110 protein-coding genes and 1 tRNA gene (1 of these 111 running past the window's edge) are annotated in these 113,780 nt (G+C 58.0%); 36 read left to right on the forward strand and 75 right to left on the reverse strand.

The genetic code is table 11. The features are described 5' to 3' along the window. Positions 1–348: 348 nt before the first annotated feature. The 4 genes from G5533_RS16695 to G5533_RS16710 all read right to left on the reverse strand — a co-directional run bounded on the left by G5533_RS16695 (position 349) and on the right by G5533_RS16710 (position 4,883). Entirely contained in the window at positions 349–2,280 is a 1,932-nt protein-coding gene (locus tag G5533_RS16695) for a putative bifunctional diguanylate cyclase/phosphodiesterase (RefSeq protein WP_421207312.1), read from the reverse strand. A 23-nt stretch (positions 2,281–2,303) separates the two neighbouring features. Beyond that, entirely contained in the window at positions 2,304–2,804 is a 501-nt protein-coding gene (locus G5533_RS16700; protein ID WP_421207310.1) for a molybdopterin-binding oxidoreductase, read from the reverse strand. Positions 2,805–2,910: 106 nt separating this feature from the next. Then, entirely contained in the window at positions 2,911–4,545 is a 1,635-nt protein-coding gene (gene groL / locus G5533_RS16705) for a chaperonin GroEL (RefSeq protein ID WP_005340575.1), read from the reverse strand. Positions 4,546–4,589: 44 nt separating this feature from the next. Then, positions 4,590–4,883, reverse strand: coding sequence for a co-chaperone GroES (locus G5533_RS16710; RefSeq protein WP_005309514.1), 294 nt, complete (start codon positions 4,881–4,883; stop codon positions 4,590–4,592). Between the two features lie 260 nt (positions 4,884–5,143). Between G5533_RS16710 and G5533_RS16715 the strand changes: the two genes are divergently transcribed. Next, positions 5,144–6,478 carry an MATE family efflux transporter gene (locus tag G5533_RS16715; RefSeq protein WP_421208996.1) on the forward strand — a complete coding sequence of 445 codons (1,335 nt, stop codon included), beginning with the start codon at positions 5,144–5,146 and terminating at the stop codon, positions 6,476–6,478. Positions 6,479–6,525: 47 nt separating this feature from the next. On the opposite strand, the gene G5533_RS16720 is transcribed toward G5533_RS16715, so the two are convergent. Continuing rightward, on the reverse strand, positions 6,526–7,002 hold the full coding sequence (locus G5533_RS16720) for an FxsA family protein (RefSeq protein WP_005340570.1): 477 nt from the start codon (positions 7,000–7,002) through the stop codon (positions 6,526–6,528). 442 nt (positions 7,003–7,444) lie between these two features. Here G5533_RS16720 and aspA point away from each other — a divergent pair, with 442 nt between their 5' ends. Next, positions 7,445–8,887: an aspartate ammonia-lyase gene (gene aspA, locus G5533_RS16725; protein ID WP_005341227.1), complete on the forward strand. Its 1,443-nt coding sequence runs from the start codon at positions 7,445–7,447 to the stop codon at positions 8,885–8,887. A 125-nt stretch (positions 8,888–9,012) separates the two neighbouring features. After that, positions 9,013–10,332: an anaerobic C4-dicarboxylate transporter gene (locus tag G5533_RS16730; RefSeq protein WP_021229055.1), complete on the forward strand. Its 1,320-nt coding sequence runs from the start codon at positions 9,013–9,015 to the stop codon at positions 10,330–10,332. A 243-nt stretch (positions 10,333–10,575) separates the two neighbouring features. On the opposite strand, the gene tsaD is transcribed toward G5533_RS16730, so the two are convergent. After that, complete coding sequence (gene tsaD, locus G5533_RS16735; protein ID WP_042052807.1) at positions 10,576–11,589, reverse strand: tRNA (adenosine(37)-N6)-threonylcarbamoyltransferase complex transferase subunit TsaD; 1,014 nt, start codon at positions 11,587–11,589, stop codon at positions 10,576–10,578. Positions 11,590–11,768: 179 nt separating this feature from the next. Here tsaD and rpsU point away from each other — a divergent pair, with 179 nt between their 5' ends. The 5 genes from rpsU (at position 11,769) to G5533_RS16760 (ending at position 16,662) form a co-directional block, all read left to right on the forward strand. Beyond that, the gene (rpsU, locus tag G5533_RS16740) at positions 11,769–11,984 is read left to right on the forward strand and encodes a 30S ribosomal protein S21 (protein ID WP_005309452.1); all 216 of its coding nucleotides are present in this window, start codon (positions 11,769–11,771) and stop codon (positions 11,982–11,984) included. Positions 11,985–11,999: 15 nt separating this feature from the next. Further along, on the forward strand, positions 12,000–12,443 hold the full coding sequence (locus G5533_RS16745; protein WP_005349081.1) for a GatB/YqeY domain-containing protein: 444 nt from the start codon (positions 12,000–12,002) through the stop codon (positions 12,441–12,443). Positions 12,444–12,531: 88 nt separating this feature from the next. After that, positions 12,532–14,319 carry a DNA primase gene (gene dnaG / locus G5533_RS16750; protein WP_421255622.1) on the forward strand — a complete coding sequence of 596 codons (1,788 nt, stop codon included), beginning with the start codon at positions 12,532–12,534 and terminating at the stop codon, positions 14,317–14,319. Positions 14,320–14,502: 183 nt separating this feature from the next. Next, positions 14,503–16,398 (forward strand): RNA polymerase sigma factor RpoD, encoded by a 1,896-nt coding sequence (gene rpoD / locus G5533_RS16755; protein ID WP_263718854.1) that lies wholly within the window; start codon positions 14,503–14,505, stop codon positions 16,396–16,398. A gap of 187 nt (positions 16,399–16,585) precedes the next feature. Next, positions 16,586–16,662 (forward strand) — tRNA-Ile (locus tag G5533_RS16760). Positions 16,663–16,998: 336 nt separating this feature from the next. Here G5533_RS16760 and G5533_RS16765 read toward each other — a convergent pair. The 4 genes from G5533_RS16765 to purH all read right to left on the reverse strand — a co-directional run bounded on the left by G5533_RS16765 (position 16,999) and on the right by purH (position 21,182). After that, positions 16,999–17,556 carry a cytochrome b/b6 domain-containing protein gene (locus G5533_RS16765; RefSeq protein ID WP_043825875.1) on the reverse strand — a complete coding sequence of 186 codons (558 nt, stop codon included), beginning with the start codon at positions 17,554–17,556 and terminating at the stop codon, positions 16,999–17,001. Continuing rightward, positions 17,537–17,911, reverse strand: a complete 375-nt coding sequence (locus G5533_RS16770) for a cytochrome b562 (protein WP_005349056.1) — start codon at positions 17,909–17,911, stop codon at positions 17,537–17,539. Before G5533_RS16770 ends, G5533_RS16765 begins: the two co-directional genes overlap by 20 nt. Before the next feature lie 277 nt (positions 17,912–18,188). After that, positions 18,189–19,475 (reverse strand): phosphoribosylamine--glycine ligase, encoded by a 1,287-nt coding sequence (gene purD, locus G5533_RS16775; RefSeq protein WP_005341242.1) that lies wholly within the window; start codon positions 19,473–19,475, stop codon positions 18,189–18,191. Positions 19,476–19,589: 114 nt separating this feature from the next. Next, on the reverse strand, positions 19,590–21,182 hold the full coding sequence (gene purH, locus G5533_RS16780; protein WP_040067541.1) for a bifunctional phosphoribosylaminoimidazolecarboxamide formyltransferase/IMP cyclohydrolase: 1,593 nt from the start codon (positions 21,180–21,182) through the stop codon (positions 19,590–19,592). Positions 21,183–21,597: 415 nt separating this feature from the next. Here purH and zntR point away from each other — a divergent pair, with 415 nt between their 5' ends. Further along, positions 21,598–22,053 (forward strand): Zn(2+)-responsive transcriptional regulator, encoded by a 456-nt coding sequence (gene zntR / locus G5533_RS16785; protein WP_005341244.1) that lies wholly within the window; start codon positions 21,598–21,600, stop codon positions 22,051–22,053. 214 nt (positions 22,054–22,267) lie between these two features. Beyond that, positions 22,268–22,507, forward strand: a complete 240-nt coding sequence (locus G5533_RS16790; protein ID WP_042084458.1) for an alternative ribosome-rescue factor A — start codon at positions 22,268–22,270, stop codon at positions 22,505–22,507. A 215-nt stretch (positions 22,508–22,722) separates the two neighbouring features. Here G5533_RS16790 and hemW read toward each other — a convergent pair whose 3' ends face one another. Further along, entirely contained in the window at positions 22,723–23,868 is a 1,146-nt protein-coding gene (hemW, locus tag G5533_RS16795) for a radical SAM family heme chaperone HemW (RefSeq protein WP_441255105.1), read from the reverse strand. 90 nt (positions 23,869–23,958) lie between these two features. Further along, positions 23,959–24,555 carry an RdgB/HAM1 family non-canonical purine NTP pyrophosphatase gene (gene rdgB / locus G5533_RS16800; RefSeq protein WP_076495765.1) on the reverse strand — a complete coding sequence of 199 codons (597 nt, stop codon included), beginning with the start codon at positions 24,553–24,555 and terminating at the stop codon, positions 23,959–23,961. Positions 24,556–24,793: 238 nt separating this feature from the next. Between rdgB and G5533_RS16805 the strand changes: the two genes are divergently transcribed. The 3 genes from G5533_RS16805 to G5533_RS16815 all read left to right on the forward strand — a co-directional run bounded on the left by G5533_RS16805 (position 24,794) and on the right by G5533_RS16815 (position 27,700). Beyond that, complete coding sequence (locus G5533_RS16805; RefSeq protein WP_421310150.1) at positions 24,794–25,957, forward strand: multidrug effflux MFS transporter; 1,164 nt, start codon at positions 24,794–24,796, stop codon at positions 25,955–25,957. Positions 25,958–26,092: 135 nt separating this feature from the next. After that, the gene (locus tag G5533_RS16810) at positions 26,093–27,142 is read left to right on the forward strand and encodes an oxidoreductase (RefSeq protein WP_441255108.1); all 1,050 of its coding nucleotides are present in this window, start codon (positions 26,093–26,095) and stop codon (positions 27,140–27,142) included. A gap of 309 nt (positions 27,143–27,451) precedes the next feature. Continuing rightward, on the forward strand, positions 27,452–27,700 hold the full coding sequence (locus G5533_RS16815; RefSeq protein WP_005340533.1) for a hypothetical protein: 249 nt from the start codon (positions 27,452–27,454) through the stop codon (positions 27,698–27,700). A 62-nt stretch (positions 27,701–27,762) separates the two neighbouring features. Here G5533_RS16815 and rimJ read toward each other — a convergent pair whose 3' ends face one another. Next, a complete protein-coding gene (gene rimJ / locus G5533_RS16820) occupies positions 27,763–28,314 on the reverse strand; it encodes a ribosomal protein S5-alanine N-acetyltransferase (protein WP_139436559.1) in 552 nt (183 codons plus the stop codon). Then, a complete protein-coding gene (locus G5533_RS16825) occupies positions 28,314–28,868 on the reverse strand; it encodes a GNAT family N-acetyltransferase (protein ID WP_421252068.1) in 555 nt (184 codons plus the stop codon). The genes rimJ and G5533_RS16825 overlap by 1 nt, the downstream gene beginning before the upstream one ends. Before the next feature lie 345 nt (positions 28,869–29,213). Here G5533_RS16825 and G5533_RS16830 point away from each other — a divergent pair, with 345 nt between their 5' ends. Beyond that, positions 29,214–30,989: a M4 family metallopeptidase gene (locus G5533_RS16830; protein ID WP_204384234.1), complete on the forward strand. Its 1,776-nt coding sequence runs from the start codon at positions 29,214–29,216 to the stop codon at positions 30,987–30,989. 32 nt (positions 30,990–31,021) lie between these two features. Here G5533_RS16830 and G5533_RS16835 read toward each other — a convergent pair whose 3' ends face one another. Then, positions 31,022–31,915, reverse strand: a complete 894-nt coding sequence (locus G5533_RS16835; protein WP_005340524.1) for a LysR family transcriptional regulator — start codon at positions 31,913–31,915, stop codon at positions 31,022–31,024. A 92-nt stretch (positions 31,916–32,007) separates the two neighbouring features. Between G5533_RS16835 and mdtH the strand changes: the two genes are divergently transcribed. Then, complete coding sequence (gene mdtH, locus G5533_RS16840) at positions 32,008–33,204, forward strand: multidrug efflux MFS transporter MdtH (RefSeq protein ID WP_005340523.1); 1,197 nt, start codon at positions 32,008–32,010, stop codon at positions 33,202–33,204. A gap of 139 nt (positions 33,205–33,343) precedes the next feature. Next, on the forward strand, positions 33,344–34,258 hold the full coding sequence (locus G5533_RS16845; RefSeq protein ID WP_441255109.1) for a bifunctional helix-turn-helix transcriptional regulator/GNAT family N-acetyltransferase: 915 nt from the start codon (positions 33,344–33,346) through the stop codon (positions 34,256–34,258). A gap of 43 nt (positions 34,259–34,301) precedes the next feature. Here G5533_RS16845 and G5533_RS16850 read toward each other — a convergent pair whose 3' ends face one another. From G5533_RS16850 to G5533_RS16870, 5 genes are all read right to left on the reverse strand, one after another. Then, positions 34,302–34,778, reverse strand: a complete 477-nt coding sequence (locus tag G5533_RS16850; protein ID WP_245132011.1) for an ASCH domain-containing protein — start codon at positions 34,776–34,778, stop codon at positions 34,302–34,304. A gap of 57 nt (positions 34,779–34,835) precedes the next feature. Next, positions 34,836–36,425, reverse strand: a complete 1,590-nt coding sequence (prfC, locus tag G5533_RS16855) for a peptide chain release factor 3 (RefSeq protein WP_085942998.1) — start codon at positions 36,423–36,425, stop codon at positions 34,836–34,838. Between the two features lie 216 nt (positions 36,426–36,641). After that, complete coding sequence (locus tag G5533_RS16860; protein WP_441255111.1) at positions 36,642–38,489, reverse strand: diguanylate cyclase; 1,848 nt, start codon at positions 38,487–38,489, stop codon at positions 36,642–36,644. A gap of 195 nt (positions 38,490–38,684) precedes the next feature. Continuing rightward, complete coding sequence (gene viaA, locus G5533_RS16865) at positions 38,685–40,139, reverse strand: ATPase RavA stimulator ViaA (protein WP_216952886.1); 1,455 nt, start codon at positions 40,137–40,139, stop codon at positions 38,685–38,687. Positions 40,140–40,148: 9 nt separating this feature from the next. Continuing rightward, a complete protein-coding gene (locus G5533_RS16870; protein WP_266134770.1) occupies positions 40,149–41,762 on the reverse strand; it encodes an ATPase RavA domain-containing protein in 1,614 nt (537 codons plus the stop codon). 313 nt (positions 41,763–42,075) lie between these two features. On the opposite strand from G5533_RS16870, the gene G5533_RS16875 reads away from it, so the two are divergent. Together G5533_RS16875 and rimI are read left to right on the forward strand one after the other, a co-directional pair. After that, positions 42,076–42,510 (forward strand): DNA polymerase III subunit psi, encoded by a 435-nt coding sequence (locus G5533_RS16875; protein ID WP_227341928.1) that lies wholly within the window; start codon positions 42,076–42,078, stop codon positions 42,508–42,510. A 109-nt stretch (positions 42,511–42,619) separates the two neighbouring features. Continuing rightward, the gene (rimI, locus tag G5533_RS16880) at positions 42,620–43,069 is read left to right on the forward strand and encodes a ribosomal protein S18-alanine N-acetyltransferase (RefSeq protein ID WP_216952883.1); all 450 of its coding nucleotides are present in this window, start codon (positions 42,620–42,622) and stop codon (positions 43,067–43,069) included. A gap of 7 nt (positions 43,070–43,076) precedes the next feature. Here the strand turns inward: rimI and G5533_RS16885 are convergent, their stop codons facing one another. Further along, a complete protein-coding gene (locus G5533_RS16885; protein ID WP_406596058.1) occupies positions 43,077–43,577 on the reverse strand; it encodes a hypothetical protein in 501 nt (166 codons plus the stop codon). A 227-nt stretch (positions 43,578–43,804) separates the two neighbouring features. Between G5533_RS16885 and G5533_RS16890 the strand changes: the two genes are divergently transcribed. Continuing rightward, positions 43,805–45,595 (forward strand): AMP-dependent synthetase/ligase, encoded by a 1,791-nt coding sequence (locus G5533_RS16890; protein WP_441255113.1) that lies wholly within the window; start codon positions 43,805–43,807, stop codon positions 45,593–45,595. An 81-nt stretch (positions 45,596–45,676) separates the two neighbouring features. Here G5533_RS16890 and gshA read toward each other — a convergent pair whose 3' ends face one another. The 4 genes from gshA to G5533_RS16910 form a co-directional block, all read right to left on the reverse strand. Continuing rightward, on the reverse strand, positions 45,677–47,275 hold the full coding sequence (gene gshA / locus G5533_RS16895) for a glutamate--cysteine ligase (RefSeq protein ID WP_204380232.1): 1,599 nt from the start codon (positions 47,273–47,275) through the stop codon (positions 45,677–45,679). Between the two features lie 61 nt (positions 47,276–47,336). Further along, positions 47,337–50,150: a M16 family metallopeptidase gene (locus G5533_RS16900; protein ID WP_441255115.1), complete on the reverse strand. Its 2,814-nt coding sequence runs from the start codon at positions 50,148–50,150 to the stop codon at positions 47,337–47,339. A gap of 27 nt (positions 50,151–50,177) precedes the next feature. Further along, positions 50,178–50,615 carry a YqaA family protein gene (locus tag G5533_RS16905; RefSeq protein WP_042656294.1) on the reverse strand — a complete coding sequence of 146 codons (438 nt, stop codon included), beginning with the start codon at positions 50,613–50,615 and terminating at the stop codon, positions 50,178–50,180. Continuing rightward, positions 50,612–51,589 carry an NADP-dependent oxidoreductase gene (locus G5533_RS16910; protein ID WP_421255636.1) on the reverse strand — a complete coding sequence of 326 codons (978 nt, stop codon included), beginning with the start codon at positions 51,587–51,589 and terminating at the stop codon, positions 50,612–50,614. Before G5533_RS16910 ends, G5533_RS16905 begins: the two co-directional genes overlap by 4 nt. Positions 51,590–51,645: 56 nt before the next feature. On the opposite strand from G5533_RS16910, the gene G5533_RS16915 reads away from it, so the two are divergent. Beyond that, positions 51,646–51,813: a hypothetical protein gene (locus G5533_RS16915; protein WP_005308905.1), complete on the forward strand. Its 168-nt coding sequence runs from the start codon at positions 51,646–51,648 to the stop codon at positions 51,811–51,813. A 54-nt stretch (positions 51,814–51,867) separates the two neighbouring features. Here the strand turns inward: G5533_RS16915 and G5533_RS16920 are convergent, their stop codons facing one another. Then, complete coding sequence (locus G5533_RS16920; protein WP_139494909.1) at positions 51,868–52,878, reverse strand: Preprotein translocase subunit SecY; 1,011 nt, start codon at positions 52,876–52,878, stop codon at positions 51,868–51,870. A 255-nt stretch (positions 52,879–53,133) separates the two neighbouring features. Here G5533_RS16920 and G5533_RS16925 point away from each other — a divergent pair, with 255 nt between their 5' ends. Beyond that, entirely contained in the window at positions 53,134–53,430 is a 297-nt protein-coding gene (locus tag G5533_RS16925; RefSeq protein ID WP_139494910.1) for a hypothetical protein, read from the forward strand. Positions 53,431–53,449: 19 nt separating this feature from the next. Continuing rightward, positions 53,450–53,800, forward strand: a complete 351-nt coding sequence (locus G5533_RS16930) for a hypothetical protein (RefSeq protein WP_441255117.1) — start codon at positions 53,450–53,452, stop codon at positions 53,798–53,800. A gap of 49 nt (positions 53,801–53,849) precedes the next feature. Here the strand turns inward: G5533_RS16930 and G5533_RS16935 are convergent, their stop codons facing one another. From G5533_RS16935 to rpsF, 4 genes are all read right to left on the reverse strand, one after another. Continuing rightward, a complete protein-coding gene (locus tag G5533_RS16935; RefSeq protein WP_042084396.1) occupies positions 53,850–54,590 on the reverse strand; it encodes a ferredoxin--NADP reductase in 741 nt (246 codons plus the stop codon). 101 nt (positions 54,591–54,691) lie between these two features. After that, a complete protein-coding gene (rplI, locus tag G5533_RS16940) occupies positions 54,692–55,138 on the reverse strand; it encodes a 50S ribosomal protein L9 (RefSeq protein ID WP_005340490.1) in 447 nt (148 codons plus the stop codon). Between the two features lie 52 nt (positions 55,139–55,190). Next, positions 55,191–55,421 (reverse strand): 30S ribosomal protein S18, encoded by a 231-nt coding sequence (rpsR, locus tag G5533_RS16945; protein WP_005308890.1) that lies wholly within the window; start codon positions 55,419–55,421, stop codon positions 55,191–55,193. 30 nt (positions 55,422–55,451) lie between these two features. Then, positions 55,452–55,838 carry a 30S ribosomal protein S6 gene (gene rpsF / locus G5533_RS16950; RefSeq protein ID WP_005308887.1) on the reverse strand — a complete coding sequence of 129 codons (387 nt, stop codon included), beginning with the start codon at positions 55,836–55,838 and terminating at the stop codon, positions 55,452–55,454. 237 nt (positions 55,839–56,075) lie between these two features. On the opposite strand from rpsF, the gene G5533_RS16955 reads away from it, so the two are divergent. The 3 genes from G5533_RS16955 to G5533_RS16965 all read left to right on the forward strand — a co-directional run bounded on the left by G5533_RS16955 (position 56,076) and on the right by G5533_RS16965 (position 58,876). Then, positions 56,076–57,299 (forward strand): Nramp family divalent metal transporter, encoded by a 1,224-nt coding sequence (locus G5533_RS16955; protein WP_042053364.1) that lies wholly within the window; start codon positions 56,076–56,078, stop codon positions 57,297–57,299. Between the two features lie 111 nt (positions 57,300–57,410). Further along, positions 57,411–58,268, forward strand: a complete 858-nt coding sequence (locus tag G5533_RS16960) for a hypothetical protein (protein ID WP_266134763.1) — start codon at positions 57,411–57,413, stop codon at positions 58,266–58,268. A gap of 164 nt (positions 58,269–58,432) precedes the next feature. Beyond that, positions 58,433–58,876: a PACE efflux transporter gene (locus G5533_RS16965; RefSeq protein ID WP_005358045.1), complete on the forward strand. Its 444-nt coding sequence runs from the start codon at positions 58,433–58,435 to the stop codon at positions 58,874–58,876. A gap of 127 nt (positions 58,877–59,003) precedes the next feature. Here the strand turns inward: G5533_RS16965 and hupA are convergent, their stop codons facing one another. Continuing rightward, a complete protein-coding gene (gene hupA / locus G5533_RS16970; RefSeq protein ID WP_005340484.1) occupies positions 59,004–59,276 on the reverse strand; it encodes a nucleoid-associated protein HU-alpha in 273 nt (90 codons plus the stop codon). Between the two features lie 337 nt (positions 59,277–59,613). Here hupA and rsd point away from each other — a divergent pair, with 337 nt between their 5' ends. Both rsd and G5533_RS16980 read left to right on the forward strand, forming a co-directional pair. After that, complete coding sequence (gene rsd / locus G5533_RS16975) at positions 59,614–60,096, forward strand: sigma D regulator (protein WP_216952872.1); 483 nt, start codon at positions 59,614–59,616, stop codon at positions 60,094–60,096. A gap of 101 nt (positions 60,097–60,197) precedes the next feature. Continuing rightward, positions 60,198–60,578 (forward strand): PilZ domain-containing protein, encoded by a 381-nt coding sequence (locus G5533_RS16980; protein ID WP_216952871.1) that lies wholly within the window; start codon positions 60,198–60,200, stop codon positions 60,576–60,578. A gap of 56 nt (positions 60,579–60,634) precedes the next feature. Here G5533_RS16980 and radA read toward each other — a convergent pair whose 3' ends face one another. After that, positions 60,635–62,002 carry a DNA repair protein RadA gene (gene radA / locus G5533_RS16985; protein ID WP_005341318.1) on the reverse strand — a complete coding sequence of 456 codons (1,368 nt, stop codon included), beginning with the start codon at positions 62,000–62,002 and terminating at the stop codon, positions 60,635–60,637. A 100-nt stretch (positions 62,003–62,102) separates the two neighbouring features. Here radA and G5533_RS16990 point away from each other — a divergent pair, with 100 nt between their 5' ends. After that, positions 62,103–64,484: a PilZ domain-containing protein gene (locus tag G5533_RS16990; protein ID WP_441255120.1), complete on the forward strand. Its 2,382-nt coding sequence runs from the start codon at positions 62,103–62,105 to the stop codon at positions 64,482–64,484. A gap of 38 nt (positions 64,485–64,522) precedes the next feature. Here the strand turns inward: G5533_RS16990 and G5533_RS16995 are convergent, their stop codons facing one another. Both G5533_RS16995 and serB read right to left on the reverse strand, forming a co-directional pair. Next, complete coding sequence (locus G5533_RS16995; protein WP_216952869.1) at positions 64,523–65,428, reverse strand: alpha/beta hydrolase family protein; 906 nt, start codon at positions 65,426–65,428, stop codon at positions 64,523–64,525. 28 nt (positions 65,429–65,456) lie between these two features. Continuing rightward, the gene (gene serB / locus G5533_RS17000; RefSeq protein WP_216952868.1) at positions 65,457–66,467 is read right to left on the reverse strand and encodes a phosphoserine phosphatase SerB; all 1,011 of its coding nucleotides are present in this window, start codon (positions 66,465–66,467) and stop codon (positions 65,457–65,459) included. Between the two features lie 119 nt (positions 66,468–66,586). Between serB and G5533_RS17005 the strand changes: the two genes are divergently transcribed. Continuing rightward, positions 66,587–67,222 carry an AhpA/YtjB family protein gene (locus G5533_RS17005; protein ID WP_219265291.1) on the forward strand — a complete coding sequence of 212 codons (636 nt, stop codon included), beginning with the start codon at positions 66,587–66,589 and terminating at the stop codon, positions 67,220–67,222. A gap of 60 nt (positions 67,223–67,282) precedes the next feature. Here G5533_RS17005 and deoD read toward each other — a convergent pair whose 3' ends face one another. The 7 genes from deoD to G5533_RS17040 all read right to left on the reverse strand — a co-directional run bounded on the left by deoD (position 67,283) and on the right by G5533_RS17040 (position 74,504). Then, the gene (deoD, locus tag G5533_RS17010; RefSeq protein ID WP_040096807.1) at positions 67,283–67,999 is read right to left on the reverse strand and encodes a purine-nucleoside phosphorylase; all 717 of its coding nucleotides are present in this window, start codon (positions 67,997–67,999) and stop codon (positions 67,283–67,285) included. Positions 68,000–68,075: 76 nt separating this feature from the next. Continuing rightward, a complete protein-coding gene (locus tag G5533_RS17015; protein WP_421206092.1) occupies positions 68,076–69,284 on the reverse strand; it encodes a phosphopentomutase in 1,209 nt (402 codons plus the stop codon). A gap of 14 nt (positions 69,285–69,298) precedes the next feature. Next, positions 69,299–70,630, reverse strand: a complete 1,332-nt coding sequence (deoA, locus tag G5533_RS17020; protein ID WP_441255121.1) for a thymidine phosphorylase — start codon at positions 70,628–70,630, stop codon at positions 69,299–69,301. Positions 70,631–70,739: 109 nt separating this feature from the next. After that, complete coding sequence (gene deoC, locus G5533_RS17025) at positions 70,740–71,513, reverse strand: deoxyribose-phosphate aldolase (RefSeq protein ID WP_005340468.1); 774 nt, start codon at positions 71,511–71,513, stop codon at positions 70,740–70,742. A 424-nt stretch (positions 71,514–71,937) separates the two neighbouring features. Further along, positions 71,938–72,108, reverse strand: a complete 171-nt coding sequence (locus G5533_RS17030) for a XapX domain-containing protein (protein ID WP_005340467.1) — start codon at positions 72,106–72,108, stop codon at positions 71,938–71,940. Positions 72,109–72,233: 125 nt separating this feature from the next. Continuing rightward, positions 72,234–73,508: a NupC/NupG family nucleoside CNT transporter gene (locus tag G5533_RS17035; RefSeq protein ID WP_019445565.1), complete on the reverse strand. Its 1,275-nt coding sequence runs from the start codon at positions 73,506–73,508 to the stop codon at positions 72,234–72,236. A 222-nt stretch (positions 73,509–73,730) separates the two neighbouring features. Next, on the reverse strand, positions 73,731–74,504 hold the full coding sequence (locus G5533_RS17040) for a TatD family hydrolase (protein ID WP_421206090.1): 774 nt from the start codon (positions 74,502–74,504) through the stop codon (positions 73,731–73,733). A gap of 41 nt (positions 74,505–74,545) precedes the next feature. On the opposite strand from G5533_RS17040, the gene tppF reads away from it, so the two are divergent. Further along, the gene (gene tppF, locus G5533_RS17045; protein ID WP_421231207.1) at positions 74,546–75,163 is read left to right on the forward strand and encodes a type IVa pilus pseudopilin TppF; all 618 of its coding nucleotides are present in this window, start codon (positions 74,546–74,548) and stop codon (positions 75,161–75,163) included. A gap of 324 nt (positions 75,164–75,487) precedes the next feature. Here tppF and luxS read toward each other — a convergent pair whose 3' ends face one another. The 8 genes from luxS to G5533_RS17085 form a co-directional block, all read right to left on the reverse strand. Next, positions 75,488–75,997, reverse strand: a complete 510-nt coding sequence (luxS, locus tag G5533_RS17050; protein ID WP_033135492.1) for an S-ribosylhomocysteine lyase — start codon at positions 75,995–75,997, stop codon at positions 75,488–75,490. Positions 75,998–76,015: 18 nt separating this feature from the next. Then, positions 76,016–76,618, reverse strand: coding sequence for a transglycosylase SLT domain-containing protein (locus G5533_RS17055; protein ID WP_041233948.1), 603 nt, complete (start codon positions 76,616–76,618; stop codon positions 76,016–76,018). Positions 76,619–76,668: 50 nt separating this feature from the next. Next, a complete protein-coding gene (glnB, locus tag G5533_RS17060) occupies positions 76,669–77,007 on the reverse strand; it encodes a nitrogen regulatory protein P-II (RefSeq protein ID WP_005308848.1) in 339 nt (112 codons plus the stop codon). A 9-nt stretch (positions 77,008–77,016) separates the two neighbouring features. Then, complete coding sequence (locus tag G5533_RS17065) at positions 77,017–78,639, reverse strand: NAD+ synthase (RefSeq protein WP_421202917.1); 1,623 nt, start codon at positions 78,637–78,639, stop codon at positions 77,017–77,019. Positions 78,640–78,712: 73 nt separating this feature from the next. Continuing rightward, the gene (locus tag G5533_RS17070; protein WP_266134752.1) at positions 78,713–80,821 is read right to left on the reverse strand and encodes a type IV pilus modification PilV family protein; all 2,109 of its coding nucleotides are present in this window, start codon (positions 80,819–80,821) and stop codon (positions 78,713–78,715) included. Positions 80,822–80,829: 8 nt separating this feature from the next. Next, positions 80,830–81,936, reverse strand: a complete 1,107-nt coding sequence (locus tag G5533_RS17075) for a PilX N-terminal domain-containing pilus assembly protein (RefSeq protein ID WP_441255123.1) — start codon at positions 81,934–81,936, stop codon at positions 80,830–80,832. A 4-nt stretch (positions 81,937–81,940) separates the two neighbouring features. Continuing rightward, positions 81,941–82,528 carry a PilW family protein gene (locus G5533_RS17080; RefSeq protein WP_216954532.1) on the reverse strand — a complete coding sequence of 196 codons (588 nt, stop codon included), beginning with the start codon at positions 82,526–82,528 and terminating at the stop codon, positions 81,941–81,943. A 20-nt stretch (positions 82,529–82,548) separates the two neighbouring features. Then, positions 82,549–83,100, reverse strand: coding sequence for a GspH/FimT family pseudopilin (locus G5533_RS17085; RefSeq protein ID WP_266134750.1), 552 nt, complete (start codon positions 83,098–83,100; stop codon positions 82,549–82,551). Positions 83,101–83,195: 95 nt separating this feature from the next. Between G5533_RS17085 and G5533_RS17090 the strand changes: the two genes are divergently transcribed. Next, complete coding sequence (locus G5533_RS17090) at positions 83,196–83,585, forward strand: type IV pilin protein (RefSeq protein WP_100654566.1); 390 nt, start codon at positions 83,196–83,198, stop codon at positions 83,583–83,585. 3 nt (positions 83,586–83,588) lie between these two features. On the opposite strand, the gene tppA is transcribed toward G5533_RS17090, so the two are convergent. From tppA to murJ, 12 genes are all read right to left on the reverse strand, one after another. Then, positions 83,589–83,990: a type IVa pilus pseudopilin TppA gene (gene tppA / locus G5533_RS17095; protein ID WP_100654567.1), complete on the reverse strand. Its 402-nt coding sequence runs from the start codon at positions 83,988–83,990 to the stop codon at positions 83,589–83,591. Between the two features lie 8 nt (positions 83,991–83,998). After that, positions 83,999–87,319, reverse strand: coding sequence for a pilus assembly protein (locus G5533_RS17100; RefSeq protein ID WP_266134749.1), 3,321 nt, complete (start codon positions 87,317–87,319; stop codon positions 83,999–84,001). Positions 87,320–87,329: 10 nt separating this feature from the next. Then, on the reverse strand, positions 87,330–87,806 hold the full coding sequence (locus G5533_RS17105) for a pilus assembly PilX family protein (protein WP_441255125.1): 477 nt from the start codon (positions 87,804–87,806) through the stop codon (positions 87,330–87,332). A gap of 11 nt (positions 87,807–87,817) precedes the next feature. After that, positions 87,818–88,918, reverse strand: a complete 1,101-nt coding sequence (locus G5533_RS17110) for a PilW family protein (RefSeq protein ID WP_441255126.1) — start codon at positions 88,916–88,918, stop codon at positions 87,818–87,820. Beyond that, positions 88,915–89,310, reverse strand: coding sequence for a type IV pilus modification protein PilV (pilV, locus tag G5533_RS17115; protein WP_272950156.1), 396 nt, complete (start codon positions 89,308–89,310; stop codon positions 88,915–88,917). The genes G5533_RS17110 and pilV overlap by 4 nt, the downstream gene beginning before the upstream one ends. Positions 89,311–89,324: 14 nt before the next feature. Beyond that, on the reverse strand, positions 89,325–89,828 hold the full coding sequence (gene tppE / locus G5533_RS17120; protein WP_441255127.1) for a type IVa pilus pseudopilin TppE: 504 nt from the start codon (positions 89,826–89,828) through the stop codon (positions 89,325–89,327). 256 nt (positions 89,829–90,084) lie between these two features. Then, complete coding sequence (gene ispH / locus G5533_RS17125; RefSeq protein ID WP_216952856.1) at positions 90,085–91,020, reverse strand: 4-hydroxy-3-methylbut-2-enyl diphosphate reductase; 936 nt, start codon at positions 91,018–91,020, stop codon at positions 90,085–90,087. Next, positions 91,020–91,472, reverse strand: a complete 453-nt coding sequence (gene fkpB, locus G5533_RS17130) for an FKBP-type peptidyl-prolyl cis-trans isomerase (protein ID WP_042059691.1) — start codon at positions 91,470–91,472, stop codon at positions 91,020–91,022. Before fkpB ends, ispH begins: the two co-directional genes overlap by 1 nt. Beyond that, complete coding sequence (gene lspA / locus G5533_RS17135) at positions 91,469–91,966, reverse strand: signal peptidase II (RefSeq protein WP_005340447.1); 498 nt, start codon at positions 91,964–91,966, stop codon at positions 91,469–91,471. Before lspA ends, fkpB begins: the two co-directional genes overlap by 4 nt. Continuing rightward, on the reverse strand, positions 91,966–94,827 hold the full coding sequence (gene ileS / locus G5533_RS17140) for an isoleucine--tRNA ligase (protein ID WP_441255128.1): 2,862 nt from the start codon (positions 94,825–94,827) through the stop codon (positions 91,966–91,968). Before ileS ends, lspA begins: the two co-directional genes overlap by 1 nt. Further along, positions 94,827–95,801, reverse strand: a complete 975-nt coding sequence (gene ribF / locus G5533_RS17145) for a bifunctional riboflavin kinase/FAD synthetase (RefSeq protein WP_236353766.1) — start codon at positions 95,799–95,801, stop codon at positions 94,827–94,829. The genes ileS and ribF overlap by 1 nt, the downstream gene beginning before the upstream one ends. A gap of 155 nt (positions 95,802–95,956) precedes the next feature. Next, complete coding sequence (gene murJ, locus G5533_RS17150; protein ID WP_247823906.1) at positions 95,957–97,519, reverse strand: murein biosynthesis integral membrane protein MurJ; 1,563 nt, start codon at positions 97,517–97,519, stop codon at positions 95,957–95,959. Between the two features lie 191 nt (positions 97,520–97,710). Here murJ and rpsT point away from each other — a divergent pair, with 191 nt between their 5' ends. Then, entirely contained in the window at positions 97,711–97,974 is a 264-nt protein-coding gene (gene rpsT / locus G5533_RS17155; protein WP_005308808.1) for a 30S ribosomal protein S20, read from the forward strand. Positions 97,975–98,023: 49 nt separating this feature from the next. Here the strand turns inward: rpsT and G5533_RS17160 are convergent, their stop codons facing one another. The 8 genes from G5533_RS17160 to rppH form a co-directional block, all read right to left on the reverse strand. Continuing rightward, on the reverse strand, positions 98,024–98,326 hold the full coding sequence (locus G5533_RS17160; protein ID WP_013724128.1) for an ArsR/SmtB family transcription factor: 303 nt from the start codon (positions 98,324–98,326) through the stop codon (positions 98,024–98,026). Positions 98,327–98,377: 51 nt separating this feature from the next. Beyond that, on the reverse strand, positions 98,378–99,310 hold the full coding sequence (nhaR, locus tag G5533_RS17165) for a transcriptional activator NhaR (protein WP_005340434.1): 933 nt from the start codon (positions 99,308–99,310) through the stop codon (positions 98,378–98,380). Beyond that, positions 99,297–99,662 (reverse strand): hypothetical protein, encoded by a 366-nt coding sequence (locus tag G5533_RS17170; RefSeq protein WP_216954529.1) that lies wholly within the window; start codon positions 99,660–99,662, stop codon positions 99,297–99,299. The genes nhaR and G5533_RS17170 overlap by 14 nt, the downstream gene beginning before the upstream one ends. 38 nt (positions 99,663–99,700) lie before the next feature. Next, on the reverse strand, positions 99,701–100,891 hold the full coding sequence (gene nhaA / locus G5533_RS17175; protein WP_005341370.1) for a Na+/H+ antiporter NhaA: 1,191 nt from the start codon (positions 100,889–100,891) through the stop codon (positions 99,701–99,703). Positions 100,892–101,114: 223 nt separating this feature from the next. Beyond that, positions 101,115–101,909 carry a thymidylate synthase gene (gene thyA, locus G5533_RS17180; RefSeq protein WP_421255641.1) on the reverse strand — a complete coding sequence of 265 codons (795 nt, stop codon included), beginning with the start codon at positions 101,907–101,909 and terminating at the stop codon, positions 101,115–101,117. Continuing rightward, entirely contained in the window at positions 101,909–102,733 is an 825-nt protein-coding gene (gene lgt / locus G5533_RS17185; protein WP_421202933.1) for a prolipoprotein diacylglyceryl transferase, read from the reverse strand. Before lgt ends, thyA begins: the two co-directional genes overlap by 1 nt. Before the next feature lie 67 nt (positions 102,734–102,800). Next, the gene (gene ptsP, locus G5533_RS17190) at positions 102,801–105,080 is read right to left on the reverse strand and encodes a phosphoenolpyruvate--protein phosphotransferase (RefSeq protein WP_441255130.1); all 2,280 of its coding nucleotides are present in this window, start codon (positions 105,078–105,080) and stop codon (positions 102,801–102,803) included. Positions 105,081–105,094: 14 nt separating this feature from the next. After that, a complete protein-coding gene (gene rppH / locus G5533_RS17195) occupies positions 105,095–105,622 on the reverse strand; it encodes an RNA pyrophosphohydrolase (RefSeq protein ID WP_005357996.1) in 528 nt (175 codons plus the stop codon). Positions 105,623–106,355: 733 nt separating this feature from the next. On the opposite strand from rppH, the gene mutH reads away from it, so the two are divergent. Together mutH and G5533_RS17205 are read left to right on the forward strand one after the other, a co-directional pair. Further along, the gene (gene mutH, locus G5533_RS17200) at positions 106,356–107,030 is read left to right on the forward strand and encodes a DNA mismatch repair endonuclease MutH (protein WP_042053335.1); all 675 of its coding nucleotides are present in this window, start codon (positions 106,356–106,358) and stop codon (positions 107,028–107,030) included. Positions 107,031–107,110: 80 nt separating this feature from the next. Then, positions 107,111–107,434, forward strand: coding sequence for an isoamylase early set domain-containing protein (locus tag G5533_RS17205; protein ID WP_042053334.1), 324 nt, complete (start codon positions 107,111–107,113; stop codon positions 107,432–107,434). A 108-nt stretch (positions 107,435–107,542) separates the two neighbouring features. Here G5533_RS17205 and rplS read toward each other — a convergent pair whose 3' ends face one another. The 5 genes from rplS to ffh form a co-directional block, all read right to left on the reverse strand. After that, on the reverse strand, positions 107,543–107,890 hold the full coding sequence (gene rplS, locus G5533_RS17210; RefSeq protein WP_005308701.1) for a 50S ribosomal protein L19: 348 nt from the start codon (positions 107,888–107,890) through the stop codon (positions 107,543–107,545). A gap of 32 nt (positions 107,891–107,922) precedes the next feature. Next, the gene (trmD, locus tag G5533_RS17215) at positions 107,923–108,672 is read right to left on the reverse strand and encodes a tRNA (guanosine(37)-N1)-methyltransferase TrmD (RefSeq protein ID WP_005308699.1); all 750 of its coding nucleotides are present in this window, start codon (positions 108,670–108,672) and stop codon (positions 107,923–107,925) included. Between the two features lie 34 nt (positions 108,673–108,706). Further along, on the reverse strand, positions 108,707–109,228 hold the full coding sequence (gene rimM, locus G5533_RS17220; protein WP_005340394.1) for a ribosome maturation factor RimM: 522 nt from the start codon (positions 109,226–109,228) through the stop codon (positions 108,707–108,709). 24 nt (positions 109,229–109,252) lie between these two features. Next, positions 109,253–109,501: a 30S ribosomal protein S16 gene (rpsP, locus tag G5533_RS17225; protein ID WP_216952849.1), complete on the reverse strand. Its 249-nt coding sequence runs from the start codon at positions 109,499–109,501 to the stop codon at positions 109,253–109,255. A 182-nt stretch (positions 109,502–109,683) separates the two neighbouring features. After that, positions 109,684–111,060, reverse strand: coding sequence for a signal recognition particle protein (gene ffh, locus G5533_RS17230; RefSeq protein ID WP_005341384.1), 1,377 nt, complete (start codon positions 111,058–111,060; stop codon positions 109,684–109,686). A gap of 205 nt (positions 111,061–111,265) precedes the next feature. On the opposite strand from ffh, the gene G5533_RS17235 reads away from it, so the two are divergent. Both G5533_RS17235 and G5533_RS17240 read left to right on the forward strand, forming a co-directional pair. Next, positions 111,266–112,057, forward strand: a complete 792-nt coding sequence (locus G5533_RS17235; RefSeq protein ID WP_227341902.1) for a cytochrome C assembly family protein — start codon at positions 111,266–111,268, stop codon at positions 112,055–112,057. 42 nt (positions 112,058–112,099) lie between these two features. After that, positions 112,100–113,380 (forward strand): HlyC/CorC family transporter, encoded by a 1,281-nt coding sequence (locus G5533_RS17240; protein ID WP_005348906.1) that lies wholly within the window; start codon positions 112,100–112,102, stop codon positions 113,378–113,380. A gap of 40 nt (positions 113,381–113,420) precedes the next feature. On the opposite strand, the gene G5533_RS17245 is transcribed toward G5533_RS17240, so the two are convergent. Then, a protein-coding gene (locus G5533_RS17245; protein WP_005340388.1) for an Rrf2 family transcriptional regulator crosses the window boundary here: on the reverse strand, positions 113,421–113,780 show its 3' portion. The gene runs 111 nt beyond the window's last position; 360 of the gene's 471 nt are visible here — the last part of the coding sequence; the start codon falls outside the window, past its right edge; the stop codon is at positions 113,421–113,423.

A 113,780-nucleotide genomic window follows, 5' to 3' on the forward strand; every position in this document is an offset into this window, starting at 1 on the left:
AAATTGTTTTTGATGCTCGATGCTGTGAGTGCCCACACAGATTGCTTGATTCAAATTGTTAAAGAGCGACGCAACAGCGTGTTGCTGCGGGAGTAGAATTCTACTCAACCGCCTTCTCGAGTCAAGCCTTATTTTCAAAGGCTTTTCGAGGTTACCCACTTGGCTTTCTGCGTTGCCGCTTGCCCTGTCGATGGAGGCGCATTATAGGGAACAGATTCTTTCTGGCAAGGCTAAACTGCATGTTTTTTTGATAAAACCGCACAACCGTTCAAACAACAAACAAAAAGCATAAAACTTGAACTGAATCACACATTCTTGAGGCAGATGACCGTCAAGTACCCCTCCCCTTCAACTCATATAAGCCATTTCGGATTGTTGACGTGCTAGCCAAAGCTCCTCCATCTCCAACAAGGTCTGATAGATTTTCTCCGCCTGCTCCGGTCGGCTGAACAGATAGCCCTGTCCATACAAGTGGATATCGGTCAGGGATCGCAGCACATCCAACTGGGCCTGTGTCTCAATCCCTTCACACACCAGACTCTTGCCCAGCATCGACCCCATCCTGCAAATATTGGCGACCAGTTCGGATGCCTCCATTGAGGTGTCAATGCCCTGTATAAAGGAGCGGTCGATCTTCACCTTGCTGACCGGTAACTTTTGCAGATAACTCAAAGATGAATAACCAGTCCCAAAATCGTCTAATGCCAGCAGTACCCCCTGCTGATTGAGATCCTGCATCAGTTGCAGCGAATTCTTCACTTCACGCATGGTGGTATCTTCAGTGACCTCCAAAACCAGACTGCTGGCTGGCAGGTGGTTCTCCATCAATGCCTTGGCCACCAGTTTGAGCAAATTGCGCTGGTACATGCCCGGCGAGATATTCACGCACATCTGCAGGTCGACCATACCCAACTGATGCCACTGATAAAGCTGCTCGCAAGCGGTGTTCAACACCCAGCCGCCCAGACGCTCGGCAAGCTGGAACTCCTCAGCCACCATGATCACTTCGTTTGGCGGAATAAAGCCCAGCTCCGGATGCCGCCAGCGCAGCAGTGCTTCGACAGCTTCACAACGGCCACTCTCGAGATTGACGATGGGTTGGTAATAGAGTTCCAACGCATTGTGTTCCAGCGCCATGATCATGTCCGAGGCCAAATGCTTGCGCCGCGCCGTCTCGTTGAGCAAGGAGTTATCGTAAATCACATAGGGGACATGGGTCTTGCGGCTATGGAACAGAGCCTGTTCCGCACGACTCAATAACTCCTGTGTTTTATCGCTGTCCATCGGATAGAAGGCAATCCCGATCCCCACCTCGAGCCGGAAGGGATAGTTATCATAGACGATATCTTGCTTCAGAACGTGCAGCAGTCGCGCTACCAGCTCCCTGACCTGACGCAGATCGCTGCTACCACGCTGGATAATGGCAAATTGATCGCCACCCAACCGACCACTCCACTCCCCTTCTTCACAGAGCAATCTGATCCGTCTGGCCAATTCACTGAGCAAAAAATCGCCCGCATCATAACCAAACTTGCTGTTGATATCTCTGAAGTCGTTGATATCGACCAATACCAATCCGAAAGGTACCTCCTGAGTGGCACAGAGCTCCATCCGTTCCAGCAATGCCACCCGATTGGAGAGACCCGTCAACGGGTCACGCCTTGCTGCCCTAAAGTGACGTCGAGCTTCATATACAAGAAGCAAGCTAAGGAGTAAAACCGAGATAACCAACCCCGACACCATCAACAGCAGAGCATTACGCAATTGACCAAAATGGCGATCATTCTCTGAGTAGATGTTGATGTTCTTCTGCATAACGGAAGCTAGTGCATAGGATAAAGGCTCCTGCAAGGGGGCTAGGCGCATCATTATTTGCTGGTAGACAGAGTCTCCGCTCTGCAGCTTGGTAATGACAGGCTCTATATCGCGAATGTTGTTTTCAATCAGTTGCACCAAGCGCAAGGTTTTCTGCTTATCCTGCATGCTTTTACGCAACTGACCGCTCAACAGGATGGGGGTTCTGCTCCAAAGAATGTCATAGCGCAACATCAGGTCATTGTGCTCTATTCCACCATAATGGTAGACCTCTACAGCACTGAGGAAACGCCCCAACTCGAGCTGCAGCTGCATCAGCGCCCAGGAGACATCATAGGTATATTTCTCCATCGCTCTGGTCGCATTCTGGAGCTGAACCAGACAATAAAGGGTGCTCCCGGTAAACGACAGAATGGATACATACAGAATGACGAGCAGTGGCCACGCCCTGGTCTTTCCTTTCACCCCGTGCTCCCGTGACTCTTTTATCAGTGTTGAATATCTATCAGGTCCAGCTGCCAAATCATCATGTCGGTATATTCAGAGCGCTTCAGCTCCGGATATTGATCAAGCGGCAACATAAACCAGAGCGGCCCCTTGTCACGGACCCTCATGGCTACCCCGTCATCTTCCCAAGCAAGAATAGGGTTATACTTGGCAACTTTGTCCCAATTGATGCGGATCTGAAAACTGTTCAATGCTGTCAGGGTTATGCTCTTGCCATTAGCCCCCACTGCGGCCAGCACGTCCGCCACCTTGGGCCCTCTGTACTTGTGAGGTTTATCAACCCAAGGGTTGCTGGTGACTATCTCATATTGCGGCAACGCCTGCAGCGTGGCCAAGTCAAAAAGCACTTTGCCGTCCACCTCATCTGGGGATCTGATATTGCCGCTTACTTTCAAGATCACAGGCCCCTTGAGGGCCTCGGCAGCCACAAGCGGCATGGCAATCAATGCAAACAGCAGAGTTATCCATCCAAGCACCTTCATCTTTCCCCCTTACACTTTTCTGCTATCAACAGACTCAGTTTAGCCAGATATAAAAAAACGGCTCGCCTTGAGCGAGCCGTTTGTCAAACAAAGCAAGGGGGGATGATTACATCATGCCCATGCCACCCATGCCGCCCATGTCAGGCATTGCAGGGGTATCTTTCTTCGGCAGTTCGGTGACCATGCACTCGGTGGTGATCATCAGACCGGCGATGGAAGAGGCAAACTGCAGGGCTGAACGGGTTACCTTGGTCGGATCCAGGATACCCATGGCCAGCATGTCACCATACTGTTCGCTGTAAGCGTTGTAACCGAAGTTGCCTTCGCCGTTCTTCACTGCATTGGCAATGACGGAGGCTTCTTCACCGGCGTTGATGACGATTTGACGCAGCGGGGCTTCCATGGCGCGCAGGGCAACCTTGATACCGACGTTCTGGTCTTCGTTGTCACCACGCAGACCAGCCAGTTTGGCTGCAACGCGAACCAACGCAACACCACCACCGGCAACCACACCTTCTTCAACCGCGGCGCGGGTAGCGTGCAGGGCATCTTCAACGCGGGCTTTCTTCTCTTTCATCTCGACTTCGGTGGCTGCGCCAACCTTGATCACGGCAACACCGCCAGCCAGCTTGGCTACGCGCTCTTGCAGCTTCTCACGATCGTAGTCGGAAGAAGTCTCTTCGATCTGCTGACGGATCTGGGCAACACGACCTTCGATCACACCGGCATCACCCACGCCATCGATGATGGTGGTGTTCTCTTTGGTGATGACGATGCGCTTGGCACGACCCAGATCTTCCAGAGTCGCTTTTTCCAGCTCCATGCCAACTTCTTCAGAGATGACGGTACCGCCAGTCAGTACGGCGATATCCTGCAGCATGGCCTTGCGACGGTCACCGAAGCCAGGCGCCTTGACGGCAGCCACTTTCACGATACCGCGCATGGTGTTGACCACCAGAGTCGCCAGGGCTTCGCCTTCCACGTCTTCAGCAACAATCAGCAGCGGCTTGCCAGCTTTGGCAACGCCTTCCAGCACCGGCAGCATTTCGCGGATGTTGGAGACTTTCTTGTCAACCAGCAGGATGAACGGGTCGTCCAGTTCAACGGAACCGGTCTCTTGTTTGTTGATGAAGTAGGGGGACAGGTAGCCGCGGTCGAACTGCATACCTTCAACAACTGCCAGCTCATCTTCCAGACCCTGACCATCTTCAACGGTGATGACGCCATCGCGACCCACTTTGTCCATGGCTTCAGCAATCAGCTTGCCCACTTTCTCGTCGGAGTTGGCGGAGATGGTGCCCACCTGAGCGATGGCATTGCTGTCAGCACACGGCTGGGACAGCGCCTGCAGCTCGGCAACCGCAGCCACAACGGCCTTGTCGATACCGCGCTTCAGATCCATCGGGTTCATACCGGCGGCAACGGCTTTCAGACCTTCGTTGACGATAGCCTGAGCCAGAACGGTTGCAGTAGTGGTACCGTCACCGGCGGCATCGTTCGCCTTGGAAGCCACTTCCTTGACCATCTGGGCGCCCATGTTCTGGAACTTGTCTTCCAGCTCAATTTCGCGCGCAACAGAAACACCATCTTTAGTGATGGTCGGGGCGCCGAAGGACTTGTCCAGCACCACGTTGCGGCCTTTCGGGCCCAGAGTCACCTTGACGGCATCAGCCAGGATGTTGACACCTTCCAGCATCTTGATGCGAGCTTCGTTACCAAACTTGACGTCTTTAGCAGCCATTTTCTTCAATCCTTTCTATCAATTCGGGGAAAATCGGGGATAGATTACTCTTCGACAATCGCCAGGATGTCAGTCTCGGACAGGATCAGGACGTCCTGACCATCCAGCTTCTCGGTCTTCACGCCGTAGCCTTCGTTGAAGATCACCTTGTCACCAACCTTCACGGCCAGCGCTTTCACATCGCCATTATCCAGGATGCGACCAGTCCCCACGGCAAGCACTTCACCACGGGTGGACTTCTGGGCCGCAGTACCAGTCAAGACGATACCGCCGGCAGATTTGGCTTCAGCTTCGATGCGCTTGATGATGACGCGGTCGTGCAGTGGACGAATTTTCATCGATAACTCTCCCAAAATGAGTCTCATTGTTGCTTTGAGGAATGGCCGTTCCAGGCCAAATTAGATATGTCCCTGATGTGGGGCAGAGTTGCTAACCCTTCAAGGGCAAATACAAAAAAAATTTTTTCACGTACTATAAACATCTTCGATGGTTCAGCCATGTCCACACCCTGGAGCAAGGTCGGTTCAAGCCGCCCGTTTTCCATGCCAGAACCTTCAAAGCCAGCTGTAGAGACGAGCCCTTGACCCGCACCAACCCCATGTTGACAGCCCCTATTCCGGTCGTACTGCGCCAGATGACGGGCCCCATGATCTTCGGCATCATCGCCATTCTGGCCTTCAATCTGGTCGATACCTTTTTTATCGGTATGCTGGGCACCGAAGCTCTGGCAGCCATCAGTTTTACCTTTCCTGTCACTTTTGTGGTTACCTCGCTGGCGATGGGATTGGGCGCCGGATTGTCAGCGGTGATCGGTCATACTCTGGGGCAGGGCAAACACGATGAGGCGGCCCATCTCGCCACCGACAGCCTGTTTCTGGCGGTGATCATGGTGGCCCTGCTATCCGCGGGGGGGGCTCTCACCATCAAGCCTCTGTTTACTCTGTTGGGGGCCAGTGCCGAGCTTATCTCTCTCATCCATGACTACATGCTGATCTGGTATCTCACCGTCCCCATGCTGGTGCTGCCCATGGTGGGCAATGCCGCTATCCGGGCAACCGGCGATACCAAAACCCCCAGCCTGGTGATGGCCATAGCCGGGCTGGTCAACGGGGTACTGGATCCTCTGTTGATCTTCGGTATCGGCCCCTTTCCCGAATGGGGGATCCGCGGGGCAGCCATCGCCACCTCTATCTCCTGGTTGATGGCGATGCTGGTCAGCCTCTATATCCTGCGTCATCGGGAGGGCTTGCTGCTGTGGCGCCTCTCGCCTCGGGCTCGGTTGCTGACCCACTGGCGGGCGCTGCTCCATGTTGCCGTCCCCGCCTCTTTTACCAATATGCTCAACCCTCTGGCCAATGCAGTGCTGATGACGATCTTTGCGGGCCTGGGTACCGAGGTGGTAGCCGCTTACGGCGCCGCATCGCGGGTCGAGGCGCTGCTGCTGATCGTGATGATGGCCCTTGCCTCCGTACTGGCCCCTTTCATCTCGCAAAACTGCGGCGCCGGCAATCCGGCCCGGGCCAAAGCCGCACTTCAGAGCTGCCTGCGCTTTGCCCTGCTGTTCCAGCTCGCCATCTATGGCCTGACCTGGCTGCTCGCCCCGCTGATCGCCAATCTGTTCAGCGATCATCCGCAGGTCATTCGCCTGATTATTCTCTATCTGCATCTGGTGCCGATCGGTTACGGCTTTCAGGGCATGGTGATGCTGCTGGCCTCGGCGCTAAATGGCGTGCGAGCATCCAGTATTTCGTTCTTGTTCAACGGATTGCGACTGTTTGGTTTTCTGTTGCCAGGAGCCTGGCTGGGGGCAAAGCTGGGGGGAGAACAGGGGATATATCTAGGAATACTGCTGGCCAATCTGGCGGCGGGCACCCTCGCGTGGTGGTATGCCCGACACCGCTTCGAGGCGCTGTGCCATCAGGGCAAACCCTGATTCAGTCACTCGCCTCGGGTTTTCGTCTCGTCGATTACTCTTTACGCTCACTCTTTGCGCTCAAATTCGCCTTCGATGGTGGTGCCGCCCTGCTTGGCGTTCCCCAGATGATCATCGGACGGTGCGTTGCCAAACGGCGATTGAGTACGCTGGAAACCGCCCATCTGCATCCGGAACTGGCTGCTGCCGATCAGCTTGTCAGCCAGTTTGTTGCGCAGCCAGGGTTGCAGCAACAGCACACCGAAAATGTCGGTCACGAAACCCGGGATAATCAGCAGCAGGCCCGCCAACGCCAGCATCATGCCCCCCATCACCTCGCGGCCCGGCATCTCGCCCATCTGCATCTTTTGCTGGGCGCTGAACAGGGTCTTGATCCCTTCACTTCGCACCAGCGAGGAGCCCAATACCGCGGTCAGTATGAGCAAGCCGACAGTCGGCAGCGCCCCGATTACCGAGCCGACCTCGATCATCACGGTGAGCTCCAGCACAACCAGACCCACCAACAACAAAAACAACTTGCCCATATCCACTCCAGCACCGGTAAATTGAGAAAAAGTGGCGCCCATCCAACGATGGTCAGAGGCGATTTTGCCGCCCCGTCATCACCACTTTCTGCCCTGAATAAATGGGGGCCGTCCCCCCTTTTTCAAGTTGGTCAACTGACTCCTACGTCATCAGCAATCTAAAAAACCAGCAAAAAGTCACAAAAATATATAAAAATCATCATGATAAAAACTTCATAACATATGTGTACTTTCCTCAAAGTAATTTGAAAATGTCGCAAATTTAGTGATCCACCTCTAATAACCGATACCTCAATTGGAGTAGTATATTGATTAGTTTTTCGGGAGGTCACTCTCCCTACCGCCCCACTCGATGTGTGGTGCTTCAGGATGAGCTGTGCGCAAGGAACTCGCGACCACTCGGTGAGGATTTTTCCATTTATCTGATTTCTGAGGCATTACAATGAGCGACATCAAGAACGTCCGCATTGAAGAAGACCTGCTGGGCACCAAAGAAGTTTCCAATGATCTCTACTACGGTGTGCACACCCTGCGCGCTGTCGAGAACTTCAAGATCAGCTCTCAGAAGATTTCTGACGTTCCGGAATTCGTCCGCGGTATGGTGCTGACCAAGAAGGCCGCTGCGCTGGCAAACGGTGAACTGGGTACCATACGTCCTGAAATTGCTGACAAGATCGTAGAAGCCTGCGACCTGATGCTGAACACAGGCAAATGCTTCGACCAGTTCCCGGTCGACGTTTACCAGGGAGGTGCCGGCACCTCCGTCAACATGAACACTAACGAAGTACTGGCCAACATCGCCTTGGAAATCATGGGTCTGGAGAAAGGCCGTTACGACGTCATCAACCCGAACGACCACGTCAACAAGTGCCAGTCCACCAACGATGCTTACCCGACCGGTTTCCGCGTTGCTGTGGTCAACAGCACTGACGTGACTCTGCATGCTCTGGAAGCACTGATCGCCGCTTTTGATGCCAAAGCAGAAGAATTCAAGAAGATCCTGAAGATGGGCCGTACCCAACTGCAAGATGCGGTTCCGATGACCCTGGGTCAGGAGTTCCACGCATTCGCCGTGACCCTGCGTGAAGAGATCAAGTCCATCAAGCGTTGCCAGGAGCTGCTGCTGGAAGTGAACCTGGGCGCGACCGCCATCGGTACCGGTCTGAACACTCCGCCCGAGTACTCTGCACTGGCCATCAAGCGTCTGGCCGAGATCACCGGTCGTGCCTATGTGCCGGCAGAAGATCTGATCGAAGCGACCTCCGACTGTGGCGCCTACGTCATGCTGCACGGCGCCATCAAGCGTCTGGCCATGAAGCTGTCCAAGATCTGTAATGACCTGCGTCTGCTCTCCTCCGGCCCGCGCACCGCACTGAAAGAGATCAACCTGCCGGAAATGCAGGCGGGCTCCTCCATCATGCCGGCCAAGGTCAACCCGGTTATCCCGGAAGTGGTCAACCAATCCTGCTTCAAGGTATTCGGTAACGACATCACCATCACCTTCGCCGCCGAAGCCGGTCAGCTGCAGCTGAACGTCATGGAGCCGGTGATTGGTCAGGCGATGTTCGAATCACTGAGCCTGATGGAAAAAGCCTGTATTTCCCTGCGCGAGAAGTGCGTGGAAGGTATCACCGCCAACCCGGAAATCTGCATGAATCACGTGCTGAACTCCATCGGTATCGTGACCTACCTGAACCCCTTCATCGGCCACCACGAAGGGGATATCGTCGGCAAGATCTGTGCCCAGACCGGCAAGAACGTCCGCGAAGTCGTTCTTGAGCGCGGCCTGCTGAGCGCCGAGCAGCTGGACGAAATTCTCTCCATCGAGAACCTAATGAACCCGCAATACAAAGCCAAGCGTTTCACCCGCGAAGCTGCCGTATAAGCGAGTGTGGGCCGGGATCTTCCCGGCCCATAAAGTCAGTTCCCGATTGGTCTTTATCCCCAGCCCGATCGGGAATTGGCTTTTTGCCAAATAAAAACCAAAAACTAAAAAATGGAGTTATCGCTATGATTGGAATCGAGTTACTTGTCGTGCTCGCCGCTATCTATCTGGGGGCCCGGATAGGCAGCATCGGCATCGGCTTTGCCGGTGGTCTGGGGGTACTGGTATTGACGTGGGGTCTGGGCATGCCCATCCCGAGCGATCAACTGGTCAGCTACATCCCCTGGGATGTGATCATGATCATCGCGTCCGTCATCTGTGCCATCGCCTGTATGCAACTGGCTGGCGGGATGGACTATCTGGTCTTCCTGGCAGAAAAAGCGCTGCGCAAGAACCCCAAATACATCACCTTCGCCGCCCCGGTGGTCACCTATCTGATGACCATGCTGGCCGGTACCGGTCATACCGCCTTCTCCACCCTGCCGGTGATCGCGGAAGTGGCCAAAGAGCAGGGGATCCGTCCGTCCCGTCCGCTCTCCATCGCAGTTGTCGCCTCCCAGATCGCCATCACAGCTTCCCCGATCTCTGCCGCTGTGGTTGCCTTCTCCGGTATGCTCGAGCCGTTTGGTGTTGACTACCTGACCCTGCTGGCCATCTGCATCCCCTCTACCTTCCTGGCCTGTATCCTGGGCGCCTTCATTGCCAACATGATGGGCAAGCCGCTGGAGCAGGACGAAGTCTATCTGGAGCGCAAAGCCAAGGGTCTGATCAAACTGCGTGGTACTACCAAGCTCGAGATCAAACCGTACGCCAAGCTGTCGGTCTGGATCTTCATCGCAGCCATCGTTGCTGTCATGGCTTATGCCACTGCCATCTCCGGTAAAGTGGGCCTGATCACCAACCCGCCGATCCCCCGTGACGGCGCCATCATGGGCATCATGCTGGCCGCGGCCACCATCATGACCCTGGTGTGCAAACTGGACGCCACCCAGGTCACCAACATGCCGACCTTCAAGTCCGGTATGTCCGCCTGTATCTGCGTACTGGGTGTGGCCTGGCTGGGTAACGTCTTCGTTAAAGGCAACATGGACACCATCCAGCTGATCGCTGGCGACCTGCTGAACCAGTACTCCTGGCTGCTGGCCGTGGTGCTGTTCTTTGCCGCCATGCTGCTCTATTCACAAGGCGCCACCACCAAGGCCCTGATGCCTGCCGCACTGGCACTGGGTGTCAGCCCGCTGACTGCGATTGCCTCTTTCGCAGCCGTGAGCGCCCTGTTTGTACTGCCAACCTACCCGACCCTGCTGGCCGCGGTAGAGATGGACGACACCGGCTCCACCCGTATCGGTAAGGCGGTCTTCAATCACCCCTTCTTCGTACCGGGCACCGCCACCATCGCCATCGCCGTGGCGCTGGGCTTCTTCTTCGGCGGCATCCTGCTGTAACCCTATCGCCTGCCGATTACCAAACAAAAATCCCCGCCAGTTGGCGGGGATTTTTTTATCTCTTTACTCTGTACTTTGCAGTCTGCCAGCACGAGACCTGACCTCTTATACGGATGGCTCAACCACGGCGACAGCAGACACCACAACAGCGTGCCAGCGGCGCTATAACCACCGCTGCCGGATTGCAGGAGCAATAGGCCACCATGGTACTCACCACCACGCCAGAAGGCGGGATCCGTCGGATCAGACCGGATCCAAGGTATCCAGCGGCCAACGCGGCACGGCTTTGACCGCCAGCGGCTCAAACACGCCCGCTTTCAGGCGCTGCATACCGGCATAGGCAATCATGGCGCCGTTATCGGTGCAATATTCAGTGCGTGGATAGAACACCTCGCCCTTGAGGCTCTCCATCAGCTCCGCCAGCTGGGCACGCAGATGACGGTTGGCACTGACGCCACCGGCCACCACCAGGCGCGTGAGGCCGGTCTCTTTCAAGGCGCGACGGCACTTGATGGCCAGGGTATCGACCACCGCATCTTCAAACGCACGGGCGATATCGGCGCGGGTCTGCTCATCATCACCATTGGCGGCGATAGTGTTGGCGGTGAAGGTCTTCAGGCCGGAGAAGCTCATGTCGAGCCCGGGACGATCTGTCATCGGACGAGGGAAGTGGAAGCGCCCGGTAGTGCCCTTCTCGGCCAGACGGGAGAGCAGCGGACCACCTGGATAGTCCAGCCCCATCAGCTTGGCGGTCTTGTCGAACGCTTCGCCAGCAGCATCATCGATGGATTCCCCCAACAGCTGATAGCTGCCGATGCCGTCAACCCGTACCAGCATGGAGTGACCACCGGAGACCAGCAGCGCCACGAAGGGGAACTCGGGAGCTTTCTCTTCCAGCATGGGGGCCAGCAGGTGACCTTCCATATGGTGGACGGCGATAGCAGGCTTGTTCCATGCCATCGCCAGCGAACGACCAATAGTGGCGCCCACCAGAATGGCGCCAACCAGACCCGGCCCCGCAGTATACGCGATACCGTCGATGTCATCCTTGCCCAGTCCCGCCTCTTGCAATGCGGCCTGGATCAACGGGATCGTCTTGCGAACATGATCCCGGCTGGCGAGCTCGGGGACAACGCCACCGTAGTCCGCATGCAGCTTGACTTGGCTGTATAACTGATGGGAAAGGATCCCTTTTTGATCGTCGAAGATCGCGATCCCGGTTTCGTCACAGGATGTCTCTATGCCCAATACACGCATTGCTAAAAAATTTCACTGCTAAAATGAGACGGCTATGGTAACCTTCGCGGGTTTTTTAAACCAGAGCGATCTCTGCGGGTTTACTTTCATTCCCTGTCCAGAGTATAATTTCGCACCATTTTAAGACATGCTGATCGATTGAAGGTCAGCTAACAATTTATCACTGAGGTGAAAGGCACATGCCAGTAATCAAAGTCCGTGAAAATGAGCCGTTTGACGTTGCTCTGCGTCGTTTCAAGCGTTCTTGCGAAAAAGCCGGTATCCTGTCCGAAGTTCGTAGCCGTGAGTTCTACGAGAAGCCGACTACCATTCGTAAGCGCGCCAAAGCGTCTGCTGTCAAGCGTCACGCCAAGAAGCTGTCTCGCGAAAACGCACGTCGTATCCGCCTGTACTAATCGGGAGATATTGCCGTGTCTCTGAAGGATCAACTCAAGGATCAGCAAAAACTCGCCATGCTTGCCAAAGATAAGGCACGTCTGGGAGCGATCCGCTTGTTGATGGCAGAAATCAAGCAACGTGAAGTCGATACCCGTATCGAGCTGAATGATGAGGATATCCTCGCTGTCGTGACCAAAATGGTCAAACAGCGCCGCGATTCCATCAGCCAATTTGAAGCTGCCGGTCGCCAGGATCTCGCCGACAAAGAGTCCGCCGAGATCGTTGTGTTGCAGGAATTCCTGCCGCAACAGCTGACCGCAGATGAAATTGCTGCCCTGATCGAGCAAGCCATCACTGAAAGTGGTGCTGCCGTCATGGCTGATATGGGCAAGGTCATGGCTGTCTTGAAGCCGAAAATTCAGGGGCGTGCCGATGTCGGCGCCGTCAGTGCTCAGGTGAAAACCCGCTTGGCGTAACAGGCAACTCTCTTGTTTGGTCGAAGAAGCCGTGCTTCCCTTGGAATGCGCGGCTTTTTTATTTTCTCCGCAATGAAACAGGACGGTTATGGCAGGCAGGATCCCCCAATCCTTTATCGACGATCTGCTCGTACGCACAGACATAGTCGAGCTGATCGACTCGCGAGTGCGGCTGAAAAAAGCCGGTAAGAATTACCAGGCTTGCTGCCCTTTTCATAACGAAAAAAGCCCCTCTTTTACGGTCAGCCAGGAGAAGCAGTTCTACCACTGTTTCGGTTGTGGCGCCCACGGCAATGCCATCGGCTTTGTCATGGAGTACGACGGTCTCGAATTTCCCGATGCCATCGAAGAGCTCGCCAGCATGCAAGGCATGCAGGTACCTCGCGAGCAGAGCATCGGCGGCTCGGCCAATAGCCAGGCCGCCGTCAGCAAGGATCTGTTCGAGCTGATGAACCAGATCGCCCGCTTCTACGAGAGCAATCTCAAGAGCGCTCCCCATGCGGTGGAGTACCTCAAAGGCCGCGGTCTGACTGGCGAAGTGGTCAAGCGCTTCAACATCGGTTATGCCCCAAGTGACTGGGATCAGGTACGCCGCCGCTTCGGCGCCAGCCGGGATCACGAGCAGTTGCTTATCTCGGGCGGCATGCTGATCACCCGTGACAATGGCCCGGGGAGTTATGATCGTTTCCGCGATCGCATCATGTTCCCGATCCGTGACAAGCGTGGCCGGGTCATCGGTTTCGGCGGCCGGGTGCTGGGTGATGGCACCCCCAAATACCTGAACTCGCCGGAGACCCCCATCTTCCATAAAGGGCGGGAGCTGTTCGGTCTCTACGAAGTAAAGCAGGCACACAAGGATCCACGCCGGATCCTGGTGGTGGAAGGCTATATGGATGTGGTGGCACTCGGTCAGTACGACATCGACTATGCGGTGGCGGCGCTGGGTACTGCAACGACCAGCGACCATATCCACACCCTGTTTCGCACCACCGCCGAGGTAGTCTGCTGCTACGACGGTGACAACGCCGGTCGTGAAGCCGCCTGGCGCGCGCTGGATAATGCCCTCCCTCATCTGCAGGATGGCCGCGAGCTGAAGTTCGTGTTCCTGCCCGATGGCGAGGATCCCGACTCGCTGGTACGCCAGATCGGCAAGGAGGGTTTTGAAGCCCTGCTCGATGAAGCCCAACCGTTCGCCGACTTCATGTTCGAGCGTCTCGGCCGGGATGCCGCACTTTCGGGTGAGGCAGGCAAGTTCGAAGTGGCCAACAAGGCCGCCGAGCTTATTCGTCGCGTTCCGGAAGGGTTTACCCGCGAAGGGCTGATCACTCGTCTCTCCAGCATGATGCGTTGGGGCGAGAACAAACAGCGCATCGCCGAGCTCTTTGCTCGCAACAGTCAGCCCAAGGCCGAGGTCAACAAACCCAAGGCAGCCAAGCTGACACCACTGCGGCGTGCACTGGCACTGATGGTGCAATATCCGGCAGTAACGGCTGAGCTTCCCCCCATGCCGGAATTGGCCGGACTACGCGTACAGGGCATCAAGTTCCTGCTGCAACTGCACCAGCAAATCCAGGCACAGCCTGGTATCACAACCGGTATCCTGCTGGAACACTGGCGTGGTACCAAGGAAGGAGAGATCCTTGCTCAGCTGGCCATGCACGACCTGTTCGAGGAGATCAAACTCGATCAGGAGCCGGATATTCTGGGAGAATTGCAGGACACCTTCGTCGGCTTCATCAACCAGTTTCTGAAGCAGCGGATCGAAGAATTGCAGGCCAAAGTGGCTCAGGAAGGACTAAGCTCCGAAGAAACCCAAGAGCTGATGATGCTGATAAGAGAGGTGCAAATTGAGAAAAGAAATGAGAGTGGGGCTTGATATTTGAGTGATTAGTCCCAATATGGATAGCGTTGCCCGAATCGACGGGATGAAAAGCAAAATTTTTATAACCGCCTGGCCCCGACAATACTGCGGGCAGGGGTTTCTCATGACCGACGCCGCAACCAGACATAGCATGTCTGGCGGTTTTCTATTAGAATTGGCTATTTGCGCAGCAGCGCACTGTACGCGCAACCTAGCAACACCAACCGGATGAGTTCTATGGAGCAAACCCCGCAGTCTCAGCTTAAACTCCTCGTTGCCAAAGGTAAAGAACAGGGCTACCTGACCTATGCCGAGGTGAACGATCACCTCCCGCAAGACATTGTCGATTCAGACCAGATCGAAGACATCATTCAGATGATCAACGATATGGGCATTCAAGTGGTTGAAAACGCTCCGGATGCCGATGACCTTATCATGGCTGAAGGTGGTACCGCCGATGAGGACGCTGCCGAAGCAGCGGCCCAGGCTCTGGCATCTGTTGAATCTGAGATTGGTCGTACGACCGATCCCGTCCGCATGTACATGCGGGAAATGGGTACCGTCGAACTGCTGACCCGTGAAGGCGAAATCGACATCGCCAAGCGGATCGAAGACGGTATCAACCAGGTACAAAGCTCCGTAGCCGAGTACCCTGAAGCAATTACTTACCTGCTCGAACAGTACGACAAGTACGAAGCCGAGCAGCTGCGTCTCTCTGACATCATCTCTGGCTTTATTGACCCGAACGAAACTGAAGACATGGCGCCTACCGCCACGCATATCGGTTCCGAGCTCGGCGAAGACGATCTGGCCGACGAAGATGAAGAGGACGAAGAAGACGAAGACGAAGATGGCGACAGCTCTGACGACGACGGTGACGGTGGTCCGGATCCGGAAGTCGCTCGCGAGAAGTTCGGCGAACTGCGTGCCCAGTATGAAGTGACCCGTCTCTCCATTCAGAAGAATGGTCGCGCGCACGAAGATACCCAGGCTGCCATCGCCCAGCTGGCCGATGTATTCCGTCAATTCCGCCTGATGCCCAAGCAGTTCGATCGCCTGGTCAACAACATGCGTGAAATGATGGAGCGCGTCCGCGTGCAGGAACGCATCATCATGAAGCTCTGCGTTGAGCAGGCCAAGATGCCGAAGAAAACCTTCGTCGCGGCCTTCACCAACAACGAGTGTGAAACTGCCTGGTTTGAATACCAGAAGCAGGCTGGCAAAGCCTGGTCTCCCCGTCTGGTTGAAATGGACGAGGATATTCAGCGCGCCATCGGCAAGCTGCAGCAGATTGAAGAAGAGACCGGTCTGTCGATTGCCCAGATCAAGGATATCAACCGTCGTATGAGCATCGGTGAGGCCAAAGCCCGCCGTGCGAAGAAAGAGATGGTTGAGGCCAACTTGCGCCTGGTTATCTCTATCGCCAAGAAGTACACCAACCGCGGTCTGCAGTTCTTGGATCTGATCCAGGAGGGCAACATCGGTTTGATGAAGGCGGTAGACAAGTTTGAATACCGTCGTGGCTACAAGTTCTCGACCTACGCTACCTGGTGGATCCGTCAGGCCATTACCCGCTCCATCGCGGATCAGGCCCGTACCATCCGTATCCCGGTACACATGATCGAGACCATCAACAAGCTCAACCGTATCTCCCGTCAGATGCTGCAGGAGATGGGTCGCGAGCCGAACCCGGAAGAGCTGGCCATGCGCATGGGCATGCCGGAGGACAAGATCCGCAAGGTACTGAAGATCGCCAAAGAGCCTATCTCTATGGAGACGCCCATCGGTGATGATGAAGATTCCCACTTGGGCGACTTTATCGAAGATACCACCCTGGCTCTGCCAGCAGATGCGGCGACCAGCGAAAGCCTGCGCAACGCCACCCGCGAAGTACTGGCTGGCCTGACGGCCCGCGAAGCCAAGGTGCTGCGGATGCGTTTCGGTATCGACATGAACACTGACCACACCCTAGAGGAAGTGGGCAAGCAGTTCGATGTTACCCGTGAGCGTATTCGTCAGATCGAAGCCAAGGCACTGCGCAAACTGCGCCACCCGAGCCGCTCGGAAGTGCTGCGCAGCTTCCTGGACGAATAGTCCTGACCCTGTGTCAAACTGCTCTGCCAAAGCCCTGCCATGCGGGGCTTTGTTTTGTCTGGCATTTACCCTTGCGACCCGCTTTGCACCCTCTATCGACCTGGACAATTAGTCGCCAAGTGGTTGATATGCCTATAGACTGCCCTTTCCTCTTCCCCTATAATCCACGCCGCTAAACGCACAATTTGGCCCCTTAGCTCAGTTGGTCAGAGCAGTCGACTCATAATCGATTGGTCGTGGGTTCAAGTCCCCCAGGGGCCACCAAATTAAGTTCCGAGCAGGAACGAGAAAATACAGAAACCCGCATAGCGTAAGGCTTTGCGGGTTTTTTGTTGTCCGTAATAGTCCGATGGCGTCGTCAGAAACCAGTTAATTTAGTACCATCATTAGTACCACAAGCGTTGTGGTACTCAATTCAGTGGTACTAGGGCCACCAAATTGAAAAAGGCCGCTCATAATGAGCGGCCTTTTTGCATCTGCGGATCGAGCAATGTCCCGTGATAAGCTCGATGAGGTCATAGAAAAGCCCCGCCATGGGCGGGTCTGGGCAGGGTCCGGATCAGGCGCCTCACTCAGAGACAAGGAGCCTAATGCTGAGCCTCAGGTTTGCTCGTTGCTGCCGCTCTGGATGGATGAGCGACGCCCGATGGCAGGCAGCATCCGAGTAACCAGATTGCTGCGCTGGCGCCAGGAGGTGAAGACGATGGCCAGCAGATGCAGACCAATCAGTCCCTGCAGCGCCACCACGCACCACTCATGCCACTCGTCAGCCCCCAGTTCAAATCCCGTCTCGGTATTTTGAAACCAGCCGCTGCCAGCAGTGGCCAGCACAACCAGCCAGAGCGCCCACACGGCCAGCTTGCCGCTACCGTGATGACCCGGAGCCGGAGGCTGCCGCTCACGCATCTCGCGCGCTTGCTGGCGAAAATCCTCACCGCTGGGGATGAGGGCACCAAGGCGGGCGTAGCCACGGGCAAAAGTGAGCCCCCAGAGCAGACGCAAGGAGACCAGCCCAATGGCGCCGTAACCCAGCCACTCGTGCCACTCCTCGCCCGCTTCGTTAACCCAGAGATTGCCGATGCAGACCGCCGCCAAGCCCCAATGGGTCAGGCGAACCAGCGGATCCCAGCGAAAGGGCTCACCCTTTTTGCTTGGCATATTTGTGGTACTCCTTCTTCAGGTCGTTGACCTTGGCCAGATGTTCGCGCGCCTTGGCCTCATCACCCGCCTTGAGTGCGGCCAGGCTGGCGTCCAGCTCGGTCTGTACCTCGTTCATCCCTTCAAGGAATTTCTCTTTCTTGGCAGCCGGCATGTTCTTCTGCTTGGCCACATCCAGCTGGGCCTTCATCTCGTTGATGTGCTTCTCCATGGTGGCTGCATCATCAGCCTTGACGGCCTGCTTGTAGTTGAAGCCAATCTTCTTCATCGGCTGTTCCAGATCACCCGCCACGGCAGGCAGGGTCATCAGGCCAAACATCAGGGGCAGCAGCAGGGGGCGGACGGTTTTCAACATGGGATTTCCTTATATAACGACATGCTCGAATTGTTAGGGGTACTTATGAATCCAAACAAGAATTCATCACCAGCATGATGCCATGACTCATGGTGAAACGTTTGTGAAAAATGCTGTTTTTTGTGGCAAATAGTGACAGATATGCCGCGCTTGTTTGCGCTTGGTAACTGATTGAACGCAGGTGACGCGCAGCATGAGGATGGTTGAAAGCGGTAAACAGGGACAAAAAACCCCGCCGTAGCGGGGTCTGAATCAGCTGGCCAATGGCTTGCGTCAGTTACTCCTGTTCGCGAGCAATGGCGCGCCAGCCGATATCCTTGCGGTAGAAGACGCCATCCCACTTGATGCGGCCAGCGAGCTGATAGGCACGCTGCTGGGCTTCTGCCACAGTGTGGCCGAGGGCGGTGGCGCACAACACGCGGCCGCCAGCGGTCAGGCTGGTATCGCCCTCCAGACGGGTACCGGCATGGAACACCTTCTCACCCGCCACTTCATCCACCGGCAAGCCGCTGATGGGGTGGTTGGTGCTGTAATCGCCGGGATAGCCTCCCGCCGCCAACACCACGCCGATGGCGGCGCGGGGATCATAGATGGCCTCTTTCTGATCCAGCTTGCCTGCGCAAGCGGCCAGGCAGAGCTCCACCAGATCGGATTGCATCCGCAGCATGATGGGCTGGGTCTCGGGATCGCCGAAACGGCAGTTGAACTCGATCACCTTGGGATTGCCTGCACCGTCGATCATCAGACCGGCGTAGAGGAAACCGGTGTAGACGTTGCCTTCGGCCGCCATGCCGCGCACAGTCGGCATGATCACCTGCTCCATCACGCGTCGATGTACCTCGGCGGTCACTACAGGCGCCGGGGAGTAAGCCCCCATACCGCCGGTGTTGAGGCCGGTATCACCGTCGCCAACTCGCTTGTGATCCTGACTGGTGGCCATCGGCAGCACGTGCTCGCCATCGACCATGACGATGAAGCTCGCCTCTTCACCCTCCAGAAACTCCTCAATCACCACCCGGGAGCCCGCTTCGCCAAAGGCGTTGCCGGAGAGCATGTCGCGCACCGCGTCTTCCGCTTCCTGCAAGGTCATGGCGACAATCACCCCCTTGCCCGCCGCCAGACCATCGGCCTTGATGACGATGGGGGCGCCCTTCTCGCGCAGATAAGCGAGTGCAGGCTCCACTTCGGTGAAGTTCTGGTACTCGGCAGTCGGGATGGCGTGACGGGCCAGGAAATCCTTGGTGAAAGCCTTGGAGCCTTCCAGCTGGGCTGCGGCAGCCGTCGGGCCAAAGATCGGCTGACCGGCGGCGCGGAAGGCATCCACCACCCCTTTCACCAGCGGCGCTTCCGGCCCGACGATGGTGAGGCCGACCTGCTTCTCTTTGGCAAAGGCCAGCAGCCCTTCGATATCGGTCGCCTCGATGGCAACGTTCTCGACACCCGGCTCAAGCTGGGTGCCCGCATTGCCCGGCGCCACAAAAACGTGACGTACCAGTGGGGAGTGTTTGGCCTTCCAGGCCAGAGCGTGTTCGCGGCCACCGTTGCCAATGATCAGTACTTTCATCGTATCGCTCGCTTCTATTTGTGGTCACCGGACGGCCACCAGGGCCGTCAGTCAGTGGAAATAGTCAGTTGAAAAGAGACAACAAAAGGGCCGCCATCGGCAGCCCCTGACCCATCAATGACGGAAATGGCGCATGTTGGTGAACACCATGCACATACCGTGTTCGTCGGCGGCATCGATCACCTCCTGATCGCGCATCGAGCCACCCGGCTGGATCACGCAAGAGATACCGGCCTGCGCGGCAGCATCGATACCGTCGCGGAACGGGAAGAAGGCATCGGAAGCCATCACGGAGCCCGCCACGGTCAGCCCTTCGTCCGCCGCCTTGATGCCGGCGATTTTGGCCGAATAAACACGGCTCATCTGGCCTGCGCCGACGCCGATGGTCTGGCCATCTTTGGCGTAGACGATGGCGTTGGATTTGACGAACTTGGCCACTTTCCAACAGAACAGCAGATCCTGCAGCTCAGCCTCGGTCGGCTGACGCTTGCTGACCACTGTCAGGTCGCCCAAAGTCACCATGCCGAGATCCCGCTCCTGTACCAGCAGGCCGCCGTTGACGCGCTTGAGGTCAAAGCCTTGCGCCGGTGCCGTCCACTGACCGCATTCGAGCAGACGCACGTTCTGCTTGGCGGCGACCGCATCGCGGGCCTCCTGGCTGACGGTCGGGGCGATGATCACTTCGACAAACTGGCGGGCAACGATGGCAGCAGCAGTGGCGCCATCCAGCTCGCGGTTGAAGGCGATGATGCCGCCAAAGGCGGAGGTGGGGTCGGTCTGGTAGGCGCGATCGTAGGCACTCAGCAGGTCGCTACCGATGGCCACACCGCAGGGGTTGGCATGCTTGACGATGACGCAGGCCGGCTCGTCGAACTCCTTAACACACTCCAGCGCAGCATCGGTATCGGCGATGTTGTTGTAGGAGAGCGCCTTGCCCTGCAGCTGGATAGCGCTGGAGACAGAACCCGGAGCGGCATGCTCTTCGGCGTAGAAGGCGGCAGCCTGATGGCTGTTTTCGCCGTAACGCATGTCCTGCTTCTTGATGAACTGGCTGTTGAAGGTGCGCGGGAAGCGGGACTCCTCGTCACCCTCCTTGTTGTCACCGTAAGAAGGAACCATGGTGCCGAAGTAGTTGGCGATCATACCGTCGTAGGCAGCAGTGTGCTCGAAGGCGGCGATGGCCAGATCGAAACGGGTCGCCAGTTTCAGGCTGTTGCCGTTGGCATCCATTTCGCGAATAACCCGATCATAGTCGGCAGCTTTGACGACAATAGCGACATCTTTATGGTTTTTGGCGGCAGAGCGCACCATGGTCGGGCCGCCGATGTCGATGTTCTCGACCGCATCCGCCAGGGTGCAGCCCGCTTTGGCCACGGTGGCGGCGAAGGGGTAAAGGTTGACGACAACCATGTCGATGGGGGAGATGGCGTGCTGGGCCATGATGGCGTCATCCTGATCCCGACGGCCGAGGATGCCGCCATGAACCTTGGGATGCAGGGTCTTGACCCGGCCATCCATCATTTCAGGGAAACCCGTGTAGTCGGAGACCTCGGTCACCGGCAGACCCGCCTCGCCAAGCAGCTTGGCGGTACCGCCCGTGGAGAGCAGGGCAACACCACGCTCGTTGAGTGCCTTGGCAAATTCCAGAATGCCAGTTTTGTCAGACACACTCAGCAGTGCACGGCGAATGGGTCGAGCTTGTTCCATCACACTATCGTCCTCAACATAACGGGGACCGTTCCATGGGAGGCGAGGCTCAACACAGAGAGTCCCCAAATAAATGGAAGTGGGGGATTTCGCAAACCACTCTCGCCCCGACATCCGGCAAAAGCGTTTTAAGAAATGCCCGCTTGGTGCGGCGCTCTGTTATGGGCGCGTATTCTACACAAAAAATGTGACCTGTGGTGGATTTTTTGAAACAGCAAAGCCTTATTTGGCGCGGCGTTAAACGTTTTCCACTTGATTTTCTCGAAACGTTTGCACTTTCAGTGTTTTATGGGAAAAAGGGTCGCCAGGAGATGTTTATCTGCCCCTTTTATGCCCTTGGCTGGCAATCCATGGGCAAAGGGGTGATAGTGGATTCCGGTTTTTGTGGCGGCATACATTCAAGGGGAGAGAGAGCATGTATCGGATCGGTGAACTGGCCAAGGCGTGCGGGGTCAAGGCAGATACCCTGCGTTTTTACGAGAAGAACGGGCTTATCTCACCGGGGATCCGCAACGAATCCGGCTACCGCCTCTACAGCGAACAGGACAAGCGGCGGCTGGAGTTTATTATCCGCGCCAAGTCGGTGGGATTCTCGCTGGCCGATATCGGCGAGCTGCTCGACCTCGATACCAACAAGGCCAAAGTCACCTGTCAGGAGGTGAAAGCAGTAGCTGACACCAAGCTGGCCCAGGTGGAGCAGAAGATCATCGAACTGACCCGCTTTCGCGACAATCTGCGCGAGCTCTCCAATATCTGCTGCGGCGGGCCGCGCTCGGCGGAGCACTGCGCCATCCTCGAGACGCTGGAATCTGGTGCCCCGGCCCATCACGAGCATCACAGCCACGACCAGCATGACCCGGTTCACGGCTGACATGGTATGCCTGACTGAGCGTGCCTGGCTCAGTGTGACTGACTCGGCGCGCCCGATGCATTGCTCCTGCGGCGATTTGGTGACAAAATCGCCGCGTTTTTAACCGGTGCCAGTGCATCCGGTTGCCGGGCGCTAGCCTGAACAGGCGCCCGCAGCGAAAACCGCCATCCAGACACAAGCATCAACACACCAAGAGAAAAGAAGAGGAGCCATCATGGCCAAGATCCGGGTCGACCAACCCGCCCTCCCCCGTGAGGAAAATGCGCAAGGGGGCAACTATGCCCATCAGCGCGGCGAGATAAAGGATAACCATCTGCATGCCCTGCTCTCCGATCCCCTGTTTCGCAGCCGGGTCGAGCGCAACAAGAAGGGCAAGGGGAGTTACCAGCGCAAGGCCAAATTCGGCAAGCGGTGGGAGCCCGGCCAACAGCAGATGATCAGCGTCTGCTGCTGAGCGGGTTTCTACCGACCATAAACAATCAGGGCGCCATTGGCGCCCTGATTGTTATCTCGAAACACGGTTCGCCAAAACTGCCTCACGACCTGTTGCGAGAAGCTGTCAGCGAGGTGAAGAGCAGCGCAGGAACCGGAGCGTATAGATATACGTGAGGCTTCCGAGCAGCGCATGAACCTTGATCACGGCTTCGCAGCCAGATCGTGAACCCGTTTTCACTCATCCATAAACAGTTCGAGCAATACGTTGAGATAGCGATGGCCGAGAGAAGTGAGCTGCCAGCTATCCCCCAAATCCTCGATCAGCTCCTTGCGTTGGGCGATGGCGAGCACCGTCTCTACCCTTTCCAGCGGCAAGCCGGTATAGGCCTCGAACTCCGCCTTGGGGGCCGGTTCAAACAGGCGGAAGCGGTTCATAAAGTATTCGAGCGGCAGATCGTCTGCCGTCACCTGCCACTGCTCGTCCAGATAGGGGCGGCTCTTGTCCAGATACCCTTTTGGATGCTTCACCTTGGCGGTGCGCAGGATCTGCTGATTCACGAGATCGGTCACCTTGCCGTGGGCGCCACAGCCGATCCCCAGATAGTCACCAAAGCGCCAGTAGTTGAGGTTGTGATGGCACTGATAGCCCTCTTTGGCGTAAGCCGAGATCTCGTACTGGCGATAACCGCTGGCGGTGAGCATGGCGTGGCCCTGCTCGTAGATGTCCCACAGGGTGTCATCTTCCGGCAGTTTGGGCGGTTTGGAGGCAAATGCTGTGTTCGGCTCTATGGTGAGCTGATACCAGGAGAGGTGCGGCGGGGCGCAGTCGATCGCCTGCTGCAGGTCATAAAGGGCATCATCCAGACTCTGATCCGGCAGACCGTGCATCAGATCCAGATTGAAGGTAGGCAACTTGATGGCATGGGCCAGTGCGGCGGCCTTGCGCGCCTCTTCCGGGCCGTGAATGCGGCCGAGGCGGGTCAGCTTCTCCTGCTGGAAGCTCTGCACCCCGATGGAGATACGGTTGATGCCGGCGCGCTGGAAACCGGCGAACTTGTCCGCCTCCACCGTGCCCGGGTTCGCCTCCATGGTGATCTCGCAATCTGCGGCGAGCGGAATACGGGCCCGCACCCCGTCCAGCAAGGTTTGCATCGCCTCCACCGTCAACAGGCTGGGGGTGCCGCCGCCGATAAAGATCGAGGAGAGCGGCCGCCCCTGGGCCCACTTCAGATCCTGATCCAGATCCTCCAGCAGAGCGGCGACATATTCGAGGTGAGGCAACTCCCCCTTCTGGGCATGGGAGTTGAAGTCACAATAAGGGCACTTCTGGACGCACCAGGGCACATGAATATAGAGAGAGAGCGGCGGCAGTTGCAGCATGGGGCTTCCAATAAAACGGGGGCTCAAGGCCCCCATTGTAGATGACTATGTGTAATTGACCGTGTGTAACCGACAAGGTGGCGAAGTGACTCAGTGCGCCGCAGCCAGCGCCGCTTTGAGCTTGGCCAGCGCCTGACCGCGATGGCTCAGCTGGTTTTTCAGCTCGGCGGGCATCTGGGCGGCGGTGCAGTCGTGATCCGGCACGAAGAATACCGGGTCATAGCCAAAGCCATGTTGACCGCGCGGCTCGTCGATGATCATCCCTTCCCAGCTCGCCTGACAGATGATGGGGGTGGGATCGTCGGCGTGGCGCATATAGACCAGCACACACCAGAAGCGGGCGCTCTTCAGATACTCGGGGGCACCTTTGAGCTCGCCGAGCAGCTTCTCGATGTTGGCCTTGTCGCCGGCACCCACACCGGCAAAGCGGGCGGAGTAGACGCCGGGGCGCCCTTGCAGCAGATCGACTTCCAGACCGGAATCATCGGCCACGGCGGGCAGACCGGTAATGCGGGCGGCGTGGCGGGCCTTGATGATGGCATTCTCGACGAAGGTGGTACCGGTCTCATCGGCATCGGAGACCGCAAACTCGCTCTGTGGGATCACCTGGATCTTCATATCGGCCAACATGGCGGCCAATTCCTTCACCTTTTTCTGGTTACCTGTTGCCAGGACAAGCTTGTTCATCGAGCACCTCCGCAAAAATAATCTGCGCATTCTATGCGGCGCAAGCGTTTAGTAAAAGCGTCAATTACACCCGCTGTGATGGGGTTACGGGGGATTTGCCGCCATCGAATAACCAGCTTTTTAATACATGTTTCCATAATGGAATAACCAAAGTGATTAAATACCATTTCTATTCATTACTGTGAGTCAGTAGACTCGCGCCCCAATTCATTAACCTGGCTGACTAAAGAGGTGACAGATGCCATTGATACTTTTGCTCGTACTACTGGTGCTGTTCAGTCCGCTGGCTATCGACATCTACCTGCCCGCCATTCCGCAGATGGCCGAGCAGCTGGGCGCCGAAGTAACTCTGATGCAGGGCACCATCACCTGGTTCCTGTTCAGCATGGGACTGGGGCAACTGCTTGTTGGCCCGCTGGCCGATCGCTACGGTCGCAAGCCCATCGCGCTGGGCGGCGTGCTGCTCTATGGCCTGAGCGCGCTGGGGGCCGGTTTTGCCGCCAGCCTCGGCGAATTGATGCTGGCGCGGGTGCTGCAGGGCTTTGGCGCCTGCGCTACTTCGGTCGCCGCCTTCTCGGTGGTGCGTGACAGCTATGGCCCGAAAAAGAGCGGCCAGATGATCTCCTACCTCAATGGCGCCATCTGCTTTATTCCGGCGCTGGCGCCCCTGCTCGGTGGCTGGCTCACTGCCAAGGCGGGCTGGTCTGCCAACTTCTGGTTTATGGCCGGTTATGCGCTCATCGTCGGCAGCTGGCTGCTGTGGCGGATGCCGGAGACCCGCCCGGAGGAGACCCGCAGCGAAGGGGCCCTCATCAGCTGGTCTCGCTACAGCCCGGTGCTGCGCTCCCCGAGCTTTTTGTTCAACGCGGCGCTGTGCATGCTGGCGATGGCGGTGATCCTCGCTTATGTCACCGCCGCACCGGTGCAGCTGATGGTAAAACTGGGGCTGGATATGAGCGGCTTTAGCTACTGGTTTACCGCCAACGCCGCGCTCAACATTCTGGCCTGCTTCATGGCGCCGCGCTTTATCGCCAAGGTGGGGCCAAGACGCACCCTGCGCATCGGCCTGCTGGTGTTGATGCTCTCGGCTATCATCCTGACTTTGGCCATGCACATCGAGCATCCGCTGGCGATGATGGGGCCGGTGTTCCTCTCCAGCATCGGCTTTGCCATGATTCTGGGCGCTGCCGCCGGCATGGCGCTGGCACCATTCGGCCACTGCGCCGGTACCGCAGCGGCCCTGCTCGGCCTGTTCCAGATGAGCGGCTCCGGCGCCCTGGTTGGTCTGACCGGCGCCCTGATGCACGACCCGCTCAGCCAGCTGGCACTGCATATGTGGCTACTGCTGCCGCCTCTGGTGATGCTGATGACCCGGCGCGGCCGACGCTTGTGTTTGCAATAAATCCTGTGCTCTGATGGGCACACTCAGGGGGCCATCGGCCCCCTTCTCGTTTGTATCGCCTTTACAACGAATGGCCATCCGGCAGAGAGCCGGCGATGGCAACCCCACTCACTCGATGTCAGCGGAGAACTCCCGATGAGCCACACTCTCAACGCAGCCCTGGTGGGCTATGGCTTTGCAGGCAAGACCTTTCACGCCCCCTTCCTCTCCACCACGCCGGGCTTGTCCCTGAGCTGGATAGTCAGCAGCGATGCTGCCAAGGTGCAGGCCGATCTGCCCGGTTGCCGGGTCGGTTCACTGGAGGAGGTACTGAGCGATGAGACCGTCGATCTGGTGGTGATCGCCACCCCCAACGACACCCACGCTCCCCTCGCCCGCCAGGCGCTACTGGCAGGCAAACATGTGGTGATCGACAAGCCCTTTGCACTGGATCTGGCCGAAGCGCAAGCGCTGGTCGAACTGGCCGAAAAGCAGCAGCGGCTGCTCAGTATCTTCCACAACCGCCGTTGGGACGGGGATTTCCTTACCGTGTGCCGTTTGATTGCCGAAGGGACGCTGGGGCAGATCGTCCAGTTCGAATCCCATTTCGATCGCTATCGCCCCGAAGTGCGCCAGCGCTGGCGCGAAGCAGGTGGCCCGGGTTCCGGCCTCTGGTTCGATCTCGGCCCCCATGTACTGGATCAGGCGCTGCAGCTGTTCGGCCAGCCGGACTGGCTGCAGGCCGATCTGGCCGAGCAACGCCCCGGCGCACTGGCGGACGACTACTTCCATGTGGTGCTGGGTTACGGTGCTCTGCGGGTTATTCTGCATGGCAGCTGTCTGGTCTCGGCCACCATGCCGCGCTTTGTCATTCACGGCAGCCAGGGATCGTTCGTGAAATTCGGTATGGATGTGCAGGAAGATCAGCTCAAGCAGGGCTTGCGGCCACCAGCAGCTGATTGGGGCATGGATAGCGAACCCAGTCAGCTCAGCCGCATTGTCGATGGTCAGTTACAGCAGCAGAGCGTGGTGGGTGAGGCGGGGGATTATGGCGCCTACTATCGCGGTATCTGCGCCGCCATCAAGGGCGAAGGGAGCAACCCGGTGCCAGCAAGTGAAGCGCTGGCGGTGATGGCGCTGCTGGATCTGGCCCGTCAGAGCCACCTTGAGGGAAAACGGCTGCCCTGTCAGAAGCTGTCTGACTAAGGTGCGGGTCATCGGCCGCGCTTGACCAACCTTGACCTTGTCAAACCTCCACAAGATGGCAACAAAGTGGTGTTTTATTGTGCAATTAGCACCATTTAACGGCATCTTGTATTGATATCAGTCGTTGCAGTGGAGCTTTTTATCCACGGCACGAAAAAATGTCATTGTGATATCCGTTTTCATCGGTAACTAATGGGGCTATATTGCGCCCGCCTGCTGCCTCCCGGCTTCTTGTTTCAATACCGGGCAACGGTGGGCGCTGTGATGGTTGCACAGACCATCTCTCCATATTTATTTGAGGGAATGCACATGAACAAAGTACTGGTAGCCGGTATCCTGGGTCTGATGTTGACTGCTTGCGGTCAGAAAGAAGAAAAAGCTGCCGCTCCTGCTGCTGCTCCGGCCGCCGAAGTTGCTGCCACTGTAGAAAAAGCCGCTAGCGAAGCCACCTCTACCGTAGAGAAGGCCACCTCCGAAGCGACTGCAACCGTAGAAAAAGCTGCTACCGAAGCCGCTACCAAGGTTGAAGCTGCAGTGAGCGATGCCAAGGCCAACTAAGCCTGCACCTCATTCGAAGACGGGTCCGAAGGCAACTTCGGGCCCGTTTTTTTATCTGTCGCTCAGGGGGCCGGATTAATCAGCGAGGTGAGGATGTGATCCTCCCAGCGGCCATTGATCATCAGATACGCCCTCGCGAATCCCTCCCGCTCGAAGCCAAGCCGCTCCAGCAGGGCGCCGCTGCGCTGATTGGCTGGCATGTAGCAAGCCATGATGCGATGCAGATCGTGCTCCCGAAACAGGTAGTCGATGGCGGCTGACAGCACCTCTCTCATCACCCCCTGCCCCTGATGCTGCTGGTCGATGGCATAGCCCAGATGACACGCCTTGAAGACCCCCATCAGGATATTGCTGAAGTTGCAAGTGGCGATCACCCGCTCGCCAGCCGGATCGAGGGCCACCAGATTGACGCCGGTGCCGTTGAAAAACTGGCTGTAGCTGTCCTGCAGCCGGGCATGCCAGTAAGAGAGGGTGTAAAAGTGCTCGTCCCGCAGCGGCTCCCAGGGGGCGAGATGGGCGCGGTTGCGCCGGTAGAAGTCGAGCATCATGGGGGCCTGATCCGGCGACAGTATGGTCAGGTGGGTGCGGGCCGTCTTGATATGTGGCAGCGCCATCAGGACTCCCGCTGTCTTAGCCACTCATCGCGCAGCAAGCTGTAGTGGGCGTGATCCACAATCCGGTTGCCCAACCGCTCTGCGCGCCGGGTCACCCCCTCCTGCTGCATCCCGAGCCGCTCACAGACGGCTCTGCTGGGCTCGTTATCGGTGGCGGCGCTGATCTCCACCTTCTCCATCCCCATCTCCTCGAAGGCGTGGTGGATCAGGGCCTGACAGGCCCGGGTGATGATGCCGTTACCCTGCCAGCGCTCCGCCAGCCAGTAACCGATGACCACCTTGCCAAGATCATGATCGATGCTGTTGTAACCTATGACCCCCACCACCTCCCCCTGATACTCGATGGCAGTGGTGAGCCCCTCACCCCGGGCGAACTTCTCGATGGCACTGCGAATGAAGAGGGCGCTGTCGACGGGGCGCTGGAGCAGTGGCGGCCAGGGTAGCCACTGGGAGAGGTACTCCCGGTTGTCATTGCAGAGGGCAAACAGTTCGCTCGCCATATCGGGCTGCAAGAAGAGCAGCGCAAGCTCGTCGTCCAACTGCCATGAAAACATGGGATTCTCCTTTCAAATCAGTGATCAAATCGCGAACCAGCACCCAATGTAGCCAATCGCCACTGGCCGCGCCAGCCACTTTTACGGCCCCCTCCGGCAGGCTTCGCAGAGGGTGACTGCGCACGATCTCTCCTCCCTCAAAAGAGGAGGGTGGGTGTCTGAAACCGGATAATGCTCTCCACATGACGCCGATAAATGCCCCCAAACGGCACTTTGGCAGATCCTGCTACCCCTTTGTGCTGCGCTGTCACTTTTGACAGGGGGCACTTTCCCCCACCGGCACTAGCTTCAAAACGCCCGACCTTCGGTCGGTTTATCAACCTCATCGATTTAAGGAAAGAAGAGATGAATAAAATTTATCTGGCCGTTGCGCTGGCCTGCTGGGGAAGCGCCGCACTGGCGGCGCAAGAGGTAGAGATCAACGTAACGGCAAACGGCATCCGGGCCATGACAGGCCTCAGTGCCGCGAGTGGTACCTTGCAGCTGGAAGATGGCGAGTTTCGTCAGGTGCGGGTGGTCAAGCTGCCCAACGGCCAGCAGCGGATCCGCTACGAGCAGGTCTGGAACGGCATCCCGGTAATGGGTCAGGTGGTGGTGGCTGACAAGAGCCTGAACGGCCAGCTGCAACAGGCCAGCGGGCGCATGCTGCGCCAGATCGATCAGGATGTGGCAAGCCCGGTCGCCACCCTCTCGCCACAGGATGCCGCCAGCAAGGCCAAGGCGGGCAGCAAGGGGAGCAACGAGCAGGTCAAACTCTACGTGATGCAGGATGAAAACGGGCTGGCCCGGCTGGTTTATCAGGTCTCCTTCATCGCTGAAGGTGACAAGCCAAGCCGCCCCTTCGTCATTCTTGATGCCCAGAGCGGTGAGGAGCTCAAACGCTGGGAGGGGATCAACCACAAGGACGCCACCGGCCCGGGGGGCAACATCAAGACCGGCAAATACGTCTACGGTACCGACTTTGGCCCGCTCATCGTCGATGACAACTGCCGGATGACCAGCCCCAACGTCGATACCATCAACCTCAACCACGCCACCTCTGGCGGTGCCATCCACCAGTTCACCTGCCCGGAGAACCGGGTCAAGGAGATCAACGGCGCTTACTCACCCCTCAACGACGCCCACTACTTCGGCAACGTGGTGTTCGACATGTACCGCAACTGGTACAACACGGCGCCCCTCACCTTCAAACTGAAGATGCGGGTTCACTACAGCAAGAATTACGAGAACGCCTTCTGGGATGGCAGCCAGATGACCTTCGGTGACGGCGCCACCACCTTCCACCCGCTGGTGAGCCTCGATGTGGCGGCCCACGAGGTGAGCCACGGCTTTACCGAGCAGAACTCCGGGCTGATCTATTCAGGACAATCCGGCGGCATCAACGAGGCCTTCTCCGATATGGCGGGGGAAGCGGCCGAGTTCTACATGAAGGGGAGCAACGACTGGCTGGTCGGCGCGCAGATATTCAAGGGAAACGGCTCCCTGCGCTACTTCGAGGATCCGACCCGGGATGGCAGATCCATCGGCCATGCGGCGGATTATCGGGAGGGGATGGATGTACACCACAGCTCAGGGGTCTATAACCGCGCTTTCTACCTGCTCGCCACCAGCAGCGGCTGGAACACCCGCAAGGCATTTGAAGTGTTCTTGCTGGCCAACCGCCTCTACTGGGGCGCCAACACCAACTACCAGCAAGGGGCCTGCGGCGTCAGCCGGGCGACCGCCGATCTGGGTTACAGTCAGGCGGATGTAGCACGGGCCTTCCAGACCGTCGGGGTCGATGCCAGCTGCGGAACCACACCGCCACCGAGTGACAACGTGCTGCAAAACGGCGTGCCGGTGAGCAACCTCGCCGCCAGCAAGGGTGGCAAGCTCAACTACACCCTGAACGTACCGGCGGGCACCAGATCGCTGCAGATCAGCAGCAGTGGCGGCACCGGTGATGCCGACCTCTACGTCCGCTTTGGCAGCGCCCCCACCAGCAGCAGTTACGACTGCCGTCCCTACAAGGGGGGCAATAACGAAAGCTGCTCGTTCACCAATCCCAAGGCGGGCACCTGGCATGTGCAGCTGTCAGGGTTTTCCGCGTTCAGTGGCGTGACCCTCAAGGCCAGCTACTGATCCACCCGATGCGGGCCTTGTCCCGCATCGTTCTACTCATTGCGCCACCGTTTCGCCAGCGTGCGGGCGGTGGCCAACACGGTTTCCCGGGCCGGGTTGGGCCGCTTGCCACCGCGCCACGCCATCATCACATCCCAATGCTCTTGCGGCAGATTGCGCACATCGAGCCTGACCAGCCGCCCCACCTCCAGATCCCGCTTGATGGCCAGCTCCGGCATCAAAGTGATAAACCCGTGTTCCAGCGCCAGATCCCGCGCCGCACTGGCGGGCTGCACCGCATGCAGGGGGCTGGCCGCCCGCCGCAGCCGCCGCAACTGCTGGATAAAGACGTCACACCCCGGCCCCCATACCTGAGGCGCCAGCCGCTGGTCGGCAATATCCTCCAGGGTGAGGCCGTGACAACCGGCCAGCGGATGCAATGGCGAGGCGATAGCGATAATGGGGGAGCAGCAGAGCAGCTCCATCTGCAGGCCCGCAACCGGCGGGCGCTTGAGCACAAAGCCGATATCGGCCTCGCCGGTCAGTAGCGACTGCATGATCTCGCCGGAGTGATCCGTGGTACAACGGATTTCGAACGGCTCGTCCACCAGCTCCATCAATAACGAGCCAAACACCACCGAAGTGAGGGATGGCAGGCTGGAGAGACGGATACAAGGCAGCGCAGGCGCCCCCTGCAGTGCCAACCGCCCTTCGCTCAGAGTGGCCAGCGCCGAGCGGGCGGCAGGGAGAAACTCCTCGCAGGCACGGGTCGGCGTCACCCCGCGTCGATGACGCTGAAACAGCGGCGCCCCGAGGCTCTCCTCCAGCTGGGCAATCCGCTGGCTCACCAGCGGCTGTGACCAGCCACGAATGGCCGCCGCCTGACTGAAGCTGCCCAGCTCGGCCACATCCAGCAGCAGTTGCAGATCGTCCAGATCCATAGACATAAATAATCCTGATATGAAATATAGGTAGTTGTCGTCTACCACTATATCTAAACCCTCTCCAGAATGAAGGTATCTGTAAATGAGAGGGCGTTATGGTCGATAGGGCGAGGTTTTGGGGACGCTGGTTTCTGGCGCTGGATACCACACTGGTGATCCTGGGTTTCTTTGTGGTGATGCCGATGATCAGCCTGCGCTTCGTCGACCAGCTCGGCTGGGCGGCCGGTCTGGTGGGGCTGGCCCTCGGCCTGCGCCAGCTGACCCAGCAGGGGCTGGGGATCTTTGGCGGCTCGCTTGCCGACCGCTTCGGCGCCCGCCCGCTCATCGTCACCGGCATGTTGCTGCGCGCCGTCGGCTTTGCCACCCTGGCCTGGGCCGACAGCGGCGCCATGCTGATCTTCTCCTGCTTCCTCTCGGGTCTGGGCGGTTGCCTGTTCGACCCGCCACGGGCGGCACTGGTGATCAAATTTACCCGTCCCCATGAGCGGGGCCGCTTTATCTCCCTGCTGATGATGCTGGAGAGCGCGGGTGCCGTCACCGGTGCCCTGCTCGGCAGCTGGCTGCTGCGCTTTGACTTCACCTACGTCTGCCTGCTGGGCGCTGGGCTCTTCACCCTGGCGGCGCTCTGCAACTGGACCCTGCTGCCCGCCTACCGCCTCTCGGTCAAACCGACTCCTATGCGGGAAGGGTTGGGACAGGTACTGGCTGATCGCGCCTTCTGCCGACTGGTGCTGATCTTAAGCGGCTACTACATGCTGTGGGTACAGGTGATGCTGATTTTCCCCATTCTGGTCAAGCAGCTCTCCGGCACCACCACGGCAGTGGGCTGGATGTACAGCCTGGAAACGGCGCTGTCACTGGCGCTGCTCTACCCTATCGCCCGTTTCAGCGAGCGGCGCTATCGGCTGGAGAGCCGGCTGATGGCGGGTATCCTGCTGATGACGGTGGGGATCGGACTGGTCGCCTTCGTCAGCACCCTCTCCGGCATCTTCGTACTGCTGGCCTGCTTCTATCTGGGGATCATCATCTGCGAACCGGCCCGGGAGACCCTGATGACCCGGCTGGCCAACCCCACAGCCCGCGGCAGCTACATGGGCTTCAGCCGCCTCGGACTGGCGCTGGGGGGCATGACCGGCTATGTGGGCGGCGGCTCCCTCTATGACTTCTCGTTGCAACAGGGACAACCGGCCCTTCCCTGGCTGGTGCTGGGCACCATAGGCGTCGCCACCATGTTGCTGCTCGCCCGCTGCTTCTCCCGCCGCCCGGAGCTGGCCATCAGAGCAGCCGCCTGACGACCGCCCCACCTGCGGCAGCCCAATCAACGGGGCTGCCGCTCACCCCAAATTCTGCAAGCCATCACAGCAAAAGGTTGCGAATTACAACTTTTACGTTATTTTAGTTGTCATGCACAACTAAAAAGGAAACCACGACATGGATCCCCGTCCCCTGCGCGCCCTGTCGCGCGATCTGGTTCGCGAACTCGGCATGCTCTCCCAGCAGTGCGGCAACCTGGCCCTCACACCCATCGAGGCTCACCTGCTGATCGAGCTGGAGAATGCCCCGGCCACCAACCAGCAGCTGGCAGAAAAGCTGCACATTGACAAATCCAACGCCAGCCGTCCGCTGGCCCGCCTCGCCGAGCGGGAGCTTATCAGCTGGCACCCGCACCCATCCGACGGGCGCAGCAAGGAGGCCCGCCTCACTGCCGACGGGCAGGCGATGTTGCTGACGCTGCATCGGGAGATGGACGGGGCGATGGAAGAGATGCTGGCACAGTTGAGCCTGTCCGAGCGGGAGCAGCTGTGGCAAGGGCTGCGGCTCTATCGCAGCGCCCTCTCCCGCGCCCGTCGCCAGCGGGGTTACCAGATCCGCCCCATCACGGCGGCGGACAATGCCCAGATCGCCTTGGTGATCCGCGCCGTATCGGCCGAATATGGTCTCACCGCAGACAAGGGGTATGGCGTCTCGGATCCCAATCTCGACACCCTCTCCCAGAGCTATCAGGGGGAAAAGAGCCGCTATTGGGTTATCGAAGGGCCGGACGGTTCCATCCTCGGCGGTGGCGGTATCGCACCATTGGCGGGAGAAGAGGGAGTCTGCGAGCTGCAGAAGATGTACTTTATGCCCGCCCTGCGCGGACTGGGTCTTGGCAAGCGGCTGGTGTTGCAGGCACTGGACGAGGCGCGTGCGCTTGGTTATCAGCGCTGCTATCTGGAAACGACCGAGGTCTTGCGCGAAGCCACCAGCCTCTATGAATCACTGGGCTTTGAACACCTGCCCGGCCCCCTTGGCTGCACCGGCCACGGGGATTGCGAGATCTGCATGGTGTTAGACCTGGCGCTCTAAAGTGATAGCGGCAAGCAGGAGTCTTCCCTGCTTGCCGCTTCGTTTACTGCGGCAGCGCCACTACCCGGAATCGCTCCAGCACCAGCGTGGCGTGCTCATCAAATTCGCCCCCTTCAGCCTTCATCTCGCGCTCGAAGAATGCCTTGTGCGCCTCGCGCCACCAAGCCAGAGAGCCATCTCCCTCCCCCTCCTCGGCGGCAAACGCAGCATCAATCTCATCGAATCGGCACAAGGTGACCGAGACTATTTCAACCAGCGCCTTGGGCTGACCACTCCAGTCGGTTACCACCAGTAGGTCCCCCTGTTCCGGCATCCGCTCGCCCTTCTCCAGATACCAGTAAGCGAGGCTACAGGTCGCTCGCTTGCGTCCTGCTACCACCAGCGAAGCACAGAGATTGGCATTGTGTTCATCAGCACAGAAGTAGTCCGCCGAGACATGGCGAGCCCGTGCTGCCACCGGCAGGGATAACAGATAACTCTCAGCCAGAGCCGAGCAGGCAGGATTCATCGATTCAACCATCACCTCTCCTTGATACATAAAAAAATCCCGCCATCTGGCGGGATTTGGTAAGCAGTATCAGTGCTCGCGAGTCTGACGGAACTCCACGTCTGGGTGGCGCTCCTGTGCCAGGCGCAGGTTGACCATGGTCGGCGCGATATAGGTGAGGTTGTCACCGCCATCGAGAGCCAGGTTGACCTCGTTCTTGCGCTTGAACTCTTCGAACTTCTTGACGTCGGTCCCTTCCACCCAGCGGGCGGTGGAGACGTTGACCGCCTCGTAGATGGCCTCGACGTTGTACTCGCTCTTGAGGCGCGAAACCACCACGTCAAACTGCAGCACACCGACCGCACCGACGATGAGATCGTTGCTGATCAGCGGACGGAACACCTGCACCGCACCCTCTTCAGAGAGCTGGACCAGCCCCTTGAGCAGCTGCTTCTGCTTGAGCGGGTCGCGCAGGCGGATGCGGCGGAACAGTTCCGGTGCAAAGTTCGGGATACCGGTGAACTTGAGATCTTCACCCTGGGTGAAGGTGTCACCGATCTGGATGGTGCCGTGGTTGTGCAGACCGATAATGTCACCGGCGAAGGCGTCTTCCGCCTGCTCACGGTCACCGGCCATAAAGGTCACGGCGTCGGAGATGTTCACATCCTTGCCGATGCGCACGTGGCGCATCTTCATGCCTTTGCTGTAAGTGCCTGACACGATACGCATAAAGGCGATACGGTCGCGGTGTTTCGGATCCATGTTTGCCTGGATCTTGAACACGAAACCGGAGAACTTCTCCTCGGTCGCCACCACTTCGCGGCTCTCGGCCTTGCGCGGCATGGGAGACGGCGCCCAGTCGGTCAGGCCATCCAGCATGTGGTCAACACCGAAGTTACCCAGTGCGGTACCGAAGAAGACCGGGGTCATCTCGCCAGCGATGAAGGCATCGTGATCGAACTCGGGAGAGGCGCCCTGCACCAGCTCCAGCTCGTCGCGCAGTTGCTGGGCCAGATCTTCGCCGACAGCGGCATCCAGATCCGGGTTGTTCAGCCCCTTGACCACCCGCTTCTCCTGGATGGTGTGGCCCTGACCGCTCTGATAGAGATAGGTCTCATCCTTGTAGAGGTGATAGACACCCTTGAAGGATTTACCGCAGCCGATAGGCCAGGTGATGGGGGCGCACATGATCTTCAGCTCGCGCTCCACCTCGTCCATGACTTCCATTGGATCGCGCACTTCACGGTCCAGCTTGTTCATGAAGGTGAGGATGGGGGTATCACGCAGACGGGTCACTTCCATCAGCTTGCGGGTCCGGTCTTCAACACCCTTGGCGGCATCGATGACCATCAGGCAGCAGTCGACCGCGGTCAGGGTACGGTAGGTATCTTCGGAGAAGTCCTCGTGACCAGGGGTATCGAGCAGGTTGACCAGACAATCGGCATAGGGGAACTGCATCACCGAGGTGGTGATGGAGATACCACGCTGCTTCTCCATCTCCATCCAGTCGGATTTGGCGTGCTGACCCGAGCCACGGCCCTTGACGGTACCGGCGCGCTGAATGGCCTGTCCGAACAGCAGGACTTTCTCGGTGATGGTGGTTTTACCCGCATCCGGGTGCGAAATGATCGCAAAAGTGCGTCTCTTGGAGACTTCACTCAGAAATTCAGCTGACATAATTCAACGTTCTTCTATTGAGCGGTGGCATCAGCCACCGTGGGAATAAATCCGGAATGCCGCTCACGGCACATGTATACGCAACAAAAGCCACGCCAGCTGGCGTGTTGCCAACCTGGTGGAGAGAGGGAGGAGGGTTGCGTTACATGGGTCTTCTCGCCTGAGTCAAAGCAAAATTGCGCGGCATTATACCCGTACGGGTGAAAAATACCCAGTCCGTCAGTTGTCTGTTTCCACCCGGTTGCGCCCAGCCCCCTTGGCGCGGTAGAGAGCAGCATCTGCACGACGGATCAACGCGGCCAGATCCTGATCATCATCGCGCAGGCAAGCACACCCGATGCTGATGGTCACCGGATGAGACAAACCGGGCAACGCCCGTTGACCGATCCTGGAGCAGATCCGTTCCGCCACACGAGACGCCTCCTCCAGCCCCGTCTCCGGCAGCAGCGCCAAAAACTCCTCTCCGCCGGTGCGGCCCAACAGATCCTGCTGCCGCAACTCTCTTGCCACCATTCGGGATACCCACTGCAGTACCCGGTCTCCCTGATGATGCCCCAGCAAATCGTTGATCCGCTTGAAGTGGTCGATATCAAAAAGCAACAGCGAAAAGGGCATTTGCTGTCTGCGGGCCAGCTCAAAATGTTCACGACCATCCACCAGCACCCGACGCCGGTTATCGATACCGGTCAGCTCATCGGTAAAGGCCAACCGATGCATTCGCCGATTGCGCTCAAGCAACCATCTCATCATCAGCAAAACCACGCCCCCGCAGAGCACCATCACCACCAGCAACCAAAAGCGACGCTCCTTGATCCGCGCCAGCTCCTGCTGTTGCAACTGCTGCTCGACCCGCAACCGCTTGTTCTCTTCCGCCTGGCGGGTCAGTTCAAACTGGCCGCGCACCCAGGCTGTACTCTGCTCTCGCTGCATCTGGTCGAGGCGCTGCTCTTGCACCAAATGATCCCGCAAGGCCGCCAGCGCAGCCGGATAGTCCCCTTGCAGCTCGAATGCTTCGCTGCGCACTGCGTAGAGATCCATCAGGTAACGAGTGTGCCCCTCAGCCTTCAGGATCGGTTCAATCTTCGCCAGTGCGCTCAAGGCCGGGACCGGATCCCGCATTTTCACCTGCAGTTTGGCCATTACCAGCTCGAGATGGGCGTGGAGGATAGGATCAACTTCAGGGGTGAGCACGCCTGCTGCCTGCGCCAGCAAGCGTCCGGCCTGCTCCAGGCGCGCCAGACCGAGCAGAGCCTCCGCCAGCATCACTTGACGATCCGCATGTTCAATCCGGTACTCGGGTTGTTGCAAAAAGGCGAGACTACGTTCGAGCTCCTGCTGCGCTTCCTGATAGCGCCCCGTCTCCAGATAGACCAGAGCCAGCTGCTCTCTCATCCTGGCCAAACCGAACCCGTCATGGTTGTGGGCAAAGTGTTCATGCAACCGGTTCAGGGTAGTGAGCGCCTCGGCATAGAGACCCATGCGGCGAAACGCGGCGGCAATCTCGAGCTGCGCCCGGTTATACCAGGTGGTCAATCCCAACCGTTCGTAGATGTCGTGCGCCCTGGTGAGATCCACCAGCCCCTGCCCTGACGCCCCCTGAAACGACAACATGGCTCCCCGGTGGGACAGCGCAAGCGCCTCCAGCTTGAGCACAGCGGCCTCCCCTGCCAACCGCAGCCCCTCATCATAATCCCGACGGGCCTGTGCCACCTCGCCGAGCAGCTGATTGAACCAGCCACGACAGATGAGTAACTCGGCAATGGCTGCGTCATCTCCCCGTTGTTGAGCCAGCACCAGTTGGCTGTCGGCATACGCAATCGCACGGCGAGACGCCTGGATGTCATCGGCAGATTGGGCCCAGCAAGCCAGACGACTGATCCGCATCAGCTGGGACGGTGGATAGTCGCTGCCATCCCGCAGCAAGCGAGCAACGCGCTCCCGCAGCAACTCGATAGGCTGATGGACCTGCTCCATCTCCTCCAGTTCATTTTCCAACTGCTCGGGGGACAAGGGTCTGGCTGCCAGCCCGAATACCGCCAGCAACAGCAGCAAGGCAAGTCGGCTCATAAACACTCCGGATGAATGGGGAAAGAGCAGCAGGCGACCCGATACCGGAAAATCACCCTGTAACAACGGCTGTAAAGGCTACCGCAAGGAGAGAGGACTTGAATGGGTTTCATCTCACATTTTACAGCAATATCATAACGTTGGAATGAGGAGGGGGATACAGAGCGAAAGAGGGGGCTGGCTCCCTCCCGGTAACTAATGATGCTGCCAGCGCCGCAGTAGCCGGCCGCGCAGACCGCAATCGAGCAGCCAGCTGTTGTCAAAGACCCGCAACAGTGCCGGTTTGGCGTGCCGGGACATGGCCACTGCGTGAAAGCGGGTCTGGCGCTGGCGATAGCGGTTCATCTGCTCGAGCAGGGCATGGGGCAGACTCTGAGCGATAAAGTCCGAAATAACCAGCACATCTGCCTTGGCAAAAGCGGGCTCATCGAGTTTGACCAGCGCCTTCTCCAGACAAGGCACCAGATCGGTACCACCGTGAAAGCTCATGGAGAGGAAGCGCTCCGCCTTGTCCAGTCCGGTATCGGCGGTGATCTCAAGGGTCGCCACCTCGGTAGAGAAGAGCATCAGGTAGCAACCGCGCTTCTCATCCATCGCCACCTTGAGCAGCGCAAGAAAGAGTGCCTTGGCACACTCCTCGGGATAGCCCCCCATGGAGCCGGAGGTATCGACACAGACGATAAAGGGGCCCCGCTGCTGCAACTGCTGCCCCCCCTGCTCCGGGGTGCGCAGCATGATGCGCTGGCGCGGCAAGGTGCCGCGTGACTGGTAACTGAGCAGGCGCCGCTCCAGATAGCGGCGGTAGAACTCCAGCTCCAGCTCCGGCAGCCCCAGCATCACCGCCTCGCTTGGCAGTAGCCGCATCAGGTCGCTCGCCTGGTGGATGCCCACCAGGTCGTCCGGCACATCGTCGCTGGGGGCGGGCTCCAGCTCCAGCACCTGAACCGGTGGCACCGGCTGCTCCTGCGCCCGGCGATCCCGCTCGCTGCGCCCGAGAAGAGCGGCAATCTCCGCCAGCAAGGGCTCGCGCTGCAACATACGGGCGTATTGCTTGACCAGCACCAGACTGCGTTTGTGCCAGTGCCCCTGCGCCAGATCCCAAAGACCACCGGCTGAGATCTGGTTCGGATCGAGGGCATCGGCCAGGGTGCGGCTCGCCAGCAGCTGATCTTCAATCTCCTGACGCTGCTTCTCCCGCTCCGCCTCGGCGATCTGCTGCTGCAGTTGCAGCAGGCTCCCCACCAGACTGGCACGCCACTTGTCGATAAAGAGCTGGCGCAGCCCCTCGGTGGGGTGAGCCATCAGCTGGCGAACCAGCGAACGGGCCTCACCGGCAAAGGGGCTGTAGTGATCCAGCGACTCCAGCAGGGCGGGCAGGCGACCAATCAGCTCGGTCATCGGCAACTGCCGGTGCGCCTGATAGAGCAGGTACTCCTGCTCCAGCGCCACCGGCACCGGCTTGTGACGGATCTCCTCGCCAAGCTGCTCACCCCAGCTCTGCAGGCGCTTTTTCAGCAGCTTGCCCTGCAGCGGGGAGCGCTTGATGAACTCGGAGATCTTGGGCGACGCAGCAAGCAAAAGTGCCACCTCCCCTGCCAGCTCCCCTTCGCCAATCAGCAGTCCCAGATCCAGCATGCCAATCTCAAGCATGAGCGCTCCTTACTCGTCCAGCCTTGGCAACCGCTCGCGCCACTGTGTCAGCTCGCCGCGCAGCAGTTCAAGATCCCGGCTCAGCACGAAGAAGCTGTCCTCCACCTGTTGCAGCCAGCGCTGGGCAATAAAGAGGTGCTGCCGATGACGATCGAACAGAGTACGCTGCTGTTTAAGCTCCAGTACCACCTTGCCAACCTGGGCAAGCAGCTCATCAAGCGCTTGCAGCCAGGGCTCCAGCACCACCTCGGGGATGGCGTTGCGCTCCATCAATACCAGCGGGATCTGCTGGCGCTGGATATCGAGCACCTGCAGGCGCAGCTCATCGTCAAGTACCAGCTCGTAGTGTCCCTCTTTCGGGTTGCCATATTGATAACCCACCAGCGCCTCGCCGGTCGGATGCCAATGGGAAAGCAGGGTACGATCGAACACCAGGGTGCTGGTGAGACGCTCGGGATCGCTGCCATCCAGCGGTGCCGGGGTGAGCAGATGGAAGTGCACCTGCTTGCCAAAGGGTCTGGCGTTGGCGAGGGGGATCTCGATCCCCCTCGCCCGTCGGCCAAACCACTGCTTGCGCTTGCGCGCCTTGCAGCAGAGACGTTGTGCCACGCCCTGTTTGAGCTGTTTGAATTGATCCCGCAGGGCAAGCAGCTGGCGGGTCAAGGCCAGTTGCTGATAACCGTAGAGACGGGAGAACTCGGTCATCATCTCCAGCAGGGCGGTGCGGGACTCCTCGTCATGCCAGAGACAATCCTTGAACAGCAGCAGATCCACCGGTGCGACCTCATCGCGGCCATTGAAGAAGGCGCTCGCCTTGATGAGCCGTACCGCCTTCTTCCAGCGGCGATCCGACACATAACAGCGATGGGCCAGCTGGCTGTCTAGCTGCTGGCGCAGCTGATAGATAAGTTCGAAACAGGCATCCGGCAGGCGCACCTGCTCAATCTGGCTCTGCCACTGCTCGTACTCATCCCCCCGGATCTGCAGGGATTCCGGCAGATTCTGGTGGGCGTGACCGTCGCTGGCCAGCATGGATTGAAAGTTGGCTTTCTCCTGCACCCGGTCCATCCAGATCCGCACCAGCATCCGGTCGTAGAGCGCTTCCAGCCCGCTGTCCGGCGCCGGCAGCTCGTTGGAGGCGGTCACCAGCAGCCGCATGGGGATTGGATGCTGGCTATCACCATTGCGGAACTGCCGTTCGTTGATGGCGGTGAGCAGGGTGTTGAGAATGGCGGGACCCGCCTTCCAGATCTCGTCGAGGAACACCACCTCAGCCTCCGGCAGATAGCCGGCAGTGAGGCGCAGGTATTTGCCATCCTCTTTCAGCGCCTGAATGGAGAGGGGGCCAAATACCTCCTCCGGTGTGCTGAAACGGGTCATCAGATATTCAAAGTGGCGGGCGTCGTGAAAGGCCAGCTTGAGGCGACGGGCAATCAGACTCTTGGCGATACCGGGTGGCCCCAGCAAGAAGACACTCTCACCGCTGAGGGCTGCCAGCAGACCGAGGCGCAGGGCATCCTGCCGTTCATAAAGCCCCTCACCAAGGGCTGCCAGCAGCCGGGGCAGGCGCTCCTGGATGGGAATAAGACGCGCAGGGTTCTGGGCTTGAGCTAAAGACGACATAGAGAGTGTTCCGAAGCTGGGATGATGTTAGCCCCAAGGCGTGATATCCATTTGCTCGACCCTGGGTTTTGTCTTGTTATGATGTTTATTCTGGTATCTCTTGCCGCACAATACCCGCCTCTGGCAGGAAAAAACGCAAAGGCAGTGCGATACCGTATCGGCAGCGTGCTGCGCCCATGCATAGCCAGTGTCGTGATGGCACCATGCCCGCATGCGCCAGATGATGCGTTGCAAAGGGTGCAGCAAAAGCGGTTCGAGTGTACCCTGCGCAACACAATTTTCCCCAACGCAGATCAAGAGTGAGTCGCCCCAGATGCAAGATCCCGTTCGTCAGAGCATGTTGGCCCGCATGGGCATTCAAAGCTGGCAACTGCGTCGTCCGGCATTGCTGGGTGCAGATCTCGTACCCGAGCTTGCGCAAGATGCCGTGCAGCCCGACCAGACAGCACCGGCCACCCGCGCTCCGCTGCCCAGCGGCAAACTCTGGTTGCTGGCGCCTCAGCTGCCTGCCACCACGCTGCTGGCGGATATCTGCCAGCTGCTCGGCATGACCCCCGACGAGGTCTCACTGCTCAGCGAGCTGCCGCCTGCCAACCTGCAAACGGCGGATGCCTCACCGCTGCTCTGGCTGACGGAGGCCAACCCGGAACGACCCGATGCGTTGATCTGTCCGCTGGCCCCCAGTGCCGCACAAAAGCGCGCCCTGTGGCAACAACTACGCCGACACCTGGCGAACAGTACGGCATGATTCTGCATCATGCCTTCAACGCCCTCTTGGAAGCCGCTCTTTTTACCTGATTTTACAAAAGTCGTCTTTGCCAACCCCGACATCCTCCACCCAGTCACCCGGAGTCAACATGCCTGAGTTTCGTCCCCTGCTCGAAGCCGATTTCGACCTTGTCTATCCCATAGAGCAGGCCGCCCACAAGGAGCCCTGGAGCCAGGCCAACCTGCTATCCTGCTTCGGTCCTCGCTATCTCAACGGCTTGATGCTGGTCGATGGTCGCCCGGCCGGCTTCTATATCTCGGATCTGGTGGCCGGAGACAGCTCGCTGATGAATATCTGTGTCCACCCCGAATTTCAGGGCAAGGGGTTGGGACGGACACTGCTGCAAGCCTACCTGACTCGCAGCAAACAAGCCGGGGCAGAGGCCTGGTTTCTCGAGGTGCGGGCAGGCAACCAGACCGCCATCAACCTCTACGAGAGCGCCGGCTTTGCCGAGTATTGCCGCCGCGCCGACTACTACGGCACCGGCAATGATCGGGAAGATGCGGTACTGATGTCCCGCCTGTTCGACTTCAGCTGATCCCGCCTCAATCGAGGGGGGCATTGTCCATCGCCGGATCCTGCAAGGAGAGAGTGGTGTGAACCACCGCCTCGAATCCGGCGGCGGAAAGCGGCATATAGAAGCCCCGCAGCCAGGTTTTCCCCGGCATCCAGATCTGCTGTATATCCACCACTATCTTGATCGGTTTGAGGGGTTGACCCGGCTGCTGGATATAGATGCCGGGCGGTGTGGCCACCTTGGGAAAACGGCGCAGGATCTGTTCACTACCATCCCCCTTGCCCGGATTGAGCCGCACCTTGACCAATCGGCTCAACGGCACTCTCATCTCTTCACTGCGCCAGAAGCGTTCGTTCAATGCCTTGCAGCGACGGCACTTGGGGGTCTCCAGCACATAGAGCAGCGGATAGCCCAGCGCCAATGCCTGCTGTTGGGCCTGCTGGTATCCCTCCGCCCCTTCATACCAGGGATTCGCAGGCTGCTGTGTCTTGCCCAGAAAGTACCAGGCCGCCCCGCCCCCCACCATCATGAGCCCGATCACGGCCAATGCCCCTTTCATCCATAGATTCATATCGTTAACTCTCCCTTTGCTCCTTTGCAGTATCGGCCACTCTGCACAAAGGAAGAGCTATTTGCACTCTTTGTGATCCAAGACAAACAGCGAACACTTGTAAGCTGTAATCTTGGAGTTTAAACTCTAGCCCGATTTTTAGTGCCCTTGCGGGCGTACAACTGTAATTAAAGGATGTTTAACTGATGCCGAAGCTTCATCTGGTTCGACTGATGCGTGAACGTATTGCCCAGCTTGGCAACAAGGCTGCCCTGCGGGTTCAGCAGGATGGCCAGTGGCGCGCCATCGGCTGGCGTACTCTGGGCCAGGCCATGGACTACTGCGCACAGGCGCTGATCCGTGCCGGCCACCAGCCCACCGAGATGGTCGGCATCTATGCCCGCAACATGCCGGAATGGACTCAGGCCGATCTCGGCATCTTGGCCGCCCGCGGCGTCAGCGTCCCTATCTATCCCACCAGCACCCTCGATCAGCTGCGCTACATCGTCAAAGATGCCGGCATCAAGGTGCTGTTCGTTGGCGAGCAACCCCAGTTCGATCAGGCGCTGCAACTGATTGAAAACGGCGAGATCCGCCAGATCGTCGCCCTCGATGGCAGCGTCAACCTGCGCGACTGCGGGCAGGCGAGTCACTTCCAGACATTTCTGGTCTCCGGCAACCATCAGCCCAGTGAGCAGGAGCTGCGCGAGCGGGAAACCCAGTACCGGATGGATGATCTGCTGACCCTGATCTACACCTCCGGCACCACAGGCGAACCCAAGGGGGTCATGCTCGACTTCAACAACATCGCCGCCTGCTTCGAGATACACAACAGCCGCCTCGATCTGAATGAGCAGGATGTGTCGCTCTGCATGCTGCCGCTCAGCCACGTGTTCGAGCGGGCATGGAGCTACTACGTGCTCTACTGCGGCGCCGAGAACGTCTATATCCGCGATCCGCAGAAGGTGATGGATGTGATTGGCGAGGTGCAGCCGACCGTGATGTGCGCCGTGCCGCGCCTTTACGAGAAGGCCTACGCCATGATCCAGGCCAAGGTGGCTCAGGCTCCGGCTCTGCGTCGTGCCCTGTTTGGCTGGGCGACCAAGGTCGGCAAGCAGATGGTTGCCACCCGTCAGACGGGCAAGTCCGCTTCCCCGCTGCTCTACGGCCAGCTCTGGCTCGCCGAGCGACTGGTGTTTCGCAAGCTGCGCGCCCGCTTTGGCGGCCGCACCCGCTTCCTGCCGGTGGCGGGCGCCCGTCTGGCCGACGATGTGAACCTTTTCTTCCAGGCGATGGGACTCAACCTCAAGTACGGCTACGGCATGACCGAGACCACCGCCACTGTCTGCTGCTACGAAGACAGCCAGTTCAAGTTGGGCTCCATCGGCACGGCACTGAACGGCATCGAGGTGAAGCTGGGGGAGAACAACGAACTGCTGGTGCGCTCCCCCACAGTAATGCGCGGCTACTACAACAAGCCGGACGCGACCGCCGAAGTGATGACCGAGGAAGGATTCCTGCGTACCGGCGATGCCGGTGAGCTCGACAGCCAGGGCAATATCTACTTCACCGAGCGCCTCAAGGAGCTGATGAAGACCTCCAACGGCAAGTACGTGGCCCCGCAACTGGTGGAAGGGACCATCGGCAAGGATCGCTTTATCGAGCAGATCGCTATCGTCGCCGATGCCCGCCACTTCGTCTCTGCGCTGATCGTCCCCTGCTTCGAGTCGCTGGAGGAGTACGCCCGCTCCATCAACCTGCAGTACCAGTGCAAGACCGAGCTGCTGCGCCACTCCCGGGTGATGGAGTTCTTCGAAGCCCGCATAGCCGATCTGCAAAAAGAGCTGGCCAAGTTCGAGCAGGTGAAGAAGTTTACCCTGCTGCCGAGCGCCTTCTCCATGGAGCTAGGTGAACTTACCCCCACCATGAAGCTGCGCCGCAAGATCATCGAGGCCAAGTACCAGAGCGAAATCGAGGCCATGTATAACCACGTCTGATATCGCTCAGGTTCAGAGAAATAAAAAAGCCGCTCACTCGAGCGGCTTTTCGTTGGCACTTTGGTTGGTACGAACCCGCCTTCAGGCCGTGGTGGTACTGGTACCGAAGTAGTCGGCCAGGAAGTCATCGAATGACAGGCTGTCGCTGCGCTCGCGCTCCCGTTGTTTGGCCAGGGAATCCTTCGCCTCACCGGCAAAGTAGGCCTCATCCCAGTACTGCAGTTCCCCTGCCAGCAGCTCCTCGCGATAGCGGGTCGCCAGCTTGTCGCCGTAACAGCCGTTATCCTTGCCACTCTCCAGCAGCTCCTTGAGCATGCGGGCGGAGTAGGTCAAATCCGGATTGAGCAGCTTCTCACGGTGCATTGCCAGCGTTTTGCGATAGTGGTTACGGCCGCAGCAGCGATCCAGCAATTCGGCCACCTGAGCCAGCTCGTCGAACAGCTTGAGGCCGTACTCTTTGAGGCCAATGGCATTGCCCTGCTCATCTTCAAGCATCAGGCCGGGACGGCGCCCTTCCAGCACCACCTTGTTCTGGTTGCGGCGGTTGCGGGCAATCTCCTCGTCACTCAGCACCGGAGAGGGGCGCAACAAGCACCAGACCAGGAACAGATCGAAGAAGCGGATCTGGTCGGCATCGATACCGAGCGGGGTGAAGGGGTTGACGTCTACGGTGCGCAGCTCGATGTATTCGATGCCGCGCTGATCCAGCGCATCCGAGGGCTTCTCGCCGCTGCGCGGGGTGCGCTTGGGACGGATTGGAGCGTAGAGCTCGTTCTCCAGCTGCAACACGTTGTCGTTGAGCTGACGATACTCCCCATCCACCTTGACCCCGATCTTGGCAAAGTCGGGATTGTGGGTATTGATCGCCCGGCGCAGGCTGCTGACATAGGCCGGCAGGCTGTCGTGGCTAATCTTGAGCCCCGCCTGGGCGCTGTTGGTATAGCCCAGATCGGAGAGACGCAGCGCGGTAGCGTAAGGCAGATAGAGGGTACCCTTGCCGGTCTTCTCGAACGGCAGGTTGCTCTTGCGCCCTTTGAGGAAGGATTCGCAGATGGCCGGAGAGGCGCCAAACAGATAGGGGACCAACCAACCGAAACGGTAGACGTTACGAATAAGCCCCATGTACTTGTCGGAGATAAAGCGCTGGCTGCAACAACCGACGCACTCCAGTTCCTGCCACTCGCTCCAGAAGCTGTCCGGCATGGAGAAGTTGAAGTGCACCCCGGCGATCACCTGCATCAGGCTGCCGTAGCGGTTCTTCAAACCCTGACGGTAGAGGGTCTTCATCCGGCCGATATTGGAGCTGCCGTACTGGGCCAGCCGGATGCTCTCTTCCCCGCCGACGAAGCAGGGCATGGAGAGCGGCCAAATCCGCTCGTCACCCAGATGCTGAATCACATGGTGATGGATGTCGCCGAGCTGCTCCATCAGGCTGTCGATGGAGTCGGTGGCCGGGGTAATGAACTCCAGCAGGCTCTCCGAGTAGTCGGTGGTGATATTGGGATGGGTCAGGGCCGAGCCCAGCGCCCGGGGATGGTCACTCTGGGCGAGCCGGCCATCCGGCGTGATGCGCAGGCATTCACGTTCGATCCCGCGCCGGATCCCCTTGAGCGCGGTGAGGCGCTCCGGTGATCCCAACGCATTCAGCAACTCGGTGAGCGACAAGCTTGTTGTAGTCATATTCACGGCTCATGTGAGGCCGCCCCATCCGGGGCGGCTCTTGATTTTTATAAAGCGTCAGTTACGGCAACTGCAGCGGATAGATGGGAAGATGAAGCTCCTTCAGGGGTTTTTCAAGCTTTTGCTTGTCTCCCACCACCACGATCACCATGTCGGCCGGATTGAGCCAACGGGCGGCACTGGCCTTCAGCGCCTCGGGCGACACCGTTTTGATCAGGTTGTTCTGGGCCTGCACATAGTCCGGTTTCAGGTCATACATCACCATCTGCAGCAGGAAGCCCGCCTTCTGGCCCAAGGTCTCGTAAGAGAGGGCATCCTGCTGGGAGACCGCGCTGCGCATATAGGCCAGCTCGACCGGCGTCGGGCCGCTCTTGCGGTAGTTGTCCATCTCCTTGAGGAACTGGCGAATGGCATCCACGGTTGCATCGGCCCGCACATTGGCGCCGGTGGCGAAGGTGCCCACCTCCCGGTTGGCGGAGAAACCAGAGCTGGCGCCGTAGGTGTAGCCCTTGTCTTCCCGCAGGTTGAGGTTGATGCGGCTGTTGAAGTTGCCCCCCAGGTTGAAGTTCATCAGCCCGGCGGTGAAGTAATCCCCCGTGGTATCGAACGGCATGGCGCGACGACCGATGCGGATCACCGACTGGGGTGCCCCCGGCTTGTCGACCAGATAGATGCCCGGCTTGGCCTGCTCACCCTTGAGCTTGAGATCCCCCAGAGTCGGCATGGCCCCCTTCCACTCGGTCAGGAAACCAAGTTGCTCCTCGATCTGCTTCTGATCCACATCACCGACCACCACCACTTTGGCGTTGGTGGGGTTGTAGTAGGCCTGATAGAAGTGCTTCACGTCCGCCAGGGTCAGCTTGGCCACATCGGCCGCTACCCCGTCGGTAGGTTGACCGAGGCGGTTCTGCTTGCCGTAGACCAGTTCGCGGAACGCCTGCCCGGCCAGCCACTCGGGCTGCTGCTGGGCCTGTTGCATCCCTTGCAGCAGCTGCGCCTTGACCCGTTCGAAGTCCGCCTCCCGCATGCCCGGGCGCTCCAGCACCTCGCGCACCAGCGCCAGGGTCTGGGGCAACTTGTCCGCCAGCGAGCTGACGGTGATGAGGTTGTTGTACTGGGCGCTGGAGACATCGATGCTTGAGCCCAGCTTTTGCAGCTCATCGCTCAGCTGAGCCTCGGTCAGGCGCACCGTGCCCTGCCCCATCATGGCGGCAGTCAGATTGGCCAGCCCCAGTTGCCCCTTATCTTCGGCACGAATGCCGCCCGGCAGGGCAATCATGATGGAGACGGCCGGGATCTCGTCACTCTTGGTGCCGATGATCTCGATGTTCTTGTCGAGCTTGCCGTGCCAGATGGCGGGCACCTTGACGCTCACCGCCTCGCTCGCCTTGGGTTGCACGCTGCGATCGAAATTGTCTTTTACCGGTCGTTCGGCCAGCGCTTCGTCATGCTTGCTGTAATCCGGCAGCTCGCGCTTGGCGGGGGTAAAGTTCGGGGTGGCAACCTGCCACTCTGTCTTGCCCTTGGGTACCACGCTCAGCACCACCGCAGGCTTGTCGGCGATGAACTTGTCGTAGGCCGCCTTCACCTGCTCCGGTGTCACCTTGCCGATGGCATCCAGCGTCTTGAACACATAGTTGGGATCCTGGGCAAACACCTGACCCATGGCGAGCTGGCTCACCTTGCCGGAGACGCTATCCAGACCCCAGATGGCGGAGGCGCGGTACTTGGCGATCGCCTTCTCCAGATCTTCCGGCTTGAGGCCGCGCTGGGCGAACTCGCCGATCACCTTGTCCACCTCCCCCTTGAGGGTCTTGAGGCTGCCATCCTGCGACGGATTGGGGTAGGCGTAGACGGTCAGAGTACATGCCAGCTCTTCGCAGTAGTGGGACGCCCCCACATCGATCGCCTTGCCGGTTTTCACCAGCGACTGGTAGAGCATGGAGCTGGCGGAACCGCCCAGCACGTCGGCAAACATGTCGAGTGCCGGCTCCTGCGGATCGCCAAGGGAGACAGTGGGGTAGCTGATATAGAGCAGCGGCAGGTGTACCTTGTCCTGCAGCGTCACGTAACGGGTCTCGGGCAGGGTCACCGGCTTTGGCGTCGGCTCGGCCACGTCCGGGCCGCGCGGGATGGAGCCGAAGTACTTCTCGATCCATTCGAGGGCCTGCTTGCTGTCAAAGTCGCCGCCCAGAGTCAGGGTGGCGTTGTTGGGGCCATACCAGCGCAGGAAGAACTGCTTGAGGTCGTTTACATCGACCCGGTCGAGATCTTCCACGTAACCGATGGGCTGCCAGGAGTAGGGGTGAGTACGCGGATAGAGCGCCTCCCCCACCTTTTCGCTCACCAGCCCGTACGGCTGGTTGTCGACCCGCTGGGCCCGCTCGTTCTTGACGGTAGCGCGCTGGATCTCGAACTTCTTCTGGCTCACCGCATCGAGCAGGAAGCCCATCCGATCCGCCTCAAGCCAGAGCACTTTTTCCAGCTGGTTGGCAGGCACAGTCTCGTAGTAGTTGGTGCGATCCTTGTTGGTGGTACCGTTCATGTCGCCACCGGCCTCGTTGATGATCCGCATATGCTCCTGATCACCGACGTGTTTCGAGCCCTGGAACATCATGTGCTCGAAGAAGTGGGCGAAACCGGACTTGCCGACCGTCTCGCGGGATGAACCGACGTGATAGGTCACATCGAGGTGCACCAGCGGATCGGAGCGATCGGGGGCCAGGATCACGGTCAGGCCGTTGTCCAGCTTGTACATCTGGTAGGGGATGGCGAGCTTGCCCTCCTCCTTGCCCTGTTCGGCGATCAGGGTCGGTGCCGCCAGCACCGGCAGGGTGAAGCCCAGCAGAATCGTTAAAGGTATGACTTTGTTCACGGTAACCTCGTGAGTGACAAAAACAGGCTAGAAAATGTGACTGGCCAGCAGAAAAACCAGGGCATAACGGAACAATTTGCCGAGCCCGATCAGAATGAGAGAGCGCCAGAAGGAGAGGCGCAGCCAACCGGCCAACAGACAGAGACCATCACCGACCACCGGCGTCCAGGCAAGCAGCAGACACCAGTGACCATGTTGTTTGAGCCAGCCTAAGGCTTTTTGTTCCCCACGGCCTTGAAAATCTTCCGGTTTTTTCTTGAAGGTGGCGAGCCAGCCGAGCCACCAGGTGGTCATGGAGCCGAGGGTATTGCCCAGCGTCGCCCACAGCAACAGGCTCGCCATGCTCCACTCCCCCTTGGCCACCATGGCCCCCAGCAGCACTTCGGAGCTGCCGGGCAGCAGGGTGGCGGAGGTAAAGGCGCTTAAAAAGAGCCACCCCAGCCCCATCTCCATCATCTCGCTCATCCGGGATAGCCATCGGCCGCAGGCATGCGCAGCAGCAGCTTGCCGCGTACATGGCCCCCTTCGATGGCCTGATGGGCCAGCGCCCCCTCAGCCAGAGCGAACTCACCGGCTAGGGTGACCTTCACCTCCCCCTGACGCAGCAGCATCAACATCTGACCCAGCTGCTTCTGGTCGGGGTGAACCAGCATGCCGACCACCTCGATACCCGCCGCAGCCCCAGCATCCTTGATCTGCTGGGCGGTAATGGTAGGCACAGTCACCAGGCGGCCACCCGGTTTGACGCAGGCCAGCGCCGCCTTGCCGCTCTCGCCGCCCACCAGATCCAGCACCAGATCGACCTGACTGGCCTCTGCCACCACCCGTGCTGGCCAGTTCGCATCATGGTAATCCACCATCCAGCGCGCCCCCAGTGCGTGCAGGAAGCCATGGTTGTCGGGGCTGGCGGTGGCCACCACCTCGGCGCCATAAGCGCTGGCAAACTGCACCGCCAGATGGCCGACGCCACCGGCACCGGCGAGGATCAAGACCCGCTGACCGCTCTGGAGGCCGCCGTGCTCAAGCAGCCCCTGCCAGGCGGTGAGACCGGCCAGCGGCAGCGCCGCCCCCTGCTGCAGGCTCACTCCGTCGAGCTTGACCAGCTCGCCTTCGCTTGCCACCACAGACTCCCCGTAGCCACCGGCAGCGAGGGGAAAACCGACCATGCCGCACACCAGATCCCCCTCGACCAGCGAGGTCACGCCGGGGCCTATCTTCTCCACCACGCCGGAGATGTCATAACCCGGTGTCCAGGGCAGCTTGTCCTTGTTCTGGGCCGCCGCCCAGCCAAGACCGGCGCGGGTTTTGGCATCGATGGGATTGACCCCCGCAAAGCAGATGCGTACCCGCACTTCGCCATCGGCTGGCACCTTATCGAGGGAAGGGTTGAGCTTGAGTACCGAGGGGTCACCGAATGCGGTAATCTGTAGTTGCGTCATTGCACAATCCATCCTGTTGATTGATCAAGGGTCAACAGAATAACAGCGAGGACACCATGGCTCGAATGTTTCTTATTCCTCTGTTGCTGGCACTGGGGTGGTGGGCATTTCTGCTCTACTTCCGCATCCCGCTCAAACAGGGGGCCAAGGGGTTTTACTGGATCATCGGCATCGGTGGCGGACTGGCCGCCTTCCTCAGCCTGATGATGGTGCTGACTCACTGAGTGCCACAGCCACTCGATAACGAAAAAGGCCACCGCGTTCCGGTGGCCTTCTCACTATCCGGGTTGCTGCTCCAGCGCCGGATTTAGGTAGTAGTGTCGATTGCTCCCCTGCCCCAGCACCCCTTGCGACAGCAGATGGTGGAACACCCGATCCACCTCCTCCAGCGAGAGTGACAAAGCCTGTGCCACCGAGCGTTTGCTGCACTTGAGCTCACCGCTCACCAGCGCACCGCGCACCTGCGCCAGCACCTCGGGGGCGGGCTCGGGCGGCAGCATGGGCTCAGGCTGGGCTGCCATCGCCAACTCTGCCTGCGCCTCTCTGCGAGCTTGATCCTGCTGCCAGCGCCACATCCGGCGAAAGCGGTTCTCCTCGCCGATCAGGCTGACGAAGAAGGCGCCGAACACGTCGAGCAGCACCGAGAGGAAGCAGACCAGCAGGAACTGCACCTGGCTAATGCTCATCCCGACCCCGTCCGCCAGACTGCTCATCAGCCCCAGCATGGAGGATTGCTCATTGACCGGCTTCGCATCGCGCTGCTGACGCAGCTCATCCTGCTGCAAGCGCAGCTTGGTGTTGGCATGCTGCAACGAGGAGACGCCACTGGAGATGCGCTCCAGCTCGATATATTTGCGGGCTGCCTCTTCGTTGAGCTGGATCTGCCGCTCGATGCTGGCGATCTGCTCGTCGAAACGGGCGAGCTCCCGCTCGTGGCGCGCCTGCTGGCTCAACACCGTATTGGTGGCGCTGTTGATGCCACCGATACTGCCGCCGATGGAGATGGCCGCCAGCACGCTGTAAAACAGCAGCGACCAGAGAGCACCACTCAAATCCCGCCGTGCCTTGCGCTCGCCGTACTCGTACCAGACGTAAAACTTGCCCAGCTCGAAGATGATGGCCAGGCCGCCGAACAGCCACTTCATCAGCGGGTTGTCATCGATGGAGAGGAACAGCAGCAGGGAGAAGATAATGGAGGCCAGAATGGCCAATCCGGTGAAACTGTATACCGTCGTCAGAGCGAACCACCCCTTGGGGTAGCGCTGTGTGGAGGAGTCCTGTGTGGTCATGATGAAGGGGTGTGCTATGCAGGAAAAGTTGGCTGCCGATTATAGTCGCCAGACTCGCACAGAGAAGGGCAAATGACTGAATTCCTTCAGATTGGCAACCAGCTGCCCAGAGTGCGACCAAAACGGACAAATCGGCAGCAGAAAAGCGATACAATTCCTCCCTGACTTGATCATGTGGTGAGATGAGGTGCGATTCCGCCCGGGTTCAGCCCAGATCCGTACACTCATCCACCGTTGCAATTATCCGAGGCCATCATGAACAGTACGACCACCTTGCTACTCTCCCTTCTTCTGGTTACCGGCGGCGCCGCTGCGACACAGCAATATCCAGAGAGCGGTGGCACCGAATTTTCCGTCGATGAGCTTAAATTCAATCTGGACTGGGATGACAAACAGTTCGGCTGGACCCAGAACGACTGCCTCACTCTGGATATCGGGGAGACCTCCACCGTCGACTGCAAGGCGGTCAAATTCAATCTGGAAGATGAAGAGAATCGCAACCAGCCACCGAAAACCAACCAGGTCCCTGCCAACTCGCAGAGCGACCAGTAACAACAGGAGTACCCTTGCGATGATCCAAGCTAAACACAACCCCGTTATCCAGCGTGGCGCCCTGCTGCTTTCCCTGCTGATGGCGCACGGCATCGCGGTTGCGGCACCGCCAAGCAAAAATAGCGATGGCATCAAGATCTCCGGTGATGACATCAAGATCAATCTCGACTGGGATGACAAGGAGTACGACTGGTGGCAGGACAACTGCCTGGATCTTGGCATTGGCGACAGCCGGATCAAACTCAACTGCGACAAGATGGATGGCAAGTACCGGGATCACTACAACCGCAGCATCCACAGCGGCAATAACCCCGGGCAAGGTCACGACAAACAGAAGGATAAAAACAAGGGTAACGGCAAGAAGAACTGAACGCCCTCTCCAGATGCAGCAGGGGCCTGGCGCCCCTGTGCTGATTTTTTTACCAATAATTCTCCGCACTGATATTGCCCGGCGCCCGCCGCAGATTCTTGGCCAACCCCAGCGCCAGCAAGGTCTGCTGGGTCTCTTTCACCATCTCCGGATTGCCGCAGATCAGCACCTGACTCAGCTCGGGTGAGAACTCCAACCCCACTCGATCCTGCAACTGACCATTGGCAATCGCCGCCGGGATCCGCCCTGCCATTGCATCGGGCCAGGGCTCGCGGCTGACAAAGGGGACATAGCGAAAGCGCGCGCCATATTGCTCGGCAAAGCTGGCGATCAAATCCTGATAGCTCAGCTCCTCGCCTTTACGTACCCCATGCACCAGCACCAAATTCTCGAAACGGTTGAAGGCCTCGCCATCGGCCAGCATGGAGAGGAAGGGGCCGATGGCAGTGCCGGTCGAGAGCAGCCAGAGATCGCGCCCGGCGGGCACCTCATCCAGCGTCAGAAAGCCGGTGGCCTGGGATTGCACCAGCAGGGTGTCACCTGCTTGCAGTGAGCCGAGCGAGGGAGTCAGCTCACCGCTCGGGATCTCGACCAAATAGAACTCGTGATATGGCGCAGAGGGGGGATTGACGAAGGAGTAGGCGCGCTGAATGCGGCGATCGCCCTGCTCGAGGGCCAGCTTGGTGAATTGGCCTGCCTTGTAGGGAGCCAGCTCGGCCGCTACCCGCAGGGAGAACAGAGTGGGTGTCCATTCGATGCGTTCAATGACGCGGCCTTCTACCCAAGCCATAAGGATCTCCTCCAGTGGAACAGGCCTTCACTCTACCCCCGGGCCGGAAAATAAAAAACCCGCGCAAAAGCGCGGGTTTTCTCTGCAAAAGCGAATCGCTATTACAGGGCAACAACCTGGATCTGTACGGTTGCTTTAACGTCAGCGTGCAGCTGAACAGCAACTTCGTAGTCACCGGTGTTACGCAGAACGTTGCCCATGCGGACTTCGCTCTTGGCAACGGCTACGCCGGCAGCAGTGATGGCTTCAGCCACGTCACGGGTACCGATGGAACCGAACAGCTTGCCTTCGTCGCCAGACTTGGAAGCGATAACCACGGTAGCCAGTTCGGCCAGCTTGGCAGCACGCTCTTCAGCAGCAGCTTTGTTGGCAGCCAGTTTGGCTTCCAGCTCAGCGCGACGAGCACCGAAAGCTTCGATGTTGGCCTTGGTGGCCATAACAGCTTTGCCTTGCGGGATCAGGTAGTTACGGGCATAACCAGATTTCACGGAAACTTGGTCACCCAGACCGCCCAGTTTGGCGATTTTGTCGAGCAGGATAACTTGCATTACCTTTCCTCTATAAATTTCGTTGAGTTAGGCTTAAGTGCCGGGCCGATTCTTACTTGTTGTGCAGATCGGTGTACGGCAGCAGAGCCAGGTAACGAGCACGCTTGATGGCGCGTGCCAGCTGACGCTGATACTTGGCGCGGGTACCGGTGATACGGCTCGGTACGATCTTGCCAGATTCAGTGATGTAGTTTTTCAGAGTAACGATATCTTTGTAGTCGATCTCGGTAACGTTCTCGGCGGTGAAGCGGCAGAACTTACGACGACGGAAATAACGTGCCATGGCCTTTATCCTCTAGTCAGTGATCCAGAATTACTCTTCGGAAGCAGCTTCAGTAGCTTCTTCGCGGCGCTCGTCGTCACGACGGGTGAAGCGCTCTTCTTTGGCCTTGGCCATCGGAGAAACTTCAGTCACGGCGTGCTTGGTGCGCATGATCATGTTGCGGATAACGGCATCGTTGAAGCGGAAGTTGGTTTCCAGCTCATCGATAACGGCTTGCTCTGCTTCTACGTTCATCAGAACGTAGTGGGCTTTGTGCAGTTTGTCGATCGGGTAAGCCAGCTGACGGCGGCCCCAATCTTCCAGGCGATGAATGGTACCACCGGAGGTGGTGATGGCGCCGGTGTAACGCTCGATCATGCCGGGAACTTGCTCGCTCTGGTCCGGATGAACCATGAAGACGATTTCGTAATGACGCATTTTAGCTCCTTACGGATTAATTCAGCCTCCGCCCAGGTGCAGCCAGACCTCGGAGGCAAGGAACATAATGGTGTTTAGTCGCTGCTTTTCTAGGGCGGCGTATTGTACGAAATCACATCCCTCACTGCAACTGGCCGCCTTAAATGTTTTTCCCGATGGAAATCATCAGAAACAACAATTGATAACGATTATCATTTAGATCTATTCTCTCTCCATATCCTTATGGAGGGTGATGCCATGCAACCCGCACTGACGACTACGATTCCAGCCCGCAAATTCAAACTGACCCTGCTCGGGCCTGCCTTTATCGCCGCCATCGGCTATATCGACCCGGGCAACTTCGCCACCAATATTCAGGCGGGCTCTACCTTTGGCTACCAACTGCTCTGGGTAGTGGTATGGGCCAACTTGATGGCAATGGTGGTGCAAACCCTCTCGGCCAAACTCGGTATCGTCACCGGCAAGAATCTGGCGGAGCACATCCGCGACCGACTGCCGAAACCGGCGGTCTGGGCCTACTGGGTGCAGGCAGAGATCATCGCCATGGCCACCGATCTCGCCGAATTTATCGGCGCCGCAGTCGGCTTCAAGCTGCTGCTTGGCGTGACCTTGCTTGAAGGAGCCTGCATCACCGCCGTGGTGACCTGGGGGATCCTGATGTTGCAGTCCCGTGGCCAGAAACCGCTGGAGTTCGTGGTCGGTGGCCTGCTGTTGTTTGTCGCGGCGGCCTACATCGTCGAGCTGATCTTCTCCCGCCCCCATCTGCCTAGCCTACTGGAAGGAGCTCTCTTCCCCGGTCTGCCCAACAGCGATGCCGTCTATCTGGCCGCCGGTGTGCTCGGTGCCACCGTGATGCCCCACGTTATCTACCTGCACTCGGCACTGACCCAGCACACGCAGGATCAGGGCTCGGTCAGCCAGCGGCTGCACACCACCCGGGTCGATGTGGCGATTGCCATGACCATCGCCGGCTTCGTCAATCTGGCGATGATGGCGATGGCGGCCGCCGCGTTCCACAGCTCCGGCAGCCAGCAAGTAGCCGAGCTGGAGTCGGCCTACCAGACCCTCACCCCGCTGCTGGGTCAGGCGGCCGCGACTCTGTTCGGCCTCTCGCTGGTCGCCTCCGGCATCAGCTCTACCGTGGTGGGCACGCTGGCCGGCCAAGTGGTGATGCAGGGCTTCGTGCGCTTCACCATCCCGCTCTGGCTGCGCCGCGCCATCACCATGGCCCCTGCCTTCGTGGTAATCGCCATGGGCCTCAACACCACCGAGATCCTGGTGCTGAGCCAGGTGGTGCTGAGCTTCGGCATCGCGCTGGCCCTGATCCCGCTGTTGATGCTGACCGGCGATCGCGCCCTGATGGGGGAGTATCGCAACCACCCGGTGACCCAGGCGGTCGGCCGCCTCATCGTCGCCCTGGTGATCGGGCTCAACGCCTACCTGCTGGTCGCCATGATCTAGCGAACCGTCAAACCGAGAAGAGGGGCTCATTAACTCTGGTTAATGAGCCTCTTCGCACTTTGGCGTATGCTGCCGCTTTCTTTTCTCATTTATCGTTGCGGGAGCCTTGCCATGGAACATACCCGAGTCAGCTTCGTGCTGGGCCATCATCAGGAGCAAGCCAGCGTGGTCTGCTGTCAGCGTGGCGACACCACACTGCTGGTCACCGACCTCACCCCCTTTCATCCCCAGAGCCACCTCTGGCCCGATCAGCCGGGGGATGTGGGCCATGCTCGCTGGGAAGGGGGCGAAGCCGCCATTGGCCCTTGCCGGATGGGGGCCATCAGCCCGGATGGCGAGCTGTTTGTCGATACTGCGATTCCGGTCAAACGGGGCGCAGAGGGGTGGAGTTTCGTGGTGGTCCATCCACTGACCGGAGACCACGCACTAGCCGTTGGCAACCAGGTCGAATTGCAAGTAGATAGGGCTGCCCGCCACGCGTTGAGTCTGGGCCATAGTGGCTGCCATCTGGCGGCGTTGGCGCTCAATCGAGTACTGACTCCCTACTGGCGCAAGGAGGTAAGCGAGCGCGATGCACTGGGCCAGCCCGACTTCGACCGCCTGGCTATTCAAAGCTCTCGGGTCGAGCCTTGTGGATCGCGGGAGCAGTACCGCATCGGCAAGAGCCTGCGCAAGAAGGGGGTCAACAGCGAGGCGCTGCTGGCAGATCTGGCGCTGATTGAAGTGCAGGTCAACCAGCAACTGGCCGACTGGATCGCAGCCGAAGGCGAGATCCGCCGCAGCCGCGCTGGCGAGGCGATCATCGATTCCCGTTACTGGCACTGCATGCTGGAAGGCCAGGAGATCACCATTCCCTGTGGCGGCACCCATGTTGCCTCGCTCGCCGAGTTGGGGGAGGTCAAGGTACAGCTCACTCAAGTGGAAGAGGGCTTTGCCATGCTGACCCGGGTCACGCCAACCGAGGCCTGAGTCGCAAACTTGACCACTCAGGGCTAACGCCCAAATTGGCAATAGAGAAGTATCGCAAATGAGGGGGCATCATCATGCCTCTCAACGCCAGTCATGACGGGCCGATGCTTCTCTTTTAACCACTCCCTGATTAGAATGCGCCTCCCACAGGAGGCACATCACCCATGAGTAGTACCCAACTACGCACCACCCCGGATCGACTTCGTTATCTGGTTCTCTACGAAGGCATCGGGCTGGCACTGGTCGCACCGCTGATCAGCCAGCTGTTCGGTCAGGGCGTCGCCGAGGTCGGTTCGCTGGCCATCTTCTTCTCCATCGTCGCCACTGCCTGGACCTACGGCTGGAACCTGTTGTTCGACAAGGGGTTGCTCAAACTTTGCGGACGCACCAACAAGCGACCACTGGACCGCTTCCTGCACGCGTTTGGCTATGAGGCGAGCTTTATGATGCTCTCCCTCCCCTGCGTCATGTTCTGGCTCGATTTGGGAGTGTGGGACGCCCTGATGCTGGATCTCGGCTTCGTCGCCTTCTACCTCGTCTACATCATGGTCTTTACCTGGGCCTATGAGCGGATCTGGCCGCTGCCATCCAACCCGCAAACGGCATAAGGCCTCAGCCGCAACGAGGCCGACAGAAGGAAAAGTCAGGAAGGACTAATAGGAAGGATGGGAGAATCCCATAAAAACAATGCCAGTCAGCAAGCTGACTGGCATTGGACAAAACAGACTTTCGGACTTACTTGACGGCGTCTTTCAGAGCCTTGCCAGCCACGAATGAAGGCACGTTGGCAGCAGCAATCTGGATCTCTTTACCAGTTTGCGGGTTACGACCGGTGCGGCCTGCGCGGTGGGTGACCTTGAAGGTGCCAAAACCGACCAGTTGCACAGCATCGCCTTCTTTCAAGCTCTGGGTAATACCATTGATGATCTCTTCCAGAGCCACTTTGGCCTGAGCTTTGCTCAGATCTGCTTTGGCGGCAATCGCATCGACAAGTTGAGCTTTGTTCATAACATTTCCTTTATGATCGGGCATTTAGCGCTGGGTCACTCTATGCAAAAAAAAACGCACAGGCAAAGCCTTTATCGAGCCGAACGCGTCAAACGCTGGGGTTTTCATCAAGATCTGCGGAAATAGTCACATTCCACACGCGAAAAACCGTGAGCAGGCCTGAAACCTGCTAGCACGCAGACACAATCCGCTGACTATTTCTTCGCCACTTAACATTATCCCCCCATGGCTATTGACGCTTGCCCAGATTTTCCCTAGTTATAGGTTGTGTCACTGCTCAAACGGCTCGGAATACCGAACAATCGGCCAGCCTTTGCCCCACGGAGGGATAGGGATTATGTTGACGAAACTGGAACAGACCAAGCAGGCGCTGGCAGGCAAGCATAAAGCTATCGACGACTGGCTGGATGCAAGGCAAGCGTTGCTGGTTGGATACATGCAGCTGGCAGGCCTTACTCCGGCGCGGACCAAGCAACGCAGCCTGCCCAAAACAGAAGAGCTGCATCAGTTTTGCGACCGTCTAGTCGACTATGTCAGCGCGGGCCATTTCGAGATCTACCACCACGTCGTCACCGCCTTCGAGCAAGCCAGCGGCGAAACACTGGAGCTGGCCAAGCGCATTTATCCCCATATTCGTGCCACTACCGAGTTTGCCCTCGAATTCAACGACAAATACAGTGATGCCGACGAGGCCCAACTGCTACTGCTCGATGATGACCTCAACGAATTGGGCCCGGTACTGGAGGATCGCTTCAAACAGGAAGATCGCCTGGTCAAGGCACTCCATGTGGTGGAGTTCCTCAGTGCCCAGCAAGCCTGATTGCTATTTTCGGAGCAAGTTCAAGATACTGGCAGCCAAGGTGCATTACACTCAGAGCAATGATTCCCTGTGTCCAGCTGATTCCAAACTAGGAGATGAGCATGTCTGAGCGCCGCCGTTTTGCACGGATCCTCTATTTGACCACGGCCGAACTCACCCAGGGGGAGCACAAGTGGCAGACTCAGCTTGTCGACATATCCCTGCAGGGCGCCCTGTTAATCCGACCGGATGATTGGGAGAGCCGTGACAACAAGGAGTACCAGCTCAGTTTTGTCCTGAGTGGCAGCGACATCGAGATCAAGATGCAGGTCGAGCTAACCCATGAAGCCAGCAAGAAGCTGGGGTTCTACTGCCACCACATCGACATCGACAGTGCCACCCACCTCAAGCGGATGATAGAGCTCAACGTAGGTGACGAAGAGCTGCTGCATCGGGAGCTGGAACAGCTGTTGAACGAGCATCAGGAGCACAACCAGTCGTAACGACGCCCGGCCAGACATGGTGCTCTTTTCTGTTCATTCAGCCTCTATTGCTACGGTTATAACGCCTCGAGCGCCTCTGATAACTTCTTGACCGGCACCACTTCCATCCCCTCGATAGGATGCTTGGGGGCATTGGCGTGCGGCACGATGGCACGACGAAAACCGTGTTTGGCCGCTTCCTGCAGCCGCTCCTGACCAGAGGGGACAGGACGGATCTCCCCTGAGAGCCCCACTTCGCCAAACACCACCAGATCCTTGGGCAGCGCCTGATCCCGGAAACTGGAGACCATCGCCAGTAGCAGCGCCAGATCCGCACTGGTCTCCTCGACCTTGACCCCGCCAACCACGTTGATGAAGACATCCTGATCCGCCATCTGCAGCCCACCGTGACGGTGCAGCACCGCCAGCAACATGGCGAGCCGGTTGTGATCCATCCCCACCGCTACCCGACGCGGGTTGGAGAGCTGGGAGTAATCCACCAGCGCCTGCAACTCCACCAGCAGCGGCCGGGTGCCCTCCCAGATCACCATGACGATGGAACCGGGCGCCTGCTCCTGCCCCCGACTGAGGAAGATGGCGGAGGGATTGCTCACCTCGCGCATCCCCTGTTCAGTCATGGCAAAGACCCCCAGCTCGTTGACCGCACCGAAGCGGTTCTTGTGAGAGCGCAGAGTCCGAAAACGGGAGTCATGGCCACCGTCAAGCAGCACAGAGCAGTCGATGCAGTGTTCCAGTACCTTGGGGCCAGCCAGACTGCCATCCTTGGTCACATGACCCACCATGAAGATGGCCACATGGTTCTGCTTGGCGTAACGGGTCAGTAACGCTGCTGCCTCACGCACCTGTGAGACCGAACCGGGAGAAGATTGGACATCCGCCACATGCATCACCTGAATGGAGTCGATCACCATGATCTGCGGCTGCTCCTGCTGGGCAATCAGGCAGATCTGCTCAACGCTGGTCTCGGAGAGCATCCGTAGCTTGTCGGTAGGCAAACCAAGGCGGTTGGCCCGCATTGCCACCTGCTGGAGCGACTCCTCACCGGTGACATAGAGAGTTTTCATCCGCTCTGCCAGACCACACATGGTCTGCAGCAGCAGGGTCGATTTACCCGCCCCCGGGTTACCACCGATCAGAATCGCCGAGCCGGGCACCACACCGCCACCAAGCACCCGATCCAACTCCTTGAAACCGGAAGTAAAACGGGGGATTTCGGTGGTGGCGATCTCTGCCAGTGTCTGTACCTGACTGCCGACCGCGCCGGCATAACCGGTGTAACGGGCACTCTTGCCTGCGGGAGTGACGGAGCCAAGGCGTACCTCGGTGATGGTATTCCACTCCTTGCACTCGCTGCATTGACCTTGCCAGCGTGTGAAGTCGGCACCACATTCGGAACAAACATAAGCAGTTTTATTTTTAGCCATTGATAACTCGGGGACAGGATGAATTCCTGCTTGATATACTTGTTTGCGACCGACAGATCAAACCCAGAATCGGAAAAGTGACTTTCCGTGGCAGGAACACATGGATTCAGTACACCAACAACATCTGATTGAACAACTTGTACCCCTGCTGCGGGAGAAAGATTTCGAAGAGATCTTCAACCGTCTGACCCAGGACGAAAACAGTAACGGCCGTTTTCTGATCAAGATGGAGCTCAATCGCAAATGCTCCCCTTGCCGCAGGGTTATCGACATGCGCGATGAACTGGAGGACGAGTGCCTGGTGCACGAGTTCGACGGTATCACCCACTTTATGCCGGCCGAGGCCATCGGACTGTTTCAGTCCCAGTGCTATCTCTACCGTGACGCCTATACCCTTGGCGTTTACGAAGCGCTGCAACAATGGCAAAAGAACCATCACCACGCCCGGGTGGATAGCCTGCTGCAACCCCCTGTCAGCCCCTTCCGGCAATACGACGTCAACACCATCGTCTTTGCCAGTTACTACGGGCGACGACAAGAGCGGATGCACTTCAGCTCGCCCTTGCTCATCAAACTTCATGACGGGGAGAAGTTGTTCGCCAAGAGTTCCGATCTTTCCCTCGGCGGCATGAGAGTCTCGGTCCCCTATTTGCCCAATTACCAGACCGGCGCTCAGGTCGAGGTCTTCTTTACCGGGCTGGAGCGGGATCACCCCAATCCGGTGCTGCATCAGCCGGTCGGTTACCAGATCCTCGGTGAAGAGAGCAAGGAAGGGAAGTATTGGCTGAGGCTGGTACGCTCCGGTGAGCAGCCCGCCTTCGATGCCTTCCTCAGCGACTTTATCGAAGCCAACAAGATCCGCTATCGGGTCAGCGTCGACTATCTGCTCTCCGCCGCCATCATCAAGGGATATGAGCAGTTCTACCTGCCACGGATGACCGGCATGCCGCTCTTCTTCAGCACAGGAGACTGTCCCTCACTCGAGATAGCACTGCGCACCGAGAACAACCAGCACCTGCTGGAGTATTGGCGCGACGAGAAAAACCGCGATGCCCTGGCGGGACTCTTCTCAGCAAAACGGATGAAACGCCTCTGCCCTGCTCCCGGCACCACGACCGAAACCCTCATCTACTGCTTCACCCACACGGTACGCAGCCATATCTATTTCTTCTCTGCCACTGCTGAAGAGCTGCGCCAGAGTGGTCTCACCGCCCTCTTCTTCCAGGTGGGCTCCCGACGTCCCAGCTGGCGTGTCTACAAGTTTTCACTGGAGGCGTGTGAATCGCTGGAGGCAGATGTAGGGCAGTTGCAGGGGGTCGAAAATTCGCAACTGCAGGATATTCTGTTACTCGAACGTCTCAAACTGATTGGGTATTGCGGCCTGCTGCAGGAGATCAGTCTGGAGTCCCAACGGGAGGAGTTCCGCCCGGAGGGCGAGCTGGGCAATAATGCCAATGAATTGCAACGTTTTGGTCACGAGCTGGGCGTTGCCCCCTTCGAGATTGAATCCCTGCACTATGTCCAGTTGCGCAAGGAGCTGCGCTATATCCACAAAACAGCCGTTGCCATCCATCACAATGGCAAGTCATGGCTTGGCTGGACCCGAGATATTTCTGCCCATGGCCTGCAGGTCGAGCTGGAAGATGCCTTTATCGGCGAGAAAAACGATGTGGTGACCATCGCCCTGCCCCGTCTGCAGGAGTTATCCAAGAGCATGGATCTGCAGCATCTCTCCTACCGGCTGGTTAGTCTCAACATGACTCGCACCGTGCTGCACCTCTGTATCGACGGGGATTCCGATCGTCATACCGGTCGTCAGTTCTTCAGCCTGCTGATCGAGAGCAACCAGAACAAGCTCAAGGCGGCGCAGGAGCAGCGCCGTTATCGCGGACTGGCGCGAGCCCTGCGCAATATTTACACCCACCACCTGTTCAACTCACCGGTCTATATCAACAAACTGAAGGGTGCCCCCAAGCCAGCCGCCATCGGCAAGTCACTCACTCCGCGCAGCCTGCAACAACTGTTAACCGCCTGTGCCGAGCAACCTGAGCAGGAGAACCTCTATCCGCTGTTTCAGGGGGAGTTGTTCAAGGAGCTGCTGATGAATCCGTTGCGAGCCATCGAGCGGGAGGACAAACCGCGTGAAGATGAGGTCTATATTGCCAGCATCCAGACCAAGGCAGGCCTCCCCATCTTCACCAGCCGCCTCGCCAGCAGCTTTAGCAACCTAAAAGAGAAGCGCCAGTTCATCGAGCTGGCACTGCAGCAGGGAGAATTCTACTCGGTGCTGGTCGGCATCTCCCGCACCGGACGCCCCGACACCAACTTCATCGCCAATGAGCTGGACTACATCGCCAAGTTCGCCATTCACAAGGCAAAGCGGCTGGAAGAGGAGTTGTGGAGTGTCGTGGGGGTTGGCGAGCTGACCGACACCACCCAGGCAACTCTGTTCCGGTTCGGCATCACGCAGCCGCCCCGCTGATCCCATCGACACGGGCGCACTATGTGCCCTGTTTTTTGTCATGCTGCCTGCGGATTGAGCAGCCATTCCAGGATCCGGGGAAAGTGATCCTCCTGCGCCTGCGGGGCGGTCAGCATATTGATGTGGTCATAGTCAAGCCGGTTGCCATTATCACGCCCCAGGCGGGTGTGACGAGCAGCCGAGCCTATCTCGTCGCTGAAACGGCGCACATCGGTCGGATGGCCCAATACCTTGTCGGCTCTGGCAGAGATCATCCAGAGTGGCGGCCAGTTGACCCGTGCCGCCCCTTCGTCATAGGCAAAACCGTCGTGAGGATCCCGCCAGGGGCCACACTTGACCCAGGGGATGGTCTCCTGCAGATAGCGCAGCGGCTCGTCGTCAGCACCTATCTTCAGAGTGCGAGCAGCCAGAAAACCACGGCGGCGAGCCAGCCAGGGGGCCAGCCGATTCCAGATCAGATCCACCTTCAGCCAGCGCTCGGGATTGTGCACCGACACGCCGCGTTTGGTACCAAAAAACAGCAGACTGGCCACCTGCTCCGCCAGCTCGGGAAAGCGCACCAGGGTCGAGGCCATGATGACGCCACCCCAGGAGTGGGCCACCCAGTGCACCTTGAAGCCATGATGGCGCTCGGCAATCCAGCGATGCAGGGCGGGCAAGTCCTCGGTGATTAGCTCGTGCTGGCCGTGCTCCGCCTGCTCGGCGATGGCCGGAGTGCTGAGCCCCCGTCCCCGCAAATCAGCCACATAGACCTGATAGCCGTGGCGGGCCAAAAAACAAGCCAGCCCCTTGCCCGATTCGGTGTAAAAGATGCGGCCGTTCTCGATGGCGCCGTGCACCATCAGGATCGGCTCGCCATGCACGGCGACCCGGGGTTTGATGTGGCGAACATGCAGTTGATGGGCGCCACAGGGGATAAACAGAGACTGCTGCAACAATTCCATTTTTATTGGTTTCCTCCTTGAAACACAGTCAGCGCTTGTCCCAGCGTTGTTCGCTGCAGGCCCGCGCCGCCAGCAGGCAGATCACCCCCTCCAGATCGTGATGATTGAGGGTGGCCGCAGCCTGCGCCCGCACCAGCGGCTTGGCATGAATAGCAATCCCAAGACCTGCCACGCCCATCATCTTGAGATCGTTAGCACCATCGCCGATGGCCACGGTCTGGGCGGCAGCAATGCCGTACTCCTGAGCAAGCTGCTGTAACACCTCGGCCTTGACGCTGGCATCAACGATGCGCCCGCTCACCTTGCCAGTCAGCTGACCCCCTTCCACCGCCAGCTCGTTGGCGAAGATAGCATCGAGCCCCAGCGCCTGCTGCAACTCGCCGGCAAAACGGGTAAAACCGCCGGAGGCGATGGCCACCTTCCAGCCAGCCTCTTTGAGGGTATCGACCATCAGTTGCAAGCCGGGCATCCACGGCATGTTGGCGGCCACCTCGTCGAGAATGGTGACCGGCGCTCCAGCCAGCAGGGCCACCCGGTTGCGCAGACTGTCGGAGAACTCCAGTTTGCCCTGCATGGCAGCAGCTGTTACCGCCGCCACCTGATCGCCGACCCCCGCCAGCCGCGCGATCTCGTCGATGCACTCGATACGGATCGCGGTGGAATCCATGTCCATCACCAACAGGCCGGGTTCGCTCAGGGTGGGTAGTGCCGGCAGGTGGCAGAGATCGATCTCCCACTCACCGCTCTTGAGCTCGGCCACCAACTCGGAAGAGAAGCGATCGCAGCCAAGCAGCAGCAGCGGCACCTCCGTCACCTCGGTGGGAGGATAGAGGGTGGCCACCAGCCCCTGCGCAGCCAACAGTGGTGACAGATGCGTCAGATGGGAGGCGCCCAGCCCCTTGCCAAACAGTACCAACCAGCCGCCCGCCTGCGGGGTCTCTGTCGGTTGCAACGCATCGGCGTTGAGCTGCCAACAGGGTGAGCCGGACAACAACGCAGGCCAATCGGATAACAGAGGGGGGAGCCGGGACAACAACATAAGAGATACGCCTTCCTTGGTGATCAGGGGGTTAACAATGCTGACCCAGAGTAGCGTATTGCTTTTTGCGCAGGCAAGCGCCAAGATCCGGCACTCATTGTCAGCATGAGGTCTCGCGCTTGCAGCGTCATCTTCCCATCAAACGTGTACTCAGTCTGGTAGCCGGCCTGCTGCTCGGCTGCTGGGTACTGGTTGTTCTCCTTCATATGCAGGGAGAGAGCCAGGCTGCGCTGCACACCGAAGCACGCAACCGCGCCCAGGCACTGGTCGCCTATGCTGCCCGCGACATGAAGCGCTGGATCAAGGAGGAGAACAGCAGTGAGCTGGAACGGCTGGCCCGGGATCTGGCGACCGAGCCGGAGATCCTCGATGTCACACTCTATGATGGACGCGGCATTCCCCTCGCCCAGTCGGAACAGGCCGTACCGCTGGAGAGCCTGCTACCCATCGGTGACAATAACAAATCGATGCCGGAACAAGGCAAGGGGCGGATCCAGTTCGTACAGGAGGTCCTGGATGGCGATCAGACACTGGGCTACCTGCGCATCACCCTGGAAGAGCAGCAGATGCTGGCGGACAAGGACACCAGACTCAAAACGATTCAGGAGAAACAGCGGCTGATATTGCTGATTGCGCTGCTGGCAGGTCTGCTTATCTCCTATGGCATTCGTCGCAACTATATGCGAGTGCGCAAGCACAAAAAACGAAGTCCTCCACCCTCCCCGCCGCCAACCAACAATGATGCGGCGCAGTAAACGGATAAAGAAACGGCGACCAGAGGTCGCCGTTTTTGCATGGTTCCAGAGGCTGCGGGATTAGTTGTCGCCCAACAGGACGGAATCCAGCGCGATTTCGATCATATCGTTGAAGGTCAGCTGACGCTCTTCAGAGGTGGTCTGCTCACCGGTACGGATATGGTCGGAGACGGTGCAGATGGTCAGCGCCTTGGCACCGTACTCTGCGGCCACGCCGTAGATACCGGCGGCTTCCATCTCGACACCCAGGATGCCGTATTTTTCCATGACGTCGAACATGGAGGGGTCCGGGGTGTAGAACAGGTCGGCGGAGAAGATGTTACCGACGCGCACGGCAACGCCCTTGTTCTTGGCGGCCTGCACGGCATTGGCAACCAGGTCGAAGTCAGCGATGGCAGCGAAGTCGTGATCCTTGAAGCGCAGACGGTTTACTTTGGAGTCGGTGCAGGCACCCATACCGATCACCACGTCACGCAGTTTCACGTCTTCACGCACGGCACCACAGGAGCCCACACGGATCAGGGTCTTCACACCGTAATCGGTGATCAGCTCTTTTGCGTAGATGGAGCAGGAGGGGATACCCATGCCGTGGCCCATTACGGAGATACGACGGCCCTTGTAGGTACCGGTAAAGCCGAACATGTTGCGCACGTCGCAGATCTGCTCGACGTTCTCCAGGAAAGTTTCAGCGATGTACTTGGCGCGCAGGGGGTCGCCCGGCATCAGCACGGTATCAGCAAAGGCGCCATCTTTCGCATTGATATGAGGAGTTGCCATTCTCTTGATTCCTTCACACTAGGTTGAGTTTTATTGTTTTATAAATTGCCCGCCGCCGAAGTGGCGGGCGGGTAAATTACAGGAAGCTGGTACCGTACGCCAGTTTCGGCAGGCCGTGGTAAGCCGCGATGCTCTGGCCGATATCGGCAAAGGTCTCGCGACGACCGACAGAGCCAGCCTTGACCGGCTTGCCGAAGAACAGCACCGGAATGTATTCGCGGGTGTGGTCGGTACCACCCCAGGTCGGGTCACAGCCGTGGTCGGCAGTCAGCACCACCACGTCGCCATCTTGCAGCAGCTCAAACAGCTCCGGCAGGCGGGAATCGAAATACTCCAGCGCACCGGCATAACCGGCAACATCACGGCGGTGGCCGTAGGAGGAGTCGAAGTCGACGAAGTTGGTGAAGACGATGGTGTTGTCACCGGCCGCTTTCACCTCTTCCAGCGTGCGATCCCACAGCTCGGTCAGACCGGTCCCTTTCACCTGCTTGGTGATGCCCTGCTGGGCATAGATGTCGGCAATCTTGCCGATGGAGACAACCTGGCCACCCGCATCTTTCATGTAATCCAGCACGGTCGGCGCCGGCGGCAGCACTGAGTAGTCGTGGCGGTTGCCGGTACGCTTGAAGTTGCCCTTGCCTGTGCCCACGAACGGGCGCGCAATCACGCGGCCGATGTTGTAGGGCTCCAGCAGCTCGCGCACTATGTGGCACAGCTCATAGAGCTTCTCGAGGCCGTAGGTCTCTTCGTGGCAGGCAATCTGGAACACGGAGTCGGCAGAGGTGTAGAGGATCGGCTTGCCGGTCTTCATGTGCTCTTCGCCCAGATCGTCCAGCACCTGGGTACCGGAGGCGTGGCAGTTACCGAGATAGCCCGGCAGACCAGCCTTCTCGACGATGGCGTCCAGCAGCTCCTGCGGGAAGCTGTTGTGGTGATCCTTGAAGTAGCCCCACTCGAACAGCACGGGCACGCCGGCGATCTCCCAGTGACCGGACGGGGTATCCTTGCCGGAGGAGAGCTCCTGAGCAAAGCCGTAGGCACCGACCACCTCGATATCTTTCTTCAGCCCTTCCGGGAAGTAGCCGGAGGCCTGCTCGCAGGCGTGGCCCAGACCCAGCTGGTTGAGGTTCGGCAGATTGAGGGCGCCACGGCCTTCAATTTCACCTGCCGCACACGCCTTGGCGATATGGCCAAGGGTGTTGGCGCCCACATCTCCGAACTTGTCGGCGTCGGCAGCAGCGCCAATACCGAAAGAGTCCATCATCAGAATAAAGGTACGTTTCATGGGTCTTCCCCTTGTTACAAATCGGCCAAGGTGATACGGCAGTACACTTCAGGCAGTGCTTCCGGCCGCTCGCCACCAATCCGAACAGCCGCCTGCACCATGCTGGCAGCCTGAGCATATTGCTCTTCAGTCTGAGCGTGGATCATCGCGATCGGCTTGTCAGCATCAACACTTTGACCCAGGCGGATAAAGTCGGTCAGACCGACCGCATAATCAAGTTTGTCACCGGCAGCGCGGCGACCACCGCCCATCGCCACCACGGCCAGACCCAGCTCGCGTGTATCCATGGCGGTCACGAAACCGCTGTTGGCCGCGAAGACCGGGCGCACGATGGCAGCCTTGGGCAAGTAAGCGTCATAACGCTCCATAAAATCGGCCGGGCCACCGAGACCAGTCACCATGCGACCGAAGATCTCGGCTGCCTTGCCGTTATCCAGCACCGCCTGCAGCTTGGTGCGGGCATCGCGCTCGTCGCTGGCAAGACCGGCAGAGATCAGCATCTCGGCGCACAGCGCCATGGTCACTTCGTGGATCCGCGGGTTGCGGTATTCACCTGTCAGGTAACGCACCGCTTCACGTACTTCCACCGCGTTACCGGCGCTGGAGGCCAGCACCTGGTTCATATCGGTCAAAAGCGCAGAGGTGCGGCAACCGGCACCGTTGGCCACGGCCACAATGCTCTTGGCCAGCTCTTCGGAGGCTTCGAAGGTTGGCATAAAGGCGCCGGAGCCCACTTTCACATCCATCACCAGCGCTTCGAGCCCGGAGGCGAGCTTCTTGGAGAGGATGGAGCCGGTGATCATGGCGATGGATTCGACGGTTGCAGTAATGTCACGTACTGCATAGATACGCTTGTCAGCAGGGGCAAGATCGCCGGTCTGGCCGATGATGGCCACGCCCGCCTCTTTCACCACTTTCAGGAAACGGTCGTTGTCGACCGAGGTCTGGTAGCCGGGAATGGCATCCAGCTTGTCGAGGGTACCGCCGGTATGGCCCAGACCACGACCGGAGATCATCGGCACGAAACCGCCGCAGGCAGCGACCATCGGGCCAAGCATCAGGGAGACAACGTCACCCACCCCGCCGGTGGAGTGCTTGTCGACAATCGGGCCACCCAGATTGAGGTGATCCCAGGTCAATACCATGCCGGAGTCGCGCATGGCGCAGGTCAGGGCAACCCGCTCATCCATGGTCATGTCTTTGAAGTAGACCGCCATCGCCAGCGCGGCAATCTGCCCTTCGCCGATGGTGTTGTTGGTAATGCCCTGAACGAAGAATTGAATTTCTTGGGTACTGAGCGCTTCACCGTTGCGCTTCTTGCGAATAATTTCTTGAGGCAAAAACATCTTTCATTCCCTCCGCCATTGCTGGCGTTACACAAGCCTGAATCCTTGCCCGCACACCGCATGGTGGGGGCTAACAGGGCGGACAGCCGTCCGCCCTCTCATCAACCTATTAGTAACCGCTGGTGTTGGCTGGCTTGTCGCCATGCCCCAGAGTGGCCAGCAGACTGGCCAGCAGGCTGGATGCACCAAAGCGGAAGGTTCGGGCGGATACCCAGTCGTTGCCGAGGATCTCTTCGGCCATGGCCAGGTACTGACCGGCAACGGCGGCATCTTTCACGCCACCAGCAGGCTTGAAGCCGACTTTCGGATTCTTGGCCTTGATCACTTCCATCATGATGCGTGCCGCTTCTGGGGTCGCATTGACCGGCACCTTGCCGGTGGAGGTCTTGATGAAATCGGCACCGGCATCGATACAGATTTCGGAAGCGCGACGGATCAGCGCCTCTTCTTTCAGCTCGCCGGTTTCGATGATCACTTTCAGCAGCACGTTGGCACCGCAGGCCTCTTTACAGGCTTTGACCAGATCAAAACCGATCTGTTCATTACCGGCCATGAAGGCGCGATACGGGAACACTACGTCCACTTCATCAGCACCGTAGGCGACAGCGGCACGGGTCTCGGCCACGGCGATCTCGATATCGTCGTTGCCGTGCGGGAAGTTGGTCACGGTCGCAATGCGTACGTCGGCAGCGCCGATCTCACGCAGGGTCTTGCGAGCGATAGGGATAAAACGGGGGTAGATGCAGACGGCGGCGGTCAGGCCAGCCGGTGACTTGGCCTTATGGCACAGGTCGATCACCTTCTGATCGGTGTCGTCATCGTTCAGGGTGGTCAGGTCCATCAGGTTCAGGGCGCGCTGAGCGGCCACTTTCAGATCAGTCATTCTGTTCTCCAAAGTCTCGATTTAATCCAGATAACCGGGCACCACCATACCATCCAGCGATGGATGCACAGGCAGTAATCCCCAGCTATACGGGAATGGAATTACAGTGCGAAGGCACCGGCACTATCGGGATGCTATTCAAAACACCCTGCAGGCACTGCGACTGTAAATAAGGCAAGAGCCCTGTCACTTTCTTACAAAAGTGCGGACTTGGTTCCATGAAGACTTGAGAATGGCCGACAACATCTGACCCGACTTCCCAATCAATTCCATTTGACCGCCAACACCCGATTTCATCGAGTATTAGTCATTGCCAGCACCCTGCTGGCAACGCCTATTTCAGCCGAGATACCCCCTGTTTGCAAGCCAGATTTGCCAATTTCAGAGGTACCTCACATCTGGCAAATCCAGGTCTATAAAAGCCTTACGAAAAGAAACGAGTCAGGATCCAGGAGTAGGCCAATCCCCCCAGATAGACCCCGACGATCCCCATTACCCCGGATAAAACGGGAGGCGCCGGGATCGGCAATTTGAGGAAAGAAAACAACAAACCAACTATAAAGCCGGCCACCATCGCCAGTAGCACTTCATTCATATAACCTCCGATTTGACTCATTTTATTATTAGTTTAGATAGGAAAACGGTTGTCACCGCTCCATACACGAACGCCACGGCAGATGCCGTGGCGTTCGTGTTTATACCCTGTCAGTCAGGCGGCGATTACATGCCGGACAGTGCCAGGAAGAAGCCTGCGATAGTGGCAGACATCAGGTTGGACAGAGAGCCAGCCAGTACGGCTTTCAGACCAAAGCGTGCAATGGTGCCGCGGCGGTTCGGCGCCATGGACCCCAGACCACCCAGCAGGATGGCAACAGAGGAGAGGTTGGCAAAACCACACAGCGCGAAGGAGATGATCGCCTTGGTGTGATCGGACATGGCCACACCGTTGATCAGCACTTCGTCTTTCAGGTACGGAGCAAAGTTCAGGTAAGCCACGAACTCGTTCACTACCAGCTTCTGACCGATGAAGGAACCGGCAACCACTGCTTCATTCCAGGGCACACCGATCAGGAAGGCCAGCGGGGAGAAGATCCAGCCCAGCAGCAGTTCCAGAGAGAGTTGCGGATAACCGAACCAGCCACCCACACCGGAGAAGATGCCGTTGATCATGGCGATCAGACCGATGAAGGCCAGCAGCATGGCGCCGACGTTCAGGGCCAGTTGCATACCGGCAGAAGCGCCAGCAGCAGCAGCGTCAATGACGTTGGCAGGCTTGTCATCCAGCTCGGCATCGGCAGAGCTTTCATCGTAGTTCGGGGTCTCGGTCTCGGGAACCAGCAGCTTGGCGAACAGCAGACCACCCGGTGCAGCCATGAAGGAGGCAGCAATCAGGTACTCCATCTTCACGCCCATGGAGGCGTAACCGGCCAGTACGGAACCGGCAACGGAAGCCAGACCACCACACATGACGGCGAACAGCTCGGAGTCAGTCATCTTGGAGATGTAGGGACGAACCACCAGCGGCGCTTCGGTCTGACCGACGAAGATGTTGGCAGTTGCAGAGAGGGATTCGGTGCGGGAAGTACCCAGTACTTTCTGCAGACCGCCGCCCAGCAACTTGATGACCATCTGCATGATGCCCAGGTAGTAGAGCACTGCAATCAGGGAAGAGAAGAAGATGATGACCGGCAGAACACGGAAGGCAAAGACAAAGCCGCCGCCACCGAACACTTCAAACATCTTGTTGCTGACCAGACCGCCAAACAGGAAGTCGATCCCGTTCTGGCCGTAGCTGATCACGCTGGATACCGCGTCGGACACGCCGACCAGGATATCGCGACCAACCGGAACATAGAGAACAAACGCCCCCAGACCGGCTTGAATTGCGAACGCACCGACAACGGTACGGACGTTGATTGCCTTGCGATTGCTGGAGAACAGCACCGCGATAAGGACGAGCGTCGCCATCCCTACCAGACCCATGAACAAATTCATTATTATCTTCCTCTAGTAGCACCTGGCTTGTTAGCGAGTTGTTATTAAACCCAACTAATCAAGGGGAGCGCATTATACTAATTAAAGTCCGATAAAATAGAATGCTGGTCACATTTTATCGTTATCAAAATGTCCAAGTGTCACAAAATTAGACAGCAAACGATTTTTACGCTCATTTTTTTTTCTGACAACTAAATCAGGTGTTGCGAATTTGTTTCGTGGCTATTGGTCGTGATGGAAAATATGCCGGGCAGTTTCAAATAACACCTTGGTAACATCCGCCGATGATTCCTCCCGCAAGGTCATCAATATTTCCGCTATTTTCGGCAGCGCTTCCGGGGTATTCCGGGTGCCTTGTGCGCCTTGTAAGGGTATATCGGGCGAATCGGTTTCCAGCACCAGGGCCTCGAGCGGCATGGCCCGAAATACCTCTCGCGTCTTGTTCGCCCGTTCAAAACTGATTACCCCGCCCACCCCGAGTCGAAAGCCCAGTTGCCAGAAGGCCTCCGCCTGCTGCAACGAACCGCTGAAAGCATGGATCACCCCGCCACGTGGCGGCTTGAAGCGGCGCAACAGCTTGGCCACAGTGTCATTAGCGCGCACCGAGTGGATCATCAGGGGGAGCCCGGCATCTGCAGCCAGCCGGATCTGAGCCTCAAACAGCGCAAGCTGCCCCTCCTGCGGCACGTGAGAACGGAGGTCCAGCCCGCACTCACCAATGGCCACCAGCCTGGCAGGTTGACTCATCACCAACGCTCGCAGCCGTTCCATCACCCCCTCCCGCTGCTCACCGGTATACCAGGGATGAATGCCCAAACCATAAAAAAGTCCGTCATGCTGATCTGCCAGTGCCATCACACGAGTCCAGTTATCCTCTGCGATGGCAGGAATGATATACTGCGTCACCCCTAATGCCCGGCAACGGGCCAGCAGCGCCTCCCTGTCCTGGTCGAACACCGGAAAGTCGAGATGGCAATGGGTATCTATCAGCTGCATATCACTCACACCTGTTTGCGGTATTTAATGGGTCATTGAACATGATGAACAACAGAAACAACGGCTTTACCCTGATTGAACTGGTGTTGGTGATCATAGTGCTGGGGATCCTGGCCGTCACCGCCCTGCCACGCTTTATCAATATCAAGGATGATGCCCTGAAAAGCACGGTCTCGGCGACTGCTGGCAGCTTTGCCAGTGCAGTTCAACTGGCAAATGCCGGCTGGTCGGTGAAAGTGAAGGGGGAGTCTATCGGGCTCTACAACTTGAGTAGCTTTGGCAAAGGCGATCTTGATATTAATCGCTATGGTTGGCCTGTAGGCACGAAAGAGGACTATAACCAAGCGCCAGATACAACATTTCCACCTGGCTCTAACGAAAACCAGATCTCTGTTAACAACGAAGATGACTGCAAGCTACTCTTCACTGGATTACTTGATACAGAGCAGACTGTTCCTGACTTAGACAATAACAACACTGAAACTGACTATAGTTCCGAACTTATTATTGCAGATGACCAAACTGAGATCGGAGGGTTAGAGCATCACAACTGCCGCTATATCCTGCGTGATTCTATCGGCCGCTTCCCGGAGCACCCCGACGGCCTCGGCTTCGAGTACAACAGTGTTACCGGTGCCGTGACCCGCAATTTTGATTGAGCTCAGCCTCTTCTGCGCAAGCTCGCTCTTTGCTTGAGTCCTCATCATAACGAACCGGTGTGCAGCAGCGCCGGTTCTCCTGAGTGAGCCCCCACTCCTCGCACCACGCATCGTAACGGGCCAGCCAACGCAGCAATACCCCTTTCATCATCACACCTCCGCCAACAGGTTCAGGTCAAAAACCATCCTAATCAGAGTCGACAAGGGGAGCAAGCCATCACCATTTTTGCGGTCGGTCGAGATAGAAAGAGCCGGTCAGCATGGCTGACCGGCTCTTTTAAGATTCCCTGAAGAGGTTATCAGATGAGCGATAGCTCATCCGCCTCAAAGGCTCTTCAGTTTCTCTTCCGGCAGAGCCAGCTCGTCGTTGTGGTTGACGCCGATACCGCGCTCCAGCACATGACGGGCGATGGCGTGGGCCTCTTCCAGCGAGTGCATGCTGTAGGTACCACACTGGTATTCGTTCAGCTCGGGGATCTTGCCCTGCTCCTGCACGGTCAGCACGTCGCTCATGGCGGCCTGCCAGGCGGCGCCAACCCGGGCTTCGTCTGGTGCGCCGATCAGGCTCATGTAGAAGCCGGTACGGCAACCCATGGGGGAGATATCGATGATCTCCACGCCGTTGCCGTTCAGGTGATCACGCATGAAGCCGGCAAACAGGTGCTCGAGGGTGTGGATGCCGCGCTCGGAGAGGATCTCCTGGTTCGGCACGCAGAAACGCAGGTCGAACACGGTAATGGTGTCCTTGTTCGGGGTCTGCATGGTCTTGGCCACACGCACCGCTGGCGCTTCCATACGGGTGTGGTCAACGGTAAAACTGTCCAATAACGGCATTTCTGACTCCTGATTTGGTTACCAGAACCAGCCCCCACGGGAGAGCTGATCCTTGCATTGACGGTACTGGGCGCCGTAGCGCTGGGCGCGAGCTTCCACCTTGCGAGAGGTCTTCATCAACCACCCCTTGCTGCGATAGCTGCCACGCCGGTAGCCACCCCACCCTTCGTGATAGTTGAGGTACTGGCCATAGGCATCCCACTTGGAGGTGCCATTGAGCCGCTGGGCTTTGTTAGTGTACCAACCCATAAAATCGATGGCGTCGGCAAAATCATCGCGGTCACTCCAGCTGTTGCCGGTTTCCCGCTGGTAATCCGCCCAAGTTTCATCTTTGACCTGAGCATAACCATAAGCCGAACTGGCCCGCCCGGTCGGGATGAAGAGGAAATACTGCATCGGCGGCTGAGCATCATGTACGTACGAGGACTCCTGATACATCATGGCCATCACCACATGGATCGGCGTCCCCCACTTCTCGTTCATCTTGAGCGCGGCCTTGTGCCACTCCGGCTTCTCGCGAAAGATCTGGCACAGGTTTTCCGGCTGAGCCGGCGGGCGGGTACTGCACGCAGTGAGTACTGCCAGCAGGCCTGCCACCGCCACGATGCGCTTTCGGGACATCAGAGCAGAACTTGATTTGCTCTCCTGAACATAACGAGGCAAAAACGACATCAGATAGCGTCTTCGTTCTCTTCGCCGGTACGGATACGAATGACACGCTCCACCTCGCAGACGAAGATCTTGCCATCACCAATCTTGCCGGTACGGGCGGTGTTCTGGATCGCTTCCAGACAGGCATCGAGATCCTCGTCCTGCACCACCAGCTCCACCTTCACTTTCGGCAGGAAGTCGACCATATATTCGGCGCCGCGATAGAGCTCGGTATGGCCCTTCTGGCGGCCGAAGCCCTTGACTTCGGATACGGTCATACCGTTGATGCCGATCTCGGCCAGGGCCTCGCGCACATCGTCCAGCTTGAACGGTTTGATGATGGCTTCAATCTTCTTCATGGTGACTCCTTACCAGTTCTGTTTGCCGAACCCGGATGTAATGGGGTAACGGCGATCCTTACCAAAGTTGCGAGCCGTAATGCGGGGCCCGACCGCCGCCTGACGGCGCTTGTATTCGTTGAGATCCACCAGGCGGATCACCTTGCGCACCACCGCTTCCTCGAAGCCCTCGGCCACCATGTCGGCCACGGACGCATCCTCTTCCACATAACGCTTGAGGATGGCATCGAGGATGTCGTATGGCGGCAGACTGTCCTGATCCACCTGATCCGGCGCCAACTCTGCTGAAGGGGGGCGGTCGATAACCCGCTGCGGGATCACATAGTCGACCGAGTTGCGATATTCGCACAACTTGAAGACCAGCGTCTTGGGCACATCTTTCAGCACGTCAAAACCGCCAGCCATGTCACCGTACAGCGTGGCATAGCCAACAGCCATTTCACTCTTGTTGCCAGTGGTCAGCACGATACGACGACGTTTGTTGGAGAGCGCCATCAGCAGCACGCCGCGGCAGCGGGCCTGCAGATTCTCTTCGGTCGTATCGCGAGCGGTACCTTCAAACAACGGCGCCAGCTGGGTCATAAATCCTTCGAACATCGGCTCGATGGAGATGATGTTGAACTCAACCCCCATCCGCTCAGCCTGCTCCTTGGCATCTTCCACACTCATCTGGGCGGTGTAGCGGAACGGCATCATCACCGCTTGCACCTTGTCGGCCCCGATGGCATCGGCCGCGATGGCCAACGTCAGCGCCGAGTCGATGCCGCCGGATAGGCCCAGCACAGCGCCGTGGAAGCCGTTTTTGGTAACGTAGTCGCGCACTGCCAGCACCAACGCCTTATAGGTCTCGGCCAACGGCTCCAGCGGTGCAGCGGGTTCCCGCGCCTTCACTGGCTGGCCATCGGCAAAACGTACCAGCGCCAGCTCTTCGGCAAACGGGGCCAGCTTGTGAGTCAACTCGCCCTGGCTGCTGAACACCTTGGAGCAGCCGTCGAAAATCAGCTCGTCCTGACCGCAGACCTGATTGAGGTAGACCAGCGGCAGACCGGTCTGATCGCAGCGCTCGGCCATCAGCTCGCGGCGGATCCAGGGTTTTTCCTGATCATAGGGCGAGGCGTTGATGGTGAGCAGCAGCTCGGCCCCCGCAGCCTTGGCGGCCAGCGCCGGGCCAGGCTGCCACAGGTCTTCGCAGATGAGTAGACCCAGATTGTGACCACGGAAGGGAACCACACAAGTCTCGGCCGCGGCGGTGAAGTAGCGCTTCTCGTCGAATACCCCGTAGTTGGGCAGGTCCTGCTTGAAGTAACGGGCAATCAACTTGCCTCGCTCATAGAGGGAGGCTGCGTTATAAAGAGCCTCACCTTCACGCCAGGGATGCCCGACCAAAATGGCGCAGTTGCCCTGCCATTCGGCAATGCGAGCCAGCGCGGCATCGACCCGCATCATCAGATCGGCGCGCAGCAGCAGATCTTCCGGTGGATAACCGGTCAGGGCCAGCTCGGAGCAGACCAGCAGATCGGCACCTTGCTGCTCGGCCTGAGCCGCCGCAGCGAGCACTTTGTCAGTGTTATCTTCGATGGCGCCTACCGTCAGATTCAACTGGGCAAGCATCAGAGAGAGGGCTTTTGCCATGGCGATGCATCTTGTATTCGAAAATGATGGGGAATGATAAAGAAAAGGCGCTGGCTGTGCCAGCGCCCCGGATTCAAGGGGTACAACTTAGATTGGCCGCATTGGTTACACCATTATCCACCAGCAGGGCACAAGGACCACTAATCACCTGACCGTTGGCGGGTGGCGTCATGGCGATGCTGAGGGAAGCTGGTTTCAACAAGTAAGTTTTATTTCCCTGTGCACTGTAGGAGAAGTTCACCACCAAGCTACTATTTTGCGCTGCCGTACAGACATAGGTAGCCGGCTGGTTGTTAGCCTGGGGTTTATCAATACGGCAAGTAGCCCCCGTAGTTGTGGTACTGACATTCAAGCCACCGAAGGTATTTTTGCTGCAAGATACTGGCGCAGTATTGTTGCCATTCCCCTGCTCAAGACACTCGATCCGTCCCGATACCGTGAGAGTTGGCACAGTCTGGGAGCTGGTATCGATCGAGATAGGCATGGTGGCGACCTTGGCCTCACTTCGATCTACCGGTGAGATAAGTGAAGCTGTGATCCCCGAGTTACCTTGGTAGGCCGTCACCTTGATCGATGCACTTTGCAACACGTTGGATGCATCCTTGGTGCTCTTCTTGGCGGACAAATAACCACGGCTGTAGCTACCAAAATAATAGCTGCCAAGATCAACGACTGTCTTGACAGGCTCGTTGGTCACACCGACATAGTCAGAGGCACTGCCAGTCAACTGGCCACTCAATGGCACCAAGCTCCACTCCGCCAGCATGGTCAGATTGATATCCTGAAACGGAACCTTGGCCAACAGATCCTGAGAGGTCAGATCGAGCTTCGAGAGACTGTCCGGCGAGAGCAGATCCACGTAGATACCTCTAGCAATCAACTGGGCGGTCCCCGTATTCATGGTGATCTTGGTGCTGGTATCTCCCCCTGTCGCAGCATTGGCAGGCAACCAATCCGCAAATTCGGTGATCGTCGGCGGCGTGGCCGTGGGGTTTGCGGTCCAGTTGAGGGTGTTTTTCTGCCAGGTGATGTAGGTAGTAACTACGTACTTGATGTAGTTCTGATAGCTGGTCTGGTTTGCGGGCTTGGCAAGAAAATCAGCGCTGGTCACGACAACTTTGATCAGGTTCCAGTCAGGCAGCGGGCGATAGTAACCATCAAGTCTGACAAAGCGGCAGGCATCCACATAATCGCCACTATTGACCGATGAGAGGCCACTGTTGTAACGCAGTCGACTGGTATTGAGTGGAGCGTAAAACTGTTCGAAACTGCTGCCGCTGCCATCGAAATGATCCTTGCAGCAACTGGTGCAGAGACTCGGTTGATCTCTGACACTGCTGTTGAGTACCCCGGTCTGCTTGGTAACCTGGGAGCCCACATTCCAGTACAACAGGTTGCTGCTGGTCAAAATGGCCTTACCGGGCAGGTAGGCATTGACACTCGAGCCATAACTGCAGGAACAGGAGACCGATGCCAGATCCTGCAGCACCTGTTGAGTATTGCCACCATTGTCTGGCTTATAGGTAACAGTCTCGAATTGCACCAGTTTGCCAACAGAACCATCCTTGGAGGTCACGGTGGGCAATGGCTTGCTGGTCTCTTGCTTGCGCCCTTCCTGGTCAATCTGGATGGAAATGACATCGGGCGCGACCCCGGGGGTATAAACCACATGGGGCGGCTCACGACTGGTATCCAACCCCCCGTTAAACTGATTCTGGGTTAATGACTCAACAGGCGATACCGCACCGGAAAGCAACAAGGAATGGGACTGCCCGACGCTGTCGCTCCAACTGACAGTGACATTGACCACCTTTCGGCCAGGATAGGCATGCAAATAACCCGCCGGGATAGCCGTCTGCCAGCCAGAGCCATTCCAGTACTGATTACTGACGCTCCAACTAAGGGCATAAGTCCCACCGCCATCAGGAGGTGTTGCCGAACTGGAACCTGCCGCGATACTGTTATAAGCAGTAAGCGGTGAAACCGCGCTTACCACTCCATTGAAGGTACGAAACGCATCCAGTTTTGACTCCGCCAGACGCATGGCTACCTCATAACGGCGGCTATCCTGGGAGGTATTGAGCAACGAACGAGACATAGCCACCAGTCCTGCGACCCCCACTCCCAGCAGAACCAGGGTGATCAAAATCTCTAACAGCCCAAATCCCTTGTGCGGTTTCATACATGCTCCTACCAGTCGCGCCAGCTACCAGGCACCAGATTGATGCTCTGAAACGCAGCTCCATTTTCGATATTGCTCAACACCGCCTGATCATACTTGGCATCAAAGGTGCCGTTAGCCGTTTTGCCCAGTTGATAGTTGGCCACCACGGCACCGTTGACGATAGCCCCCCCCTTCAAGCTGATATCAGTAGTCGCCGTAGCAGGCGTGGATGAATAGGCAAACACCAGCCCATAGAGGGTAGCGCTCCCATTGACCATCAGATTGCCATTGCGAACGATGAGTACCACGGGCGCAGCAACCGAGCCGATAGACCCACCCGGTTTGCAGTCTCCATCGACGATAATCAGGCCGCTTGAGGCGGTCGAGAGCGAGTCGCAATTATTCAACCGTTGTACTGCTCGTGACTCCAGATTGGCCCACCCCGTAGCGTCATCATTCTCGTTAAACAGATACCAGACCAGGTCTGTGGGGAATGCCGTATCATTATCTTTGATGTCCGACTGCTTATCACCCTTCTGGCTAATGTAGGTACTACACCCGCCGCTGTAGTCTCCCTGGTGGCAAGTCTGACCAGAACCATTGGTCAAATCCACATTGCCATTCGTCCAGACAGATAACGGAACCCCTGGCCCCCCACCGTTAGGGTTGGCCACCACAGTGAAGTTGCCGGATACTGCCATACCACCGGCAACTGTCAGGGGGGCTGCGGGAGTGCCGGCCAACACGCTTATCTTGATGGCCTTCACCTCAACCTCTGCATTGGCGGTACTGTCCACCAGGGTTGCCATAGTGCGCACTTTAACCGGAACTACGTTCGCCCCACCGACAATCACGGTCGGTTCCTCCAGAGCCCACAGGGTATAATTGCCAGCCGAAACAGTGATAGATATACCGCTACTGGGGGTGCGCCAAGCTGCATCCTGCGCAAGCCGTCCGACCCCATCCGAGAGACCCAGCTCGGCCAGTGCCAACGCCTGCCGGTACTGTACTTCATTAAGACTGACACGACGGTCAGCAACCATCAGCTTGCCCACCAGCAAAGAGATGCCAAGCAGGATCACAATAAGCAGCAGCGTAATAGTGAATGTGGTAAAGCCAAGATAACGTTTCATGGCATCAATACCCGTCGTTACGCAGCTTGATATCACGCTGCAAGGTGAGTTTAAGTGCACTATTTGCCTTTAACTGACCCGATATGGCCAAGCGCACCGTTCTCGCGCCAGCCGACGCACTGCTTCCAAGCAGCGAAAAAGTGAGGTCAGTCACCTCAATGGTGTCATCGGTACTGAGTAAATTCCCCGTGCTGCAACTGGTACCGAGCTGCACCCCTTTGTCGGTACTGTCGTAGCTGTAAATAAAGATCTCATTGGCACCGAGGGTTCCATTGTTATCATCATCGTATTTCAGCCGGATACAGCGATAAATCTTGGAACCAGTGATCGTCTCATTCATCAGGTCGCTGCCAGTATCAAAATAGAAGGGGGATCTGGAGCCTGATGCAGCATTGAGAAACACAGTAGCTCCCTGATCGTAACCAGTTCGCTGTACATCACGGGCAATCATGTCCGTGATACTTTGCAGCTCCTGATTTAGACGACTTACCTGCATCGATGTTTGATTGGCCTTGAGAATAGTGGCGAACAAGGATGTTACGGCTGCGACCAAAAACAGACCTGCGACCATGGCCACCATTAACTCGACGATGTTAAAGCCTCGTGCCAGACCTAATCGCATGGAGAGCTCCCCGTGACTGGCTCGGTTCTCACTCGCCCATTTGTGGCAATAATAACCCTGTGCTCAGAGGTCCCGTTCTTCAGACAAATAGAACCATTGCCCAAACCGCCACTGCCGTGAAGATCTTTGAATGAGCCTCTACGGTTATTGATTTCAAGAGCATTTTCAGAACCGGATAATTCATAGTTTGTCGTCAGAGTAATGCCGTTAAACTCGCTGGCATCAACGCCCTTGCGACCTTCAATAACAGAACATGAATCCGAGCAGCTATTACATGCCGAATCAAGAGCGATGCGATAGCACCAATTGGCCTGCCCCGCATTGAATATCTTGAAGATTATCGGCTTATTACGTTTGATAGCCTCAGACTTGAGCAGCATGATATCCGTGTAAACGGCTTGGGTAGCCGCCTTGACCATCTGCTCCTGGCGCAATGACTGATAACTGGGGATGGCTACGGTTAGCAGCAGGGCGACCAGAGCCATGGCGATCATCAATTCAATCATGGTAAAACCGGCTGAGCGCCCCTCTGCGAATTCCATTGGCTAAAGACTCCTTTCTTTTCGCACATGCCAGTAGAGTATGATGTCAGTACTATCCTATAGTATCTATCTGTTTAACGAACCCTGCCGCGCCCATGAGAATCAAACAATCCGGAATCACCCTGCTGGAATTGATGGTGGTCGTTGCCATCGTTGCCATCATTGCCGCTGTCGCCTACCCGAGCTTTACTGACGGTCTGCGTAAATCTCGTCGAGCCGATGCCATCAAGGGCTTGCTGACCATGCAGCTCAAACAAGAAGAATTTCGCATCTCCAATGCCAGTTACAGCAGTGCGATAGCCAGTGTGGGCAACCCAACCAGCGATTACTACACCTTTAGCATTTCTGGCGCCAGCGCCACCGCCTACACACTAGTGGCCACCAGCAAGGGGGCCCAGGTCGGCGACAAGGCCGGCAATACGGCCTGTGATACCCTGACTATCAACAAGGCCGACATCAAGACGCCTGCCGAGTGCTGGAACTGAACGCTACCAGCATTCGGTGGCTGTCATGGTGGCTCGTGATACCCCCTGCAGTCCGCTCTGATCGAGAGTCAACAATCCACAGGGATCGCCATTCATCACACCTGTCGGAATGGCGGTCAGGGTATAACGGGCCCCACTGGCATTGAGCGCTACATTGTAATACGCAGCCCCCCCATCCCTCGGCAGGGTCGCCAAGCCGGCAGAGGCTAGGTTACCGGCGTCGTAATTGCCATTGGCAGTAAACTCCCGCTCCAGATATTGCGCCGCTTCCAGCAACACTGCCTTGGCTTCGGCCCGCTTGGCAGCCGCCATGTAGTTGTTGTAACTGGGATACGCGATCGCGGCCAGAATGGCGACCACTGCGACCACTATCATCAACTCAATCAGGGTAAAACCACGTTCCATGCCAACCTCTACTCCAGTTGCAACCAGGACTGGCGGCCACCCAGATCGCCTGCCCCCTCTTCCAGCGTGACCGAGATATTTCCGCTGGAGCCGCTGATATATTTGCGCTCCATCTCGGCATCTTCCACTACGCTTGGCGTCGTGGTGAGCTCATCAAATTGCTTGCCGCTGACCGGCACCTTGATGTCATTGCCGGCTTCATCCTCGATCGCGACGTAATCATCATCGTTGACGGCCCCGTCGCCGTTAACATCAAACACCGAGTAGGTGAGTCTGGCCCCCGAGATGGGATCCAGCTCCATCAGCCAGGAGCGGCCACCAAAGTCACAGGCATCCGCCGACGGGATCAAGGTATTGAAGATCAATCGCTTATGCCGATATAGCATCTCGGAGACGGCCCGCTCACCGACCCCCTTGCTCAAGCTTGGCGATTTCAATAGCAGATACCAACCCTTTTGGCTGGTGTAATTGACATTCCGGTTGGAGACAACCCTCACGTTGAACTTGATAGTGGTGCCGTTGGCCACAAACTCATGGGTGATGCTCTGCTGCAACAGCTGGCTACTGAGCACGGTAGCCCCCGTATCCCAGATACCGTACACCGCTTCCAGCCTCGGCGTGGCGGGAACCAGTTTGTCATCATTGGTAAAATAACTGCCAGTCCCCATCATCACCATAACCCCCCCTTTAGGGTGCCGAATAGCCAAAGGACGCATGGTGATCGGCTGACGCGTACCGGCACTGCAGCTGCCATTACAAGCCTGGAACAGCGGCTTGGGCTTGTTGCCCGTTTTCAAAGCACTTCCCCACTGGGCACTGTTTTTGTCAGTCAGATCGAATTTCCACAGATTGCCGTGCAGGTCACCGGCATAGACATAGTCGACAACCCTGTCCCCGTCTTGATCTACCGGCAAGGGGGAAGATAGACCGTTGGGCTCGCTGGAAGACCCTACCTCGGTATCAATCTCTTTGATGATGGCGCCAGTCGCCAGATCCAGCACAAACAGCCTCGCAGTCTGACTGGTGCTGTTGTAACCATTCGCAACCAGAGCAACCCATTTGTTGTCGGCTTTGACCCGCACCAGAGTGGGTGCCGCCAGTGCAACCCCCATTTCGCTATCGGTGAACTCCCACAGCATCTTGTCGGCGGTGAAGTTATCCGGGGCCGTCACATCGATGGCAAATACCGCCTTGCCACCGGCACCGGTGGATCCCAGCAAGATGCTCTTCCAGCGACTGCCCAGATAGGCATCGCCTACCCTGGGCGTCCCATCCACATAGTAGCGATGGCTGTAATTCGGTCTGGTCAACTGATTCAGCTCGCCCAGCAGGCTGGACGGGATATAGGCCAGTCGCTCGACACCGTCGGCGACTCGAAATCCGTGCAGCATACCGTCATTGGCACCGACATAGAGCATGGGTGGGCGCCGGGTAATCGCCGTCGAGCTTAGAAAAGCTTGGTAACCCTCCCGCTCGGTCTGGGTCAGACCGGCTGCACTGCTGTAACCGTAATCACGCTTGCCCACGTAGACGGGATCAGAATTGATGATGTCGCCGAGCAGATCACTACGATTACGAAACGCACCACCATTGCGCTGCTCACCACTGCGATCACCGCGCAGATAGGCGACACGGCTTTCTCCCTGGTTGTCACCAGCGACATTGAATAGAGCCCGGTTGGTCACATTCAGCGTATCCCAACGAAAGGGGATGCCGACACCATCTTGCCGGGTGAAGATATTGCGTGCCGAAGGCTCGGGGATTAAGGTAGCGGCATCCCAAGCGATCTCCCCAAGGGTGCCATCGCTGTTCAGCGGGATCGAGACCAGTTGCCCCGACCAGTCGCCGCTGTTGTAGCGGGCCTGGTAGATGTGGGTATTGCTGTCCAGCCGGGTTGCGTTGGCGGTCACTGAACTGGCTGAGCTGTTACGGGCGGCAATCTGTGCCAGCGTACTGCTCAGGGCTGCGGCGAAGGTATCCGGATCCGCCGCGCTGAAAAAGCTCCCCTTGCTGTTGACAGCCGCATGCCACAGATCGTCGATCTTGAACTCATCGGAATCATAAGGATTCGGCCAACTGCCCGGGATACCGTTGGCAGGATTGAGCGACCCGTTGACCCCGAGTCCGACGGTAAAGTTGACCAGATGCTGCCAGTTGGCAGGATCCGCCGTGCTGGCCGGCACCTTGTCGGCCAAATCGGCACGCAGGTCGGTTTTCCAGTATTTGAAGGCCACGTCCGCCAAGGTGTTCTTGATGCCATCCAGGTCCTGATCGCCGACCGAGGGCGAATCCCCGTTCCAGTAACCATCAGTCATCAGGATGTTGTAGCTCTGGCGGCAAGTCAGATGAGGAAGCGTGCTGCCGGCACGGGCAGACCAAGGGCCATTATTGTCACTGCGGGAAAAATACTCCCCAACCTCTTTCAGACCGGTACGCAGCGGTGTCCCCTTCGCCAAAATATCGCGGCCATACAGTTCATTGAAAAATGCGCTTCTGTCGGTACCCGAAAAAGGGGTGACACCACGAATAACACTATCCTTGGCATTGATGGTGGCAAAGCCGACCCGAATTCCCTCTCCCTGACTGGCAAAAGCTCGTCCCACGCCTGCCCGAGCAGCCAAAATCCGCGAGCGGTAATAGGTATACCAGTTGGCAAAATTCTGGATCTCTTCGTCATAGCTACAAACGGGAGCGTTTTTGCAGTCACTGCGATTGGAACGGTCACCATATGTTTTGCCAGACTGAATTTCCACTCGGGTATAGCTGTTTGCCAGCTTCACATTACCGCTACCCTTATAGTCGAAATAGACAGCCGGCCAGAAACTCTCGTCACGGTTGAAATAATAAGGAGAAAAATCAGTGTAATAGATGGCCCACCAAGCCCGATTAGTTTCAGTCAGGTTGCGACAACCGGCCGCCGTCTTCATAGGGTTGTGAGGGGCACAGGTCACTTTGGCATTGGCCATCAAGGAGCCATCCGCATTGGCCCAGGGACGATAGGTCAGCTGCGGGTTGTAATAGAGCTTGTTGTTATGGCTGGAGCGCACGTAGGCATTGCGGGCGTTGTCGCTGGCAAAGGTGATCGTATAGTTGTCGTAATCATCACTCCCGTAGACTTGGCTAGCGCGTGGATAGACATAACGCGCATCGTTCTCGATCAAGGACTCGGGCATGATCTCGAAATGCATCGAACCCGAATCATCTAGGGTAAACATGATATTGGGATCGGCCCGGGTGCCGAGATAGAGGGGAACCTGGGCAATATCGAGCGCCGCCTGTGCCGAAGCACAGCAGAGCATCACCGAAAGGCCAAAACCAAGTTTGCCCATACACCGCCTCCTAGCGACTATAGGTCGATTGCAACAGCACCCGGCTCTCGTCAGAGAGACCAAATCCCCTTGCAGTAATACGATATAGACGACGCTCACTGATGGGCTCATCGACTGCCAGATCCTCGCTCCCCCCCTGGGTATAGGGCAACCGTTCGATAAAGTATTCGGGAGCGCGCCCCGCCAGACCACTGTTGGTATAGGTACGCCAAGCGATCGAAGGGGAGGCAGGATCCACCGCGGTGTCGATAAATTCATACAGGCCCGCGCTGTTGTCATAGGGACCCGAGTTGCCAGCCTCGATATAGCGCTCGGCAGCGCGCAGGCCCGCTTCTGCCGCCTGCAATGCCTGCAGCGCCTCTTTCTGGTTACCCGCCATCTTCTCTTGCAACTGCGCCCCACGCATACTGGCCATACCCAGCAGGCTCACCATGACCAGAAAAATCAGGCTGATCACCAGCGCCATCCCCTGCTGTCGATCCATCATGACTGGGCTCCTCAAGGTAGCCGGTTGCGCAGCGCAACTGTGGTTTCGGCGACCCAGTACCAGTTGCGATCGGTCGCCCGGAAGGTGGCTCCGGCAAAGCTAAGGGCCTGCGGAGACGACACCACATTGCCTTGGTTACTGCGCATAAGAAGCTGTACTCCAATCCCCAGTACATTGTTCCAGTTTGGATTGCTGGCGGCGCTCACATAGCGATCTGCCGCCCGATCCCGGTTCTGATCCTCGCCGAATGTAAGTTGCATATTGGCCACCCCTTCGATAAGGGGCATACCTGCAGCCACCCCGTTCTTGCGATAAAGCGCGTAGGGGCTGCTGGCAGAGGGGCGGGCGATATAGTAGAGACGGGTTTCCACCCTGTTCACGACCGAGCCAAGACCGAATCGCTCCTCGGGTGGGCTGCTGGCCCCCCCCCAGGAACTGCTGGCATTGCCTGGCGTATATTTGTTGTCATTGGAGTGGACGATATTGACCTCACGCCCCCCTGCCACGCCCTGTACTTTGGTGACCTGAAATATTCTGGCCTTCTGACAGTCGGAGACCATGACAATATCTCCCTCGCACAGATCGCTATAACCCTGTGCGCCGGAACCACAATAGTCGGCCTTGCTGGATAGCTGCTGCACAAACAGCTGGGCGGCACTGTTATGATTATCACGACTGAGCGGAACCCCAACCCCAACCGGCCCCTGAACCAACAGGATATCGCTGCCCGGCATGGGTCTGGGCTCGGAACCGCTGAACAGAGCAGACAGCTCGGCTGGCAAAGTGGACGTCACATTGTCGTAACCACGCAAAAAGGTGGTGAAGTTGTAGGGCTGTGCCGTACTGTTATTGAGGGTATTGGTGATATTGACCCCCTGTTTGCTGAGACACCCCTGATAGCCCACCATACGCAGCTCTTTTTGCAGCAGATTGGTGGCAAATCCGCTATCTTCCCGCACCCGGGCAATGGCCTCGCCAGTGAGATAGGTTTTGTGATTGCCGAGAAACACCTGAATCATGACCCCCACCGTTATCAGCGAGAGCACCAAGGCGATCATCACCTCGACCAAGCCGATCCCGTGCTGGTGTAGCGGCAAACCGTTCCTGCTCATAGGTCCGTCCTCAGGATCATGCTGCGCGACGCAGGATCAGTCGACAGCCGACTGCTATCCCACTGAATAGTGATGGTGGCCCTTCCGGCACTGACCGATACGGCGCCATCGCCACCTGGTAGCTCGGCTACGACCCGCTTCCAGTGTTGCAGATCCTGAACCGCCATAGAGCTACCCGAGACAGTTTCGCCCAAGTCGATATTGTATTGCCCGTTCAGAGCCGCGCTGCGATTAGCCCGCATCATGTCGTTGATCATGTATGCATACTGGGTCGCCTCGGTACGCGTCAGCGCCGACTGGTTACTCTTGAGAGCCTGCAGTTGCAGAGTCGCCATGCCCAGAATACCGATGGAGAGCACCAGTACCGAGATCATGATTTCAAGCAGTGACAAACCCCGTTCTCGCATCATGGGCAGCTAGCCTCGGTAATGGAAGGGCGACCAGCCACTGTGATGTTGATATCACGGGAGGGCTCATTCCGACACTCATCAGGACGCAGGGAAAATACCCGTGCCAACGGAGTGCGGCCATCAAGAAAACCCTCGCTATTAAAACGCAGCAGGGAGGTATTGCTGCTCAATACCCCGCCCCCCATGTCGGGAAAGCCTCGCAACAACTCACCATTATCCAGTATGCCGTTACCGTTGCCATCGGCCCAGATCTGCCAGCCAGCCTCCCAGTGATGCTGGGTCAGGTTATCGGCAGAGGCGGAGAGGGTCACTACCGTGTTGCGGCGAATGGCTTCTGAGCGGGCAAGGTTGATGGCCGCAACAAAGTTGTTAGCCTGAGTATTGAGAGAAATAGTGCGCAGCAAAGCGTTGAAGGAAGGAACCCCCAACGTGAGTAACAAAGAGACGAGCGCTATGGTGACCATAAGCTCGATAAGGCTAAAACCTGAACGCAAAAACATCCTGTTTCGCTCTGATTTGTTCCAGGAGGACAGACACACTCCATGTGTGCTAAGCCAGAGTAAGGGCTTGCTGGCAGTCTATGCCGGGCACTTGGTGTTTCAATCCCGGCAATGCAAAAGTTCGAGCTGCATCATCAATTTTCGCTGCAATCTGGTTGCGAACATGAAAATAGGACTCGTTAGAGCCAAAAAAAAACAAAGCCACCTCAACGAGGTGGCTCTGGCAATAAACCGACATCCAGCGAGATGAGAGGGATCAGAGGATCCGCAGCTCTGGCGGCACTTCAAACACCACGTTCTCTTCACGGCCTGGATGCTCGGCGACCACCTTGCCACCCAACTCCCGCAGGCGTGCAATCACAGACTGCACCAGCACCTCGGGAGCAGATGCGCCAGCAGTGACGCCGATCGCCTTCACCCCTTCCAGCCAGCTCGCCTCGATCATCGACGCATCGTCGATAAGATAGGCTCTGGCACCCACCTTCTCGGCCAGCTCGCGCAGACGATTGGAGTTGGAGGAGTTGCGAGACCCCACCACCAGCATGGCGTCCACCAGCCCCGCCATCTCCCGCACCGCATCCTGACGGTTCTGGGTGGCATAGCAGATGTCATCCTTGCGCGGCCCCTGGATCTTGGGGAAGTGCTTGCGCAGCGCATCGATCACATCAGAGGTCTCGTCCACGCTCAGGGTGGTCTGGGTGACAAAACAGAGGTCATCCGGATTCTTCACCTTGAGCCTAGCGACATCTTCCGGCGTCTCCACCAGATACATGCCACCCTCACGGTTCTCGTACTGACCCATGGTGCCGATCACCTCGGGGTGGCCGGCATGACCGATAAGCACGGCTTCTGAGCCCTTGCGGCTGGCGCGATGAACCTCCATGTGCACCTTGGTCACCAGCGGACAGGTGGCATCAAATACCTTGAGGGCGCGGGACTTGGCCATCTCGCGCACTGTCTTGGCCACGCCGTGAGCAGAAAAGATGACGATGCTGTCGTCAGGCACCTCGTCCAGCTCCTCGACGAAGACAGCGCCCGCATCTTTCAACTTGTTCACCACATACCGGTTATGCACCACTTCGTGGCGGACATAGATGGGGGCACCGAACTTCTCCAGCGCGCTTTCGACAATACTGATGGCGCGATCGACACCGGCGCAAAAACCGCGAGGGTTAGCGAGCAGAATATCCATTAATGCACCTTCTCCTCATCATCAACGCCCAGGATCTCCACCTCGAAGGTGACGGTATGACCGGCCAGCGGGTGGTTGAAATCGACCGTCACCGACATCCCGGCTACCGCCCGGATGATGCCCGGCAGCTCGCTGCCATTGGGCTGATCGAACAGGATGATGGTGCCGACTTTTGGCTCCACATCGGCGCCAAATTTGGCACGGTCGAGATGGTAGATATTGTCGGGATTGGAGAGACCAAAGGCCTCTTCCGGCGCCAGAGTAAAACTCTTGCTCTCCCCTTCGCACAGGCCCAGCAGACACTGCTCGAAGGTGGGGGTCAGGCTGCCATCGCCCATCCGCAGGCGGGCTGGTTTGCCGTGCAGCGCCGTGCTGTCGGCAACCGAGCCATCTTCCAGCTTGATGGAGAAGTGGAACAGCACGCTGCTGTTAGCGGTGATCTGCTGGCTCATGCCTGCTCCTTTTTCTCACCACGGAAACCGTCCAGCACGATCATGGCGGCCCCGATAAAGATAAAGCTGTCGGCCAGATTGAATGCCGGCCAGTGCGCACGCTGCCAGTAGAAGTCGAGGAAATCGACCACATGGCCCAGCACCAGTCGATCAAAGACGTTGCCGAGGGCGCCACCGATGATGAGTGAATAGGCGATACCGCTCCAACGCTGGGTCACCGACTGCTTGCGCAGCCAGTGGATCAGCAATCCACAGATGGCAAAAGCCAGCACCGCGAAGAACCAGCGCTGCCAGCCCCCCTGATCAGCCAGAAAGCTGAATGCGGCGCCCTTGTTGTAGACGTGAACCAGGTTGAAGAAGGGGGTGATCTCCACCCCCGGGTAACCAAATGGCAGCAACTTGACCACGGCGAGCTTGCTCGCCTGGTCCAGTACAAAGGCCAGCACTGCCAGCCACAGCCAACGCAGGCCGCTTTTATGTTGAGTCATGTTCATCAGGCAAATTGACGAGTTTCGCCGTCACCCTCAACGTTGGTCACACAGCGACCACAGATCTCTTCGTGACCCGCGATGGTGCCCACATCTTCTACATGGTGCCAGCAGCGGTCGCACTTGGCGGCAGCAGACTGGGCCACGCTCAGCCACAGGTCATCACGCTCGGTCGCCACAGAGCCTTCCGGCGCAGTGTCAGCCACCACCACCTTGGCTTTGGAGGTGAGCAGCACGAAGCGCAGCTCATCGGCCAGGGCATTCAGGCGTGCAGCCAGCTCCGGCTTGGCGAACAGGGTCAGCTCGGCCTGCAGGGAACCGCCGATGCGCTTCTCGCCACGAGCCACTTCCAGCGCCTTGTTCACTTCACCACGCACGGTGAGGATCTCGGCCCAGAACTCGTCGTTGAGGGTTTCACCCGCTTCCAGCCCGAACAGGCCGTCGTACCACTCTTCGGTGAAGACGAACTCGCCGCGCTCACCCGGCAGCAGGGCCCAGATTTCATCAGCGGTGAAGCTCATAATCGGCGCCATCCAGCGCACCATGGCCTCGGCGATGTGATAAAGGGCGGTCTGGCAGGAGCGACGGGCCAGGCTGTCGGCCTTGGCGGTGTACTGGCGATCCTTGATGACATCCAGATAGAAGGAGCCCATCTCGATGGAGCAGAACTGCATCAGCTTCTGGGTTACACCGTGGAAGTTGTACTCGTCGAATGCCGCCATGATCTCGGCCTGTACCGCTTTGGCACGACCCACAGCCCAGCGATCCACCACTACCATGTCGGCAGGTGCCACCATGTCGGTCGCCGGATTGAAGCCGTTCAGGTTGGCCAGCAGGAAGCGGGCAGTGTTGCGAATACGACGATAAGCATCGGCAGAGCGCTTGAGGATCTCGTCGGAGACAGTCATCTCGCCGGTGTAGTCAGTGCTCGCTACCCACAGACGCAGGATGTCGGCACCCAGCTTGTTCATCACGTCCTGCGGGCTGACCACGTTGCCGATGGATTTGGACATCTTGCGACCCTGACCATCAACAGTGAAACCGTGAGTCAGCACCTGGTTGTACGGGGCCTTGTCTTTCATGGCCACGCCGATCATCAGGGAGGACATGAACCAGCCGCGGTGCTGGTCAGAGCCTTCCAGATACATGTCGGCTGGCTTGCCGTTGAACTCGGGACGGGAATCAACCACGGAGGCATGGGTAGAACCGGAGTCAAACCAGACGTCGAGGGTATCAGGTACTTTCTCGTAGTTGTCGGCATCGGCACCCAGCAGCTCCGCCTTGTCCAGATCCCACCATGCCTGAATGCCGGACTGCTCGACCCGCTTGGCTACTTCGTGCATCAGGCGCACGGATTCCGGGTGCAGTTCCTGGGTCTCTTTATGGACGAACAGGGAGATGGGCACACCCCAGGTGCGCTGACGGGAGATACACCAGTCAGGACGGTTCTCGACCATCGCCTGAATGCGGTTTTTACCCCAGGCCGGTACCCAGCCGCTCTGGCCTTGCTGGGCAATACCGTCCTTCTCGATGCGCTCGATCTCTTCCAGTGCGCGCTTGCGCAGACCCTTCTGCTCCATGCTGATGAACCACTGTGGAGTAGCACGGAAGATGATCGGGGTCTTGTGACGCCAACAGTGCGGATAGGAGTGGTTGAACACCTTGTGATGCAGCAGGGCGCCGCGCTCGGTCAGCACTTCGATCACGGAGGCGTTGGCCTTGAACACATGCTGACCGGCAAACAGTTCGGTATCCGGCAGGTAAACACCGTTGCTGCCAACCGGGTTGGCCACTTCCAGACCGTACTTCTGGCCGACCACGAAGTCTTCCTGACCGTGGCCAGGTGCGGTGTGAACGGCACCGGTACCGGCATCCAGGGTGACGTGATCACCCAGTACCACAGGCACATCGAAGCTGTAGAAGGGGTGGTTGAAGCGCAGCTGCTCGAGCGCGGCCCCCTTGGCATAGCCCAGATTGTGGAATTTCTCGATACCGGCGCGATCCATGACGTCCTTGACCAGCTCTGCGGCCAGGATCAGACGCTCGGGGTGCTCACCTTCAACCTGCACCAGTGCGTAATCCAGATCGGCGTGCATGGCGATGGCGCGGTTGGCTGGCAGGGTCCACGGAGTGGTGGTCCAGATCACCGCAGAGAGCGGGCCCTTGCCGGTGTGGCCTTCGGCGCAGTCAAACTTGGCGGCAACGGTCGCCTCATCAACAGCCTTGAAGCGCACATCGATGGAGGGGGAGTTCTTGTCGTAGTACTCAACCTCGGCTTCAGCCAGCGCGGAGCCGCAATCGGTACACCAGTGCACCGGCTTGGAGCCTTTGTGCAAGTGGCCGTTTTCAACGATCTTGGCCATGGAGCGGATGATGTTGGCTTCGGTGCCAAAATCCATGGTCAGGTAGGGGTGTTCCCAGTCACCCAGCACACCCAGACGGATGAAGTCGGTCTTCTGCGCTTCGATCTGGGTCTTGGCGTATTTGCGGCACTCGGCACGGAATTCGGCAGCGGAAACCTTCTCACCCGGCTTGCCGACCATGCCTTCCACTTTCAGTTCGATAGGCAGACCGTGGCAATCCCAACCCGGCACATAGGGGGAATCAAAACCGGAGAGGCCCTTGGACTTGATGATGATGTCTTTGAGGATCTTGTTGACCGAGTGACCGATGTGAATATTGCCGTTCGCATAGGGGGGGCCATCATGCAGAATGAAAGAAGGCTTGCCCGCTTTGGCGCGGCGAATAGCGCCGTAGAGATCCTGATCGTACCAACGTTTCAGCATGTTGGGTTCGCGCTTGGCCAGATCGCCACGCATCGGAAACTCGGTTTCCGGAAGATTCAGGGTGTGTTTATAGTCGCTCATCAGTCCTGGGTTCCCTTCTTTTCTAAAAGAGTGCTGGGTAAATTGAATTGTGGCAGCCCGAACCAGGCTCGGGCCGCCAGGGCATCTCGTTCGATCTGCTCTTTCAAGGCAGTGAAAGAGGCAAACTTCTGCTCTTCGCGCAGCTTGTGGCGAAGCAGCACCTTGACCTGCTGACCATATAGATCACCAGAAAAATCAAATAGATGTACTTCCAATCTGGCTTGTGTACCGCTCAAGGTCGGCCGTACACCCACATTGGCTACACCGGGGAAGGTCTTGCCGGAACATATCACTTCCACCGCAAACACGCCACCGACCGGGATCACCTGACGCTTGAGGGCCAGATTGGCAGTGGGAAAACCTATGGTGCGCCCTAGCTTGTCGCCGTGGGCCACCCGGCCGCTGATGCTGTAGGGGCGGCCAAGCATCAGCTCCACCTCCGCCATCCGGCCCGCCTTAAGGGCTTCACGCACCAGGGTGCTGCTGACCCGCTGCCGTTCGAGCTGGAAGCTCTGGGTGCTGATCACCTCGAAACCGAAGCGATGGCCCGCCTCCTCCAGCAGGTGGAAATCCCCTTCCCGCCCCTTGCCGAAGCGAAAATCATCGCCGACCACCAGATAGCGCACCCCGAGCTTCTCCACCAGCAACTGCTCGATGAAGGTCGAAGCCGCCTGCTCGGCGAAGCGGTGGCTAAAGCGCACGCAGAGCATGCGATCGATATCCAGCCCCTGCAGCGCTTCGTACTTTTCCCGCAACCGGCTCAGCCGGGCGGGCGCCGCCGTGCCGGCAAACAGCTCCAGCGGCTGCGGTTCAAACAGCATGACGCAGGCGGGCAATCCCAGCTGGGCCGCTTTCTCCTTGAGACGTGCCAATACCGCATGGTGACCCTGATGAACCCCATCAAAGTTGCCAATGGTTAATACACATCCCCGGTGACGGGGCTTGAGATTGTGAATGCCGCGAATAAGCTCCATCAGTGCCTTGTGCGTTGCTGCCATGGAAATCGGCGGATTATATATCAGGCAGCAGGCAGGGTCAGCCCTCATAGCCTGATTTCAACTATCCGGGCCCAATCCCGCCCCTTGGCGGTGCCATGGGGCACTATCCCCATGACGCCACAGGATCACGGCTACTGCTGCCCCGATTTAAGGTGATGCGGCCGAATGCCCAACAGCAGCAACACCACGGCATAGACCGCAGCCCCCAGCGACAGCAGCATGGTCAGCTGCAAACTGGCCTTGCCCATGCTCCATGCGCCCCACTGGGCCAGATCCGGCGACAGGTAGGCGAGCACGCCCCCCATCAGCACGCTGGCGACCAGCAGCTTGAGGCAGAACACGCCGGTATGGCGGGAGGGACGATAGACGCTCTGCTGGTACAGCCCCTTGAACAGCAAGGCCGCATTCAGAGTGCCCGAGCAGGCGGTCGAGAGCGCCAGCCCCACGTAACCGAGCGGGTAGATGAAGATGAGGTTGCAGACCATGTTGGCAATCATCGACATCACCCCGATCCGCACCGGCGTCTTGGTGTCCTGACGGGCGTAGTAACCGGGCGCCAGCACCTTGATCAGCATCAGGGAGAGCAGACCGGTGGTGGAGGCCAGCAGGCTGGCGCTCGACATGCTCACTTCATGCAGACCAAATTCGCCGCGCATGAACAGCACCCGCAGAATCGGCTCGCGCATGACCGCAATGCCTATCATGGCGGGCAAGCCGAGCAGCATCACCATCCGCACCCCCCAATCCATGGTGCGGGAGAAGTCCGCCGGATCGGCATCCACATGCTTCTTCGCCAGCGCAGGCAGGATCACGGTACTGATGGCCACTGCAAACAGACCGAGGGGGAACTCCAGCAGGCGATCAGAATAGTAGAGGTAACTGATGGCACCGGTCGCGAGGAAAGAAGCCAGCATGGTATTGACCAACAGGTTGATCTGGCTGACCGATACCCCGAACAGGGCGGGGATCATTAGGGTTCGGATCTTCACCACCCCAGGGTGATTCCATCCCCACTTGGGCCATACCAGCATGTTGATTTGGCGCAAAAAGGGGTACTGGAACAAAAACTGCACCAAACCGCCCAAAAAGACACCAATCGCCAGCGAGATCTCAGGTTTGTCCATCAGTGGCGCAATCCACCAGGCCGCCGCAATCATGGTGATGTTGAGAAACACCGGCGTGAACGACGAGACCGCAAAGCGGCCGAAGGTGTTGAGGATAGCTCCCGCCATGGCGGTAAAGGTGATGAACCAGAGGTAAGGGAAGGTGATCTTGAGCATCAGACTGGCGAGCTCGAACTTCTCGGCCGCAGGGCCGCCATGCAGCCAGTCCCAGAACCAGCCCCAGCCAAACAGCGCGGTCAGTACACCCGACCCCAGCACACCAAGCAGGGTGACCACCGTCACTATGCCCCCCAGCGTACCCGCAACCGCCGCCAGCAATTCACGCACCTCCCCCTCATCGCCATTTTTCTTGTACTCCGTCATCACGGGGACAAAGGCCTGGTTGAAGGCACCTTCGGCGAACAGACGACGCAGAAAGTTGGGAATGCGATTGGCAAAAAAGAAGACGTCGGCGGCCACCCCGGCACCAAGCAGATTGGCGATGACCACATCGCGAACCAAGCCCATTACGCGGGATGCCAGCGTCATTCCGGACACTATCATGCCGGATTTGATCAATTTCTTACTCAAGACGAGGCCTCTGGAACTGTCAGAATGAAAAGAATGCTGCTAGAATCGGCCGACAGTTTAACCGTCTCCCTACTGACACACCACCGGGAGGCGGTGTTTATTTGCACAAATCATTTGACAATATGTGGTTGGAAGGGCATATTTCCGGGCCTTTTCAATACACTCGCTAAGACAGTTTTAGGAGTTTTACCTTGGCTAACATCAAATCTGCTAAGAAGCGCGCTCTTCAGTCAGAAAAACGCCGTCAGCACAACGCCAGCCGTCGTTCCATGACCCGTACCTACCTGAAGAAAGTCATTGCTGCTATCGCCTCTGGCGACAAAGCTGCTGCGACTGCCGCTTTCGCTGTTGCTCAGCCGATCATGGATCGTATGGCGACCAAAGGCCTGATCCACAAGAACAAAGCTGCTCGTCACAAGAGCCGCCTGTCTGCCCAGATCAAAGCTATGGCTTAATCAGCGTCTGCTGATCAAAGCTGAAAAAACCGGCCTTAGTGCCGGTTTTTTATTTATCTGCGCTGCAATAAAGTCGATGTAGCAAACTGATCATTTCACGCACCTCATGACTGCGCAGCGAATAGTAGACCGTCTGGGCCTCTTTGCGTGTCGTCACCAGCTCATCCCGCCGCAGCAGCGCCAGATGCTGTGACAAGGCCGACTGACTCAATCCCAATCGCTCGTTGAGCTCTCCTACTGACAGTTCGCGCTCCAGCAACTGGCACAGAATAAACAGTCGCCGTTCGTTGGCCAGCGCCTTGAGCAAGGCCACCGCTTTACTCGCATTGGCTTCCATCTCTTCAAGTTGCATCACATCTCTCCTCTACCACTGATCGCCGATGATACGTGGTGACGGGTCGTTTTAAAACGACAGGGTGGCCGGCTGGATGGCGGAGAAGTTCTCCTGGCCGGAAAAGAGAAAGGTAAAATCGCTCTCGCAGACCCGCTTCACCGCCGGATGCTGGATCATTCGCTCGGCGAAGATGACGTAATACTCCTCCATCAGATCCTGAGTTTCCCCGATCAGCATCACCCCCTCCCCCTCAAGGATCTCCTCCCGATAGATGGTGGGAGCCATGAAGATGCCCTGATTGAAGAAGCCAAACGCCTTCATCAAGGCGGCATCATCAAACTCGCCAAGAATGCTGGGAGAAACCCCCTGCTGCTCGAACCACTGGGTCAGCTGACGCCCCATGGCAGTACGGCGACCGGGGATCAGTAGCTTGCGCTCTTCCAGACAGGCGGGAAAGGGCTTTTCAGGCAACGGCGCCTTGCAGAAGAAGCTGACGCCACAGCCGCCCAACCGTTTGGAGAGCAGGCCCGCATGCTGGCTGGAGTCCACCGGACAGTCGGAGAGGATCATATCGAGCTTGTGCTCGCTCAGCTGCTCCAGCAGCAGTTCGTGGGTCGATTCGAAACAGCGCAGATGGATGGAACCATCATTGGGGATGACAGAGAGCAGCACGCGGCTGGCAAGGCGCTTGGAGAGGGCATCGGCGATGCCGACGTCGAACAGGATCTGGCTCTCCTTGCGGTAGTTGACGATATCGAGCATCTCGTAGGAGAGGCTGAACATCTTGTCGGCATAGCGAAACACCAGCTGGCCCAGCTCGGTCGCCTCAAGAGAGCGCCCCTTGCGTTTGAGTAGCTTGCCCCCGAGGCGCTGCTCCAGCAGCTTGATCTGACCGGTGACGGTTTGCGGGGTCAAAAAAAGGGCTTCCGCAGCCTGGGTAACGGAGCCCTTCTTCTGAGTCATCCAGAAATAGTAGAGATGGTTGTAATTAAGGTGTGACATCCGATGGGGTTCCCGCTTGACGCGGACTCCGGTAGCAGCTGAGTTCAACCGCCAGAATGTCATACATGTCGCTAACCGAGTCAACCTTGTTCGCGCCAAACTGCTCCATCAGACTGGCCTTGAGGCGTGCTTTGTCCGGCATTCGGTCAGCGCAATAACGCTTGTTGGAACGCTTGACCATCTCCCCTGCCCGACTGCTCAACGCCCGCTCGGAGAAGGTCTCGCCGAAACGAGCCTTAGCCTGCTTGTCCCCCAACATCAGAGCACTCTCCACCACCCCGTTGAGATAGGCCGAACAGCTGGCCGAACCAGCCTCCTGTCGACACTCTTCAAACCCGCCAGCTAATCCCATAGGACTGACCAAGAAGAGCAGTAACCATGCCTGTTTTCTCATAAACCCTCCGCATTCTGGTCCCCATCACTCTTGGGGAGTGACAATCGCAAGGCCAGATAGCCAACCAGCGCTGCAATGCTGGATCCAACGAGGATCCCGAGGCGCGAGTAGCTGCCGTAATCTAGCCCACCATGCTCAAAGGCCAGTGATGCGATAAACATCGACATGGTGAATCCGATACCACAGAGGATGCTGACCGCAAAAATCTGCTTGAAGTTAACCCCGGGCGGCAACTGGGCGATACCCAGTTTGACCGACAGCCAGCTGATGGTAAACACCCCGAGCGGCTTGCCGATAAACAGTCCCAGCATGATGCCCATGGGCACCGGATTCAACAGGGAGGAGAGACCTATCCCCTCAAGGGATACCCCTGCGTTGGCAAAGGCAAACAGCGGCAGGATCAGATAGGCGCTCCAGGGATGTAACGAGTGCTCAAGATGCTTGAGTGGCGACTCATAACGCTTCCCCTTGAGCGGGATCATAAATCCGACCACCACACCGGCCAACGTCGCGTGAACGCCCGACTTGAGCACCGCAACCCAGAGCACCAGACCAACCAGCATGTAGAGGCTGATCCTGTCCTCGCCACGACGGTTCATCCAGAACAGGGTAAAGGTAGCCAGAAGACCGATCGCCAGCGCCTCAAGCGACAACTGCTGGGTATAGAAGAGCGCGATGATGATGATGACACCTAGGTCATCCATGATGGCCAGCGCCAGCAGGAATACCTTGAGGCTCACCGGCACCCGCTTGCCGAGCAGCGCCATCACCCCGAGGGCAAAGGCGATGTCGGTCGCAGCCGGGATCGCCCAGCCAGCACGCGCCACTTCGTCCGAATAGTTAAAAAAGGCGTAGATCAAGGCTGGAGCCAGCATGCCGCCCACCGCCGCGATGGCCGGAAAAGTCGCTTGCACCCGGGAGGAGAGCGCCCCCTCCAGCATTTCACGCTTCACTTCCAGGCCAACCAGCAGGAAGAAGATCGCCATAAAGCCATCGTTGATCCAGAGCAGCAGTGGCTTGTTGATGTCGAGAGCCGCGATGCGCACCTGCACCGGCGTGTCGAGAAACGCCTGGTACCCGCCAGCCAGCGCGGTATTGGCTAAAATCATTGCCAGCATGGCAGCCATGATCAGAATAATTCCGGAGGCGGCCTCCAGCTTCAGGAACTTTTTGATTACATCACTCATGGTTAAATTTTCCACCGTATTGCTTTGGTTTGAGTCTATCTCTTGCAACAACCAATGGAAAATCGTTTCTTGCTGCTCAATACAACGAAAAAACCGAAGGCAAAATAGAACATACCTGCTATAAGCAGGTTTTTCCTCGTCTCTGGTTACCGTCTTATTAATCAATAAAATGAATTTTCAATTATTTAACTGCATAAAAAAGGCGCCCTGAAGCGCCTTGCTATCAGATGGCGACGGGCGCCTTGATGCCGGGATGGGGGTCATAACCCTCGATCTCGAAATCCTCGAACTTGTAGTCGAAGATGGAGTCAGGTTTGCGCTTGATCACTAGGGTCGGCAGCGGGCGCGGCTCGCGGGAGAGCTGCAGCGCAGTCTGCTCCATGTGGTTGGAGTAGAGATGCACATCACCGCCAGTCCAGACGAAGTCACCCACTTCCAGATTGCACTGCTGGGCCATCATGTGGGTCAGCAGGGCGTAGCTGGCAATGTTGAACGGCAAGCCGAGGAACACATCACAGCTGCGCTGGTAGAGCTGGCAGGAGAGCTTGCCGCCCGCCACATAAAACTGGAAGAAGGCGTGGCAGGGGGCCAGCGCCATCTTGTCCAGCTCGCCCACGTTCCAGGCGGATACGATGATGCGGCGCGAATCCGGGTTGTACTTGATGTCATCCACCGCCTTCTGGATCTGGTCGATGACAGACCCGTCAGCGGCAGGCCAGGAGCGCCACTGAGCGCCGTAAACCGGCCCCAGATCGCCATTCTCGTCGGCCCACTCATCCCAGATGCTGACGCCGTTTTCCTTCAGATAGGCGGTATTGGTATCGCCATTGAGGAACCAGAGCAGCTCGTGAATGATGGAGCGCAGGTGGCACTTCTTGGTGGTCACCAGCGGGAAACCTTCCGCCAGATTGAAGCGCATCTGATGGCCGAACAGGGAGACAGTACCGGTGCCGGTACGGTCTGACTTGACGGTGCCCTCATCGAGGATTTTCTGCATCAGGTCGAGATAAGCTCGCATTATTTCGCCTCCTTCACGGCATTACCGAACAACTGCGGACGCTTGTAGGCGGCCCAAATCATCAGGGCACCGACGATAATCATCGGGGTGGAGAGGATCTGGCCCATGCTGATCTCCTGGAAGTAGAGACCGAGCTGGCTGTCCGGCTGGCGCACAAACTCCACCAGGAAGCGGAACAGGCCGTAGAACAGCAGGAACATGCCGGAGATGGCGCCGCGCGGCGGATTCTTGCGCCAGAAGAGATTGAGGATGATGAACAACACCACCCCTTCCAGGGCGAACTGGTAGAGCTGGGAGGGATGACGCGGCTCGGGACCCGCCTCCGGGAAGATGATGGCCCAGGGCACATCGGTGACCCGGCCCCACAGCTCGCCGTTGAGGAAGTTGCCGATCCGGCCAACGCCGAGACCAAACGGAATGAGCGGTGCCACAAAGTCGGCCACGGTGAAGAAGTGGCGCTTGGTCTTGTGGGCAAACCAGACCATCGCGGTGATCACCCCGATCAGACCACCGTGGAACGACATACCGCCGGTCCAGATCTTGAACAGGTAGGTGGGATCCGCGAGGAAGAGATCGAAGTTGTAGAACAGCACGTAACCGACACGGCCACCGAGGATCACCCCGAGGAAGCCGTAAAACAGCAGATCCGACACCTCGTTGCGGGTCCAACCGCTGTTCGGTGCATCGGCACGACGGCCGGCAAGCCACATGGCAAACGCGAAACCGAACAGGTACATGAGACCATACCAGCGTACCGATAGTGGTCCCAAACTGAATGCTACGGGATCAATCTGCGAGAAAACCCAATATCCATCGTGCTGCATATGCGGCCCCAGTCAAAATAAAAGCCGCATTTTCCGATCATTCGTCAGCAGGGACAAGGCATGATTATCAATCACTCTGTTTCGATTTATGACCGGCTCGCAGCAAACCGCCCAAACCATGCTCTTCCAGATAACGGGCAAACAGGCCGCGCAGCACGTGGGGATTGTCATGTTTGAGGCCATCAGCCATCAGTTCCGTCAACTCGCTCAGGGTGGATTGACGCAGCACGTACTTGATCCGGGCGATGTTGTGGGTGTTCATACTGAAGCGGCGATAACCCATAGCAAGCAGCAGCAGCACACCGACCGGATCACCGGCCAGCTCGCCACACACCGACACCGGCTTCTGGTAGCGATGGGAAGCATCAACCAGCTGTTGCAGGGCGCGGATCACCGCTGGATGGAAGGCATTGTAGATATTGGCAACCCGGGAATTGTTGCGATCTACCGCCAGCAGGTACTGGGTAAGGTCATTGCTGCCCACAGACCAGAAGTCGATGAGCGGTGCCATCTCCGGCAAAATAAAGAGGGCTGAGGGCACCTCGATCATCACCCCGAGGCTGGGGTAGCGGATCACCGCATCGCGGCTTGCCGCCTCTTCCGACACTTCCCGCCATGCCTGATCCAGCAGACGACGGGAGGCTTTGATTTCGCTGACGCTGCTGATCATCGGCAGCATGATGGCCAGATTGTCCAGCCCTTCACTGGCCCGCAGCATCGCCTTGAGCTGCACCAGAAACAGTTCGGGGTGATCCAGCGTGATCCGGATCCCCCGCCAGCCAAGGAAGGGGTTTTCCTCGACGATGGGGAAATAGGGCAACGGCTTGTCGCCGCCCACATCCAGCGTCCGCATGCAGACCGGCCGGTTGCGGTAGGTCTCCAGAATGCCGCGATAGCGGGCAGTCTGCTCCCACTCAGAGGGGAAACTCTCCTGCAGCATAAAGGGGATCTCGGTGCGATAGAGACCGACCCCGTCCGCCAGCTGATTTAGGGAGATCTCGGTATCGGCGCTGAGACCGGCGTTGAGCAGCAGGGAGACCTTGGTGCCGTCGGCCGTCTCGGATGGCAGGTTGTCGACGCTGCGCACCAGGCTATCGAGCGCCCGCTCTTCGCTCAGCAGCTGACGATACTCGGTCAGGATCACCTGATTGGGCTCGATGAAGAGATCGCCGCTGTAGCCATCGACGACCAACATGCGACCACCGATGTCACCAAGGGGCAGATCGACCCCCATGATGGCAGCCACCCCCATGGCGCGGGCCAGAATGGCCGCGTGGGAGTTGGTCCCCCCCTTGAGCGAGACCACCCCGGTCAGATACTCGCGGGGCACTTCCGCCAGAATGGTGGCCGTCACCTCGTCGGCAACCAGCACAACCGGCTCGCCGATGGAAATATGCTCCGGTTCATTCTGCACCAGTCGGCTGATCAGCCGCTGGGCAATATCCTTCACGTCGGTGGAGCGCTCCTGCAGGTAGGGATCCTTCATCCCCTTGAACTGCTCGATCAAGCGATCGCTGATGAGCTTGACCGCAGATACCGCAGTCCAGTGCTCCTTGCTTACCTTGTTGCGAATGGGCTTGATGTAGCCGGGATCGTTCAGCAGATGGAGATAGATATCGAAGATCGCCACCGAATCCTGGCTGTAGCTCTCGCGAAAACGCAGCGCCAGACTCTCCAGATCGTGACGCACCTCCTCCACGGCCAGCTCCAGCCTCGCCAGCTGGCTGGCATGGTTTTCATCCTTGCGCGGGGTAATGGACGAGAGCGCCTTGCGGGGCCGCCACACCCAGGCCTTGGCCATGGCAATACCGCTGGCACCGGCAATACCGCGCAGCGGCTTGCTCCAGTCGGTCTTCTGCAACCACCCCTTGGCCTGCGCCTGGGCGATACGCGCCGCCAACTGGGCCGCCAGGGTGACCATGAAGGACTCTTCCCCCTCATCGAAGCGGCGACTCTCCTTCTGCTGTACCACCAGAATGCCGACCACCTGACGCTGGTGCATGATGGGGGCGCCCAGGAAGGAGCGGAACGCCTCTTCGGCCACATCGGGCAGGAATTTGAAACTGGGATGCGCGGGGGCATCCGCCAGGTTGATCAGCTCTTCCCGCTGACCGACCAGACCGACGATGCCCTGTTCGAAGGGCAGAGTGGCCTTGCCGACCGCGGACGGGGCCAAGCCGTCGGTAGCCGCCAGGCGATAGCGGCGCACCTCGGGTTCCGAGACATAGACGGAGCAGCAGTCCACTGCCATGGCGTGCCGGGTCTGGCTCACCAATGCTTGCAAGGCCTGCTCGAGGGTATTGGCCTCGGCCATGCTCTCGACGATACGTCTCAGTTCCGTTAACAACTAATCTGTGCTCCTTAACGGGCGCGGTTGCGCCGCCCATCCTTCTTGTTGACCTGCACTACCGGCACTGGCATCGCCAGCGGGGCAAACTCTTTCATGACCCGGCGGTAAACCTCCCGCTTGAACGAAACGACCTGACGCACCGGATACCAGAAGCTGACCCAACGCCAGTCGTCAAATTCGGGATGGCCATGACAGCCGAACTGGATCCTCGACTCCTTGCCCGAATTCAGCTGTAACAGGAACCATTTTTGTTTTTGGCCAATACAGACCGGTGAACTGTCCCAGCGGACAAGACGTTTGGGTAAACGGTACTTTAGCCAGTTACGACTGGTGGCCATGATGGTCACATCTTCGGGCTTGAGGCCAATCTCCTCATACAGCTCTCGATACATGGCCTGCTCTGGCGTTTCACCATCATCAACCCCCCCCTGCGGAAACTGCCAGGAGTGCTGCCCATAGCGTTTAGCCCACAACACTTGTCCTTCACGGTTACAGATCACGATACCGACATTGGGACGAAATCCGTCGCCATCAATCACGTGATCACCTTATAAAGGCTGAATCTATAAGGAGATTGTTCCACATTCACTCCGTGGCAGCAAACAAGGAGTGAATCCCCTGTTTCATGAATAACTTTCAATTTCAAACATACTTATAAACAAATCCAAGGATCCGCGCCCCCAAGTTGCCCACCCAGGCTGTGCATAAAGCTGTTAGCAAACGGGTATATACAGTACTTTTTAACTGTACGCGAAAAGTAACTCTTCGTATCACCACGCGACATTAAATATAAAAAATCATTATTTTTTATTAACTTGAGATAAAATAACTGGATCTAGATCCATGTTACCCCAAGAGCCTGATCCATGATCCGGATTGTGAACAAGTTCAACTGCTCAAAGATCCACCGCGGCGAAATTATCCACAGGAGTGGCACAATATCTACCCCGTTTACCCTGTAAAAATGGGGTGGCATTCACAATTTTTTGTAACATATCAGCGACTCCAACCACTTTCATCCACTTATCCAAGATTTCTGTGGATAACTGTGTGTAACATCATGCACAAACCCTTGGACAACTATTTAGAGGTCAAACCAGACCAGGATCACTACTCGATAAAATAGACAAAATCCTTTAAAATCATAATGATGAGATGATAGTCCCCAAACTCTCTGCATTTGATCTTATCCACTCAGGATCGGTTATAAAAACAGCGATCCTTCTCGGGATCCTCCCCTGTTAGAATATGGCGAGCAAGATGGAGCCAACTATGCCAAGCAATCCCCAATCCGAGCAGGAGTTATTGAGCCGCGCCTATGCCATGGCCGGATTCACCCTGGCGCAGCTGGCCGCCGAGGCTGGTGTCGCGGTGCCCAAAGACCTGCGCCGTGACAAGGGGTGGGTCGGTCAGTTGATCGAGCTGCAACTGGGAGCCAGCGCAGGGAGCAAGCCGGAGCAGGACTTCCCGGAGCTGGGGATCGAACTCAAGACGATCCCCGTGGATCCTCAGGGCAAACCGCTGGAGACCACCTTCGTCTGCGTCGCCCCGCTGATCGGTGTCAGCGGCCAGCGCTGGGAGGAGTCCAACGTGCGCAACAAGCTATCCCGGGTGCTCTGGATCCCGGTGGAAGGCAATCGGGAGATCCCGGTTGGCGAGCGGCGGGTCGGCATGCCGCTGATGTGGAGCCCGAATGAAGAGGAAGATCGGCTACTGCGTCAGGACTGGGAGGAGCTGATGGACATGATAGTGCTGGGAGAAGTGGAGCAGATCAGCGCGCGCCACGGCCAGGTGATGCAACTGCGGCCCAAGGCGGCCAACAACAAGGCGCTGACTCGCGCCATCGGCCGCGATGGTCAACCCATCATGACCCTGCCCCGCGGCTTCTATCTCAAGATCGACTTCACCCACAGTCTACTGCAACGCTATTTTGCCTTGCCGACTTGATCTGCCTTATCAACATCTTTGTCATATGGTGGTATAAAAATAGACAGGAGCCATTTTTAACTCACAGACAAGGAGGCGTCATGCCACTTACCAAGCAGTTTCTCAAGTCCAAACCCGAGGTCAAGGTGACCTTTGCCGTAGAGAAAGAGGCGGCTGCAGGAGCGGAACAGGTGATGCTGATCGGCGAGTTCACCCAGTGGCAACCGGTCGAGCTGAAACGCATGAAGAGCGGCGAGTTCAAAGCCACCCTCAATCTGCCGACCGACGGCCCGGGGTACTTCGAATATTGCTACCAGCTCATCACTCCGGCAGGGGAAACCCTCTACGAGAATGACTGGGCTGCGGACGACTATGTGCCTGGCCCTTTCGGGCGTGACAACTCGGTGGTACGGGTCATCCAGTAACGGCAACCAGAGAGCCAATAGACGGATACAAAAAAGGCTCGCCATTGGCGAGCCTTTTCACTACCTGTCGAGCTATTTGCCGACATACCGACACCAATTCGAATCGAATTAGTTGAGCTTCTCTTTGATACGAGCAGCTTTGCCGGACAGGTTGCGCAGGTAGTACAGTTTGGCGCGGCGAACATCACCACGACGCTTCAGTTCTACACTGTGGATCAGCGGAGAGTGAGTCTGGAATACACGCTCAACACCTTCGCCGTTGGAGATCTTGCGAACGGTGAAAGCAGAGTGCAGACCGCGGTTACGCTTGGCAATAACGATGCCTTCGAAAGCCTGCAGACGCTCTTTACCACCTTCTTTAACACGAACTTGAACACGTACGGTGTCGCCCTGGGCAAAAGCCGGGATGTCGGTACGCATTTGCTCTTGTTCAAGCTGCTGAATAATCTTGCTCATTGTCTTTCCTTACCTAGGATAAACTGAAAACTCTACTTAACGCTGTCACGCACTTCGCGGACATACTCGGCAAGAAGTGATTCTTGCTCGTCAGTCAGAGCTAGGTTGTTAATAAGTTCCGGCCTTCTTTGCCAGGTTCGTCCGAGCGATTGCTTGAGACGCCAGCGCCGAATCACTTCGTGATTGCCGCTTGTCAGCGCCTCGGGCACCGCCAATCCATCCAACACCTCCGGCCGAGTGTAGTGGGGATGATCCAGCAAGCCATCCGTAAAGGAGTCCTGCTCAGCACTGGCCTGATCACCCAAGACTCCTGGAACCAGACGCGAAACCGCATCGATCAGGGTCATGGCAGGCAACTCGCCACCACTTAACACGTAATCCCCGATAGACCACTCTTCGTCGACTTCGGTTTGTATCACGCGTTCATCGATACCTTCGTATCGACCGGCTACCAGAATCAGTTTCTGATTCGTCGCCAACTCGGTTACGCCCGCTTGAGTCAGCTTGCGTCCCTGAGGGGAGAGATAGATGACTTTCGCCCCGTCTCCCGCCGCTTGCTTGGCTGCATGAATCGCGTCACGCAGCGGCTGAACCATCATTAACATGCCGGGCCCACCACCATAAGGACGATCATCGACCGTACGGTGTTTGTCGTGGGTAAAGTCCCGGGGGTTCCAGCACTCAATCTGCAGCAGGCCACTCTTGACGGCCCGACCCGTTACCCCGTGCTCGGTAATGGCTCGGAACATTTCAGGGAAGAGGCTAATCACCCCAATCCACATAAGAAACCTCCGGCACCCGTGTTAGCGCGGGAAACTAGAAACCAGGATCCCAATCAACTTCGATTGTTCGAGCAGTCAGATCAATGTTCTTGATCACCTGCTCTTCCAGGAACGGAATCAACCGCTCCTTTGCACCAAAGGCATCTTTTACATTGGCCTCAACCACCAACACATCGTTGGAGCCGGTTTCCATCAATTCGGTCACCTTGCCCAGGTCATATCCCTTGGTGGTCACTACCGAGCAACCAATCAGGTCACGCCAGTAGAACTCGCCCTCAGGCAACGCAGGCAATAGATCAGCGGGTACGCCGATCTCGACATTGGTCAATGCCAGGGCATCTTCGCGCACATCGATACCATCGAGTTTGCAGATCAGACCCTTGTTGTGACGTTTCCAGGATGAAACCCGAATTTCACGCCACGCCCCGTTCTGATTAATCAGCCAGGGGTTGTAATCGAAAATCGCTTCGGCAACATCGGTGAAGGAGTTCACTTTAAGCCAGCCCTTGATGCCGTAAACGGTCCCCAGGGTGCCCAGAACTACAGGTTTTTCCACCTTAACTCCTTACCGTTTGGCTGATTAAGCAGCTTTGGCAGCGTCTTTGATCAGCTTGGCAACGCGCTCAGAAACAGCGGCACCAGTAGCAACCCAATGCTCGATACGAGCCAGGTCCAGGTTCAGCTTTTCAGCCTGACCAGAAGCAACCGGGTTGAAGAAACCAACGCGCTCGATGAAACGACCGTCGCGGGCGTTACGGCTGTCAGCAACTACTACCTGGTAGAACGGACGCTTTTTCGCGCCACCACGTTGTAAACGAATGGTTACCATATCGTCCTCATTAACATCTAATGAACAAGGCCCGCAAACACGCGGACCCTAGCTTAAAATAAGCCGCATAATTCTACTTGGATTCGTAATAATTGCAACCAAGCCAGCCATTTTTTGCGCAGGGCTGCAATGAAAAGGGCCTGCAACTCGCAGACCCTCGCTCAATACCTAACTCCGGATAATCAGAACGGACCGCGACCGCCACCAAATCCCGGTGGCAGCATGTTCTTCATCTGGCTCATCATTTTGCGCATGCCGCCCTTGCCGGACATCTTCTTCATCATACGCTGCATCTCGGTGAACTGCTTGAGCAGCTTGTTCACGTCCTGCACCTGCATGCCGGAACCTGCAGCGATGCGACGCTTGCGAGAGCCCTTGATGAGGTCGGGATGGGCACGCTCTTTCGGCGTCATGGAGCTGATGATGGCCTCCATCCGCACGGTGAGTTTGTCATCCATCTGATCCTTGATGTTGTCCGGCAGGCCGGACATGCCCGGCAGCTTGTCGAGCATGCCCATCATGCCGCCCATGTTGCGCATCTGGGCCAACTGCTCGCGGAAGTCCTCGAGATCGAAGCCTTTACCGCTCTTGACCTTGCTGGCCAGCTTGGCCGCTTTCTCTTTATCGACGTTACGCTCCACCTCTTCGATCAGAGAGAGCACATCGCCCATGCCGAGGATGCGAGAGGCGAGGCGATCAGGGTGGAACGGCTCCAGCGCATCGGTCTTCTCGCCCATACCGATGAACTTGACCGGTTTACCGGTGATGTGGCGCACCGACAGGGCGGCACCACCGCGGGCATCGCCGTCCGCCTTGGTAAGGATGACACCGGTGAGCGGCAGCGCTTCGTTGAACGCCTTGGCGGTGTTGGCGGCATCCTGACCTGTCATGGCATCCACCACGAACAGGGTCTCGACCGGCTTGATGGTGGCATGCAGATCCTGGATCTCGGCCATCATTTCGCTATCAACATGCAGACGGCCGGCGGTATCGACGATCACCACGTCATAGAATTTCTTGCGCGCCTGATCGATAGCGGCAGTCGCGATGGCAACCGGCTTCTGGCTTGCATCGCTCGGGAAGAAGTCGACGCCGATGTCACCCGCCAGGGTCTCCAGCTGTTTGATCGCAGCAGGGCGATAGACGTCGGCACTGACCACCAACACCTTCTTCTTGTTGCGCTCTTTGAGCAGTTTGGCCAGTTTGCCGACCGTGGTGGTCTTACCGGCCCCCTGCAAACCGGCCATCAGGATAATGGCGGGCGGCTGGGCAGCCAGATTGAGCTGTTCATTGGCCTCCCCCATCACGGTGACCAGCTCGCCGTGCACTATCTTGATGAATGCCTGACCCGGGCTCAGGGATTTGGCCACTTCCTGCCCGACGGCACGCTCCTTGACGCGCGCCACGAAATCACGCACGACCGGCAGGGCGACGTCCGCCTCAAGCAGCGCCATGCGGACTTCGCGCAGGGTCTCTTTGATGTTCTCTTCGGTCAGCCGACCACGGCCACTGACATTGCGCAAGGTGCGCGAGAGTCTTTCAGTCAAATTCTCAAACATGACGCATTCCGGTTCTTGGCGTAATAAATAGGGGGCATTATAACCCAGAGCAGCCGCGAGGACGATTATTCACCGCACCGTCGCTCATCTATGCTTCGTCCCTATATATGGGCGGATCGGCCATTGCACAACTGGCGAGCACATCTTGTGCAAGGTATACTGCTCCTCTTATATCCCTAAATGCTTGTGTAACAACGACCTGGTTATGATCGTGATCTCTGTTCTGGCCCTGGCGTTTTATCTGCTGGCCATCATCGCCTCACTGCACCTGCTGCTCAATGCCAAACAAGTCGGGTACACCCCCCTGTTCGCTTGCGTGGGACTGGCACTGGTAGCCCATGGTGCATCTGTTGCCAGCGAAGTAATGGTGACCCATTCCGGTCAAAACCTGAGCATGCTCAACGTCGCCTCGCTGGTGAGCCTGATCATCAGTTGCTTCATGACCTGCGTCACCCGTCGCTTCAACGGCTGGATCCTGCTGCCGGTAGTCTATAGCTTCTCGGCCCTGTTGCTGGCTGCCAGCGCCTTGATCCCGGGTCGCTACATCACCCATCTGGAGGCCCATCCCCAGCTGTTGCTGCACATCGGCCTAGCCCTGATGGCCTATGCGGTATTGATGATCGCCTGCCTGTTTGCGTTGCAGCTTGCCTGTCTGGACAAGCAGCTTAAATCTCGAAAAATCAGCAACCTGCCAGCCATGCCGCCACTGATGACGGTGGAGAAGCGGCTGTTCCAGCTCATCTCGGCGGGTCTGTTCCTGCTGACACTCTCCATTGCCTCCGGCCTGTTCTTCCTCGAAGACATGTTCGCCCAGGGCAAATCACACAAGGCGGTACTCTCCATTCTGGCCTGGTGTGTCTATGTGCTGCTGTTGTGGGGCCATCACACCTATGGTTGGCGCGGCCGTAAAGTCATCACTCTCAGTCTGATCGGCAGCTTCATCCTGACTCTTGCCTATTTTGGCAGTCGCTTCGTCAAAGAAGTGCTGTTGAGCTGACACCTATACTCTTTTAGCCATACCATCCAACAGGAGCCCTTTTTGGACAGCATCTCAACGAGTACATTACTGATTGTTCTCGTTATCTTGATCCTTCTTTCCGCCTTTTTCTCCAGTGCCGAAACCGGCCTGATGTCCATCAACCGCTACAAACTTCGGCATCTGGCACAGACCAAACACAAAGCCGCACGTCGCGTCGAGCAACTGCTCGCCCGCCCCGATCGCCTGCTGGGGCTGATCCTGATCGGCAACAATCTGGTCAATATCCTCGCCTCCGCCATCGCCACCATCGTCTGTATCCGGCTGTTTGGTGATCTCGGGGTCGCCATCGCTACCTTCGGCCTGACTCTGGTAGTACTGGTATTCGGTGAAGTGACGCCAAAGACACTGGCAGCCATGTTTCCGGAGAAGATCGCCTATCCCGCCTCCTGGATCCTCAAGGGGCTGATGGTGCCGCTCTCGCCGCTGGTCTGGCTGATCAACGGCATCACCAGCGGCCTGCTCAAGATGCTGAAGATCAATCCCAACAAGGATGACTCCCTCAACACCGAGGAGCTGCGCACCATCGTCAATGAGGCGGGTAACCTGATCCCCCAGCGTCATCAGGAGATGCTGCTGAGTATTCTGGATCTCGACAAGATGCTGGTCGAGGACATCATGGTGCCGCGCAGCGATATCTACGCCATCGACATCAACGATGACTGGAAGAGCATCCAGCGCCAGCTGGCCCACTGCGCTCACACCAAGATCCTGCTCTATCGCGATAATATCGACGACGTTGTCGGCTTTTTGCACGCGCGCGATGCCCTGCGGCTGGTTGCCAGGGATCAGTTCAACAAATCGAGCCTGTTGCGGGAAGTGGACGAGATCTACTTCATTCCGGAAGGAACGCCGCTCAACGTGCAGCTGGCCAAATTCCAGCGCAACAAGGAGCGAATTGGCCTGATCGTCGACGAATACGGCGACATTCAGGGGCTAATCACTCTGGACGATATTCTGGAAGAGATCGTGGGCGACTTTACCACCTCCATGACGCCTGCGCCAAGCGACGAGATCCACCCCCAGTCAGATGGTTCTTATCTGGTCGAAGGCTCAGCCAATATTCGTGAGCTGAACAAGGAGATGAACTGGCACCTGCCCATCGACGGCCCGCGTACCCTCAACGGTCTGATCCTCGAATATCTGGAGGAGATCCCCCAGCCCAACATCGGGATCCGGTTGGCCGGTTATCCTATCGAGATCCTCGATGTGGAGAACAACATGGTCAAGATGGCGCGGATTATGCCGGCATCGTACCGAGCGGAGTCGGATTCGCAAGATTGAAAAAGGGCTGCCAGTGGCAGCCCTTTTCTATTGCAGCTCTTCACTGTTCATCTTCATCATCCGGCTCCAGCACCAGCGTCGGGATCAACTCGCCAAACACCCTCTGTAGCTCGTCACGGTTGGCCAGCAGGTCTTGCAGCGTATAGCTGTCCATCACCGCCAGAAACGCATCCATCGCCTCTTTCAGCGCACTCTTGAGCAGACAGACAGAGACGATGTGGCAAGCGGGCGAGCCGCAGTCAATGCCGTCCAGATTGCCTTCCAGCGCCCTGATCACCTGCCCGATATTGATGGTGGCGGGATCGCAAGCCATGCGAATACCGCCATTCTTGCCACGCTGGGATTGCAGATAGCCCAGCTTCACCAGCTGATTGACCACCTTCACCATGTGGTTGCGGGA

The organism is Aeromonas sp. A600620 (assembly GCF_029479985.1).
Lineage (GTDB): Bacteria > Pseudomonadota > Gammaproteobacteria > Enterobacterales > Aeromonadaceae > Aeromonas > Aeromonas veronii_A.

What these genes read in the sequence shown, in the direction of transcription:
- G5533_RS16700 (WP_421207310.1), bottom strand. Translation starts at nt 2,804, where the DNA reads ATGAAGGTGCTTGGATGGATAACTCTGCTGTTTGCATTGATTGCCATG.
- groL (WP_005340575.1), bottom strand. Translation starts at nt 4,545, where the DNA reads ATGGCTGCTAAAGACGTCAAGTTTGGTAACGAAGCTCGCATCAAGATG.
- G5533_RS16710 (WP_005309514.1), bottom strand. Translation starts at nt 4,883, where the DNA reads ATGAAAATTCGTCCACTGCACGACCGCGTCATCATCAAGCGCATCGAA.
- G5533_RS16715 (WP_421208996.1), top strand. Translation starts at nt 5,144, where the DNA reads ATGTTGACAGCCCCTATTCCGGTCGTACTGCGCCAGATGACGGGCCCC.
- G5533_RS16720 (WP_005340570.1), bottom strand. Translation starts at nt 7,002, where the DNA reads ATGGGCAAGTTGTTTTTGTTGTTGGTGGGTCTGGTTGTGCTGGAGCTC.
- aspA (WP_005341227.1), top strand. Translation starts at nt 7,445, where the DNA reads ATGAGCGACATCAAGAACGTCCGCATTGAAGAAGACCTGCTGGGCACC.
- G5533_RS16730 (WP_021229055.1), top strand. Translation starts at nt 9,013, where the DNA reads ATGATTGGAATCGAGTTACTTGTCGTGCTCGCCGCTATCTATCTGGGG.
- tsaD (WP_042052807.1), bottom strand. Translation starts at nt 11,589, where the DNA reads ATGCGTGTATTGGGCATAGAGACATCCTGTGACGAAACCGGGATCGCG.
- rpsU (WP_005309452.1), top strand. Translation starts at nt 11,769, where the DNA reads ATGCCAGTAATCAAAGTCCGTGAAAATGAGCCGTTTGACGTTGCTCTG.
- dnaG (WP_421255622.1), top strand. Translation starts at nt 12,532, where the DNA reads ATGGCAGGCAGGATCCCCCAATCCTTTATCGACGATCTGCTCGTACGC.
- G5533_RS16765 (WP_043825875.1), bottom strand. Translation starts at nt 17,556, where the DNA reads ATGCCAAGCAAAAAGGGTGAGCCCTTTCGCTGGGATCCGCTGGTTCGC.
- G5533_RS16770 (WP_005349056.1), bottom strand. Translation starts at nt 17,911, where the DNA reads ATGTTGAAAACCGTCCGCCCCCTGCTGCTGCCCCTGATGTTTGGCCTG.
- purD (WP_005341242.1), bottom strand. Translation starts at nt 19,475, where the DNA reads ATGAAAGTACTGATCATTGGCAACGGTGGCCGCGAACACGCTCTGGCC.
- purH (WP_040067541.1), bottom strand. Translation starts at nt 21,182, where the DNA reads ATGGAACAAGCTCGACCCATTCGCCGTGCACTGCTGAGTGTGTCTGAC.
- zntR (WP_005341244.1), top strand. Translation starts at nt 21,598, where the DNA reads ATGTATCGGATCGGTGAACTGGCCAAGGCGTGCGGGGTCAAGGCAGAT.
- G5533_RS16790 (WP_042084458.1), top strand. Translation starts at nt 22,268, where the DNA reads ATGGCCAAGATCCGGGTCGACCAACCCGCCCTCCCCCGTGAGGAAAAT.
- hemW (WP_441255105.1), bottom strand. Translation starts at nt 23,868, where the DNA reads ATGCTGCAACTGCCGCCGCTCTCTCTCTATATTCATGTGCCCTGGTGC.
- rdgB (WP_076495765.1), bottom strand. Translation starts at nt 24,555, where the DNA reads ATGAACAAGCTTGTCCTGGCAACAGGTAACCAGAAAAAGGTGAAGGAA.
- G5533_RS16805 (WP_421310150.1), top strand. Translation starts at nt 24,794, where the DNA reads ATGCCATTGATACTTTTGCTCGTACTACTGGTGCTGTTCAGTCCGCTG.
- G5533_RS16810 (WP_441255108.1), top strand. Translation starts at nt 26,093, where the DNA reads ATGAGCCACACTCTCAACGCAGCCCTGGTGGGCTATGGCTTTGCAGGC.
- G5533_RS16815 (WP_005340533.1), top strand. Translation starts at nt 27,452, where the DNA reads ATGAACAAAGTACTGGTAGCCGGTATCCTGGGTCTGATGTTGACTGCT.
- rimJ (WP_139436559.1), bottom strand. Translation starts at nt 28,314, where the DNA reads ATGGCGCTGCCACATATCAAGACGGCCCGCACCCACCTGACCATACTG.
- G5533_RS16825 (WP_421252068.1), bottom strand. Translation starts at nt 28,868, where the DNA reads ATGTTTTCATGGCAGTTGGACGACGAGCTTGCGCTGCTCTTCTTGCAG.
- G5533_RS16830 (WP_204384234.1), top strand. Translation starts at nt 29,214, where the DNA reads ATGAATAAAATTTATCTGGCCGTTGCGCTGGCCTGCTGGGGAAGCGCC.
- G5533_RS16835 (WP_005340524.1), bottom strand. Translation starts at nt 31,915, where the DNA reads ATGTCTATGGATCTGGACGATCTGCAACTGCTGCTGGATGTGGCCGAG.
- mdtH (WP_005340523.1), top strand. Translation starts at nt 32,008, where the DNA reads ATGGTCGATAGGGCGAGGTTTTGGGGACGCTGGTTTCTGGCGCTGGAT.
- G5533_RS16845 (WP_441255109.1), top strand. Translation starts at nt 33,344, where the DNA reads ATGGATCCCCGTCCCCTGCGCGCCCTGTCGCGCGATCTGGTTCGCGAA.
- G5533_RS16850 (WP_245132011.1), bottom strand. Translation starts at nt 34,778, where the DNA reads ATGGTTGAATCGATGAATCCTGCCTGCTCGGCTCTGGCTGAGAGTTAT.
- G5533_RS16860 (WP_441255111.1), bottom strand. Translation starts at nt 38,489, where the DNA reads ATGAGCCGACTTGCCTTGCTGCTGTTGCTGGCGGTATTCGGGCTGGCA.
- viaA (WP_216952886.1), bottom strand. Translation starts at nt 40,139, where the DNA reads ATGCTTGAGATTGGCATGCTGGATCTGGGACTGCTGATTGGCGAAGGG.
- G5533_RS16870 (WP_266134770.1), bottom strand. Translation starts at nt 41,762, where the DNA reads ATGTCGTCTTTAGCTCAAGCCCAGAACCCTGCGCGTCTTATTCCCATC.
- G5533_RS16875 (WP_227341928.1), top strand. Translation starts at nt 42,076, where the DNA reads ATGCAAGATCCCGTTCGTCAGAGCATGTTGGCCCGCATGGGCATTCAA.
- rimI (WP_216952883.1), top strand. Translation starts at nt 42,620, where the DNA reads ATGCCTGAGTTTCGTCCCCTGCTCGAAGCCGATTTCGACCTTGTCTAT.
- G5533_RS16885 (WP_406596058.1), bottom strand. Translation starts at nt 43,577, where the DNA reads ATGATGGTGGGGGGCGGGGCGGCCTGGTACTTTCTGGGCAAGACACAG.
- G5533_RS16890 (WP_441255113.1), top strand. Translation starts at nt 43,805, where the DNA reads ATGCCGAAGCTTCATCTGGTTCGACTGATGCGTGAACGTATTGCCCAG.
- gshA (WP_204380232.1), bottom strand. Translation starts at nt 47,275, where the DNA reads ATGACTACAACAAGCTTGTCGCTCACCGAGTTGCTGAATGCGTTGGGA.
- G5533_RS16905 (WP_042656294.1), bottom strand. Translation starts at nt 50,615, where the DNA reads ATGAGCGAGATGATGGAGATGGGGCTGGGGTGGCTCTTTTTAAGCGCC.
- G5533_RS16910 (WP_421255636.1), bottom strand. Translation starts at nt 51,589, where the DNA reads ATGACGCAACTACAGATTACCGCATTCGGTGACCCCTCGGTACTCAAG.
- G5533_RS16915 (WP_005308905.1), top strand. Translation starts at nt 51,646, where the DNA reads ATGGCTCGAATGTTTCTTATTCCTCTGTTGCTGGCACTGGGGTGGTGG.
- G5533_RS16920 (WP_139494909.1), bottom strand. Translation starts at nt 52,878, where the DNA reads ATGACCACACAGGACTCCTCCACACAGCGCTACCCCAAGGGGTGGTTC.
- G5533_RS16925 (WP_139494910.1), top strand. Translation starts at nt 53,134, where the DNA reads ATGAACAGTACGACCACCTTGCTACTCTCCCTTCTTCTGGTTACCGGC.
- G5533_RS16930 (WP_441255117.1), top strand. Translation starts at nt 53,450, where the DNA reads ATGATCCAAGCTAAACACAACCCCGTTATCCAGCGTGGCGCCCTGCTG.
- G5533_RS16935 (WP_042084396.1), bottom strand. Translation starts at nt 54,590, where the DNA reads ATGGCTTGGGTAGAAGGCCGCGTCATTGAACGCATCGAATGGACACCC.
- rplI (WP_005340490.1), bottom strand. Translation starts at nt 55,138, where the DNA reads ATGCAAGTTATCCTGCTCGACAAAATCGCCAAACTGGGCGGTCTGGGT.
- rpsR (WP_005308890.1), bottom strand. Translation starts at nt 55,421, where the DNA reads ATGGCACGTTATTTCCGTCGTCGTAAGTTCTGCCGCTTCACCGCCGAG.
- rpsF (WP_005308887.1), bottom strand. Translation starts at nt 55,838, where the DNA reads ATGCGTCATTACGAAATCGTCTTCATGGTTCATCCGGACCAGAGCGAG.
- G5533_RS16955 (WP_042053364.1), top strand. Translation starts at nt 56,076, where the DNA reads ATGCAACCCGCACTGACGACTACGATTCCAGCCCGCAAATTCAAACTG.
- G5533_RS16960 (WP_266134763.1), top strand. Translation starts at nt 57,411, where the DNA reads ATGGAACATACCCGAGTCAGCTTCGTGCTGGGCCATCATCAGGAGCAA.
- G5533_RS16965 (WP_005358045.1), top strand. Translation starts at nt 58,433, where the DNA reads ATGAGTAGTACCCAACTACGCACCACCCCGGATCGACTTCGTTATCTG.
- hupA (WP_005340484.1), bottom strand. Translation starts at nt 59,276, where the DNA reads ATGAACAAAGCTCAACTTGTCGATGCGATTGCCGCCAAAGCAGATCTG.
- rsd (WP_216952872.1), top strand. Translation starts at nt 59,614, where the DNA reads ATGTTGACGAAACTGGAACAGACCAAGCAGGCGCTGGCAGGCAAGCAT.
- G5533_RS16980 (WP_216952871.1), top strand. Translation starts at nt 60,198, where the DNA reads ATGTCTGAGCGCCGCCGTTTTGCACGGATCCTCTATTTGACCACGGCC.
- radA (WP_005341318.1), bottom strand. Translation starts at nt 62,002, where the DNA reads ATGGCTAAAAATAAAACTGCTTATGTTTGTTCCGAATGTGGTGCCGAC.
- G5533_RS16990 (WP_441255120.1), top strand. Translation starts at nt 62,103, where the DNA reads ATGGATTCAGTACACCAACAACATCTGATTGAACAACTTGTACCCCTG.
- G5533_RS16995 (WP_216952869.1), bottom strand. Translation starts at nt 65,428, where the DNA reads ATGGAATTGTTGCAGCAGTCTCTGTTTATCCCCTGTGGCGCCCATCAA.
- serB (WP_216952868.1), bottom strand. Translation starts at nt 66,467, where the DNA reads ATGTTGTTGTCCCGGCTCCCCCCTCTGTTATCCGATTGGCCTGCGTTG.
- deoD (WP_040096807.1), bottom strand. Translation starts at nt 67,999, where the DNA reads ATGGCAACTCCTCATATCAATGCGAAAGATGGCGCCTTTGCTGATACC.
- G5533_RS17015 (WP_421206092.1), bottom strand. Translation starts at nt 69,284, where the DNA reads ATGAAACGTACCTTTATTCTGATGATGGACTCTTTCGGTATTGGCGCT.
- deoA (WP_441255121.1), bottom strand. Translation starts at nt 70,630, where the DNA reads ATGTTTTTGCCTCAAGAAATTATTCGCAAGAAGCGCAACGGTGAAGCG.
- deoC (WP_005340468.1), bottom strand. Translation starts at nt 71,513, where the DNA reads ATGACTGATCTGAAAGTGGCCGCTCAGCGCGCCCTGAACCTGATGGAC.
- G5533_RS17030 (WP_005340467.1), bottom strand. Translation starts at nt 72,108, where the DNA reads ATGAATGAAGTGCTACTGGCGATGGTGGCCGGCTTTATAGTTGGTTTG.
- G5533_RS17035 (WP_019445565.1), bottom strand. Translation starts at nt 73,508, where the DNA reads ATGAATTTGTTCATGGGTCTGGTAGGGATGGCGACGCTCGTCCTTATC.
- G5533_RS17040 (WP_421206090.1), bottom strand. Translation starts at nt 74,504, where the DNA reads ATGCAGCTGATAGATACCCATTGCCATCTCGACTTTCCGGTGTTCGAC.
- tppF (WP_421231207.1), top strand. Translation starts at nt 74,546, where the DNA reads ATGATGAACAACAGAAACAACGGCTTTACCCTGATTGAACTGGTGTTG.
- luxS (WP_033135492.1), bottom strand. Translation starts at nt 75,997, where the DNA reads ATGCCGTTATTGGACAGTTTTACCGTTGACCACACCCGTATGGAAGCG.
- G5533_RS17055 (WP_041233948.1), bottom strand. Translation starts at nt 76,618, where the DNA reads ATGTCCCGAAAGCGCATCGTGGCGGTGGCAGGCCTGCTGGCAGTACTC.
- glnB (WP_005308848.1), bottom strand. Translation starts at nt 77,007, where the DNA reads ATGAAGAAGATTGAAGCCATCATCAAACCGTTCAAGCTGGACGATGTG.
- G5533_RS17065 (WP_421202917.1), bottom strand. Translation starts at nt 78,639, where the DNA reads ATGGCAAAAGCCCTCTCTCTGATGCTTGCCCAGTTGAATCTGACGGTA.
- G5533_RS17070 (WP_266134752.1), bottom strand. Translation starts at nt 80,821, where the DNA reads ATGAAACCGCACAAGGGATTTGGGCTGTTAGAGATTTTGATCACCCTG.
- G5533_RS17075 (WP_441255123.1), bottom strand. Translation starts at nt 81,936, where the DNA reads ATGAAACGTTATCTTGGCTTTACCACATTCACTATTACGCTGCTGCTT.
- G5533_RS17085 (WP_266134750.1), bottom strand. Translation starts at nt 83,100, where the DNA reads ATGGAATTCGCAGAGGGGCGCTCAGCCGGTTTTACCATGATTGAATTG.
- G5533_RS17090 (WP_100654566.1), top strand. Translation starts at nt 83,196, where the DNA reads ATGAGAATCAAACAATCCGGAATCACCCTGCTGGAATTGATGGTGGTC.
- tppA (WP_100654567.1), bottom strand. Translation starts at nt 83,990, where the DNA reads ATGGAACGTGGTTTTACCCTGATTGAGTTGATGATAGTGGTCGCAGTG.
- G5533_RS17100 (WP_266134749.1), bottom strand. Translation starts at nt 87,319, where the DNA reads ATGGGCAAACTTGGTTTTGGCCTTTCGGTGATGCTCTGCTGTGCTTCG.
- G5533_RS17105 (WP_441255125.1), bottom strand. Translation starts at nt 87,806, where the DNA reads ATGATGGATCGACAGCAGGGGATGGCGCTGGTGATCAGCCTGATTTTT.
- G5533_RS17110 (WP_441255126.1), bottom strand. Translation starts at nt 88,918, where the DNA reads ATGAGCAGGAACGGTTTGCCGCTACACCAGCACGGGATCGGCTTGGTC.
- tppE (WP_441255127.1), bottom strand. Translation starts at nt 89,828, where the DNA reads ATGTTTTTGCGTTCAGGTTTTAGCCTTATCGAGCTTATGGTCACCATA.
- ispH (WP_216952856.1), bottom strand. Translation starts at nt 91,020, where the DNA reads ATGGATATTCTGCTCGCTAACCCTCGCGGTTTTTGCGCCGGTGTCGAT.
- fkpB (WP_042059691.1), bottom strand. Translation starts at nt 91,472, where the DNA reads ATGAGCCAGCAGATCACCGCTAACAGCAGCGTGCTGTTCCACTTCTCC.
- lspA (WP_005340447.1), bottom strand. Translation starts at nt 91,966, where the DNA reads ATGAACATGACTCAACATAAAAGCGGCCTGCGTTGGCTGTGGCTGGCA.
- ileS (WP_441255128.1), bottom strand. Translation starts at nt 94,827, where the DNA reads ATGAGCGACTATAAACACACCCTGAATCTTCCGGAAACCGAGTTTCCG.
- ribF (WP_236353766.1), bottom strand. Translation starts at nt 95,801, where the DNA reads ATGGAGCTTATTCGCGGCATTCACAATCTCAAGCCCCGTCACCGGGGA.
- G5533_RS17160 (WP_013724128.1), bottom strand. Translation starts at nt 98,326, where the DNA reads ATGCAACTTGAAGAGATGGAAGCCAATGCGAGTAAAGCGGTGGCCTTG.
- nhaR (WP_005340434.1), bottom strand. Translation starts at nt 99,310, where the DNA reads ATGTCACACCTTAATTACAACCATCTCTACTATTTCTGGATGACTCAG.
- G5533_RS17170 (WP_216954529.1), bottom strand. Translation starts at nt 99,662, where the DNA reads ATGGGATTAGCTGGCGGGTTTGAAGAGTGTCGACAGGAGGCTGGTTCG.
- nhaA (WP_005341370.1), bottom strand. Translation starts at nt 100,891, where the DNA reads ATGAGTGATGTAATCAAAAAGTTCCTGAAGCTGGAGGCCGCCTCCGGA.
- thyA (WP_421255641.1), bottom strand. Translation starts at nt 101,909, where the DNA reads ATGCGAGCTTATCTCGACCTGATGCAGAAAATCCTCGATGAGGGCACC.
- lgt (WP_421202933.1), bottom strand. Translation starts at nt 102,733, where the DNA reads ATGCAGCACGATGGATATTGGGTTTTCTCGCAGATTGATCCCGTAGCA.
- mutH (WP_042053335.1), top strand. Translation starts at nt 106,356, where the DNA reads ATGCCAAGCAATCCCCAATCCGAGCAGGAGTTATTGAGCCGCGCCTAT.
- G5533_RS17205 (WP_042053334.1), top strand. Translation starts at nt 107,111, where the DNA reads ATGCCACTTACCAAGCAGTTTCTCAAGTCCAAACCCGAGGTCAAGGTG.
- rplS (WP_005308701.1), bottom strand. Translation starts at nt 107,890, where the DNA reads ATGAGCAAGATTATTCAGCAGCTTGAACAAGAGCAAATGCGTACCGAC.
- trmD (WP_005308699.1), bottom strand. Translation starts at nt 108,672, where the DNA reads ATGTGGATTGGGGTGATTAGCCTCTTCCCTGAAATGTTCCGAGCCATT.
- rpsP (WP_216952849.1), bottom strand. Translation starts at nt 109,501, where the DNA reads ATGGTAACCATTCGTTTACAACGTGGTGGCGCGAAAAAGCGTCCGTTC.
- ffh (WP_005341384.1), bottom strand. Translation starts at nt 111,060, where the DNA reads ATGTTTGAGAATTTGACTGAAAGACTCTCGCGCACCTTGCGCAATGTC.
- G5533_RS17235 (WP_227341902.1), top strand. Translation starts at nt 111,266, where the DNA reads ATGATCGTGATCTCTGTTCTGGCCCTGGCGTTTTATCTGCTGGCCATC.